The sequence below is a fragment of the Corynebacterium sp. HMSC06G04 genome (assembly GCF_001807365.1).
Taxonomy (GTDB): Bacteria; Actinomycetota; Actinomycetes; order Mycobacteriales; family Mycobacteriaceae; genus Corynebacterium; species Corynebacterium simulans.
The window spans coordinates 113,376-228,718 of the sequence record NZ_KV788623.1 but is presented as its reverse complement, the minus strand read 5'-3'; the positions used below and the strand labels follow the sequence as shown (position 1 = coordinate 228,718).

Here is a 115,343-nt window from a genome sequence, read left to right as displayed (position 1 = left end):
CTCGATATCCGTACCGTCACCATGGGTATCTCGCTGCTTAGCTGCACGCGCTCTTCTATGGACGCTACAGCACAGGCTGTCTATGACTTGGTCACCGAGCGAGCCAAGCACTTGGTGGAAGTCTGCGAAGGCATCGAGCAAGAGCTCGGCATCCCGATCGTGAACAAGCGAATCTCGGTGACCCCGGTCAGCCTGATCGTGGCTGGTGTCGACGGCAACCCGGTCGAGGTAGCCAAGGCCCTGGACCGTGCCGCAGCTGAGACCGGCGTCAACTTCGTCGGCGGCTACTCTGCTCTCGTGGAAAAGGGCGCCACCACCGCGGAAAAGAAGCTCATCAATTCGATCCCTGAGGCACTGTCCACCACGGAGCTCGTGTGCTCCTCCGTAAATATCGCGTCCTCCCGCGCGGGCATCAACATGAATGCCGCCAAGCGCATGGGCGAGGTCATCAAGGAGGCCGCCGAACTGACCAAGTATCAGTCGGCGATCGCCTGCGCCAAGCTGGTGGTCTTTGCAAACTCCGTGGGCGACAACCCGTTCATGGCGGGTGCCTTCCACGGCATCGAGGAACCGGATTGCGTGGTTTCCGTGGGCGTTTCCGGCCCCGGCGTGGTTGACCGTGCGTTGGGCAACCTCGAGGGTGCCACCCTGGATCAGGTTGCCGAGGAGGTCAAGAAGGCCGCGTTTAAGATCACGCGTGCTGGCCAGCTCGTGGGCAACATGGCCTCCGAGCGCCTTGGCGTTCCTTTCGGCATCATTGACCTTTCCCTGGCACCGACGGCCGAGCTCGGCGACTCAGTGGCACACATCCTCGAGCACATGGGCCTTGACCAGGTCGGCACGCACGGCACTACCGCCGCGCTGGCGCTGCTTAACGACGCAGTGAAGAAGGGCGGCATGATGGCGTGTTCCCGCGTCGGCGGCCTTTCGGGTTCCTTCATCCCGGTCTCCGAGGACAAGGGCATGATCGACGCAGTGCGTTCCGGTGCCATCTCCATGGACAAGCTGGAAGCCATGACCGCAATCTGCTCGGTCGGCTTCGACATGATTGCGCTTCCTGGCGATACCTCTGCGGCAACTATTGCCGGCATGATTGCTGATGAAGCCGCCATCGGTGTGATGAACCATAAGACCACCGCGGTCCGCGTTATTCCAGTACCGGGTGCCAAGATTGGCGACGAAGTCAACTTCGGTGGTCTGCTCGGATACGCTCCGGTCATCCCGGTCAACACCGTGGGCAACTCTACGTTTGTCAATCGCGGCGGCTTTATCCCGGCACCGGTCCACGGCTTCCGAAATTAATCAGCAGTGTAGAGCTAGAGAGGTGACCTGCGCATAAGCCGCAATTTCTTCTACGAAACGAGGTTCATGGCAGGTCACCACGAGGGCTGCTCCCCTTGCTAAAGCGTGGTGCATGAGCCGGTGCACCCACGTTGTGCCCCGGGCGTCGAGAAGCGTGTCTGGCTCATCCAACATCACGACCTCGCGCCCCTGCGCCACCACGTGGGCAATCTGTGCTACGCGTAGCTGGGACATAGAGACGTCCAGCGGATGATCATCGAAGGCAATCTCGGCGGAAAGCTGCCTCAAGAGTTCTTCGGGTAGACTCCCTTCCCCGATCCACTGGGCGATGGTGGGTTCAATAATCTGATCTAGCGGCGACTGTAAAGCCAGCGATGTGCTCGCATGCACAGGAGCATTTCCGTCGAGGCCGGCCATCGCGCGCAACAGCGTGGTCTTGCCGGAGCCGTTGTCGCCGCGCAGCCACAGCACGGCGCCGTGCTGCAACCGCAAATCCACCGGCCCTACCGTGAAAAGCTTGGAGTCCACAGGTTTCAGGTTCCACCACCGCCTGCGCCTGCCACCGCGCTTGGCTTGAATACCGTCTAGAACGATTGCCTCACCAGACGGGACAATCGCTTCCAGTTCTTGGCCGCCCTGCGCGAGCATCTGTGTCTCGTGCTCGACCAACACCACGGCTGTTTGATCCAACTTTCCTAAGTAGGCCGCGATGCGTTCGCGGGAATGCGCGTCTAGGCCGGCCCATGGCTCAACAATAATCAGGATTTCCGGTCGCGCGATGGCGACTTGTGCCAGTGCGAGCCGACGCGTTTGACCGCCCGAGAGCGTGGCGGGATTGCGGGTGCCATCAAGGTCGACATCGCCAAGCGTGGCGTCAACACGCTGGGCCATCTCCTCGCACTGCCTGCCTTGGTTCTCCAAGGCCAAAGCCAGTTCCTCACGCACGGTATCGCGCAGAAAAGTAACGTGCGCAGCGGCAAAGGAACCAATGACAGTATTTACGCCTAACTCCCGCGCGAGTTCCTGTGCCACCTCATCGGCGTTTTCCTCAAAAGCGACGCTCAAGGTGTGGATTTCACCAGGTTTTAGCTCCATATCACCGCTCCCAAGATGCTAAATACTGGCAAGGTCCAGCGCAATACTTGCTGGAACTTACTATCTGGTACGGGGACCAGCACTGTACGTTTGCCCGGGGTATCGAAGCCAATGGCTCCCAACGCATGCCCGCGGCTTGCGCCTTGGGTAAGCAAGCGTGCGATGACCGGAATGATGACACGGGGTGCAACATTGCCCAAGTGAATCTTCGCCCCGGCGAGGCGGTTAGCATCGCGTACTCCGGCCACCGTTGCAGCACCCTGCGGCAATGATTGGAGCGACGCCCCCACAACATATGCGGCCTTGTGTCCAAACCGCGAGGTTTGCAGCCATTTGGCTACGTCACTTACCTTTAGTGCTGCCGCTGCAGCGAGGATGCATCCCATGAGCGTGGCGAATCGCAGCGAAAGCTCAGCTGCAAGCCACAGCCCGTCACTGGTTAAAAAGGGCGCGAGGCGATTATCACCATAGGGCGCATGGATAAGCACCATCGAGGCGGCAGCGGGAAGCGCCAATACCGCGGTGGTCGCTACCACGGAGATGGAGCGTGACCAGATGGTGCCGCATATAAGCCATACGCTAAGCAGCACAAAGTTAAGCCAGGGCTGGTTTATCGCCACGACGAGAAACCACGTTGATGCGGCCGCACTGAAGATAGTTGCGGGATGAATCATAGCTGAGGGCGCAGCGATTCCAGGGTGCGCTTGGGCAATGCCTTGACGGTGGCCCACACGATCAAAAACACGATGATCTTATCGAACGGATCGGAGATAAAGGACTGCAACGTCACCGATGCGAGTAGAGAGTTTCCCAACTCGCGGAAAAGCGAGACCACAGCGCCCGTACCCAGGCCGGCTGTTCCTCCATAAACGAAAGCCGCAACCGGTGCCGCAAGCATGCCGGAGATGATGCCGATAACAGCACCAGAGGCAACAACGCGCCACCACTTCTTAAACGCGCCGTGGGAAATAGCCCACCCGGAAAGGTACCCAGTAGCTGCAGAAACGGCCGCAAACGGAAGTGCTGCGGGATTGATGAGTCCCCACACCACCGAAGACAACGTGCCCGTGGCAAGGCCTGCGATTGGCCCGGCAAGAGCGGCTACGAGGATCGTGCCGACCGCGTCCAAATACAAAGGCACTCCGATAGAACCGATGATCTCGCCTACCACGATGTTTAAGACCAGAGCTACTGGAATGATCGCGATAGTACGGGCTGGAAGAACGGGCAATGTGCCTGCCAACAAAAACACGGCACCGCCCACATAGCCGCCCAAGGTAATGAGTGCCTCGGTCGAACCGGCTACTGATTCCCAAGAGGTCGGACGCACGAGGACCAGATAAATCCACGTCGCTGCAACCAAAAGGCCGCCGGCCAGGACCATAGCCTTGCGCGCAGGCGTTAGAGATAACTGTGACATAAAAAGAATTCTCCAGATAAAAGAAATGAAAGAAGGAAAAGCAAACGGATCTGCTTTGGATTTAATGCCCTATGTCACCTCGGGCAACGCACCAATAATAGGCAGACTAGGCGTGCTTGCTCAAAATCCGCGCGGCGCGGAGAAACTCAGCATGCGCGCCGGGGATATCCACGGCCTGCACGAGCCGCGCATTATGCGGCAGATCCCAATGCCCACGCAAGTCCGCGACGCTGGTTCCTCGCATCAACTGTGAATCCGCTTCGACCGCCACGGTGGTCTCTTGCTTTAGGTAGTCCACGCGCTCGAGCGCAATCATGCACGTTAAAAGGTCATGGATTTGTGCTTGGTATCCCTCGCCCTGCGCGCGGTGAAACTCGAAGTAAAAACGGAGGATCTCCGGAAGGTGCGCCTTCACGGGGTGCTCCCCCAACTCCTTCATCAGCGCCTCCAGGCGTGGTGGATCGATGAGGAATTGCTCGGTGACCTCCAAAGAGCACAAGGTAGCGTTGACTGTTTCGCGCTGGAGAGCATCAAAGAATTGCTGTGCCGCATGCGGGTCCACCCAGAAATTCCACTCGGCCGTGGGTGTGGTATTGCCTCGATAGTTAATCGCGCCGCCCATAACGCTGACCTTGGAAAATCCTGAAGTGCCGGCCAAGGCGGCGTTTGTTAGCGGGCCGGTGACGACGAGCTCGGCCCGGGCGTCGGCTGCGGCCTGCCAAAGCTCGCGCCAATCGTGGTGCGGCTCAAACTTCGGCGCGCTGACATAACCCAAACCGGCAGCGCCATGAGTTTCAGGTGTGGTCACCAGCTCCGCCTCGAGCGGGACGGGATGGCCCGGCGCAACGGGAACGCCGCCCAGCCCGCAGACCTGCAAGATGAAAGCAGCATTGCGTGCGGTGGTCGAAACATCGACGTTGCCGGCCGTGGTAGTCACTCCCACCAGCTCAATCTCGCCGGCGTGATGCAGCCCCGCGAGATAGAGCAGGGCCAAGGCATCATCAATGCCTGGATCACAATCGATAAAGACCTTGCGTGCTGCCATCTGCTTTCCTCTCTATAGGTCCTTTTAACCTTGGTGTGGAATAGGCCAACGAACTAGGCTAGCTCGACGATCTCCATGTACTCGTCGCTCCACATGTCTTCGTCGCCATCAGGCATGATGATCACGCGCTCCGGCTTTAGGGCCTTAACCGCACCAGGGTCGTGCGTGACCAGGACGACCGCACCGGTGTAAGTGGATAGCGCATCCAGGACCTGTTCGCGCGACTGCGGGTCCAAGTTGTTAGTAGGCTCATCCAGCAGCAAGACGTTTGCGCGCGAGGAAACCAGAGTTGCAAGCGAAAGACGCGTCTTCTCACCACCGGATAAGGTACCGGCGGGTTGCTCCAGCTTGTCGCCGGAGAACATAAAGGCACCGAGGAGGCCACGGAGATCCTGTTGGCCTGCGTCCGGGCAGGCTTCAATGGTGTTCTCCCACACGGTCTTGTTCGGGTCGATGTTGTCGTGCTCCTGCGCGAAGTAGCCGATACGCAGACCATGGCCGGAAACAATGCCGCCCTCACCGTCGGTGCGTTCTACTCCCGCAAGCAGCTTCAGCAACGTGGTCTTACCGGCACCGTTGTAACCAAGAACAACCACGCGGGAACCCTTGTCGATGGCAAGGTCGACGCCAGCAAAGACTTCCAAGGAACCGTACATCTTGGTAAGACCCTTAGCGTTCATCGGGGTCTTGCCGCACGGCGCGGGCTCAGGGAACTTAATGTGCGCGACCTTGTCGGCCACGCGCACTTCGTCCAGTTGGTTCATCATGCGGTCCGCGCGGGCAAGCATCTGCTTGGCAGCGGCCGCCTTGGTGGCCTTCGCACCGAGCTTGGCAGCCTGCTTCTGCAGGGCCGAAGCCTTCTTCTCCGCATTGGCGCGCTCACGTCGGCGGCGAGCTTCGTCGGTAGCACGCGCATCCAGGTACTTCTTGAAGCCCATGTTGTAAATGTCGGCCTCGGCGCGCACTGCATCAAGGAACCAGATCTTGTTGCACACGGCCTCAAGGAGGTCCACATCGTGGGAGATCATGATGAGACCGCCCTCGTGCTTGGACAAAAAGCTGCGCAGCCAGGTGATCGAGTCAGCGTCCAGGTGGTTAGTCGGCTCGTCCAGCAGCAGGGTTGTCTGGGATTTGCCCGAGCCAGCCGACGCTGCGAAGAGGATCTGTGCAAGCTCCACGCGGCGGCGCTGACCGCCGGAGAGAGTCTTCAACTGCTGGTCAAGGATGCGCTGCGGCAGGCCCAAGTTATCGCAAATCTGCGCGCACTCGGAGTCTGCTTCGTAACCACCCAATGAGTGGTACTCCTCCTCCAAGCGGGAGTATTTGCGGATGGCCTTGTCACGGAATTTATCGTCCGTGGCGTTTTCCATTAGCTGTTGCTGCTTAGCCATGCGGCGCTTGATATCGTCCAAGCCGCGCGCCGAAAGTACGCGCTCACGGGCGGTGATTTCAATGTTGCCCTCACGCGAATCCTGCGGCAAATATCCAATAGGGCCAGAACGGGTCACCGAACCGCCATAGGGCTCCGTCTCCCCTGCCAGGATGCGCATCGTGGTGGTCTTGCCGGCACCGTTGCGGCCGACGAGCCCGATGCGGTCGCCGGGTTGCACGCGCAGGTGCTGGCCGGGAGCGTCGAGAAGCGTACGTGCGCCCACGCGCACCTCGAAATCATTGGTCACAATCACGAGGAATCAGTCTATCAACCGGCGCTAACAGGTCATAGCTGAGCCAAAACCAGAAAACAAGATAAGTCCCGCGGCCATTCGGCGGCGGGACTTATCAAGATGTGGAAGTAAATTGCTCGCCTAAACTGCAAAGCCCAAAGCCTGCAGCATTTCGCGGCCTTCCTCGGTGATCATGTTCGGACCCCATGGCGGCATCCAGACCCAGTTGATCTGGACGGCGTCGGCAAGCTTGTTGCCCACCACTGCGTCTTCAACCTGCTCGCCGATGACATCGGTAAGCGGGCACGCCGGCGAGGTCAGCGTCATGTTGATCTTGGCGGTCTCCTTGCCGTCGACGTCCTCGAGCCAGACATCATAGACCAAGCCCAAGTCCACGACGTTGATGCCCAGCTCCGGGTCAATCACGTCCCGCATGTACTCGGTGATATCAAAGGCCTTGGCAATCTGTTCCTCGGTCTGCGGTGGACGCTCGCCGCTGCCGGAAAAGTTGGCGTTGGAATCCTGATATGGATCTACTGGTTCAGACATTTATTTCTCCAGTTCATTGAGTGCTTCCATGGATGCGGCCTGAAAGGCCTTCCATCCGAGCAAAGCGCATTTGACGCGGGCGGGGAACTTGGCGACGCCGCCGAAAGCAACGCCGTCTCCAATGATCTCATCGTCGCCCTCGATTTCTCCGCGGGAGGTGACCATCTTTTCGAACTCGTCGAGCTTCGCGCGCGCTTCATCCAAGGACTTGCCCACGATCTCCTCCGCCATGACGGAGGTGGAGGCCTGCGAGATGGAGCAGCCTTCGGCATCGTAGGAAACATCCTTTACGGTCTTGCCGTCCTCCGAAAGCTTCACGCGCAAGGTGATCTCGTCACCGCAGGATGGGTTGACGTGGTGAACCTCGGCCTGGCCTTCACGCAAGCCCGCGAATTTCGGGTTCTTATAGTGGTCCAGGATGACGTCCTGATACATCGAATCTAGATTCATTACTCCACTCCAAAGAATTCGCGTGCTGCCTTGACGGCCTCGATGAGCTTATCTACTTCTTCCTCCGTGTTGTAGAGGTAGAAGCTGGCGCGCGCAGTTGAATTGACGTTGCCCGCACGGTGCAGCGGCCACGCGCAGTGATGGCCGGTGCGGATCGCGACGCCGTGGGAATCTAGGACCTGTCCCAGATCGTGCGGGTGCACACCATCGACGACGAACGAGACCGCACCACCGCGGCTTTCGGTATCCTTCGGACCCACGATGTGCAGGCCAGGGATCTGCTGCAGGCCGTCCAGAGCGCGGGCGGTGAGTTTTTGCTCATGCGCATGGATATTGTCCATGCCGATTTCAGACAAGAACTTCACCGCCGCACCAAGACCAACTACTTGGCTGGTCATCTGAGTGCCCGCCTCAAAGCGAGTCGGCGGCGCGGCGAAGGTGGTCTCATCCATCTTCACGATTTCGATCATCGAGCCACCCGTTAGGAAAGGCGGGAGCTTTTCCAGTAGCTCAGCCTTTCCGTACAGGGCACCGATGCCGGTCGGACCACACATCTTGTGGCCTGAGAACGCAGCGAAGTCGACGTCGAGCGCGTGAAAATCCACTGCCATGTGTGGCACGGACTGGCAGGCGTCGAGGACGACCAACGCGCCGACCTCACGGGCGCGGCGCACCAGCTCGTCGACGTCGGCCACCGCGCCGGTGACGTTGGACTGATGGGTGAAAGCCACTACCTTGACGGAATCATCGAGCTCGAGGGAGTCGAGATCGATGCGGCCGTCTTCGGTCATGGAATACCACTTCAGCTGCGCACCGGTGCGCTGGCACAGTTCCTGCCATGGCACGAGATTCGCATGGTGCTCCAGCTCGGTAATGACCACGGTGTCGCCCTCGCCTACGTACAGATCGCCTGCGCGTTCGTCGGAAAGCACGTAGGCAACCTCGTTGAGAGCTTCAGTTGCGTTCTTGGTGAACGCAATCTCATCACGATCTGCGCCCACGAAAGCCGCGATGGCTTGGCGAGCGGACTCGTAAGCGTCGTCAGCCTCCTCCGCCAGCTGATAGGAACCGCGGTGGACCGGAGCATTCGTGCCCAGTACGAACTCCTCCTCCGCCTTCCACACTGGCAGCGGACGCTGGGACGTAGCTCCCGAATCGAGGTACACCAGCGGCTTATCGTCGCGTACGGTGCGGCTCAGGATCGGGAATTGCTCCCTGATGGCAGAAACGTCGAAGTTAGACATTGTCCTTCTTACTTAACGAATTGGTCGTAACCGGACTCTTCAAGCTGGTCAGCCAGCTCAGCGCCGCCGGTCTTGATGACCTGGCCGTTGGCGAAAACGTGGACGAAGTCCGGCTTCACGTAATTGAGGATGCGCTTGTAGTGGGTAATCATCAAGATGCCGCCGTTGGTCTCCTCTTGGAAGCGGTTGATGCCCTCGGAAACAACGCGCAGAGCATCGACGTCCAGGCCGGAGTCGGTCTCATCCATGATTGCGAACTTTGGCTTGAGCAGATCGAGCTGCATAACCTCGTGGCGCTTCTTCTCGCCACCAGAGAAGCCCTCGTTGACGGCACGGTGTGCGAAGGACTTATCGATGGAAAGCTTCTCACGTGCCTCGCTAAGCTCCTTGTTCCATTCGCGCAGCTTCGGAGCCTCGCCGCGCACAGCGGTGACGGCAGAGCGCATGAACTGCGCCATCTTCACGCCCGGAACCTCGGTTGGGTACTGCATGGCCAGGAAGAGGCCAGCGCGTGCGCGCTCATCGACTTCCATCTCGAGGACGTTTTCGCCATCGAGCAGGATCTCGCCCTCGGTTACTTCGTACTTCGGGTGGCCAGCGATGACGTAGGACAAGGTGGACTTACCGGAGCCGTTCGGGCCCATGACTGCGTGGGTCTCTCCGGACTTGATGGTCAGGTTGACGCCCTTGAGGATTTCCTTGGCCTCGCCGTCCTCCTCGTTCGGGAGGACCTGCGCGTGGAGATTCTTGATTTCCAGGGTAGACATTGAGTTAGACCTGCTTTCGGGGATTGTTTCTAGGCGTTGATTTTTTCGAGCTCGTCAATGACGCGGGTTTCTAGATCCTCGCGCAAGGACTCAACTGGAATGCGGGAGATGACCTCGGAGAAGAAGCCGCGGATGATAAGGCGGCGTGCCTCTGCAGCCGGGATACCGCGGGACATCAGGTAGAACAGCTCGAGGTCGTCGAAGCGGCCAACGGTTGCGGCGTGGCCAGCACCCACGATTTCGCCGGTCTGGATCTCCAGGTTCGGGATCGCATCGGCGCGAGCACCCTCAGTCAGGATGAGGTTGTTGTTGGTCTCGTAGGTATCGGTGTTGGTGGCATCCTTGCGGATCAGTACGTCGCCAACCCAGCAGGTGCGCGCCTCAGCACGGCCAGACTCGGCGGAACCGTCAGCATGGGTTTCACCCTGCAGAGCACCCTTGTAGAACACGCGGGAGCGGCAGTTCGGTACTGAGTGGTCAACGAGCAGGCGGTTCTCGAAGTACTGGCCTGCATCGGCGAAGTAGACGCCGAGCATCTCTGCGTCGCCGCCTGGAGCGGTAAAGGCAACGCGTGGAACGATTCGCACGATTTCGCCACCGAAGATGGCGGTGTTGTGGCGCAGAACAGAATCTCGACCCACGGAGGCGACCTGGTGGCCCAGGTGTACCGCGTTGTCTTCCCAGTCAGCGTCGACAACAACGGTGACGTTGGCGCCGTCGCCGACGATGAACTCAACGTTGTCAGCGTGGGTGCCGGAACCGACATACTTAAGCACGACGGTGGCCTCTGCGTGGTGGCCCACCTGGATGGAGGTTGCACCGAAGGAGGTCACACCCTCACCCGCGCCAGTGATGGTGATTTCCACTGGCTTATCCAGCTGAGCCTCAGCATCGATGGTGACCAACTGCGCCTCTGGCATGGAAGACCATGCCTGGGCTGCAACGCGGTCTGCAGGAGCACCCGCCTTGCCTAGGCGGGAATCGTCGGCAGCGATGGTCTCGGAGCTAACGCCTTCCGGTGCGCTGACAGCAATCTTCTGCGCTACCGCCGGAGCGAACTCGCCGTTGTGCAAGCCACGCAGGTTACGCAGCGCAATAAAACGCCAAACCTCGTCGCGACCGTGCGGTACTGGGAAGTCCTCCACATTGAAAGACGTGAACTGATCGCCCTTGGTGACGTCAGCCGGATTGAATTCGTTAGATGCGACCACTTAGCCCACTGATCCTTCCATCTGCAGTTCAATAAGGCGGTTGAGCTCGAGGGCGTACTCCATCGGAAGCTCCTTCGCGATTGGCTCCACGAAGCCGCGCACGATCATCGCCATTGCCTCCTCTTCCGCGATGCCGCGGGACATGAGGTAGAACAGCTGCTCTTCGGAAACCTGGGACACCGTTGCCTCGTGGCCCAAGGTCACGTGGTCATTACGGATGTCGTTATACGGATATGTATCGGAACGCGAATTGTTGTCCACGAGCAATGCGTCGCACTCGACGTTCGCGGTGGAGTTGGATGCGTTCGCGTTGACCTGCACCAGGCCGCGGTAAGCCGCGCGACCGCCGTTGCGGGCGACGGATTTAGACACGATGTTGGAGGAGGTACGCGGAGCCATGTGCAGCATCTTGGAACCGGTGTCCTGGACCTGATCCTCGCCAGCGAAAGCCAGAGAGAGAACTTCGCCCTTGGCATGCTCGCCGGTCAGCCAACAAGACGGGTACTTCATGGTGACCTTGGAACCGATGTTGCCATCGACCCATTCCATGGTGCCGCCCTCTTCCACCTTTGCGCGCTGGGTAACCAGGTTGTAGACGTTGGTGGACCAGTTCTGGATCGTGGTGTAGCGGCAACGGCCGCCTTTCTTCACGACGATCTCGATAACGCCGGTGTGCAAAGAATCGGAGTTGTAGATAGGAGCGGTACAACCCTCGATGTAGTGAACATAAGCGTCCTCCTCAACGACGATGAGGGTGCGCTCGAACTGGCCCATGTTCTCGGTGTTGATGCGGAAGTATGCCTGCAACGGAATATCCACGTGCACGCCCTTTGGAACATAGACAAAGGAGCCGCCGGACCAGCAGGCATTGTTCAGCGCGGAGAATTTATTATCGCCAGCCGGAATGACGGTGCCGAAGTACTCCTGGAGAATTTCCGGGTACTCGCGCACTGCGGTATCGGTATCGACGAAGATAACGCCTTGGGCCTCCAGGTCCTCGCGAATCTTGTGGTAGACAACCTCAGACTCGTACTGCGCAGCAACGCCGGAGACCAGGCGCTTCTTTTCTGCATCCGGGATACCCAGCTTGTCGTAGGTCTCCTTGATATCAGAAGGAAGATCGTCCCAGGTCTGCGCCTGCTTCTCAGTGGAGCGCACGAAGTACTTGATGTTGTCGAAGTCAATAGCGGAGAGATCCGGGCCCCACGTTGGAACCGGCTTCTTGTTAAAGATGCGCAGCGCCTTCAGACGGGATTCCAGCATCCACTCCGGCTCGTTCTTCTTCTCAGAAATATCGCGGACGACGTCCTCGCTGAGTCCTCGGTGAGCTGCCTGGCCCGCTTCGTCGGAATCGTGCCAGCCGTACTCGTAACCACCGATGGAAGAGATGATCTCGTCATCACTCATCTTGGTCTCGAGGCCTGGCGCCGGTTGTGCCTGAGTCATAACCCGCTCCTTTCGTCTAATGCTTTGTTTCCCGGTCTTGGTTAACCGGTGTCAAGGGGATGTTTGTGGTGCAGATTCCATGGCCATCTGCAATAGAAGCCAAGGGCTGCACGTGTTTACCTAACAGGGCAGAAAAGACTTCCTGTTCAGCCTCACATAGTTCCGGATGCTCTGCAGCCACATGGGCGACTGGGCAATGGTGCTGGCAAATCTGCACACCAAAACCGGCACTGTTGACGGTCGCGGCATAGCCATGTTCGTCCAAGACAGCAGCCAACTTTTGGGCCACTTCCTCTACGGACTCATCTTCCCCGATAAGCGGGTGCACGTCCTCAAGGAGCTTTTCAAAGCGGGCCTTTGCAAAATTGCGCACGGCCTCGGCTCCACCTGCCGCCCTTAGGGCGTTCAGGGCATCGGAAGCCAGCGCGTCGTAGGCATGCCCGAATTGTGCACGCCCGCGGTCTGTGAGGCGGAAATGCTTGGCGGGGCGGCCGCGGCCAGCCGCGAGCGACTTACGCTGGACCACCTCCGTGAGCTCTTCTTCCACCAGAATGTCTAAGTGCCGGCGGATACCGGCGGCCGAAAGACCTAGGCGCTCGCCAAGATAAGAGGCCGTAACCGGCCCATCCTTAAGGAGGAGAAGCATGACCTGGCGGCGGGTATCGCCTTCAGTGGTCCTGGTCTCCTTTTCTGGGACCATCTGCTACACCTCCCGTCTTGAAAGCGAACGACTATTTTTAGACAACACTAGTGTTCCCTAATTCATTCCCAATTTCCACCAACGCAGGTACCCGACGTGGCGAGCCCCTCACCCCCAACCCAATTGGCGGCCCGCTAGAGTAAACATCTATGAAACAACGCCTCACTGCTTTCCTCACGGGTATCCGCCAGGATCTCCCGCGTCTTGGCAGTGCGGGATCGCGTTCCGCGCAGCTGCATGCCGATGGAATTAGCGAAGATGCGGCAGGCTCCCTGCCCGGCGCACTCTATGATCTTCTGCCAGATGAAGACGCCGCTCGCCCGCGTACCACCATCGCCCAGCTGCGTGCCTTCTTTGTGCTGCGATGGATAGGCACGCTGGGTGCCATCCTCATCGCCGTCGGCGGCCTTGGGGCCGGCGCACTGCCCGTAGTAGGCAACCCCTATGACAACGTGCCCTTCGGCTCATTGATGTCGCGCATGTTGCAATCGGCTTCTGCTCTCGTCTTCTGCGGCGTAGGTCTGATGGTCACCGCATGGGTGCTCATGGCCCCGTTTGTTGGAACGCCTTTGCGCAACACCGAAAGCAATGGCGAGCATTCGCGGCCGCGCCGGTTGGTTACTGAAAGCCAGCTCTGGCGTACCTGGGCTGGTTGGGTTATCCCACTTGTTTTCACTGCGCCCCTTTTTACCCAGGACATCTATTCCTATCTGGCCAACGGCTCCATCGTCACCCAGGGCCTCGACCCATACTCTGGGGGCCCGGTGGAGCTCCTCGGTTCAGCCGATCCTTTGGCTCGCTCGGTCCCCTTCATCTGGGCTAACTCGCCCTCACCTTATGGCCCCGTCGCACTCGGGTTGGCCGGGATAGTCAGCCTGCTCACCGGCAATTCGATCATCTTGGGGGTTATCGCACACCGGCTGCTTTCGCTAGCCGGCATAATCGCCGCCGGCTGGGCCATCTCGCAGTTGGCTATCCGTTGTCGAGTCTCGCCCGAGTCCGCACTGTGGTTGGGCATCCTCAACCCGCTGACCACGTTGCACCTGGTAGGCGGCATCCACAATGAATCGGTCATGTTGGGATTGGCCTTGGTCGGCGTCGAGCTCGGCCTGCGCGGCGTCGACCGCCTAGGCGGCGCTCCGGCGTGGCTGTACTTTTTATGCTCGGGATTGCTCATTTCATGCGCCGGAATGGTCAAGGTTACGGGCTTCATCGGGCTGGGATTCGTTGGAATGGCGCTCGCCCGCGTGCTATTCATCCGCCGCGGATACTCCACCCCACGCGCCATCGGTAGCGCCGTCGCCCTGCAGTTTTTCATCCTGTTGGCCGCAATTGCCCTTGTCACGCTGACTTCCGGAATCGGGCTTGGCTGGATAACCGGGCAAGGCGGCGCAGCATCCATCCGCTCGTGGTTGTCCTCTAGTACTGCAGTCGGCGTCAGTGCTGGCTTCCTCGGAATGCTCTTAGGTTTGGGCGATCACACCGACGCCATCCTCACTTTCACCCGTACCATCGGTGTCATCATCGCAGCCGGTTTCATGCTGCGTATGTTGCTAGCCACATATCGTGGCAGCATCCACCCGGTAGGCGGCCTCGGCATCGCCACCTTGGTGCTGGTCATCTTCTTCCCAGTGGTCCACCCGTGGTACATCCTGTGGGCCGTGCTGCCCTTGGCGGCGTGGGCCAACCGTCTCATCTTCCGGATCACGGTGGTTATATATTCTGCGGCGATGAGTTTCTTCGTGCTCCCTCGCGGCCTTGGCCTACCGCCCGGCACAATCGTGGTCATTTATACCGCAGCTATCGTGACTTATCTCGTGGTCATGGGACTGTGGATGGTGCTATTACGCCGTTCGCGAATCAGTGTCCTAAACTAGGCACTCGTGAATGCAACTTTCGATGGAGCACCAGCGCTAGAGCTCAGCAACGTGGTCAAGTCCTACGGCGATAAACGGGCCGTCGACGGGCTCAGCTTCCGCGTAGAACGCGGCGAGATGCTGTGCCTGCTTGGACCTAACGGCGCCGGCAAAACCACCACCATCGAGATGTGTGAGGGCTTTAAGAAGCCGACGTCGGGAAGCATCCGCGTCTTGGGCCTTAATCCCAGCACCGATCCCGACGCCGTGCGCGAGCGCATCGGCATCATGCTCCAGGGCGGCGGTTCCTACTCTGGCATCCGCGTACGCGAGATGCTACAGCTCAGCGCCAAGTACAGTGCAAACCCGCTCGATCCCGACTGGCTGATTGAACAGCTGGGGCTTAAAGGAGTGGAGAAAAACACTTATCGGCGCCTCTCCGGTGGCCAGCAACAGCGCCTGTCCCTAGCGCTGGCAATCATCGGCCGCCCGGAGTTGGTCTTCCTCGATGAACCAACTGCAGGACTCGACGCCCAATCCCGCTTGGCCGTGTGGGATCTCATCCGCGCGCTCCGCAATGACGGAGTAACCACCGTTCTGACCACCCACCTGATGGACGAGGCCGAGGCTTTGGCTGACCACGTTGTCATCGTGGACCACGGGCACATGGTGGCGCAGGGTACAACGGCAGAGCTCATGGAATCCACGGGCTCACCGCTCATCACTTTCGAGACAGCCACCGAGGTGGACCTTAACGCGCTCAACGCGGCAGGGCTGCCCACTGAGGCCACCCGCCCACTGCATTACCGCGTGGAAACCCCGGCTACCCCAGACGTCATCGCCCGCCTGGCCCAGGAGCTTGCCCAGCAAGGCGTTACCTTACGCAACCTGGACACCACCCACCGCAACCTTGAGGACGTCTTCCTCGACATCACCGGCCGCGAGCTGCGCAGCTAAGGAGTAATCATGACGCGTTTCGAACCGGGAACCTTTCAGCCTCACCCGCAGCGTGCCAGCGTCTGGACCATGGCACGAGCTCAGGGCCTAATCGAGTCCAAACTCATGCTGCGCCACGGTGAGCAGCAACTGCTCAGCATCGTCATTCCCCTAGCCATTTTGATTGGCGCGGCACGGATGGAGCACATTACCGGCCACGGCCTGAAGGAAATATTCCCTATGGTCTTGGCGGTGGCGGCCACAAGCTCCGGCTTTACCGGCCAAGCCATTGCGCTGGCCTTTGACCGCCGCTACGGCGCACTGAAGCGAACTGGCGCCTCCGGCGTCCCGGCCTGGACCATCATCGTGGGCAAGATTGCCGCTGTCTTCTCAATGGTCGCGGTCCAAGTCCTCGTCCTCGGCGGCGTTGCCTTCCTGCTTGGCCTTCGGGCTAGCCTTGGCGGCATCTTGCTGGGGCTTATCACCCTCATCCTGGGCGTGTGCGCCTTCACCGCGCTCGGCCTGCTCCTCGGCGGTACTTTAAGTTCCGAGGTAGTCCTCGCGGTTGCGAACCTCATCTGGTTCATTCTGATGGGAGTCGTGGGCTGGGCCATGTACACCCAAGGCTTGAGCAATGACGGCATCCTTACCGTGGTGCCCACGGTCGCGATGGCAAGCGCGCTTGCCGACGCCCTCAACCACACCCTCCCCTGGCAGGAACTACTCGTGCTCCTCGCCTGGGCCGGCGCCGCCTCCTTCGCAGCGGTGCGCTGGTTCCGCTTCGAGGGCTAGTCGCGCACCTGGCCGCACCACGCGGGCTTGATCCGTTTGATGAGGGCTCACATCTGCAAATGGTGAGGCCACCCCGTAACAGCTGTGACCCGAGTATTGCGCTGAGACTGGTGCAGCCTCACCTCACCAAGTCGACCTCACCATTTGGAAACTGTGAAATGCAGCCGCGAAAAGGTTCCATTTCCAGCAGCAAATGTGACTTTTATCTTTTTCGCTCCCGCAGGCATTCAGGGTTTCGTCCCGAGCCTGTCCGAGCGGTAGTCTTTTTAACGTGAATTCCGGTAACAAAGTATCTACGTTTTTCCGCGAGGCGACGCCCGCCATCAAGATGCAGCGTCTCATCGCGATGATTCTGCTTGTCTGTCAAGGCGGCATTACCGTATCCGGCGCCATTGTGCGAGTTACGGGTTCCGGCCTTGGCTGCATCACCTGGCCCGAGTGCCACCCGGGCTCGCTGGTTCCACTCTCCGGTGCAGCACCGTGGATCCACCAACTCATCGAGTTCGGTAACCGCCTGCTTACCTTCGTCGTCACGGCTGCCGCGGTGGCTGCCATCATGGCGATGCATATGGCGCGCCGCCGCACTGAGTTGAAGGTTTATGCGTGGTTGAACTTGGCCGGCATCGTGGTCCAAGCAATCATCGGCGCCATCTCCGTTTTCTTGAAGCTCAACTGGTGGGCCGTGGCGCTGCACTTCCTACCATCGATGATTCTCGTCTGGTTGGCTGCAATGCTTTACTCCCGCATCCTTGAGCCTGACGACGGCGTGCGCACCCAGATCTTCCCACAGGCCATCCGCGTGTTGGCTGCGATGGCGTCCATTGCCCTCGCTGTGGTCCTCACCACCGGCACCATGGTCACCGGCTCTGGTGTCCACTCTGGAGACGATGGCGTCGGCATGGAAGGCCGCCTCAACGTCGATACCGAGATGATGGCCGTGGTTCATGCGATGTGCATGTACGCCTATCTGATCCTCACCGTCATTGTGATGTTCATGCTTTACCGTGTTCATGCACCGGCATTCGTCAAGAAGGCCGCCTGGGTGCTCATCGCCTGCATTCTCATCCAATGGGGCATCGGCGTCGCCCAGTTCTACATGCACGTCCCGCGCTGGACGGTGCCAATCCACATCGGCATGTCTTCCGTAGTCACCGCTTTCACCGCTCTCCTATGGGCGCATGGTGTTCGCCGCGTCAACGGCACAGAGGGCCTGAAGACTGGCTCCCCAGCAGCCGAAGAAAAGTTCGCTGCACGGCAGGCAACACTGGCGAAATAAAACTTAAACCAGGTTGTAGACTCCCGAGACTTAATAGTCTTCGGCGAAACCGCTCCACCTACTCAAACCGGCCCTGAGGCCGTTCGGTGGAGCGGTTTTCCTGCATGTATGCGAGTAGCTGCGATAGCCTTGAAACATGTACGCAATTCAGGTCAACCACAAAGGTGGCCCAGAGGTCCTCGAGTATGTAGAGACTTCGGCACCCACCCCTACCGAGGATCAGCTGCTTGTCGACGTAATCGTGGCCGGTGTCAACTACATCGACACCTATTACCGCGAGGGCATCTACAGCGCCACGCCTCCTTTCATCCTCGGCCTCGAAGGCACTGGCCGCGTTGTCCACGACCCAAAGGGCGAAATCGCCGAGGGCACCATGGTGGCTTGGGACCACGCTTTCGGCTCCTATGCGGAGCAAGTATGCGTGCCGCGCGACCGCATCGTTGCGGTCCCCGATGACTTCCCGCCTGAGGTAGCTGGTTCGATGCTCCTGCAGGGAATGACCGCTCATTACCTAGCAAATGGCGTGTACCAGCTCGGCGAGGGCGCCTCCTGCCTTATCACCGCGGGCGCAGGAGGCGTGGGCCTTATCCTCACCCAAATGGCTAAGGCAGCCGGTGCCACGGTTTACACGGTGGTCTCTACCGATGAAAAAGAAGCCTTGTCATACGAGGCTGGCGCTGACCAAGTGTTCCGTTACGGCGAAGGACTTGCTGAGCAGGTTCGCCGCTTCAACGGTGGTTTCGGTGTGGACGTTGTCTACGACGGCGTCGGCAAGGATACCTTCATGGAGTCGCTCGAAGGGGTGCGTCCACGCGGCACCGTGGCACTGTTTGGCGCGGCCTCCGGCCCGGTTCCACCGATGGATCCGCAGCTACTCAACAAGCACGGCTCAATCTTTTTGACCCGGCCTTCTCTGGGCGCGTGGACCTCCCAGGAAGGCGAGTTCCAAATGCGTGCCCAGGCAGTCGTTCAGGCGGTAACCGACGGCGACGTGGTCTTCAACGTCACGGCCTCCTACCCGCTCGCAGAAGCCGCGCAAGCCCATCGCGATCTCCAAGAGCGCAAGACCACCGGTTCTATCGTCTTAAGAGTGCGCGAGGACAACTAGGCTAGGTTTTATTGCCGCTTGTTCTATTTCACCTTCAGACCCACCAAGTTGGCTGATCGTGTTAGAACCAAGCCGTCGACCAGCCAAGCATGCTGCCGATGGATTCCCAGCCCAGCACAGCGTCGATAGATAGGCCGATGAACAAGACCGACAGGTAGTTATTGGAGTAGATGAACAAGCGCATGGGCTTGACCTTTTCGCCCTGCTTGACGCCTCGGTGAAGTGCAACGGCAATCCACAAGAAGACGGCGCCGGAACCAACTGCAGCCACCAAATAGATCCACGAGGCGGCAGGGATGATCAGGAAGGTCACGATGAGCGTACCGACCGTGTACCAGACAATCTGGCGGGTTACCTCGACCTCAGGGGCGACTACCGGCAGCATCGGAACGCCTGCCTTGCGGTAGTCCTCCTTGTACTTCATTGCCAGTGCCCACGTATGCGGCGGTGTCCAAAAGAAGATAATAAGGAACAGCACGATAGCCTGCCACCACTTATCGGGCTCACCAGCAGGGGCATTGTCACGAATTACTGCCCATCCCACCATCGCCGGCATACAGCCAGCGAGGCCGCCCCAGACGATGTTTTGGGAATTGCGCATCTTCAAAAACTTCGTATAGACGAAGACATAGAAGAAGTTAGTCAGGATGACGAAGAACGCTGCCAGCCAGGAGTGCGCCAGAACGCCCAGCCAGAAGACCGAAAGCGCCAACATCACCCACGCAAAGATGGCAGCATTGCGGCGCGAGATACTCGCACGCACGAGCGGCCTAGCGCGAGTGCGCTGCATTTTCTGGTCGATCTCATAGTCCACCACATTGTTGAAGGTGTGGGCAGCCGCAGCGCCCATCCAGCCGCCGAAGATGGTGGAAAGGATTAGCCAGAAGTTATCCGTGACGGATTCAACACCACGCTGCGCTTGGAGCATCGCCGGAATTGCGGCGACTAGCAAAAGCTCAATGATCCTCGGCTTCGTCAGCGCAAAATAGGCCTTTAACGTCTCCAAGGAATATTCCTCCAGTATCTGGCACGGGGTAAATTTTTGTGGCCGCCTGGTTATGGCCGCAATCTAGTTGTCGGCTTCGGGGGTTAGAAAGTTCCCCCGCCTTTAACCAAGGCTTCTTAACCATGCCAGCCTACAGTTTCTTGGACCGTTTTAGATAATCCACCACAATCCGTGACAATCCACCACCCGTTAATCAAAACATCTAGACTTGAGGGGTCAATACTCAACCGATCCACAAAGTAAGGGGCGTCCCCAGTGTCGCAAGAAAAGCTGACCCCAGAATTGCAAGCCATGGTCGAGCGCCGTTATCCGGCTGACTGGACTGATGTGGATACTCGCGCGGTCGACACCGTCCGCGTTCTCGCAGCAGATGCTGTCCAAAAGTGCGGCTCCGGCCACCCCGGCACCGCGATGTCCCTGGCACCGTTGGCTTATACCCTGTACCAGCGCGTCATCAATCATGACCCGAACGATGTTAAGTGGGCCGGCCGCGACCGTTTCGTTCTTTCTGTTGGTCACTCCTCGCTGACGCAGTACATCCAGCTTTACTTGGGCGGCTTCGGCCTGGAGCTGGAGGACCTCAAATCCCTCCGTACCTGGGGTTCGCTGACGCCAGGCCACCCCGAGGTCAACCACACCGACGGCGTGGAGATCACCACCGGCCCGCTCGGCCAGGGGTTGGCCTCCGCAGTCGGCATGGCCATGGCGGCCCGCAAGGAACGCGGGCTTTTCGACGCCGCAGCCCCGGCCGGCGAGTCCCCGTTCGATCATTTCGTTTACGTCATCTCCTCTGATGGTGACCTACAAGAAGGCGTTACCGCCGAGGCTTCCTCGCTGGCAGGGACCCAGAAGCTGGGCAACCTCATCGTCTTTTGGGATGACAACCGCATCTCCATCGAGGACGATACGAACATCGCCTTCAACGAGGACGTCGTAGCGCGCTACGAGGCCTACGGCTGGCACGTCCAGACCGTCGAGTCCGGTGAAGACGTCGAGGCGCTCGAGGCCGCTGCACAGGCCGCCCGCGAGGAAACCGAGCGCCCATCTTTCATCCGCGTCAAGACCGTCATCGGTTACCCGGCACCAAACAAAATGAACACCGGCGGCGTGCACGGCGCTGCGCTAGGTGATGAAGAGGTTGCCGCCACCAAGGAAGTTCTGGGCTTCGATCCAGAAAAGACTTTCGAGGTCTCCGACGAGGTAGTAGCCCACACCCGCAAGCTGCGTGAGCGCGGCGCCGAGGCGAACGCTAAGTGGCAGGAAAAGTTCGACGCTTGGGCTGCCGCAAACCCAGAGGGCAAGGCGCTCTTTGACCGCATGCAGGCACGTAAGCTGCCGGAGAACTTCGCAGCAGAATTACCGGTCTGGGACGAGGGTGATTCCATCGCTACCCGTAAGGCCTCTGAGGCCACCATCCAGGCACTGGCTGCTGCAGTTCCGGAGATGTGGGGCGGTTCCGCCGACCTGGCTGGCTCCAACAACACCGTCATCAAGGGCGCCCACTCCTTCGGCCCTGAGTCCATCACCACCGGCGCTTGGGATGCTAAGCCTTACGGCCGCAACCTCCACTTCGGTATTCGCGAGCACGCGATGTCCGCAGTCATGAACGGCATCGCGCTGCACGGCAACACCCGCGTTTACGGCGGCACCTTCCTGATCTTCTCCGAGTATCAGTACCCGGCCGTCCGTCTCGGTGCCTTGATGTCCACCGATACTTACTACGTCTGGACCCACGACTCCATCGGCTTGGGCGAGGATGGCCCAACCCACCAGCCGGTCGAGACCTTGGCTGCCCTTCGTGCTATCCCGAATCTCTCGGTCATCCGCCCAGCCGACGCCAACGAGACTGCGCAGGCTTGGGCCGCCGCCTTCGAGTACAAGGCAGCTCCAAAGGGCCTTGCGCTTTCCCGCCAGAACCTGCCGGTGCTTGCCGGCACCAAGGAAAAGGCAGCCGAGGGCGTACGTCGTGGCGCCTACGTCTTGGTAGAAGCATCCAAGGAAACCCCAGACGTCATCCTGCTGGCCACCGGCTCCGAGGTGCAGCTGGCTGTCGAGGCCGCAAAGCAGCTCGAAGCAGAAGGCACCGCCACCCGCGTTGTCTCTGCGCCATGCCTGGAATGGTTCGACGAGCAGGACGATGCCTACCGCGAGTCCGTGCTGCCTTCCGCAGTCCGCGCCCGCGTCTCCGTCGAGGCTGCTCTCGCAATGCCTTGGTACAAGTACACCGGCACCTTCGGCCGCAATGTCTCCCTCGAGCACTTCGGCGCTTCTGCCCCAGCCGGCGAGCTCTTCGAGAAGTTTGGCATCACCACCGAAGCCGTAGTCAACGCCGCCCACGAATCCATCACCGCTAGCAAGTAAGGAAAACATGTCGCATATTGATGAACTCGCTCAACTCGGTACCTCTACCTGGTTGGACGATCTTTCCCGCGAGCGCCTAGACTCCGGCAACCTCGAGGAGATCATCTCCTCCAAGTCCATCGTGGGTGTCACCACAAACCCGGCCATCTTCGCCGCTGCGATGTCCAAGGGCACCGCTTACGATGCCGCGATTGCGCAGCTTAAAGAAGAGGGCGCAAAGGCTGACGACGCCGTCTATGCCCTTGCCATCGAGGATGTTGCCCGCGCATGCGATATGTTCGCAGGAATCTACGAGGCATCTTTAGGCCGCGACGGGCGCGTTTCCATCGAGGTCGATCCCCGCATCTCCGCCGATGCCGAGGCCACCATCCAGCAGGCACGCGAGCTGTGGGCGCGCGTTAACCGTCCGAACCTGATGATCAAGATTCCAGCCACCGAGGGTTCCCTTCCGGCCATCGCTGACGCGCTTGCCGATGGCATCTCCGTCAACGTCACCTTGATCTTCTCCGTCGAGCGCTACGGTGAAGTCATCGACACCTTCAAGAAGGGCCTGCGCCGCGCCGAGGAGGCCGGCCACGACGTTTCCAAGATTCACTCCGTGGCTTCCTTCTTCGTCTCCCGTTTGGACAGCGAAGTCGACAAGCGCCTCGAGGCAATCGGAAGCGATGCTGCCTTGGCAGCGCGCGGCAAGGCGGGCGTCGCCAATGCCCAGCGCGCCTACGCCCTGTTCAAGAAGGAGCTGCTGGAGGCAGGCGATCTTCCCGCAGGAGCGAATGTGCAGCGCCCGCTGTGGGCGTCGACGGGCGTTAAGAACCCCGACTACCCCGCTACCTTGTACGTTTCCGAGTTGGCTGGCCCGCACACGGTCAACACCATGCCGGAAAAAACTATCGACGCAGTGCTAGCAGAAGGCAACTTGCACGGTGATACCCTAAGCGATTCCGCCGAGCAGGCAGAAGCCGTCTTCACCGAGCTGGCAGAACTCGGTATCGACTTCGACGATGTCTTCGCGGTCCTAGAAAAAGAGGGCGTCGATAAGTTCGTCGCCGCTTGGGAAGAACTTCTGGAATCGATGGCCGCTCGCCTGTAGCTGCGGCCGCCTATTTGGCCGCGCGCCCCGCTGACTAACCTCGGCGGGGCGCTTGTCGCTAGAATGTGTCGCTGGAGAATTAAATTGGGAAAGGAACCCCCTGTGACGGAATCGAGCGCCTGGGTAAATCCACTGCGCAACGCGAAGGACAAGCGCCTACCGCGCATCGCCGGTCCCTCGGGCATGGTGATTTTCGGTGTAACCGGTGACCTCGCTTATAAGAAACTGCTACCCGCCATCTACGACCTTGCACACCGCGGCCTCCTGCCCGCTGGTTTCACCTTGGTTGGCTATGGCCGCCGTGACTGGAACAAACAAGAGTTCTGCGACTACGTGATGGGTGCAGTCAAGGCAGGCGCCCGTACCAAGTTCAACGAGCATGTCTGGCAGCACCTGGCGCAGGGCATCGAGTTCGTGCACGGAGCTTTTGATGACGCCGGCTTCGACGCCCTGTCCGCACGCTTGGCGGAGCTAGATTCCTCCCGCGGTACCGGCGGCAACTGGGCTTATTATCTTTCTGTTCCACCGGAGTTCTTCTCCAGCATCTGCCACCAGCTTGAGCGCGTTGGCATGGCCAACAGCGCTGACGATTCTTGGCGCCGTGTCATCATTGAAAAACCTTTCGGCCACGACCAAGCATCTGCTCGTGAGCTCAATGAGATTGTCAACACGGTCTTTCCGGAGTCTTCCGTATTCCGCATTGACCACTACCTTGGCAAGGAAACCGTCCAGAACATTATGGCGCTGCGCTTTGCCAACCAGATCTTCGAGCCGATGTGGAATGCGCACTACATCGACCATGTGCAGATCACTATGGCAGAGGACATCGGCTTGGGAGGCCGCGCCGGCTACTATGACGGCATCGGCGCCGCCCGCGACGTTATCCAGAACCACCTGTTGCAGCTGCTCGCCCTCGTAGCTATGGAAGAGCCTTCTTCCTTTGAACCGGAGGCACTGCAGGCGGAAAAGATCAAGGTCTTGCGCGCGACTCAGGCGGTTCACCCGTTGAACAAGACCACCGCCCGCGGCCAGTATTCTGCAGGTTGGCAGGGCTCCGAGTACGTGCGGGGCCTGCGTGAGGAGGACGGATTCGATCCTGCTTCTACCACTGAGACCTATGCGGCCTGCACCCTTGAGGTCAACTCCCGTCGCTGGGCCGGTGTGCCTTTCTACCTGCGCACCGGCAAGCGCCTCGGCCGCCGCGTCACCGAGATCGCACTGGTATTCAAGACCGCCCCGCACCAGCCGTTCGACAACGGTCAGGCAGAGGCCCTCGGCCAGAACGCCGTGGTCATTCGCGTCCAACCAGACGAGGGCGTAACAATGCGCTTCGGTTCAAAGGTGCCGGGTTCCACCATGGAAGTCCGCGATGTCAACATGGACTTCGCCTACGCAGAGGCCTTCACCGAGGAATCTCCTGAGGCTTATGAGCGCCTCATCCTCGATGCTTTGCTCGACGAGTCCTCACTTTTCCCGACCAACGAGGAAGTCGAGCTCTCCTGGTCCATCCTCGACCCAATTCTTGACTATTGGGCCAAGGCCGGGCAGCCGGAAGAGTACCCAGCGGGCACTTGGGGCCCTGAATCCGCCAACACGATGCTGCGCCGCCGAGGCCATACCTGGCGTCGCCCTTAAGGAGGCCACAGCGATGATTATCCCATTGCCTGATACCACGACCCGCAAGATCTCCAAGAAGCTCGTTGAAGCGCAGGAGCACTACACGCTAACCACTGGCCGCGTGCTCACGCTCATTGTTGCCGCTAACGAGGGAGACGATATCGAGGGCATCCTAGCCTCCGTTCGCGACGCTTCGCACGAGCACCCCTCCCGCGTGCTCGTCGTCATCGCCGGCTCCGGCGACAAGGAAACCCACCTCGATGCCGAGCTGCGCGTCGGCGGTGAGGCTGGCGCCTCGGAGATCGTCGTCATGCACCTGCACGGCGACCTAGCTGAGCAGTCCGAGTCCGTGGTTATCCCGCTGCTGCTTCCGGATACGCCACTGGTTGCATGGTGGCCCACCAAGTGCCCAGCAAATCCAGCGCAGAGCCCAATCGGCAAGCTGGCGCAGCGCCGGATCACCAACGTGGCCTACGGGGATGGGGCGAGCCATGAGGAACTCATGCAGCTCTCCCGCGGCTATACCCCGGGTGACTCGGATATGTCTTGGGCAGCCATTACCCTGTGGCGCGGCATCGTGGCATCGGCGCTTGACCGCCACCCACATGAGCCGGTCGAGTCCGTGGAAGTCTGCGGAGCCGCAGAAAGCCCGGCCGCTGACTTTGCTGCGGGCTGGCTTGTCGACGCCCTGGGTGTTCCGGTAACCCGGAAGACCACGACCGCCCCGGAGCCGGGGGCGTTTCCTATCCACTCCCTGCGCTTTAAACGCGTATCCTCACACGTAACAGTCGACGTCGTCGACGCTAGCACCGTCCGCGTACGGGTTCCGGGTTCCCCGGATTCCCTGGTCTCGTTGAGCGTGCGTTCGCAGGCAGAAATCCTCTCTGAGGACCTGCGCCACCTCGACTCTGACAAGACATATGCGCACTCGCTTCGCGCACTGTCACGCGTGGGCTACAGTTAGTCGTACACCTTTATTTTTTATAACCCTTTTAAGGATCAAACACACATGGTCACTCTTCACCGCGTGAGCGATGTAGACGAACTCATATCCTCTGCCGCCCGCAAATTCATCGACGTAGTCACGTCGGTCCAGGCCCCGGGCGGCGGCCTTCACAACGACGGCGTGGCGCGCGTCGTTCTCACCGGCGGTGGTGCCGGCATTGGAACCCTGCGCGAGCTGGCTCGCCTCGATGCCGCTGCGAAGCAGCAGAGTGAGGATTACCCAGCCTTGGCCATCGATTGGACCCGCGTGCACGTTTTCTTTGGCGATGAGCGCAATGTTCCAGTCTCCGATCCTGATTCCAACGAGGGCCAGGCCCGTGCGGCACTCCTGCACGCAGCGGGCGTTCCGGAAGAACACATTCACGGTCTCGACTTGGGCGCAATCGCCATGGAACATGCGGCGAAGGCCTATGCGGGCGAGATTTCGGAGTTCGCACCTAACGGCTTCGACCTACATCTGCTCGGCATGGGCGGCGAGGGCCACATCAACTCCATGTTCCCGCATTCTGCGGCAGTAATGGAACAAGAAGACCTCGTTGTAGCAGTCCCCGACTCTCCCAAGCCACCAGCAGAGCGAGTCACGCTGACGCTGCCTGCGGTTAACCGCTCCGAGCGTGTGTGGTTCTTGGTCTCCGGTGAGGAAAAGGCTGAGGCGGCCTCCCACATCGTGGCTGGCTCCCCCGCCATCGAATGGCCTGCAGCCGGTGCGCATGGCACTAGCGAAACCATTCTTTTCCTAAGCGACGACGCCGCGACGGTAATCGAAGAATAAGCAACGAAGAATAAGCAGAAAAGTAAAAGGCCGCGCTTCCTTAAAAGTAAAGGAAGCGCGGCCTTTCTTTAAGCCTGCTTAGGCTTTAAACGGCGTATGCCTGGATCAGATTGAGTGCTACGATGCAGGCCAACCAGATAATGACCATCACGATGGTGTAGCGGTCCAAGTTCTTCTCCACGACGGTGGAGCCAGAAAGGTTGGACTGGACGCCGCCGCCGAAGAGGCTGGAAAGTCCGCCGCCCTTGCCCTTGTGCAGCAGCACGAAGATGGACATGAGGATCGCGGCAATCACCAAGATGATTTCCAGTGCCAAGATCATAGGATCGTTCCTCTCAGAATTTATTAATTAACTCCGGACTACTCTACACCACGACGCGGGCCGAAGAATACTTCGACCCACATGCGTAGCGCTGGTTATCCAGTACCTATTTCTTGACTCGGTGCTTAGACAACGGTGGATGCGTTCGCAGCGAGCTTGGCAAATTCGTCGCCTACCAAGGAAGCGCCGCCAACTAGCCCGCCATCGACGTCGGGCTTGCCCACGATCTCAGCGACGGAGTCAACCTTGACGGAACCGCCGTAGAGAATACGAATGCCTTCTGCCACCTCTTCGCCCGCAAGTTCGCGCACGAGAGCACGGATTGCAGCGCAAACCTCCTGGGCGTCGTCAGCGGAGGCAACCTTGCCGGTGCCGATGGCCCAGACAGGCTCATAGGCAACGACGGTTTTAGACAAGTCCTCAGCGGACAGGCCTGCGAGGGAATTGCGGGTCTGGTTGACCACGTAGTCAACGTGGGTGCCGGACTCGCGAACGTCGAGCGGCTCGCCGACGCAGACGATCGGGCTCAAGCCGTGCTTGAGTGCTGCAGCAGCCTTTTCCGATACGAGCTCGTCAGTCTCGCCGTGGTACTCGCGGCGCTCAGAGTGGCCAACTACGGCCCACTTGCAGCCCAAGGATGCGAGCATCTTGCCTGAGACCTCACCGGTGTAGGCGCCAGAATCGTGCTTGGAGATGTCCTGTGCGCCGTAGGTCAGAAGCAGCTTGTCGCCCTCGGAGAGGGTCTGCATGGTGCGCAGGTCAGTAAACGGCACCATGAAGGCGACGTCGACCTTGTCGTAGTAGTCCTTCGGCAGGGAGAAGTCGAACTTCTGGATGGAGGCGATTGCTTCCTTGTGGTCCAGGTTCATCTTCCAGTTACCGGCAATCAGTGGTTTACGTGCCATGGAAAATTTTCCTTTCGGGGTTTTGTGCGTAGGCCTGTGTAACTGCGGCGCTTATGCCTGCAGAACGGATACGCCCGGCAGTTCCTTACCCTCGAGGAACTCGAGGGATGCGCCGCCGCCGGTGGAGATGTGGGAAAAGCCCTCTTCATTCAGGCCAAGCAGGCGAACCGAAGCGGCGGAGTCGCCACCGCCGACGACGGTGAAGGAGCCGTTGTTTTCGGTGGCAGAGATGATGGACTTAGCAACGCCTTCGGTGCCCTTGGAGAATGCCTCCATCTCGAATACGCCCATCGGACCATTCCAGAATACGGTCTTAGAGGATGCAATAACCTCGTCGAATGCCTTAACGGACTCAGGTCCAATGTCTAGGGACATCCAGCCCTCTGGGATGCCGTCGAGGGCGACAACCTTGTTTTCCGCATCAGCGTTGAACTCGGTAGCGGCGATGAGATCTACTGGCAGAACGAGCTTGTCACCGAAGCGCTCGAGCAGGTCCTTGCAGTTGTCGATCTGGTCTTCCTGCAGCAGAGAGTTCTGAACGTTGTAGCCCTTTGCCGCGAGCAGGGTGTAGCACATGCCTCCACCGATGATGACCTTGTCAGCCTTATCTGCCAGCGCTTCGATGACGCCGAGCTTGTCAGAGACCTTCGCGCCGCCGAGGACAACCACGTATGGGTGCTCTGGCTTTTCAGCGACAGCTGCGAGCGTCTCGACTTCCTTCTGCACGAGTTTGCCTGCAAACGCCGGCAGGCGCTTAGCGACGTCGTATACGGAAGCCTGCGCGCGGTGGACAACGCCAAAACCGTCGGAGACGAAGGCGCCGTTATCCGCAGCCAAGGCAGCGAGCTCATCAGCGAAAGCGCCGCGCTCAGCCTCATCCTTGGAGGTCTCGCGAGCATCAAAACGCACGTTCTCGATCAGCATGACGTCACCGTCGTTAAGACCATTTGCGCGCTCGTGTGCGTCCTCACCGGTTACGTCGCCAGCAAGCGCTACGTATTGACCCAGTGCCTCAGAAAGAGCCTCTGCTACCGGCGCCAGGGAGTACTTCTCGTTTACCTCGCCCTTTGGACGGCCCAAGTGTGCGGAAAGGATGACCTTGGCGCCACCTTCAACGAGTGCCTTGATGGTTGGCAGGGATGCGGTGATACGTCCGGAGTCAGTAATGTTGCCTTCCTCGTCGAGCGGCACATTGAAGTCGGATCGTACGAGGACGTGGCGGGAGCCCACACCCTCTGCGATGAGGTCATCAAGGGTCTTGAAAGCCATTGGATTCTCCTTCATTGAAATCTTTGAAAAACGTTCTACACAAGACTACCGGCCCACGCATGACCCTTGGGCGGGAAATTACGTGAGCCGGTAGAACATCTAAGCCAAGCCTCTAGTTAGGACTTGCAAGCGCCGAGCTTAAAGCTTGGAAGCGACCAAGGAGGTGGTGCGCACGAGCTGGTTGGTGTAGCCCCACTCGTTGTCGTACCAGCCAAGGACCTTGACGAGGTTGCCGTTGGAGACCTTGGTCATGCCGGCGTCGAAGATGCAACCGTGTGGGTCGGTGATGATGTCGGTGGAAACGATTGGGTCTTCGGTGTATGCGAGGGTCTCGCCGAACTCGCCAACAGCGGCTTCCTTGATTGCAGCGTTAATTTCCTCAACGGTGACGTCGCGGGAAGCGGTGAAAGTCAGGTCGGTTGCGGAACCGGTGATGGTCGGAACGCGCATTGCGTAGCCGTCCAGCTTGCCTTCGAGCTCCGGAAGAACCAGTGCAACTGCCTTTGCAGCGCCGGTGGAGGTCGGAACCATGTTGACCGCTGCAGCGCGTGCACGGCGTGGGTCCTTGTGTGGTGCATCCTGGATGCGCTGGTCACCGGTGTAGGAGTGAACGGTGGTCATCAGGCCCTTTTCGATGCCAAACTTGTCGTTAAGGACCTTTGCCATCGGTGCCAGGCAGTTGGTTGTGCAGGAAGCTGCGGAAATAACGTTGTGCTTTGCAGCGTCGTATTCGTCGGAGTTGACGCCGTAGACGAAGGTGCCGTCAACGTTCTTGCCCGGTGCAGAAATAATGACCTTCTTAGCGCCAGCCTCGATGTGAGCCTTTGCTGCCTCACCATCGGTAAAGAAGCCGGTGGACTCGATAACGATGTCAACGTTGTGCTCGGACCAGTTCAAGTTCTTTGGATCGCGCTCAGCAGAAACTGCGATGCGGTGGCCGTTGACGGTGATGGACTCGTCATCATGGGTGATCTCGCCGTCGAGGCGGCCGAGAACGGAATCGTACTTGAGAAGATTTGCCAGGCTGCCGTTGTCGGTGAGGTCGTTGACTGCAACTACCTCGAGGTCGGAGTCGCCCTGGGCAACTGCACGGAAGAAGTTGCGGCCGATGCGGCCAAACCCATTGATGCCTACGCGGATGGTCACTGTTTTTCTCCTCTATAAATCGAGTAAAAGTTATGTGGGCTCCGAGGCATCTCCTATAGTTCGTCTTTGGTGCGAAGAACCTCGGTGAGTTTTCCCAACACGGCCGATACTACCGAGCAAACACCAAGCATGCAGCGGCAAAAGGGCCGCCCGAGGCTTTCTAGAACCAGGTAATGACGAAAGGCAAAAACAGGCGTACAATTTTTGGCTCACATGACTAATCCGCACCGAAAACCCCCTGCACTACCCCCGAGTTTGTCCGTATGTGTTGGTTTATGTTGCCTGGGGTGGGATATATCACTCCCCCAGCTCAGCCCTGATTAGCAAACATATCCAGCAGGTACCAGACGCAGCAATGCTGGGCGTAAAGTATCCGCCTACTCCCGAATGTGCCTGTTTTGCCCGAACAAAACCGCCCCGTCCGATCGGACAAGGCGGCTGGCGGCTAAGGCTTTGATCGAAACCTTGAAAATCAGAAACTTTTTCACCTAGTAAAGTCTACGACTCGTCAAAAAGATCATCAGTGATCGATTCGTTGGTGTCCGGAATATCAAGCTCCTCGGCGCGCTTATCTGCCATGGAAAGCAAGCGCCGGATGCGTCCGGCAACAGCATCCTTAGTCATTGGAGGATCAGCCAGGCGTCCCAGTTCCTCCAAGGAGGCCTCGCGGTGCTGGACGCGCAGGCGGCCCGCATCTGCGAGGTGCTCGGGCACGTCGTCGCCCAATATTTCCATCGCGCGCTCTACACGGGCGGCGGCAGCTACCGCAGCACGCGCGGAACGGCGCAAATTAGCATCATCGAAGTTATCCAGGCGCTTCGAGGTATCGTGCGCCTCGCGCTTGACGCGCTTCTTCTCCCACGTCAAGCGGGTTTCCTGAGCGCCCATGCGGGTCAACAAGGCGCCAATAGCATCGCCATCGCGCACAACGACGCGATCGGCGCCACGGGTTTCCTTGGTTTTTGCAGAGATTCCCAGGCGGCGTGCACAGCCCACCAAAGCCAGCGCGGCCTCTTGGCAAGGGCATAGCACCTCGAGGGTAGAAGAACGGCCCGGCTCGGTCAGCGTCCCTTGGGCAAGGAATGCGCCCCTCCATGCGGCCTCGTTGTCGGCGATAGAGCCCGAGATTACCTGCGGCGGCAGTCCCACCACCGGATGGCCCGAACGAGTGACCAACCCTAGGCGACGCGTTAGCTCCTTTGCGCCGGAGGCAACGCGCAGCTGAACGCGAGACTTCTTCTGCGAACCGGCCGGCCCCACAACATGCGAGGTTGCCTTCACGCTGTAGAGGTCATCGAGGGCTTCGATGAGCCGCTCGGCAATGCGCAGATTGTCCACTTCGATTTCGTAGGCCATCTGGTCCCCGCTTACGGTCAGCTCGCCGGCAAAGCGCAACATGGCGGAAATTTCCGCGGCACGAGCGGACTGGCGTGGAACGGAGACTGCTGTGAGTTCATCCTTGACCTGTTCGGTCAATGAAGCAGACAAAGTCCTTGCCCCTTTCTCAATGATTCTTGCTGTACAGACCGAGCATCATCCAACCAGGTCTGCGCAGACGCGGTATGCCCTATCAGGCACGGAATGCCTTATACAGACATAGAGAAACACTAGTCTAGCCTGCACGATAAATCCTTGGCCGCACTAGGCTAGCTTTGCTCGAGCAATCCTTTCAACGCAGCAGAAAGCTTGTGTGGATCATGCTTGTTTAGACGCACTCCGTTTTCATCACGCAGGCTAACGTCAGCGAATACCGCTTGGGCGCCCAGTACGTTGGCGGCGCGCTGCAGATAGCTGCGCTCACTCTCACTCGGGATAGCGTTGGAATCCACCAAGACTCGGTCGATGCGCAGTTCCGGCGCATGCTGCGCCAACACGTGGAGATGCCGCTCCGCAGAAAAGCCCTGAGTCTCGCCCGGCTCTGCGGAAAGGTTCAGCACAACCACGCGCATCGCGGAAGAGTTCTTCACAGTGTTCACGATTTCCGGCACCAGCACGTGCGGTAGCACCGAGCTAAACCAAGATCCGGGGCCGATGGTGATGAGGTCGGCATCGGAAAGCGCGGCCAAAGCATTCGGATTGGCCTGTGGATGCGCCGGCAGGATGCGTACGCGACGTACCTGACCCGGCGTGGAAGCCACCGCCACTTGGCCGCGTACGGCCCGCATGATGCGGGGATCGTCGTCAAGCCCGGCGACCTCCGCCTCGATGTCCAGCGGCTGATTGACCACCGGCAGCACGCGGCCGCGGGAATTGGTCAGCTGGGCCACCTTATCCAGGGCCGCCTGATAGTCGCCGAGAACCTCAGTCAAGCCAGCGATGAGCAAATTACCCACGGCATGCCCTGCCATGGCACCGTTGCCCCGGAAACGATGTTGCAACGTTTCTGCCCACATTTGGCCAGTTTCCGTGTCATCGGAAAGTGCGGCCAGCGCCATGCGCAGATCACCGGGCGGAATGATTTCCAGCTCACGGCGCAGGCGCCCTGAAGAGCCGCCGTCATCGGCGACGGTAACAATGGCAGAGATCCTGTCCACGCCCGTCATCTGGGCAGCAAGAAGGGTTTGATAAAGACCATGGCCACCACCGAGGCAAGCCATGTGGGTTTGTCGAGTCATTAGTGGATCTATAAGCTTTCCGGGTCAATTGTGCAAGGAAACAGGAAAAACTAGCCGCGTTGAATATCGCGGTGCAGAGCATTTACCTCGAGGTCTCCGCGCTGACGCAGGCGCCGGGTCAATTCCTCGGCAACGGCAACGGAACGGTGGTGGCCGCCCGTACAGCCGACGCCAACGGTGATGAAGTTCTTGCCCTCGTGACGATAGCCCTCGAGCATGGTCCCAAACATGTCCAGAAAGTGCTCAATAAACTTCTCGGCGGCAGGATGCGCCAAGACATAATCCGAGACCGGCTCATCGGTGCCGCGGTAACCGCGCAGCTCCGGAACCCAATAAGGATTGGGCAAGAATCGCACGTCAAGCACAAGGTCTACATCGCGAGGCGAACCATTTTTGAAGCCAAAGGACTCGACGGTGACGTGCTGGACGTCTTTGCGCATATCACCGAAGGCGGCCTCCATCGCCCGCCGCAGATCATGGATGGAGAGGTTGGTGGTATCGATGATGATGTCAGCACGCTCGCGGGAATGCGCGATAGCTTTTCGCTCCCTCTGAATGCCCGCCTTCAACGTGTCGCCGCCCTGTAGGGGGTGGGTACGGCGCACGGAATCGAAACGACGAATCAAAACGTCGTCGCGTGCATCGAGAAACAGTACCGTTGGCTTCATGCCGAGTTCGCTAACCTCATCGATGGTCTCCAGCAGCGAACCTGGAAACATGCGGGAACGCACGTCAGTTACCGCTGCGACCTTCTTAACCTTGGTCTCCTCCATCGCGCACAGCTTGAGAAGATCAATGATGGCCTTCGGCGGGATGTTGTGGGCAACGTAGTAGCCTTTGTCCTCCAAGACTTTGGCTGCGGAGGTCAAGCCACCACCCGACATACCGGTGATGAAGATGGGCGGGGATTCTAAGTGCGTCATGCAGCCCATCTTAGCCCGCGAAGACTTATAGAACACTGAATTTCTTTAACCATGCAGATGTTCATAGACCACACCGGCAAGTTTCGGGCCAAAGCCCTTGACCGCTGCGATCTCCTCCGCCGAGGCTTCCTTGAGCTTTTTCACCGAGCCAAAATGCTTGACCAAATCGGTGCGGCGCTGCGGCCCCAAGCCCGGCACCGAATCCAGTACCGAAGAACGCATGCGCTTGGAACGCTGCTGGCGGTGATAAGTAATAGCAAAGCGGTGTGCCTCGTCGCGGATCTGCTGTAGCAAGTACAGCGCCTGCGAGTTACGCGGGAGAATAACCGGTTCATCATCACCCGGGACCCAGATTTCCTCCAAGCGCTTTGCAAGGCCAACGAGGGTCACGTCCACGATACCGAGCTCATCAAATACCTCTTGCGCTGCCGCAACCTGCGGAGCGCCACCGTCCACGATGAATAGCTGCGGCGGGTAGGCAAAACGACGTCCCGCTTCTGCGGATTCTTCCTGCACATTCTCGTCGTCGAAGGTGGACTCCTCGACTTCCTCGTCTGGGTTGGCGAGCTTGTCCTCGTTGTGGCGCTTGAAACGGCGGCGAGTTACCTCGGCGATGGAGCCGACGTCATCAGAGCGACCCTCACCAGCCGCCTCCTTGATGCGGTAACGCCTGTAATCAGCCTTGCGTGGCAGACCGTCCTCAAAGACCACGAGGGAAGCAACCACATCGGTGCCTTGAATATGGGAGATATCGGTGCACTCGATGCGCAGCGGCGCCTGGTCCATCCCCAAGGCTTCCTGGATGTCCTGCAGGGCCGCCGAACGCGCGGTGAGATCACCGACGCGCTTGAGCTTGTGCTGGCGCAGCTGCTCCTTAGCGTTGCGCTCGACGGTCTCCATCAGGGAGTGCTTATCGCCGCGCTGCGGTACTCGCATATTCACCTGCGCCCCACGCAGATCCTCGAGCAGGGAGATGACTTCAGCCGACTCGTCCGGCATGGCCTGCACCAAGATCTCCCGCGGAATCACGTTGCCGCGGCGGGTTTCCGTATGCGATTCCTGGTCCACACCGCGCCTGCTAAGAGCAGCGTCTTCCTCCATCTCTTGCTGCTCGCGGTCTGCCGCATCCGAATAGAACTGGATCAGGAAGTTTTGCATCAACGCCGGCAAAGCCGGATCGCTTTCGCCTTCTTCCCACGGCCCCGTCGGGGCTTGGTCGCCTGAGCGTTCTACGACCCAGCCGCGCTGGCCACGGATGCGGCCGTCACGCACATGGAAGATCTGCACAGCGGCCTCCAGCTCATCAGAGCTAAAGGCAATGAGATCCGCATCAGTTCCGTCATTGAACACGACGGCCTGCTGCTCCATAATCTTGTTGATTGCGCCTAAGTCATCGCGCAGGCGTGCAGCAAGCTCAAACTCGAGGTTTTCCGCGGCTTGCTCCATGCGCTGGGTTAGTTCACGGGTCACGGCGGAGGTATTGCCGTTCATAAAGGAAACCAGCGAATTTACGGTCTCCCTATGATCTGCCTTCGATACCGCACCGGTACACGGTGCCGAACATTTGCCGATATATCCCAATAGACACGGACGGCCCAAGCGCTCGTGCCGGTTGTAGACGCCCTTGGAACAGGTGCGCATGGGGAACACGCGCGTGAGCAGGTCCAAGGTTTCGCGCACCGCCCAAGCATGGGAATACGGACCAAAATAACGCACGCCCTTCCGCCGCGGGCCACGGTAAAAGAAGGCGCGTGGGACGATCTCTCCTACCGATACCGCAAGCATCGGATAGGTCTTATCGTCGCGGTACATGACATTAAACCGCGGGTCGAAGCGCTTAATCCAGGTATATTCCAGCTGCAGCGCTTCCACCTCGCTGGCAACCACGGTCCATTCCACCGACGCAGCGGTAAGCACCATCTGGCGCGTGCGCGGATGCAGCTGCGTGATGTCCTGGAAATAGTTGGACAAACGTGCGCGCAGGTTCTTGGCCTTGCCTACGTAAATTACCCGGCGGTTTTCATCACGAAACTTATAAACGCCAGGCTCTGTGGGAATAGTGCCTGGCGCTGGTCGGTAGGTAGCGGGATCTGCCACTTTTTAATCCTGCGGCATGTACTTAGCTTCAAGGTCGCGGAAAGCGCGAACCTTCGAGATAACGGCGGCCTTATCGCCAGCCTGCAGTGCCCAAACCGGCACATACTCGAAGTCGGGCAACTCGATGCGCGCCATCCGCTCGCCCTCTGGGAAGGATAGTCCGTAGACGACCTGCCAAGGATAAAAACGGGTACCTACGATGTTACGCACCTCGACGCCGTCTTCATTCGCACGCAAGCGCGGGCGCGTCAGGGCCAGCCAAGACAGAACCGAGATAAGCAGGCCCACGCCGGGGAAAGCGAACTTATCGATAGTGGTGACGGCAGCACCGGTGAAGGAGATATCCAAGGTAAGGCCCATGAAAATATGGATAGCCATGACGAGGATGACCCAACCGATGGCCACCTTGCGCAAAAATTGCGACTTAGCCTCATAAATCCACGGCTTCGTCGACGTCTGCGCGAACGGATCCGCACTGGTGTAGGCCAGAACCTCGGCGTCGGTAAGCTGCGTGCGTGTCGACGTCTCGCGGGCCCCAGATTCTTGTGCGTCAGTCATTAGTTCCTTCTTCGTGGTTTACAGGCTGGCCTAGCCTGCCAGCCCATCTAGTGTACGCAATTTCAATACCGTGTCTAAAGCCGCCACCATCGACTCCGCGCCCTTGTCTTCATCTGAGGTGGCAAAGCCTGCGCGATCGACTGCCTGTGAATACTCGTTCACGGTGAGCACGCCGTTGCCCACCGGAGTGGACTCGTCTAGAGCGATGCGGGTTAGGCCCTGCGTTACGGAGTCACACACGTAATCGAAGTGCGGGGTGCCGCCCTTTACCACGCAGCCCAGCGCAACCACGGCATCGTGGGTCCGGGCCGCCGCCTGCACCACGACGGGAAGTTCGAGTGCCCCAACCACGCGAGTCTCGGTCACCTGCGCGCCACATGCACGAGCAGTCTCTACAGCGCGCTTGTGCAGCTGGTCGCAGATTTCGGCGTTCCACGTCGCGGTTACGACAGCCACGCGGATCCCCTCAGCGGGGACCAATTCAATTTCAGGCAAGCCTTCTTTAGCCATCGGAAACCTTTCTTAGTGCTTAGTTGCGGTGGTCTTCATCATTCGCGTCGTGGGCACCACCTGCTGGATGCTGCATATCCCAGTGTTCAACCTGCGGCAGGTCATGGCCCATGCGGTCACGCTTGGTGCGCAGGTAGGTGATGTTGTCCTCGTTTGCTTCCACAGCAAGCGTAGTGTGCTGAGAAGCATCGACACCAAAGCCGGCCAAACCCTCACCCTTGTGCGGATTATTAGTCATGAGGACAACGGAAGCAATGCCAAGGTCCCGCAGAATCTGACCCGCCACGGAATACTCGCGCGCGTCTTCGGGCAGGCCCTGCTCGAGATTGGCATCGACGGTGTCAAGGCCTTTGTCTTGCAAACGATAGGCTTTCAGCTTGTTCACCAAGCCAATGCCGCGGCCTTCTTGGCCACGCAGATAAATCACCACGCCACGTCCGGCTTCCTGAACCGCCTTGAGCGAAGCGTTGAGCTGAGGGCCACAATCACAGCGACGGGATCCAAACACGTCACCCGTGAGGCACTCAGAGTGCACGCGCACCAGCACGTCTTCCGCGCCGCGAAGCTCCTCGACGTCGCCTGCAACCAGCGCGATGTGCTCGTTGCCGTCGATGTCATGGGTGTATCCCAGCACATTGAACAGGCCGTGATCGGTGGGCAGGCGCGATGCCACCGAGCGGCGAATCTGGGTTTCCTTGTGGCGGCGCCAATCAATGAGCTGCTCGATGGAGATCATGGTCAGCCCATGGGTATCGGCAAAGCGTCGCAGTTCCGGCGAACGCGCCATATCGGTGGGGTCTTCCTCGGAGACGATCTCGCACAAAACGCCGGCCGGCCGCAGCCCCGCCAAGCGCGCGAGATCTACCGCAGCTTCCGTGTGTCCATCACGCTCCAGAACGCCGCTTGGGCGTGCGCTCAAAGGAACCACGTGACCCGGACGGGTGAAGTCAGAGACCGTGGTGGTCGGATCAGCCAAGCGCCGGATGGTCTCTGCTCGGGAGCCCGCGGAGATTCCCGTGGTGCCGGTCGCTGCATCTACTGTCACCGTGTAAGCGGTGGCGCGCACGTCCTCGTTAAGCGCCATCATCGGCGGCAGGTTCAGTCGCGCGCAATCTTCTGGCAACAGCGGCGCACAAATATAGCCGGAGGTGTAGCGGACCATGAAGGCCACGAGTTCTGGGGTTGCCAGCTCCGCGGCGAAAATGAGGTCGCCTTCGTTTTCTCGGTCTTCGTTGTCAACCACAACCACCGCTTTGCCGGCCGCAATATCAGCAATGGCCTGTTCAACAGTGTCGAGTTTGACGGAAGATTCTGCTGCGGTCATAAGGATTTACTTTAGCCCCTGTGGTTTGCGTCCTGCGCGTTAGGCCCGTACATCTTCTCAACGTACTTGGCCAACACATCTACTTCTAGGTTTACGGCAGCGCCGACCCCCATCGTGCCGAAGATTGTGTCGCGCAGGGTGGTTGGAATCAGCGACACCTCAAACCAGTCCGCTCCGATCGCGCTTACGGTCAACGAGGTGCCGCTAACTGCGATTGAGCCCTTCTCGACGACGTATCGTGCAAGGTCGTGGGGAAGGCTAAAGCGCAACACTTCCCAATTCTGCGAAGGGGTACGCGATAAAAGTTCTGCGGTGCCGTCCACGTGGCCTTGCATGATGTGTCCGCCCAAACGCGTGGTGGGCAAAAGCGCCCGCTCCACGTTGACGACGGAGCCCTCGCGCAACTGCCCCAGCGCCGAGCGTCGCAACGACTCGGCCATGACGTCAGCGACGAAAGCATCGCCATCCAGCGCTGCCACCGTAAGACAGACTCCGTTGACCGCAATCGAGTCACCGAGCGCGGCGTCGCTAAGCACGTGAGGCGCCCTTATCCCCAGCCGAATCGCATCGCCCTGCTCCTCAATGGAGCAGACGGTGGCTAGTTCCTCTACGAGTCCTGTAAACAAGCAAATTCCTTCTATTTATGATTTGTTGACTCTGTGTGTCTAACTCGGCGAATTGAGCACGTACTCAATTAAGACGTCATCGCCCAAGACCTTGGTGGCACTGCGGCGGAAAAGCTTAGCGTCGCTCAAGGTCTGGGCCACCGGATGCGCCAATACGCCACGGCCTTCGCCCAAAAGAACCGGGGCAATATAAGCCTGCACTGCATCGACGTAGCCTGCGTTGAGAAAAGAGCTAGCAAGACCTGCCCCGCCTTCCACCAAAATATCGCGTGCGCCATCCGCATAGAGCTCGCACAAGGCTTGGTCGATGTCCTCAAACTGCAGGTAGCCGAGCTCGCGCAAGTTGCTGGCCGCCGCGCCCGCGTCCTCCAAGTTGCGGCGGCCAATCACCACGCGGCGCGGCTGCTGCTCAAAAAGGCTGCCGTCTGGGCGGCGGGCGGTAAGCGACGGGTTATCGGCCAAAGCCGTGCCCGTGCCGATCAAGATAGCGTCGCGTTGTGAGCGGTCAACGTGCACCCAGGCGCGGGCATGCTCGCCAGTAATCCACTGGCTGGTGCCGTCTACTGCGGCGGTGAACCCGTCGAGGGTCTGCGCAAATTTGAGGGTGACGTGTGGCCTGCCCATTTCGATGGCACGCAACCACGGCAAGAGCGCGTCGGGAACATCCTTGTCAACGGGTGCCGCAACCTGTGCAACTTCAATCCCAGCTGCTTGCAGGGTGCTCGCTCCCCCGGCTGCTTCCTGGTTTGGATCGCCATGCAGGAAAAAGACCCGCGAAACCCCAGCATCAATAAGCGCCTGCGCGCACGGACCGGTGCGCCCGGTGTGGTTACACGGTTCAAGGGTGACCACCGCAGTGCCATTGCGCGCAGCCTCCCCAGCTTCGTTGAGAGCCATTACTTCCGCGTGCGCACCTCCTGCCGGCTGGGTGGCACCAGTACCAACCAATTCGCCCTGAGCATCTAAAATGACGGCACCCACAGGCGGATTGGGGCTAGTGGTACCGCGGACAGACTGGCCAGCCTCCATTGCACGCAGCAGGGCCGCTTCTAAATCAAGCTTCATGAAAATTCTTTCAGGCTTTTGCGAGCTTCGATTCAAAGCTCTATTCACGGTCTTCTACAGGGTGGCCAGCTCGCGCAATTCCGCGACTGCGCCAGCTTTATCCTCCTGCTTATAAATTGCAGAGCCGGCAACGAAAGCATGGCAGCCAGCCATTGCTGATTCACGGATGGTCTCCGCCGAAATGCCACCGTCGATCTCGATGAGAGTTGCAAGCCCTTCATCATCAATAACTGCACGCAAAGCACGCACCTTATCCAGCATCTCCGGCATAAACTTCTGGCCGCCAAAGCCCGGCTCCACGGACATCACGAGCACCAAATCAAAGCTAGCGAGCTTGTCCAACCACGGCTCGATTGCGGTATCCGGCTTGACCGAGATACCTGCGCGCACGCCCAGCCCCCGAATCTTTTCCGCCAAGGCGAGGCTGGCCGCCACATCCGCAACAGCTTCCGCGTGGAAAATGATGCAATCGGCGCCGGCTGCAGCATAGGTCTCCACCCATTTTTCTGGCTCCTCAATCATCAGATGCACATCAAGCACCTGGTCCGTGACTGCGTCAACGGTCTTTGTGATGTCTGGGCCAAAGGAAAGGTTGGGGACGAAGTGTCCATCCATGATGTCGACGTGGATCCAATCAGCGTTGGATACGGCGCGCACTTCTTCGCCCAAGCAGGAGAAGTCAGCGGCGAGGATGGATGGGGAAATAATCGGAGCGGACATGCCCCATAGTCTAGACCTAACCTGCGACGCCTCGCCGCGAAACCGGCTCGGCGCCTAGTTCGTGCGCCGCAAAGCTGCGAAGAACATCGCATCCGTGCCATGACGGTGCGGCCACATCTGGACCGACTTGTGGCGGCCCACATCCCCCATGTCTGGAATTAGCGTATGCGCGTCGAGTTCCTCTACGCCCAGCTTGGCGACGGCGCGGTCCACAATATCGCGCGTTTCCCTAAGGTCTGGCGAACAGGTGGAATAAACCACCACGCCGCCAGGACGGACGAGCCGCAGCGCGGATTCGAGCAGCTCAAATTGCAGCTCATTGAGGTCAGCAATGTCGCTTTCAGCCTTCCGCCAACGAGCCTCCGGACGGCGGCGCAAAGCACCCAGGCCGGAGCACGGGGCGTCGACCAGCACGCGATCGAAGCCCGGCTCCAGGCCAGGTTCGCGGCCATCCCCCACGTGCACGCGCACCGGGAGATCCGCCACGGTCTTTTTGATGAGCTCCGCACGGTGCGGTGAGACCTCGACTGCATCAACGGTGGCCTGCTCAATACGCGCCAGCGCACCCATCAGCGCCGCCTTACCGCCAGGGCCGGCGCACAGATCCAGCCAGCGTCCGGAATCCTCCCCTTCCAGCGGCGCCTCCGCAACGGCGCGGGCGATAAGCTGCGAACCCTCGTCCTGCACTGCGGCAAGTCCTTGCTTGACCGGCTCCAGATCGCCTGGATCACCGGCAGACATGTACACCGCATAAGGCGAGTACTTGCCCTCCTCGTTGCCGGTCATAAGGGCCAGCTCCTCCGCACTGATCTCACCAGGACGTGCCACCAAGTGCACGATCGGGCGCTGCGAATCCCCCTCCAAGGCGGCCTCCAGCTCGCCCAAGCCGACGACGCGGGCGAAGGATTCCGCAATCCAGGTCGGGTGCGCATGCTTGAAGGCAAGCGCTGCTACCTCACCACTCGGCGCGAGCTTGTCCAGCCACTTCTCGGAAGGCGTGCGCGTTACCGTACGCATAATGCCATTGGCAAAGCCCTTCGCCTTCTCGAAGCCGGCGGCCTCCACCAAGCGCACGGTGGTATCAACCGCAGCGTGAGCCTCAACGCGGGTGAAAAGCACCTGATAGGTACCCAGACGCAATGCGTCGAGCACCTCTGGTGCGATGGCATCGAGCCCACGGGAAGAGCACTTTTCGATGACGGCATCGAGCACGCCCTCACTGCGTAACGCCCCGTAGGTCAGCTCGGTGCAGAAAGCTGCGTCCCGGGCCTCCAACTTGTGTACGCGCAGCGCCTTCGGCAGGGTGAGATTCGCAAAAGCATCATCACTGTGCACGCGGCGCAGTACCTCGTAGGCAACCGCGCGCGGGACATCGATGCCCGCGCGGCGCGCTGCTTTCACGAAGGAAGGGTTCTCCTTCCTGCCGCGCGCATTGTTGCGCACCGGCCGCCTATTACCTTTATTAGGTTTGCCAGACTGACCGCGCCCCTTATTCTGGGACGTTTCCCTAGGCTTGTCTCCAGACTTGGAACGAGAACGGAATCCGCCGCTCATGAAAACCTCACTTCTTTAGCGCCGCCAAGACCGCGTGCCCAGTCTGCAGCGTTCATCATCTTCTTTCCTGGGGGTTGCAGGCGATCAAGCTTGACAATCCCCTCGCCCGTTCCAACGTATACGGCCTTCTTCGTGATGTGCGCCTGACCTGGTTCGAGCGCGACGTCGGCAAGCGCCGCGCCAGACTCAGCTTCCTCGACAAGGCTTAGCGGAGAAAGCTTCACGCGCTGAGAATCCAGCAGCGTCCAAGCGCCTGGCCCCGGAGTATGCGCGCGGATGTGGCGATCCACCACGGTAGCCGGTGCCGTCCAGTCCACTTGCGCGTCCTCCACCGCAATCTTGGAGGCGTACGTGGCCTCGCCCTCCTGCGGGCGCGGTGTGATGCTGCCGGCTGCCAAACCGTCCATTGTCTCAACCAGCAGATCTGCCCCCTTAAAAGCCAGGCGGGTCAGCAAGTCATCGGCAGTGTCGGTCTCCGAGATATCTGACTCCACGACTCCGAGAATCTCACCGGTATCGAGGCCTTCATCGATGCGGAAGGTGGTAGCGCCCGTGCGCTCATCGCCTGCCGCAATCGCTGCCTGGACCGGCGCCGCCCCTCGCCATGCCGGGAGCAAAGAAAAGTGCAGGTTTACCCAACCGTGCTCGGGTACATCCAGCAGGTCCGGTGTAATCAGATTGCCATACGCCACCACCGGAATCGCAGCCGGTTCGAGCTCATGCAGGCGCTCACGCAGCGCCTTTCCATCCTCGGTATCCGGCTTCAGCGAGGTAGGAGTTAACACCTCTATGCCGTGCTTTTGCGCCAGCTCTTTCACCGGGCTCGGATGCAGACTGCGCCCACGCCCCTTGCGAGCATCCGGCCGGGTAAGTACGGCGACGACTTCGTGTTCAGAGGCAATCAGCTTTTCCAGTGCCACGACCGCGGGTTCCGGCGTTCCAGCGAAGATGATTCTCATGCTGTGGCGTCTCCTTTATAAGTATGCTTTGAAAAATACTAGGTAGTTTTTTAAGAATTAAACCAGTCAGAATTGCGGATTACCTGCATGGCCTGCTTGCGCTTTTCCTTAGTCAACCGGTCCAGGAACAACACGCCATCGAGATGATCGGTCTCGTGTTGGATACAGCGCGCCATGAGCCCGGAGGCGACCATAGAAATGGCGTTACCACGGATATCGCGGCCGCTTAAAACCACGGTTTCGTAACGCTCCGTATTTTCAGAAATCCCAGGGATGGAAAGACAGCCCTCAGGGCCATCCTGCTTCGCCTGTCCGATGGGCTCCCACACGGGATTGATGATTGCGCCACGCAAACCCGTTTGCACGTGCGAGCAATCGTAGACAAAGATGCGCTTGGTCAAGCCAATCTGATTCGCCGCAAGTCCTACTCCGCCTGCCTCGTCCATAGTCTCCAGCATGTCAGCCGCTAGCGCTGCAAGTGAAGCATCGAATTTCTCAATCTCCACCGCACGGGAGGTGAGAACTGGGTCGCCGTACATGCGGATTGCTCTTAGTGCCATTTAATAGGAGCCTTCCTCGCCTCATCCACGTTGATTCTTCTTTTATTTGCTGCCCTCGACAATAGTGGAACAATCCCCCGGCACCGCCTAACGGGGTATGGAAGGACTAGCCGATGTGGATGGGATCGACTTGGATGCGCAAAGGAAGCTCGTCCTTGCGCGCGCTGCGGGCGGCATTGGCCTTACGCAAGGCGTTGCCCAATTGGGCACGCGGGCCCAACGGGGTCCTAATCAGTACGCGTTGCGGCGGCCCAAATCGCTGCTCGTCATATTCGCCGGGCAGGCTCAGCCCCGGTGGCAACGGTACGGGTCCCAAAACCTCCACGTTTTCCGGTAGCTCCGCAATAGACATGAAGTGATCCAGGCTGGCATCGGCACCATCGACCGCAGCCATGTGCACTGCTGGCGGGAAACGCACTTCCCGACGCCCCGCCAGCTCACGGCGTGCGGCACCAACCATGTCCCAATTCAGCAAGGACTGAATGACCGGCAGTTCACCGTCAGCGGCGATGACCACTTCACCGCCCTTGTTGTGCGAACAGACCAAGGTAGCTGCAGACGCCCACTTAGAGAGAGCTTCCTCCGTGGCGCGCAGATCCTGGCGGTTGAGCAGCGTGCCTGCATCCAACAGCAAAGCTGCGCCGTAGTGCCCGCCGTGGGCGACGGCCGGTTCTGCGCCCGGCGTTGCGATGACCAGTGCCGCCTCATCTGCGACCTCGTCTACGACCTTGTTGCCGCCCGAGACAACGATGCGGGTACTCGGAAACGCCCGTCCCAACTCTTCCGCCGTGCGCTCAGAGCCCAGTACGATAGCCCGCAGCCGCGGCGAGCCGCATTCGACACAGCGGAATTTCGACTCGATGCGGCCACACCACCGACACGTGGGCAAGGAGGCATGGTGCGTATCTCCCCCGCGTCTATCGGCGGCAAGGCCCAAGGGGCCGTTACAGTGGCGGCAGCGCGCGGGGGCTCGGCAATTGCCGCAAGCCAGAATTGGTGCGTAGCCCTTCCGCGGGACCTGCACGAGCACCGGCTGCGCACGGTCCAGCGCACGCTTCGCAGCTTGGAAGGCAGGCCCTGTAACCGAGGTGGTTCCGCCCTGCAGATCACGCGCAACCTGCAGGCCAAACGCCCCTACCGCAGTCATTGCAGGACGCCGTGTTTCCAACGTGGATTCACTAGCGAGCAGGTCATGCGCCCACCCAGATTCGACCAGCAGCTGTGTCTCTGCGCTGCGGGCATGCCCCGCCAGAATCAGACTGTAGCCTTCCTTAGCTGAGCGCGTGGTCAGCACCTCGCGGGTGTGGACATAGGGTTTTAGGTTATCTACGAGGTTGTCGTTGCCGTCATCAAAAATGAACGCCAGGCGTAGGTTCTGTACCGGCGCAAAGGCCGCCGAGCGGGTACCCAACACAATGCGCGCCTGCCCCACCAAAGCGGAAAGATATCGGCGGTAGCGTGCCTGCGGACCCGTGGCATTGCCCAAGACGGTGATCTGCTTGGCTGCGACCACTTTTCGCAAAGCCTTTTCCAGCTTGTCGACGCCGCGTTGGTCCGGCACCACGAGCAAGACTCCGCCGCCGTCGAGTGCCACTTTTGCGGCCAATGCCGCAACGGCACTCGCCCAGTCATCGCCCGGCGCAATCTGCCATGCGGCGCGGGCCAGCCCACCGGCCAATACCGAGTCCACAAAGGACTCACCATGCTGATATGCCGACCACCCCGAAAGATCTGGTTCTTGTGCCTCGCCCATCTCCTCCCACGGGGTGGCGAGATCGGATTCTTCTGCCTTGGCATGCCGCGGCGGAATCGCGGAGCGAATAATGTCTGAGCGCACCGCCCCATAGCGGGCCGCGAGCGACTCGATGAGTTCGGCAAGCTCAGCTGAGTAGACCGCATAAGGCGAAATCACGCGGTCCAGATAGCGCAGCTGGCCGTCGAACTCGCTGTCATTGCGGCGCTCCAAAACGATGGCGTCTGTCAGCCGCCCATTGAAGCGGATGCGCACGCGCACGCCGGGCTTAGCAGCAGCCGACTGCGATTCGTCGACGCGATAATCGAAGCCGCGGTCTAGGTGGGCGACGCCCAATAAAGGCAACACCCGCGCGACCGGTTTATGGGCGGCGGGTGTTCTAGCTGGCATAGGCTCTGATACTACAGGCCGGCAGCCTCACGCAGTGCGACGGCACGGTCGGTGGACTCCCATGGCAGCTCAATGTCGGTGCGGCCGAAGTGGCCGTAGGCTGCGGTCTGGCGGTAGATGGGACGCAGCAAGTCGAGATCGCGGATGATAGCGGCCGGGCGCAAATCGAAGACCTTGTTGACGGCGGCCTGAATCGTGGCGTCGTCAAGCCCGTGTTTCGCAGTGCCAAAGGTCTCGACGTACAGGCCCACCGGCTTCGCACGGCCGATGGCGTAGGCGACCTGGACCTCAGCCTTGTCAGCCAAATCCGCAGCGACAATGTTCTTAGCTACCCAGCGCATGGCGTAGGCCGCAGAGCGGTCCACCTTGCTCGGGTCCTTGCCGGAGAACGCGCCACCGCCGTGGCGAGCCATGCCGCCGTAGGTATCGACGATGATCTTGCGGCCGGTAAGGCCAGCATCGCCCATCGGGCCACCCAAGATGAAGGAGCCGGAAGGGTTGACCAGCAGCGTGGTGTCCTCGCCGTAGAAGTGCTCGAGCTTGGCGTCCTTGATAACCCATTCCACGACGTGCTCGCGCAGTTGCTCCATGAGCCACTCCTGGGAAACCTCGGGATCGTGCTGGGTGGAGATAACCACGGTGTCCAGGTGGGAAGGTTGGTTATCGTCGGTGTAGGCGAAGGTCACCTGGGTCTTGCCGTCTGGGCGCAGGTGATCGACGATGCCCTGCTTGCGCACCTCGGTCAAGCGGCGCGAAAGGCGATGTGCCAGTGCGATAGGCAGCGGCATGAACTCATCGGTCTCGTTGGTGGCGTAGCCGAACATCAGGCCTTGGTCACCGGCACCGGCGGTATCGTTTTCCTCGTCGTAGTCATCGGAACGATCGCGGGCCTCCGTAGAGGTATCGACGCCAGCGCCAATTTCCTGGGACTGCTCGCCGATGGCGACGTTAACGCCGCAGGTGTGGCCGTCGAATCCGACGTCGGAGGAAGTAAAACCGATGTCCGTCAAGGTCTTGCGGACCAACTGCGGGATTTCTACGTAGCCGGTGGTGCGAACCTCACCGACAACGTGAACCTGGCCGGTGGTCACGAGGGTTTCCACTGCCACGCGCGCCTTCGGATCCTTTTCCAACAGCGCATCCAAAATGGTGTCGGAGATAGCGTCGCAGATCTTGTCCGGGTGGCCCTCAGTCACGGATTCGCTGGTGAACAAACGGGTAGCCGGTGCAGGGTTTAAAGTCACAGATATTCCTTAGTGCAGACAGAAAAGCTTAACTAGCGAAAGCTCTTTTAGCGTTCGATGCATGGTTCTGGCCCCAAGCTTTAACAACTAGCCAGCATAGACCAAGCGGTCTATTAAATCAATTAGGCCTTGGCCTAGTTGCTCATTATCTCTTGTACTGCGTCGAGGATTTGGGACGCGACCACATGCTTTGAGCCGTGAGCAACCACTTGTGGCGCCGCATCGCGGCTTAAAATCCAGCCCTCGCTATCGGACTGCCCAAAAACCTTACCCTCGCCAACCTCGTTGGCCATCAAGAGGTCACAGCCCTTCTTTAAAAACTTTTCCTTGGCAAAATCGAGCGCGGAATGGGTGGCATCGCCGGTCTCCGCGGCAAAGCCCACGACGACGGCATTGGGGTTAAGCTCGCCTGCATCACGCTTGGCGACGATCCCTTTGAGCACATCAGGGTTCTCCACTAGCTGAATGCTAGAAAGCTCGGCATCTGCCTGGCCTTTCTTCATCTTTGACTCTGCAATGTGTGCCGGGCGGTAATCGGCCACGGCAGCGGCCATGATGACCACGTCCGCATCGCGCGCTTCCTCCTCCATCGCCGCCTGTAGCTCCGCCGTCGAAACAACGTTGCGAACCTTTGCCCCAGACGGAACAGGCAGCTTCTCCGTGTTACCGGCGACGAGGGTGACGTTCGCGCCGCGTTGTGCGGCAATCTCGGCAAGTGCGAAGCCTTGCCGGCCGGAGGAACGGTTACCCAAGTAACGCACCGGGTCAAGGTTCTCCTGCGTACCGCCTGCAGAAATGACGATCTTTTTGCCTGCAAGCCCCTGGCCCATGCGGTAGCCTGCCAACTCGGTGCGCACGAGCTCGGCAATCTGCTCTGGTTCGGGCAAACGCCCCGGGCCCGAATCGCGGCCGGTGAGGCGGCCATGTGCTGGCTCCATCACGGTGATTCCTCGGCGCCGCAAGGTGGCAACGTTATCCACCGTGGCCGGGTTCTGCCACATCTCGGTGTGCATTGCAGGGACAACGATGACAGGGCAGGTCGCCACCAGCACCGTGGCCGTCAGCAAGTCATCGGCACGGCCAGCGGCGATGCGGGCGATGACATCGGCCGTGGCGGGAGCTACAACAACGGCATCTGCGTGCTGACCAATATTGACGTGCTGGACTGAATCCACATCATCGAAAACCGTGGTGCTCACGGGGTTGCCTGAAAGCGCCTCAAAGGTAGCCGCGCCCACGAACTGCAGTGCCGCTTGAGTTGGCACAACGCGGACGCTATCTCCGTGCTCTTTGAAGTCGCGGACTAAATGGCAAGCCTTGTATGCGGCGATACCACCGGCTACACCCACCACGATATTGCGCGGCCGAGCGGATGTTTCTGATGCAGTAGAAGGCGCGGAAGAAGATGCAGAAGAATGAAGGTTCGCTTGATTCACCCGGCCAATTCTACAGCCCGGAAACTTTTCGGCCGCAAGACGCCAAAAGGCCCAGGCTCCCCCCGCCAAGATGGCGGCAGGACACCTGGGCCCGACAAAGCTTATTTGAAAGCTTTTACTTTCCTTCCTCGTGATCGAGGAGACCAGCTTCAATCTCACGCAGAGCGATGGAAAGCGGCTTCTCGCCCGCCTCAGGGGTTACCAGAGGACCGACAAACTCGAAGACACCCTCATCCTGCTCTTGGTAGTAGCTGTTGATCTGACGCGCGCGCTTAGCGGCGAAGATCACCAGAGCGTACTTGGACGAGACCTTATCGAGGAGCTCGTCGATCGGCGGAGCAGTAATGCCCACTGGCGGATCGAACACTGGCTCTGGCTTCGGGGCCTCAGCATTAGCAGGGGTGGTCACGTTAGTCACATGCACCTTTACTTCACTTGGAAATGGTCAAAATCTAGTTCTATCCCTGCAGGATAGCACTAATAGCTGCCACGGCGTCATCAAGATTCTCATTGACAACGACGTGCTCGAACTCGTCTTGTGCGGCAAGTTCAGCGTGTGCGGTCTTAAGCCTACGGTCGATGACGTCCTGCGGCTCGGTGCCACGGCCGGTCAGGCGCTCAACGAGCACCTCCCATGACGGCGGTGCCAAGAACACGGTTTTAGCTTCCGGCAGGGCGGCCTTGACGTTGCGAGCGCCTTCCAGGTCCACCTCTACGAGGACGGGGCGGCCTGCCTCCATTGCTTCCTTTACGGGCTGTGCAGGAGTGCCGGAGCGCTGGAGCCCGCCGTGAATATCTGCCCATTCGAGCATTTCACCGGCGTCAATGCGCTGCTGGAAAGCTTCAGGAGTAACGAAGAAATAGTCAACCCCGTCCTGCTCACCAGGTCGGGGTTGACGCGTCGTCATTGAGACGCTGAAGTACAGCTGATCGACGTCATCGCGCAGACGCGAAACCACAGTGGACTTACCCACAGCGGAAGGCCCAGCCAGAACGACCAGGTTACCGCGTGCAGTTGCGTCAGACATCGCGAATCTTATTCGCCGTAGCCGAAGCGCTCGAGCAGGGCACGGCGCTGACGATCGCCGAGGCCGCGCAGACGACGGGTCTGAGCAATCTCGAGATCTTCCATGATTTCCTTAGCCTTGACCTTGCCAACCTTCGGCAGAGCCTCGAGGAGAGCGGAGACCTTGGTCTTACCGATGATCTCGTCAGTCTCAGCCTTGTCCAGAACGTCCTTCAGGTTGGTTTCGCCGCGCTTCAGCGCAGCCTTGAGCTCGGCGCGAGCCTTGCGGGCCTCAGCGGCCTTTGCGAGAGCTTCCTTGCGCTGCTCATCAGTCAACTTTGGAAGGGCCACGGGTTTCCTCCGATTTCATTAGATTGATAATTTCCGTCCAGTAAGTCTTACCAGAATCCGGTCGCGATAACGGGAATCAAAATCCCGCAGTGCCGAGCAAAACGACTAAAATCACTAGTCACAGGCTCGGCGCGAACCGACTTCAGGCAATCCTAGCACTGGTGATTACGCGATGACATTATTTGGGTCCGTATTGTGCGGAATTCCTGCACGTCATCGCGGTGCGTTTCTCAAAATACCAGGTAAATGGCGGGCCTTATAATCGGCCGCGCCATAACCTTAAAAAGCGGTCTCTTCGGTAGCCTCTGCCAGGGCAGATTTCACTGCTTCACGCAGGTCAACAACCTGCGGGCCTGCGGAAAGAACCGAACGGGAAACGTTGGCGAAACCCAACTGCGGGGCCGCCGCAGTGATTACTTTCACGTCCTGCGCAGTAGCTCCTTGAGCGCCGACGCCCGGCAGCAAAACCGGGCCGTTCAGCTCGTCTAGGACAGGCGGCTGCGCAAGCGTGGCACCCACTACGACGCCGACGTTGCCCGGACGTCCTGCGGCCTTGTACGCGGCATTGAGCGCGGCGCACTGGTTGACCACGCCCTGCGCCAGCGTCACGCCTTCTTCGTCCGTGATGGACTGGAACGCCACGGCCTCCGGGTTGGAAGTTGCAGCCAGAACGAAGACTCCCCTGCCCTTTTCTTCCGCTAGGTCAAACACCGGCTGGAGCGAACCGACTCCTAGATATGGAGAGACGGTCACTGCATCCGCGGACAACGGCGAATCATCGCTAAGCCATGCAGCGGCATAGCCGGCCATCGTGGAGCCGATGTCGCCGCGCTTGGCGTCGGCAAGCGTCAAGCAACCTGCTTCACGCAAATCCCGCAAGGTCTCTTCCAGCACCGCAAAGCCCGCAGACCCAAAGCGTTCGAAGAAGGCCACCTGCGGCTTAACGACTGCGACGGTCTCGGCGAATGCCTCCACGCAGGTATGCGCGAATCTCCGCAGCCCATCGACGTCGTCATTCAAGCCCCAAGCACGCAGCAGATGCGCATGCGGGTCGATGCCCACGCACAGCCTGCCGCGCTCGGCACCGGCAGCGACGAGCCGCTCACCGAAGGTGCTAGTGCTTTGCGTCATGCTCAAGCTCCTGCAATGCACGTACCTCAAGGTTACCGATGCGCAGCGCCTCGATACCCTGGACCGCAGCGGTAACGCCCTGGACGGTGGTAACAAGCGGAACGCCCACGGAAACAGCCGCCGCGCGGATGTCGTAGCCGTCGTGGCGTGCGTTGTCTGAACCAGCCGGGGTATTGAGGATGAGGTCGACCTTGCCGGCAAGAATTTGGTCAACGATGGATTCCTGGCCGTCCTGCGCCTCGGAAACCTTGACCGCTACCTCGCACTCCACGCCGTTGCGGCGCAGCATCTGCGCGGTGCCTGCGGTAGCCACGATGTTGTAGCCCATGTAGGCCAGACGCTGGATTGGGAAGATGAGGGTGCGCTTGTCGCGGTTAGCCACGGAGACGAAGACCGTGCCCTCAGTCGGCAAGTGGCCGAAGGCAGCGATTTCGCCCTTGGCAAAAGCCGCGCCGAAGTTACTTGCTAGGCCCATGACCTCGCCCGTGGACTTCATCTCTGGGGAGAGCAAAGTATCAAGCAACGTACCATCTGGGCGGCGGAAGCGGTTGAAAGGCAGCACAGCTTCCTTGACCGCAATCGGGTGCTCCAGCGGCAAGGAACCACCATCGGCCTCGGTAGGCAGCATGCCTTCTGCACGCAGATTAGCGATGGACTCGCCCATCATGACGCGAGCTGCGGCCTTAGCCAGCGGCACGCCGGTGGCCTTGGAGACAAACGGCACGGTGCGCGATGCGCGCGGGTTCGCCTCGATGACATACAGCGTGTCATCCTTCAGCGCGTACTGCACGTTCATCAGGCCCTGTACACCGATGCCCTTAGCTAGCGCGCGGGTGGAGCGGCGAACATTGTCGATGTCCTCAGGTCCCAAGGTCATCGGTGGCAGCGCGCAGGAAGAGTCACCGGAGTGAATGCCGGCCTCCTCGATATGCTCCATGACGCCAGCCAAGTAGACCTCTTCGCCATCGCAGAGAGCATCCACGTCAATCTCGATTGCGTTGTCGAGGAAGCGGTCCACCAATACCGGGTGGTCGGAGGTGATTTCCGTTGCGCGGTCGATGTAGTCACGCAGGGAGGCCTCATCGTAGACAATCTCCATGCCACGGCCGCCGAGCACGTAGGAAGGACGAACCAGGACCGGGTAGCCGATGTCGCGGGCTACAGAACGTGCCTCCTCGAAGGAGGTTGCGGTGCCGAAATCTGGCGCTGGAAGCTTTGCTTCTGCCAGTACCTTGCCGAACTCGCCGCGGTCCTCAGCCAAGTCGATTGCCGCAGCGGAGGTACCGACGACTGGAACACCAGCCTCGGTCAGGCGCTCTGCTAGACCCAGCGGAGTCTGGCCGCCGAGCTGAACGATGACGCCGGCAACTGGGCCGGACTGGGCCTCAGCGTGGTAGACCTCCATAACGTCCTCGAAGGTCAACGGCTCGAAGTACAGGCGGTCAGCGGTGTCGTAGTCAGTAGAGACCGTCTCTGGGTTGCAGTTGACCATGACGGTCTCGTAGCCGCGCTCGGACAGCTCCAACGCTGCGTGGACGCAGGAGTAGTCGAACTCAATGCCCTGGCCAATGCGGTTCGGGCCAGAGCCCAAAATGATGACCTTGCCCAACTTATCGGCAGGCATCGGCTTGACCTCGGACTCTGCGTCTGGGTCCAGCTCGTAGGAGCTGTAATGGTACGGGGTCTGCGCCTCGAACTCGCCAGCGCAAGTATCGACCGTCTTGTAGACCGGGCGAATACCCAGCGACCAGCGCAGGGAACGCACGCCATCTTCGCCAGCGAACTCGGTACGCAGGGCGGCAATCTGGGCGTCGGAAAGCCCATAGAACTTCGCCTCACGCAACAGCTGCTCGTCCAGAACCGGCGCATTCAGTAGCTCCTCGCGGAAGTCAACCAAGGCCTTGAGCTCAGCAAGGAACCATGGGTCGATCTGGGAGTGCTCGTAGAGCTGCTCGACGCTAGCGCCAAGGCGGAAAGCCAGTTCTACGTCGTACATGCGGCCCTCGGTCGGACGCTCTAGGTCCTTGAGCACTGCATCCAGGTCCGTCGCCCGCTCGCCGGCGAAGTACTCATCCGGGCGGGTCCAGAAACCATGCTGCTTGGACTCCAAGGAACGCATGACCTTGTTGAGACCTGCGATGTAGTTGCGGCCGATGCCCATGGCCTCGCCAACGGACTTCATCGTAGTAGTCAGGGTGTCATCAGCGCCCGGGAACTTCTCAAATGCAAAGCGTGGTGCCTTGACGATGACGTAGTCCAAAGTCGGCTCGAATGCCGCAGGGGTAACGCCGGTGATGTCGTTTTGTACCTCGTCAAGGGTGTAGCCGATTGCCAACTTGGCGGCCAACTTCGCGATTGGGAAGCCAGTGGCCTTGGAAGCCAGCGCGGAGGAACGAGACACGCGCGGGTTCATCTCAATGACGATGATGCGGCCATCAACCGGGTTGACGGCGAACTGGATGTTGCAGCCGCCGGTGTCAACGCCGACCTCGCGAATAATCGCAATGCCGAGGTCACGCATCTTCTGGTACTCGCGGTCGGTCAAGGTCAGAGCAGGAGCAACGGTGACGGAATCACCGGTGTGCACACCCAGGGCATCGACGTTTTCGATGGAGGCGATGACCACAACGTTATCGTCGCCGTCGCGCATGAGCTCCAACTCGAATTCCTTCCAGCCGAGGATGGATTCCTCGATGAGCACGTTGGCCTCGGGCGAAGCAGCCAAGCCGCCGCCTGCGATGCGGTCGAGATCTTCCTGGTTATAAGCCAGACCAGAGCCCAAGCCGCCCATGGTGAAGGACGGACGCACGACTACCGGCAGGCCGAGCTCGGCGACGGTCGCGTGCACCTCGTCCATGTTGTGACACACGCGGGAACGCGCGGACTCGCCGCCAATGGACTCGACGATGTCCTTGAACTTCTGGCGGTCCTCACCACGCTCAATCGCCTCAATGTCGGCGCCGATGAGCTCGATGCCGTACTTGTCCAAGATGCCTGCGCGGTCCAACTGCACCGCAGCATTCAGTGCGGTTTGTCCGCCCAGGGTTGCAAGCACCGCATCAATCTTGTGGCCTTCTTGCTGTTCCTTAACAATGATCTTTTCGATGAACTCAGGGTCAATCGGCTCCACGTAGGTGTGGTCTGCGAATTCTGGGTCCGTCATGATGGTTGCCGGGTTGGAGTTGACCAGCGTGACACGCAGGCCTTCTTCCTTCAGCACGCGGCAAGCCTGGGTGCCGGAGTAGTCGAACTCGCAGGCCTGGCCGATAACAATTGGGCCAGAACCGATAACCAGGACGTGGTTTACATCGTTACGCTTTGGCATAAGTTTCTAATCCTCTTCCTGGTGCCTACTTGTTAGGGGTCTTTTCGGTCATCAGCTCAACGAACTGATCAAACAGCGGGTTTGCGTCATGCGGGCCCGCAGCGGACTCTGGGTGATACTGAACGGAGAAAGCCATTCCGTCCTTGAGCGCTACGCCCTCAATCGTGTTGTCGTTGAGACAGGTATGGGTGACGATGCCGCGGCCGAAGTCGGTATCGAATTCCTCGCCAGCCGGGTTCTCCTGGCCAGACGGACTAGCGATGGCAAAGCCATGGTTTTGCGCGGTGATGTCGATCTTGCCGGTCAAGACGTTGCGTACCGGTACGTTGATGCCACGGTGCCCGAACTTCATCTTGAAGGTGTCTAGGCCCAGCGCGCGGCCTAGAATCTGGTTGCCAAAGCAGATTCCGAAGAAGGGAATGCGGGCATCCAGGATGTCGCGGACGATGGCCACCATTTTGTCGGCGGTAGCTGGGTCACCAGGGCCATTCGAGACAAAGACGCCATCCGGGTTGTACTGCTTAATCTCAGCATAAGGGGTATTAGCCGGTACCACGATGGTCTCAATGCCGCGCTTGGCAAAGTTGCCCGGCGTAGCGGTCTTAACACCCATGTCGTAGGCCACGACGGTGAACTTCTTTTCGCCTTCTTCCGCCACGGTATATGGCTTTTCGGTAGCGACCTGCTCAGATAGATCCAGGCCCTCCATCGATGGCTGGCCCTTGACCTCCTCAAGCAGCTCCTCTACTGGGCGCTGCGCGTCCTCACCGGAGAACAAACCGGCGGCGATGGAGCCATAGTTGCGCAGGTGACGAACCAAGGTGCGGGTATCGATTCCGCGGATGCCGATGATGCCTTGGGCTTCCATCTCATCCGAAAGGGAACGCTCCGCGCGCCAGTTAGATACGCGCTGTGCGAGGTCACGAATAACCAGGCCGGCAACCCAAATCTGGTTGCCATGAGACTCGTTGTCTTCGTCGTTCCAGCCGGTGTTACCAATGTGCGGCGCTGCAGAAACGACGATCTGGCGGTGGTAGGAAGGGTCAGTCAAAGTTTCCTGGTAACCAGTCATTGCAGTGCTGAACACTGCCTCACCGAGGGTGGTGCCGGTGGCACCAAAGCCGTATCCGTGGAAAGTGCGGCCATCAGCCAGCACGAGAATTGCCGGGATTCTTGCTGGTTTAGTCTCAGTCACAATGTGGCCTTTCTGTGGCTTGGTGGGTCTATAGGGTGCAAGGTTACTTGCCTTCAGCTTCGTCTGCGGCCAGTTCGTAGGTCACGGTGCCGCGCAGAATAGTGTGGGTGACGCGTGCGCTGAACTCCTCGCCCTCATAAGGGTTATTCTCAGACTTCGAAGCCAGCGTGGTGGAATCGGAGACCCACTTGTGCTCGGGGTTCACGATGGTGAGGTTGGCGGGCTCGCCCACTGCGATCGGACGGCCGTGGTCCGGCAGCTTGGTGATCTCTGCCGGGCGCTCCGACATCACACGGGCGACGAAGCGCCAGTCTGCGAGACCGGAGGCCACGAAAATCTTGGCGATAATCGCCAGCGAGGACTCAAGGCCCAGCATGCCTGGCTTCGCGTTTTCGAACTCAACGCACTTGTCTTCGGAACCATGCGGTGCGTGGTCGGTTGCCACGACGTCGATGACGCCGTCGAGCAGCGCCTGGCGCAGAACCAAGGTGTCGCGCTCCTCGCGCAGCGGCGGATTCACGCGAAAGACGCCGTCATAGCTCACCAGTTTTTCATCAGTAAGCAGCAGGTGATGCGGGGTAACCTCCGCAGTCAGTGGAATATCCTGGCCCTTTGCCCACTTCAGCAGCTCGACGGTGCCCTCGGTGGATGCATGGCAGATGTGCATGCGATTGCCGTAGTCACGCGCCAGCAGTGCATCGCGGGCGACGATGGACTCTTCCGCCACGCGCGGCCAGCCGCGCAGGCCCAGCTTGGCTGCCGTCTCCCCCTCGTGGGCAGATGCGCCCTCGGTCATGCGGTGGTCTTCCGCGTGCTGCGCGAGCAAGACGTCCAAGCCCTTGGCGTATTCGAGCGCGCGGCGCATCAACTGCGGGTCCTGCACGCACTTGCCATCATCGGAGAACATGCGCACTTTCGCGTCCGAGCGCGCCATCATGCCGAACTCGGTGAGGGTCTTACCCTCCAGACCCTTGGTAATAGAACCCACCGGGTGAACGTCGCACAGGCCGAGCTCCTGTGCCTTAGCCCAAACGGACTCCGCGATAATCGGCTGATCGGTCACCGGGTTGGTGTTGGCCATGGTAAATACGGCGGTAAAGCCGCCCTTGGCAGCAGCGCGGGAACCGGTTTCGATGGTCTCAGTGTCCTCGCGGCCTGGCTCGCGCAAGTGCACGTGCATATCGACCAAGCCCGGCAGCAGCACGTTGCCTTCGGCGTCGATTGCCTCATCGAACTGCGCGCTTGACTCAAGGTCAGCGCCCATATCCGCAATGACACCGTCGGCGATGAGCACCTGCACTGGCTCTCCCTCGCCGTAGGGGCGCACGTTCTTAATCAGCAATCGCTTTTCCGCAGCGGCAGAAAGACGGCCGGTTTCTGGATAGTTAGTCATGGTCTCTTACTCTCTTCCCTTTTCTTGATTCCGGCTAAATTAGATTCCGGCGTGTTCTCCGTTGGTCAACAGCGTGAACAGCACCGCCATGCGGGCGTATACGCCGTTGTTTACCTGCTGCAAGACTGCCGCCTTGTCGTAGTCAGCAACGGCATAGTTGATTTCCATACCGCGCAGCATTGGGCCCGGGTGCATTACGATTGCGTCCTTCTTCATGGCTGCGGCGCGCGCCTTGGACAGGCCATAAAGGTTCGCGTACTCGCGGTGCGATGGGAAGAAGCCGCCGTTCATGCGTTCTGCCTGAACGCGCAGCATCATGACGATGTCTGCGTCGGCCAGCTCGGAATCAAAGTCATAGGAGACCTTGACCGGCCAGGTATCGACGCCGAATGGGAGAAGAGTAGGCGGAGCCACAAGGGTGACTTCCGCACCGAGGGTGTTAAGAAGGTCAACGTTCGAGCGAACCACGCGGGAGTGCAGGCAGTCACCCACAATCTTGACCTTGAGCCCGGAGAAGTTGCCGCCCTTGATGCCAAGTCGCTGGCGCATGGTCACGGCGTCGAGAAGCGCCTGCGTTGGGTGCTGATGTGCACCATCGCCGGCGTTAATAACGGAAGGGCCATCGCCGTTAGGCGCTACCCAACCCGCCAACTGCTGCGGCGCGCCAGACGATGCATGGCGAATGATGATGGCATCCGCACCGACAGCGCTAAGCGTGAGGCCGGTGTCCCTCAAGGACTCGCCCTTTTTCACTGACGACGTCGAGGTCGACAGGTTGATGACGTCTGCGGACATCCACTTACCCGCCGTCTCAAAAGAAGAGCGGGTACGAGTGGAGTTTTCATAGAACAAGGTAAAGACGGTGCGTCCGCGAAGGGTCGGAAGCTTCTTTACTTCCCGGCCTTCAAGCGCTTCGTGGAAACGGTCTGCCTCATCGAGCAGGCCAACGATTTCGTCTTTGTTGAGATCAGCGATGGAAAGTAGGTGCTTCATTTTAAGCCTCCGCGGTCTTGCGGGTCAGGACTACCGCGTCCCGGCCATCAATTTCGGCGTTGTAGACGATGACATCTTCGTCGCGTGCCGTTGGAATGTTTTTGCCGACGTAGTCTGCGCGAATCGGCAGCTGGCGATGGCCGCGGTCCACGAGGACTGCGAGCTGAATGATTTCCGGACGGCCAACGTCGGCCAGCGCATCAAGTGCAGCGCGAATGGAGCGACCGGAATATAGGACGTCATCGACCAGGATGACGGTCGCGCCGTTGATACCACCGTTCGGAATTTTGGTGGGCTGTAATGCGCGGTGCGGCTTGTTGTGGAGATCGTCGCGATAGAGCGTGATGTCTAGGGATCCCCATGGGATTTCTACGCCGGAAAATTCCGCAATTTTTTGTGCAAGACGCTGAGCCAATGGCACGCCACCAGAGGGAATGCCAAGGAGTACGACCCGAGTTGCGTTCTCAGAGTCGAGCGCCGTCTTTTCAATGATCTGGTGCGCGATGCGTGCGACAGTGCGCGCGACGTCATCAGAGCTCAACAGCTCGTTAGACTCCGCGTTGGTGTCAATTCCACTCATCGTGACCTCCTTCCCCGCCTCACAGTGCGGTCTTTAAAGGATGCCGGTAAATGGGAATGAAGTAACTTTGCGCCCACCGTGGGCGGAAAATTGCCTCAAGCGTCCGAGCAACATGGTTGCTCACATGGACAACGATGATTTTAGCACCAGCCTATAGTTCCTCGAAGCCGTTTCATTCAGCTACTACCCCCGCACGTAGCAACGATCTCACTTTCGTCAACCTTTTCTCACGTATCGCGGCAGTCAGTGCAGCCTACCCAACCCCCTTCACAGGCGTGAGCCTGCACACTAGTTCCAGTCGAACTACGGCGCTCCCCTCCCAATTGCTATTATTTAGGGAATAAAAAGTATTTGGACTCCCTTTGAGTCCGCCGTACTGGCACCCAAATCCGCTGAATTCTTGTCCGGTACAGTCGGCATCAATATCCTGCGCGATCGGCACAGATATAAGGAGAGGAAGACCAAAACCACGTGAGCTTTTCAGCCAAACACGAAGTTCCAGCCCCACGCGAGCAGGTATGGCAATGGCATACCCGTCGCGGCGCACTAGCGCGCCTTACTCCTCCTTTTACTTTCATGACCCCGTTAAAGCAGGCGGAGTCTTTGGCTGATGGCACCTCCATCTTGGGCCTGCCAGGTGGTCTTAAGTGGGTTGCCCGCCACGACCTTTCGCGCTTTCAAACCAACGTCAGCTTCAGCGACGTTTGCCTCAACGCGCCCATGCGCTCCTGGGCCACATGGCGCCATCACCATCTCTTTGCCGATGCCACTACCGGTTCCGATAACAATGCTGGCGCTACCCAAATCACCGACACCGTCGACACCCGCATTCCGGCATGGGCCGTCAACTCCGTGTTTGCTTACCGCCAACACCAGCTCATCGAGGACTTCCAGTTTTTGAACCGTCTGCGCGACCTTGGCACCCACGCTACGGCACCGGCCGTCGATTCTTCGAACAATGTCCGCCCGTTGGTTTTCGCCATCACTGGCTCCCGTGGCGGTGTGGGACGAAAGCTCACCGCGCAGCTGACCACGGCAGGACACCAGGTTATCCAGCTGGTGCGTAATACCCCGAAGCCCGGCCAGCGCCAATGGCGCCCGAACCTGCCAGCGCCGGATCTCTTGGAGGGCGTCGACGTCCTTATTCATTTGGCCGGCGAACCCATTTTCGGCCGCTTCAACGCCACCCATAAGGCAGACATACGGGATTCTCGCGTGGACCCGACACAGCTGCTCGCTGAGGTTGCCGCCGCAACGCCTGAGCTCAAGGCAATGGTCTGTGCATCGGCAATCGGCATCTACGGCACCGACCGGGGCGATACCGAGCTGACTGAAGAGTCCAGTCGCGGTGACGGCTTCTTGGCTGACGTGGTCAGTGATTGGGAGGGCGCCTGCGAACCTGCCCGGGAGGCCGGAAAGCGTGTGGTCAATGTTCGCACCGGAATCGCCCTCTCCGGCAATTCCGGCTTGCTACCGCTTTTACGGGCGCTGTTTTCTACAGGACTCGGCGGCGCGTTTGGCAAGGGCGAATTCTGGTACAGCTGGGTCGCCATGGATGATCTGACTGATATCTACTTCCGCGCAGCAGTCGATTCGCAACTTGCTGGCCCAGTCAACGCCGCCTCGCCTACCCCGGTCCTTAACAAGGATTTTGTCCATGCGCTCGGTGAGGAGCTCAAGCGCCCAGCGGTCGTGCCCATTCCAACTTTCGGCCCGGCACTGCTCTTGGGCAAGGAGGGCGCAAGCGAGCTCGCTCTGGCTAACCAGAAGGTCATCCCGGCCCGCCTGAAGGAGCTCGGCCACACCTTCCGTTACTCCACAGTCGCAGCTGCGCTTGCACACGAGCTAGGAGGCGAGGAGTTGTGGACTCCCGCCACGCGGGCGGCCAACTAGCAGGCACGCATCCCGGCTCCGGTAGCCTTGATCAAGATTCCGATTTATTCACCATGTAAGCAACGTGAGGATTATTTTCAGTGACTGATCAAGCCGATGGTCAACCAACCATCTTGCCCGATACCCCTATCGAGCCAGTGACGCTCGAGCGCATTGCGGAAATCTTCGACTCTGAGAAGTTGGAGTACCGCATCGAAGAACAGCCAGTTTCTGAAGAAAAGACCGTCAAGATGCTGCGCACTGGTTTCTCGAACGCAGCCATCGCATTCCAGCTGCGCGAGAACGCCATCACCGCCGATTCCGTGTGGCGCGGCACCATTCCGGCATCTGAGGGCCCGAACCTTCTGATGCACATTAACCAGTGGAACCAGAACCACTTTGCGCCGACCTTCCGCTTCTTCGAAGGCCCGGAAAATACCTTGGCGGTCTCCGGCGTGCGCGAGCTGGACACCACCCACGGTGCTTCCCGCAACCAGCTGGGCGCTTTCGTTATGTCCACCTTGGACGCCATCCTGCAGTCTTTCGCTTGGATTGAGCAGCAGTACCCGCAACTCGTCACCTGGGAGGAACACGAAAATGACTAATCAAGCTTATGCTCAGCCGCAGGTCACGCTCGACCGCATCATTAGCGCAATGCAGACCTTCGACATCGAGTTGACCAAGGTCGAAGGCCGCGACGATGCCGCTACCGCTAACTTGAACGGCCTGCCTTGCCTGTTCGCGGTTCTGGATTCCGTCGCCATCGTGCGCTGCGATGTGCCAACCGACGCCGTCTACACCCAGGCCGATGCTGGCCTGTTCCTAGCCGCAAACCAGATCAACTCCGTCGCTTTCGGCGCACGTGCCGTTATCTCCGAGCACGAGAACCTGCTTGTCGTACGTACCGAGCGCGATATCCCCTGCGCCGCTGGCCTGTCCGATGAGCAGCTGACCGCTGCTTTGAAGGTTGCCGTCGACGGCGTCATCGGCGCTCAGGATGCCATGGTTGCCTCCGCCGAGGAGATGGCCAAGCTCGGTTCCGAAACCGCAGCCCAGGCTGGCGAGGCTAGCTCAGCCGGCGAATAGCGCTCCTTTAACCCCGCGAAACACCTCTAGAAAGCGTGCGTTGTGACCAACCAGTCCATCTCTGAAGTCAACATTCACCGGCTCGCAGAGCTCTTCGAGCAGCTCGAGGCCGATTACGTCCTACTCGACAAAATCGAAGACCCCGCCCGGGAGGACGCTGCCGCTGACGGCGATGGCGCAGAAGCTGGCGTCGGCGAAGGCTCGGTGCTGCAGACTGGTTTGCCACACATCACCATCCACTTCGACATCGAGAATGACACTTTGAGTGCCTTCGCGGTGTGGGAAGGTCGCGTTCCGGCAAGCGCGGAAGAAAAGGTTGGCGCATTCATTGCGGAATTCAATTGGAACATGTCCGCGCCGACCTTAAGTTATGACTTCCGTCCGAAAGGCACTGGCGCGGGAGCCAAGCAGGAGGAAGAAGAGATCGCCATCTGCGCCAACCGCGCGATGGGCGTAGGCATCGGCCTTAGCTCTAACCAGCTAGGCAGCTTCGTCTTGAGCGCCTTCGACAGCTTCGGCATGGCTTTCGACGCCGTTGCCGAAGCCTTCCCGCAGGCAGCTAAGTGGAACGATAAGGCAGCAAACAAGAAAGGTCGCAGCTAAGAATGTCTACCCCGAACGCATTTCCTTTTGACCTGTTTAGCAAGCCTGATTTTCCTGCAGTAACGCTAAAGCGCGTGCGCGAGCAACTCAGCACCCCGGAGATGAACATGTTTCCGGAGGATAACCCGGACTTTCCGGATTCCTTGAGTGCTCACCTTAATAACTTGAAGTGGGTCATCAGCGCGGCGGAAGATTTGGTGAAGCTGGAGTGCCTCCTGCCCACCACGCTTTCCTACGAGGATGTCTCCCCCGTCTTCCACGTCATCGCCAACGAGCACAACGCTTCTGCTTTCGACGGCCGCGCTCTCGTGGGCCGGAGCGAAGAAGACACCGTGGAACTGCGTGGCGACGCCACCTTCGTCACCACCGCGGGCATGAACGACGAGCAGCTTTTCCACGCGTTGAACCTCGCGGTCATCGCCGCCCAAGACGCGCTTCTTAGCACCCTGGACCGCTTCAACGAGTTCGCTCACGCGGTCCAGGAATCAGAAAGCTAAGGGAGGCTGAGGGGCCTCCGTCCCCGTTTAGAGACTAATCAGGCCACGAATCAAAGCGCTGACTGCGCCCAGGGAAGCCACGGTCAAAGAAAGAATGCGTGCCTTCTCGCGCGGCACGTGGCGCGCAATACGAGTGCCCGTGGCGATGCCGAGGAACATGCCAATGACGCCGGCGGGCCAAATTAGCCACGTCACATCACCGAATCCGCCCGCACCCACGGCCAACTTGGTGCTCACTGAGAATAGACCGCCCACGATAAAACAAGGCTGCAACGTAGCGGCGTAGACCGCCTGCGGCCAGCGCGCCGCCTGCGCATAAACGGTAATAACAGGGCCGGCTACACCAGCTAGCGTGTTTGTGAAACCGCCGAGCACACCCGCTGACAGGGAGGGGCCAAGGCCGTGCATTTCCGGCACGAAGCGCTTGCCAAAGGTCACCACGCCCAGGGCGATGAGCAGGGCCGCGCCCACCAAGACCAGCAAGGCGGCCGAGTCGATATTAGCCACCAGCAGGGCCGCCGGGATTGCACCTAGCACCATCACCGGCGCGATACGCAAGAACTTGCCCCAGTCCACGTTGGCACGCATCGAATACGTAGTCAGCATCGCGTTGACCACCGCCAGCACGTTGATAACCATGATGCCCTGGACTGGGCCCAGAAGCAGCGTCAAAATAGGTCCGCCGACGAGTCCAAGCCCCATGCCGGAGACTCGTTGCAGGCAAGAACCCAACGTCACGGTCAGCAGGATCGCGAGTGGGATTGCAATCATTGGGCGTACTTCTCCACCACCGCGCGTCCCACGTGCGCCGGGAACATGCCCGTGACGTCCCCACCAAACTTGGCCACCTGCTTGCACAGCGAGGAGCTGATGTAGCCGTACTTTTCATCGGTGAGCAAGAAGACCGTATCGATGCCGGAAAGACGGCGGTTCATCTGCGCCATCGGCAGCTCGTATTCGTAGTCCAAGGAGGAGCGCAGCCCCTTGACCAGTGTGTCCACGCCGTGTTCCGTGGTGTAGTCCACGAGCAGGCCGGACCAATAATCGACCTTGATGTGCTCGTCGAAAGTCGCACGAATAAACTGCACGCGCTCTTCCACGCTAAATAGGCCGGAAGGCTTATCCGGGTTGCCGGTGACCAACACGGTTACTTCGTCGAACATCGCCGCCGCTCGGTTGATGATGTCCACGTGGCCCAAGGTAATGGGGTCGAAAGAACCCGGGCATACTGCTTTAGTCGGCATAGGTTTTCCTTTACTCCCCGCTTGCATCCGGACGGTGGTAGATGGCCATATCAAAGCGCGCTATACCAAATGTGCGCTTCTTGAGCTTCTGGCCGGTGGGCTCAAAGCCTTCGGGCCACTGCGGTTCTGGGCTGTCTACGTGACGCTCGATGACGACAATCGCTGCATCATCAAGCACGGGCTCAATGGCCTCCAGCAGGCCCTGCACATCGTCGAAAGCATACGGTGGGTCTGCCAACACCATGTCAAAGTAGCCGCGCGGTGCGGTGGCCAGGTAGGTGGAGGCCTTCATCTCGCGTACGTCCACGCGCGGGTGCTTGACGACGTCCACGTTGTGCTTGATCACCTTCACTGCCGCCGGGTTGGATTCCACCAGAACGACTTCCTCCGCGCCGCGACTAGCTGCTTCCAGGCCCAAGGCACCAGAGCCGGCAAACAAATCCAGCACGCGGCTATCAGCAAAACCCCAGCGCACATTCAACGAAGAAAAAAGGCCCTCGCGTGCGCGGTCCGCGGTAGGGCGCGTGCCGGACTCTGGCACCTTGATGCTGCGCCCGCGGGCTTCTCCGGCGATAATTCTGGTCATCGTGCCTCCCCAATAATCGCTAGTACGTCACCGCCATAGACTGCGGCAAAGTCTTCAGTACACAACTTATCCACCACTCCACGTCCCGGGACTACGACGGGAGCTTCTAGTTTGGTGGCCTCCACGGTAGCGATGGCATCTCCCGCAGAGACCTCTTGGCCCACGCTCACGTGAAAACGCACAGTGCCGGCAAAAGGTGCGCAAATGTTCATGGGCTCTAGATTAGTTCTTTTCTAGGTATTCCTGCTCGCTCTCGGTCATGTTCCGGGTTAATTCCACCGCCAATTCTGGGTTGCGCTGCACTAAACGGTACGCATCATCGTGCGTGCGCTCAATGATGTCGCGGTCATGGGCCAAGTCCAGCAGGCGCAGCGAGCGCTGGGTTCCCGATTGCAGGGTGCCCAGGATGTCTCCCTCGTGGCGCTGTTGCAGGTCAATCTCCGCCAACTCGAAGCCTGAGGTGGTGTCCGCAATCTGCATGATGCGTTTAAAAGAGCCCGTGTTTTCCGCCGCGGTGGTATGGAACAGACAGATGGAAGCATTGCCGCCGCGGCCAACGCGGCCCCGCAGCTGATGCAGCTGCGAGACACCAAAGTTCTCGGACTCGCGAATGAGCATCACCGTGGCATTGGGCACGTCAACGCCGACCTCGATGACGGTCGTAGAGACCAACACATCTGTTTCACCCCGCGCAAAGCGCGACATGACCTCATCTTTATCGTTCATGCGACCATGCAGAACGTCGAGTTTAAGGTCACGTAGCGGTCCGGCCTGGAGTTGGGACGCCACCTCGAGTACGCCACCTTCTCCCTCGATGCGCGGGCAGACGATATAGGCCTGGTGGCCAGCCTGCACCTCCTCACGGATGCGCGCTAAAGCACGCTGCACCCAGGCTGGTGCCCATTCCGGAACCACGCTGGACTGGATGGGCTTGCGCCCGCCAGGCAGCTCGCGCAGGGTAGATACCGCCAAGTCACCGAAGACAGTCATGGCGATGGTGCGCGGAATCGGCGTTGCCGTCATGACCAGCATGTGTGGGCTCGTGCCCTCTCGAGTTTTCGAGCGCAGGCTATTGCGCTGCTCCACGCCAAAGCGATGCTGCTCGTCTACTACCACGAGACCTAGGTCGAAGAACTCTACAGAGTCCTGGATAATGGCGTGCGTGCCGATGACGATGTCGGCCTCGCCGGAGACAATGTCCAGCAGTGCCTGGCGCTTTTCCGCAGAGCGCTGGGAACCGGTCAGGACGGCGACCTTGACGCCATCGGGCACGCTCGCGCTAATCGACGCCCCGTGCTGCGCCGCCAGCACCTCAGTCGGTGCGAGCAGTGCCGCCTGTTTGCCTGCATCGACCGCCTGCAACATCGCACACGTAGCCACCATGGTCTTGCCGGAACCAACCTCGCCCTGCAGCAGGCGCATCATGGGCAGTGTGCCGCAGAGGTCTTCGTCGATTTCCGCAATGACCTTACGCTGCCCTGCCGTTAGTTCGAAGGGTAGGTTGCTCAGCAGCCCATCACGGTAGCCGTCCAAGATGGAAGGCATCGCCACGGCGGTACGCGCCTTGAAGTCGCGTTGGCGCAGGGCCATGACGAGGCCAATGGACAAAGCCTCGTTGTACTTCAAACGCTGAATAGCTCTTTCCGGGCCAGCCGCTGTGGGCTCGTGGACTTCACGGATAGCTTGGTCAAGTTCCACCATCATCCGGTAGTCCAGCGGCTCGGGGATCGTCGGAGTATTCTCCAGCACCATGTGGATAGCGCCCATGATGTACCACGAGGTCACCTTGCCGCTGGCGGGATAAATAGGAATCCACTCGCGCTCAAGCAAAGATTCCAGTTGCCCGAACTGCGAGAGGTTACGCAGCGAGCCTGTAGCCGTAACCTTGCCGCCGCTGCCTCCGGAAGGCGCTGCGTCGTAAAGCGCGTTGCTCGCGCTGCCTGCACCGCCTGCATCGATAACCACGAAGTCAGGATGTTGGAGCTGCGGCTGCCCGCGGTAGAACTTCAGCTTGCCGCTTAGCATCAAACGCATGCCTTGGCGCAGCACGCGGGTGAGATAGTGCGCGTTGAAGAAGGTGACGCTAATCCCATTGTCCATCGCCAAAGTGAGCAAGAAGGTCTTGGCTGTGTTCCGCTGCTGGAGACGCACCACCTGGCCGGTGACGGTGACATAATCGCCTTCGTTGGCACCGCCCAGGCCTACCTCTTTGTTGTGGCGGATGTAGTCACGCGGATAGTGGCTGAGCAGCTCGCCGCAGGTGGTGTACCCAAATGCCTTTTTGATTTTGGTGGCGTCTTTGGCCGGCAAGATCTCTTTCAACTCCCGCTCGTCCCGCCATCCCAGCATGCTTACTCCACTCCGATCTCAGTCTTGATGCCCTCAACATGGATGGCAACGACCTCCACCTCGAGTGCCTCAGACAGGTAATCATCATCCAGCTTAAGGCTGGTGAGGACGGTGACTTGCTCTCCCCCGGCAGCCAACATTTCACGGCTTTTGACCAAGATAGAGTCAACGTCTTCATGCGCAGGTTTATCCACGCGCATGGAACGCGCGGCATCCCGCATAACAGAAACCATGGAATCGGTGTCAGGATTATCCGGCTCATAGACGGAGATTGCCGCCAGGCCTGCAACCAAAGACTCAGTGGGCACCACGCGGGCCTCCCCGGCATCGCCCTCAAACCCGTTGGGCAGGTAAATATCCTGCGGCTGCGAAACCGTGACTTGCTCGCCTGGGCGAACAATCTTGGCGCCTACGGTTTCAAAAAGTGCTGCGACCGGGCCTGCCGGCGCTACCGCAAAGATGCGCCGTGATGACTCATCCACTACGGGTTCGTCTGCTGCCTCCGGCAGTACTTCCAAGCGCAGGTTGCTTACCACGCCGGAGCCGAAGGCCATCTCGATGACAGGGCCGGCCTCACGGGTATGAATGTGTACCGAGCCGGAGTTCTCAGTGGCGCGGGCAATGACGAGGCTATTGCCATGCTCACCTATCTTTTCACCAAGTGCGTCCAGATCCCCTTCGAAGAAGAAGACCACCTCGAGCTCGGCCTCAACCTCGTCTTCGTGTTCGGCCTCGCGCACTGCGCCGCCCTCGATCTCAGCCAGCAAGGCCTCAAGCAGGATGACGAACCCGGTACCGCCAGCATCGACCACACCGGCCTCTCGCAGTACAGCAAGCTGCGAAGGGGTCTTGGACAATGCAGTGCGGGCGGCAGTGATGGTTTCGACCACAATGTCGTGGAATTGCTTGCCAGGCTGCTCAGCAGACGCGGAAGCCGCAGCTGCCGCCGCACGCAAGACCGAAATGACCGTGCCCTCCACCGGACGCGCAATGGCGCGTTCCACCAGCTGCACTGCGAGGCTCAAAGCAGACGCAAAAGTCTGGCCATCCACGCGGGAATCAACCGTGGTATCCGCGATGCCGCGCAGCACCTGGGATAACACCATGCCGGAGTTGCCACGGGCGCCGCGCACGGAACCGATAGCAAGTGCCTCGGCTACGTCGCCTCCCTTTTCCACCTGCTCGAGTGCAGCCTCCATGGTGTGGGCCATGTTGGAGCCGGAATCGGAATCTGGAACCGGGAATACGTTAAGCGCATTGATTTCAGCGCGTCGGTGGGAAAGTTCACCAACAGTTCGGATCGCCCAGTTATGAAGACCACGGGCATCTAACGAACTCGGATATGACATGCCGAATAGTTTACAAGTGCCAGTCGACATCCGGCGCGCCCTGGTCGCGCAAAAGCTCATTAGCGCGCGAAAACGGCCGTGAGCCAAAGAATCCTCGGCGTGCGGAAAGAGGCGAAGGATGCGCCGAATTGATAATCGGCACGTCCGGCAAGAACTTCGCGCAGGCCTTGGCATCATTGCCCCATAAGATGGCCACCATCGGCTGCCGGTTGAGCGCCCGGATTGCAGCCTCCGTGATGGCCTGCCAGCCGAGCTTACGATGCGAGCCTGCCTCACCCGGTGCCACCGTGAGCACGCGATTTAAAAGCATGACTCCCTGGGACTCCCAAGCGCTCAAGTCACCGTCTTCGCGCGGGGCGACGCCTACGTCCTCGCTTAACTCTTTGTAGATGTTGTGCAAGGAACGCGGTGGTTTAACCCCAGGTGCCGTGGCAAAAGACCTACCTACCGCGTGTCCTGGCGTGGGATAAGGGTCCTGCCCCACGATGAGCACGCGTACTTGGGGCAAAGGCATGCGAAAGGCAGCAAAGACATTTTCGGCCGCTGGCAGGAATCCATCTTCCGGCAGCTGCTGCAATTGCTGCTCAATGGCCGGCAGGTGCTCTTCTAGTACCGGCACCAAGACCGGCAACCACGAGCTATCGATTACCGACGTATCAAAAAGTTGCGAGTACGGCGCAGTCATCATTTCCTCCCCTGAAAATTCCTCGCTGCTTTAAAAGCTCTGCCAGCCAGCGTCATACCTCGGCTTCTTACCATCCACGGTCAGCCCAGTGCCGCGGTTGACGGTGCCGATGACGCGGAACCCCGATGGCGCTTCCTTGTTGGTGGTAGCCACCAAGGTATGGTCCTCGCCGCCAGTGAGCACCCATTCCCATGGGTCAACGCCCAAAACCACGCCGGCTTCAGTGAGCAAAGCGTCAGGAGCGATGGCGGTGGAATGCAAGTCGATGTGCACGTTGGAGCGCTTTGCCACGCCCGCGATATCTGGCACGAGGCCATCCGAGTTATCCGTCATGGCGGTAGCCCCCGTGGCGCGGGCGATTACGCCGCGGCCTGGTTTGAGCGAGGGATTGCAGTGGGCGTCGATAAGCGGCCATAGCTCCGAAAGCTCGGGCGGTAGGTCGCGCCCATATTCCTGCAGCAATGCAAGCCCCGCCGCGGAGTAACCAATCTTTCCGTGGCTGACCAGCTTCTGTCCCGCTCGTGCCCCACCCAGGGTCAATGGGGGTTGGCTTCCGCCCAACGTGCCAATTGCGGTAACGGTGATAACCAGCTGTGAACCGCGCGTGAGGTCACCACCGACCAGCTCTGCGTTATAAAGGGCGCAACGCTGGGCGATGCCTTCTGCAATACCGCGCACGAAGGACACGTGGGTCTCCGCAGGCGCCGCAATCGCGAGCAACGCTGCAGTGGGACGCGCGCCCATCGCCTCGATATCGGCAAAGTTGCGCAGAATCGCTTTCTGGCCCACCTCCATCGGAGTGGACCAGTCACGGCGGAAATGCCTGCCCTCCACCATCATGTCGGTGCAAGCCACCGTGCGTGAGTTCGGCGGATCCGGGAACATGACGGCGGCATCATCACCGTTTAGCGCGCTGGGCGCCGCGGCTACGATTTCACCGATGACATGTTGCTCGCCTGCTTGCCCAAGGGTATGCGACAAATGCACGATGGCCTTTCTCAACGGGAGGTTAATACTGACACTACTTAACGCGTTAGGATGAACGCTTATGACCAACCAATTTAACCGCACCGCCGTATTTATCTCACTTGGACTATCCATTGCGATGGTATTCGCGGTTATTTTTGGCGCGAAGTTCTACTTCGAAAACACGGCCAAAGCCCCAGTTGCGCTGTCCCCCATTCAATCAGACGACGCTAACTCCGCGGAGTGTAAGGCCGTCGTCGCCGCAGCGCCCGAGGAGTTCATGGGCCAGCCCCGGGCCGAAATCGCCGAGCCGGTTCCGGCGGGCGCCGCTGCGTGGGCAAAACTTTCCTCCGAGTCGGTCAGCTTGCGCTGCGGCGCCAACCTGCCGTATCAGTACACCGCCTACTCCCAGACCGAGGACATCGACGGCGATGCCTGGCTCAAGGTCAAAGACATGACCCCAGGCTCCAACCTCACCACGTGGTACAACACCGATCGCAGCCCTGTGGTAGCAGTGACCACTTTCAACGACGAGCGTCCCACCGGTTTGGAAAAGACGCTCGAGCCGCTGCGCAAGGAGCACCACGAGCCCCGCCCGGCACCGCTTTTAAAGCTTGCCGACGGCCCGGATAAAATGTGTACCCCTTTGGAAAAGGCGCTGCCGGAGCACATCGCGGATGGCTACACCCGCCGCAGCGACATCGAGGACAAAAACACCTACGTCTGGAGCGCGGAAGGCCGCGAAGACATCGTGGTGCGTTGCGGCGTCGGCGCACCCGAAAACTACAAACCGGGCGTACAGCTCCAGCAAGTAAACGATGTGCCTTGGTTCGAAGACACCACCTTGGCCGAGGGAACTACCGGCGGAACCTGGTTCGCCTTGGGCCGCGCGAACGACTTAGCCTTGTTCGCGCCCCAAGACGTTGCCAACTCTGCGCTGGTGCGCATGAGCGACACTTTGGCCAAGCACACCCCTGGCCAGTAGCGAAGGTTATTTCGCGCGAGCGAGAGCGTTGTCTACCAGGGCGTCGAGAAGCGCTGCGTAATCGACGCCGGTGGCGGCAAATACCTGTGGATACATGGAGATCGGGGTAAAGCCCGGGAAGGTGTTGATCTCGTTGATGTAGAAAGCATCTTCGGTGATGAAAAAGTCCACGCGGCTAATGCCCTCACAGCCCAGTGCGCGGAAAGCCGCGATGGCGGTCTCTCGCAAAGTCTTGGTTAGGTCTTCCGCCAGCGGGGCCGGAATCTGTGCACTGACGCCTTCATCGATGTACTTGGCATCGAAGCCATAGAAGCCTTCGTCAGCCTCCTCAATGCCATTGAGCTGTGCCGGAACCGAAGCAATGATGGAACCATCCGCGTACTCCAGCACGCCGATTTCTACCTCAGCGCCCACGATCTCAGGCTCGACGAGCACCTTGCCATCGCTTTCGAAGGCCACCTCGGCTGCGTGCGGGAAATCCGCCCAATCCCTGACCTTGGAAACGCCGATGGAAGAACCACCACGTGCAGGTTTTACAAAGACCGGCAAACCCAGTTCCTGCTTTTCTTCCTCGGTCAACGCGGTGCGCTCCTTGAGCACCACCTCGGGCGCTACCGGCAGGCCCTCTGCCTTGAGCAGCTTTTTGGTAAATTCCTTGTCCATTCCGGCCGAAGAAGCCAGAACGCCGGTGCCCACATAAGGAATATCGGAAAGCTCAAACAGCCCCTGGACAGTGCCGTCTTCGCCATATGGTCCGTGCAGAACCGGGATGATGACATCGACTTGCGCATAATGGTTGTGCTGAGTGACGTTGTGGAAACGGCCCTTGGTGGCTGGGTTTAGGGACAACGCCAATTCATCGCCCAAGGTCACCTCCGGCATAACGCCATCGATGATTTCTAGGCCTTCGGTGGTTCCCGGCGTCCACTGGCCTTGCTTAGTAATTCCGATAGGCACCACCTCGTACTTCGCAGGGTCAAGGTGATTCATGATCGCGCCTGCGGAAATACAAGAGACAGAATGCTCGGAACTACGACCGCCATATACAACGGCTACACGGATCTTTTCGCTCATAACGGCAAACTTTACCCTCGCACTATTCCGACTTCTTTGAACGCCCCATCAACGCGACGATCATGTCTTCGACGTCGACGCCGCGGTGGCAAACTCCGTAGACCGCTTGGGTAATAGGCATCTCGACGCCCACCTGCTGAGCCAACCGGAAAATAGAATCCGAGGAGATAACGCCTTCTGCCACTTGGCCATTCGTTGCAGCCTTGGCTTCTTCCAGCGTGCCGCCCTGGCCCAAGCGGTAGCCAAAGGTGCGGTTACGAGAGAGGGTCGAGCTACAGGTGGCCACGAGGTCACCCATGCCAGCAAGTCCAGAGAAAGTAAACGGGTCAGCACCCAAAGCCACGCCAAGGCGAGTGATCTCCACAAGACCGCGAGTGATGATGGTGGCCAGAGTGTTATTGCCCAAGCCACGACCAGAGGCCATGCCGCAGGCGAGGGCGATGACGTTCTTGCAGGCACCACCGATCTCGGCACCAATGACATCGGTGTTGGTATATGGGCGCAGATACGGTGCGGCCGCTGCATGCTGGACAGCCTTCGCGCGCTCCTCGTCGGTGCACGCGATGACGGTGGCCGCCGGCTGCTCCTCCGCTACCTCTTTAGCCAGGTTCGGGCCGGAAAGTACTGCGATGCGCGATTCATCGACACCAGTTGCATCAGCGATGACCTCGCTCATGCGCTTTAGAGTTGCTGCCTCCACGCCTTTCGAGATGGACACCAAGGTGGAATCAGCAGGCAGCAAGGGCGCCCACTTTTCCAAGTTGCTGCGCAAGGTCTGCGAGGGCACACCGAAAATCACGATGGCGGAACCGTCGAGCGCCGCTGCGGCATCCGACGTCGCAATAAGGCCCGAGGGCAGCTCGAGGCCCGGCAAGTAATCAGGGTTGATATGCGTCGTATTAATAGCCTCAGCCAGCTCGGGGCGGCGCGCCCACAAGTGGACCTCGCTTCCCGCATCAGCGAAGACTTTCGCCAAGGTGGTTCCCCAAGAACCCGCGCCCATTACTGCAACCTTTTGCATTAGCTCTCCCCTTTGCGTATCTCGTGCAACATACCTAGATTAGCCCAACCGGCCCGCACAAAAGACAAGCTTTTTCAGCCTGCGGGCCAACTGGGGGTAAGTGAAGTAATATTCAGCCAACCGAGCGCGAAGAACCGGCGCGTGCGGATGCAAAGCGCGCTCAAAAAGCGCAAGATAGTTAAGAATAAGCTGCGCAGCCATCTGTTAAGGAGCGAAATGCCCAAGGCAAAAAACATGCATGAGACGGACAAAGACGCAAAGTCTGAGGTCTTCATCTCGGGCCGTCATCAGGAAATTCCTACCAATCCCGCCAAGGAATTCAAGCGCACCACCTTGGCAGCCGGCGCCGTGTTGTGGCGTGGCAATCCCCAGGATCCCGAGGTAGCGGTAATCCACCGCCCCCACTACGACGATTGGTCTTTGCCTAAGGGCAAGGTCGATCCAGGTGAGTCCCTGCCCACCACTGCGGCGCGCGAGATCCTTGAAGAGACCGGCTATGATGTCAAGCTTGGCAAGCTCATCGGCAAGGTCACCTATCCAGTCCAAGGCCGCACGAAGGTGGTCTACTACTGGTTGGCCCAGTACCTTAAAGGCAGCTTCGAAGACAATAGCGAGACCGATGAGCTGCGCTGGCTGCCCATCGATGAGGCCTGCGAGCTGCTTACCTACGACGTCGATACTGACGTTTTAGCTAAGGCCAAGAAGCGTCTGCGCTTGGCTCCCACCACCCGCGTTCTCTATGTGCGCCATGCACGCGCCCATCAGCGTCGCAACTGGGAGGGTGACGATAATCTGCGCCCGTTGGATAAAAAGGGGCGTCGCCAAGCAGAAATGCTCGTTCCGATGCTTTCGCCCTACCACCCCACCGCCATCTACTCGGCGAGCCCACAGCGCTGCCAGCAAACCGCAGCGCCGCTTGCCGATGAACTCGGGCTCGACATTGCTGTCAACAAGGACTTCGGGGACGAGGGCTGGCAAAAGTCTCCCGCAGCTGCCGAGCAAGCCTTCCAACGGGTGGTGGCGAAGGGCGGCGTGCCGGTCATCGTCAGCCAAGGTGAAACCATCCCCGGCATTCTCGAAAGCCTAAAGCCACAGTTCCTCAAGACCGACTTCGAAGACCTTCGCTTCAAGAAGGGCTCGGTGTGGGTGCTCTCCTTCAACAACGGCGTGCTCACCGGCGCTGACTACCTCGCTAGCGCGCTGCCAGTTCGCTAGCAAAACGTATTGAACTCGGATCCTATTTTAGGAATCCGAGTTCTTTAGGTTTTCGCCGTTTTATACCCAACGGTGAACCGGGCGGCCAGTGGCTTGCCTGTAGAAAATCATCATCATGAATGCCTGGATGCCGAGGGCGAACGAGAGCCCGACGATTGGAATGCAGGCCAAGAGGCTAACGAGCAATCCGCCCACAATGAGGCACAGGAGAGACTGGCCAACGTTATTCTTGGTCAGATTGAAGGAGGTGCGGAAAGTTTCGCCGAGACTCATCTCTGGGTTATCCGCCTTGATATATGGAACGAAGGAGAGGAAGAAGCTGGCAAGCAAACCCGGAATGATAAGCAGGATAAGGCCCACATACACGATGATTTGGACCACGATGTAGTGACCCATTAAGCCAAAGGTATTTCCGCTTTTAAAGAAGTCTCCAAAGCTCGCGCGTTGGCCGTCCGTCTCTTTCGCGGCGGCTCTGTAGACGTTTGCTGTCATCCAAAAGCAATAGAACAACATGAAGACTACGCAGAAAACGCCCCCAATCGGTGCCAAAATATTTCCAGCTTCGGAAGGATCGGAAGTGCTCGGTGCTAGCCCCGCGACGATTGCTACTATTACCCCCGCGAGCAGAAACATGATGACAAAGTGCGCAAGCGGTGCCAAAATCCACGGTCCAGGATTGCGGAAGAAGCCCTTAAACCCCTGTCCGATGGCGTCGCCGGCATCTAACCTTGGCGGCGGCCCCTGCAACTGACCAGTCATCTGGTTGCCATTAGGGGCGTTGCCAGCACCGGCATAACCCGCGCCGCCCTGTGCGCCGTACTCGCCGTACTCGCCATATGGAGGCAGGCCCGGATTAGGCTGTCCGCCCTGAACAGGTTGGCCAGACTGCCCGAAGGGATTGTTCGGGTCGTTCTGGTTAGCGTTCGGGTAGTTACCGTTAGCGTTAAAACCGTTATTGTTTCCAAATTCTTGAGTCACGACTCACAGACTATTCTGACGCGTGCAAGGTTTCTAGAGAAAAATCAGTCCTGTTACCGATTGTTAACGCAACAGGGGTAAGTGACTGGCAATTATCAAAAAGAAGCAACAGAAGGTTTAAAAGTTGGACGCCGGTCTTCGTAGTCTGTGATCGCGTCTTCGTTGCGCAGCGTCAGCCCTACGTCATCGAGTCCCTCCATGAGGCGCCAGCGCGTGTAGTCATCAATCTCGAAGGAATACTGATTGCCGCCAACGCTTAAGCGTCGCGCCGCCAGGTCCACCGTCACCGAAGTCTCGTTTTGTTCCAGCTGCTTCCATATCAGCTCAATGTCTTCCTGCGCCATGATGCCAGTGAGCAGCCCCGCCTTGCCGGAGTTGCCGCGGAAGATATCCGCAAAGCGCGAGGAAAATACTGCCTTGAAACCGAATTCCCGCAGCGCCCACACCGCATGCTCACGCGATGAACCGGTACCGAAGTCGGGGCCTGCGAAAAGCACCGAGCCGTTGCAGAAAGGCTCACGGTTAAGCACGAAGTTTTCATCCGCGCGCCAATTTGAAAAAAGTCCCTCGGCAAAGCCCGTGCGCTTGACGGACTTTAGGTAGCGGGCCGGAATAATTTGATCAGTATCGACATTGGAAGCGCGCAGCGGCACGCCGATGCCGGTATGGGTAGAAAATTTTTCCATGGTGGTTGCCTTCTTTGCTTAATAGGGTTTGATGTTGGTACCGAATCTAGAAACGGGTGGATTGGCCTAGCTAAGGTCTGCTGGGCTGGCCAGGTGCCCTAAGATCGCAGTCGCCGCGGCCACGGCGGGAGAAACCAGGTGGGTGCGCCCGCCTGGGCCCTGCCGGCCTTCGAAGTTGCGGTTTGAGGTCGAAGCAGAACGCTGCCCCGGCTTTAGCTGATCCGGATTCATGCCCAGGCACATGGAGCAGCCCGCCGTACGCCACTGCGCGCCAAAGTCCTTGAAAATCGTGTCGAGGCCTTCTTTTTCAGCTTGGGCCTTGACCAAGGCAGAGGAAGGCACCACGAGCATGTTTGTCTCGGGATAAATGCGTTTTCCTTTAACCACCGCGGCGGCCGCGCGCAAATCCTCGATTCGCGCATTCGTGCACGAGCCCAAGAAGACGGTATCGATCTTGATGTCTCGCAGCGGCGTGCCGGGCTCAAGATCCATATAGGCCAGAGCCTTTTGCGCCGCGGCCTTAAGGTTCTCATCACCAATATCCTCTGGGTCTGGCACATTTGCACTCAATGGCAAGCCTTGGCCCGGGTTGGTGCCCCAGGTGACAAATGGAGACAGCTCGGAAGCATCGATTTCCACGACCGCATCAAAATTCGTGCCCTCATCGGTAGGAAGGGTCTTCCAATAGGCCACGGCGGCTTCCCAGTCCCTGCCCTTCGGGGCAAACTCGCGGCCACGCACATACTCAAATGTGGTCTCGTCCGGAGCGACCATTCCCGCACGCGCGCCCGCCTCGATAGACATATTGCAGATGGTCATCCGCGCTTCCATCGACATGTTGCGAATCGCCTCGCCGCGATATTCAATGATGTAGCCTTGGCCGCCGCCGGTACCAATCTTGGCAATGATGGCCAAAATCAGGTCCTTCGCGCTCACGCCTTCCGGCAGGTCGCCGTTTACCTCTACAGCCATGGTTTTGAATGGCTTTAAAGAAAGCGTCTGCGTTGCCATAACGTGCTCAACCTCGGAGGTACCGATGCCCATGGCGATGGATCCAAAAGCACCGTGCGTCGAGGTATGCGAGTCGCCACAGACGATGGTCATACCCGGCTGCGTAATTCCAAGTTGCGGGCCCACGGTGTGGACGATTCCCTGCTGCTCCTCGCCCATCGAATGCAGCCGCACCCCAAACTCTTCGCAATTTTCTCGGAGGGTCTTGACCTGTGTACGTGAGACCTCGTCCTTAATCTCCAGCAGATTTCCCGTGGCAATCCCGCGGGTTGGAACGTTATGGTCCTCCGTTGCCAGGTGCAGCTCTGGGTGGCGAAAAGGACGGCCAGACAAACGCAGCCCATCGAAGGCCTGCGGGCTGGTAACTTCGTGGAGGAGTTGAAAGTCGATATAGATGAGATCTGGTGCGCCATCGCTTCCCTTTTGGACTACGTGATCACGCCAGACTTTCTCAGCCAAAGTCAGTTTTTCCGACATATTCATCACTCCGCTTGAAATCTCATGAATTGGAACGTAAATTTCATTATATGGGAGAGTATAGCGAAATATCCGGAATCAAGGTTTTAGATCGCGCCGTCGCCATCATGATGGCAGCCGCCAACCGTCCGTCCAACCTCAACGAACTCTGTGAAACCACCGGCCTGCCTAGGGCAACCACGCACCGCCTCGCCACCGCGCTTGAGGCTCACCGCATCTTGACTCGCACCCCGGATGGCAAATGGGGCGCCGGGCCCGCACTCCCGGGCAATCGGGATCATCTCATCGAAGCAGCCGGCCCCATCATGGACAAGCTGCTCGCAGACACTGGCGAATCCGTGCAGCTCTATCAGCTCTCGGGCAATTCTCGTACCTGCATTGCCACCCGTGAGCCCGAGTCCGGCCTGCACAACGTGGTTCCCGTGGGCCGCCAGCTCCCTCTTACTTCCGGCTCGGCCGCCCGCATCTTCGCCGCCTTCGAAGATATCGATATCGAAAACGCGACCTTCAGTGTCGAGGACGTCGAAAGGGCCCGCAGCAACGGTTACTCCGAATCCATCGAAGAGCGCGAAGCAGGTCTTGCCTCCATCTCTGCACCAGTCTTCGACCCGTCCGGCACACTCGTCGCGGTAATTTCCGTGTCCGGTTCCGCCGAGCGCTTCCGCCCTTCCCCCTCCGAGAAGTACGCCCCGCTGCTTGCCGACGCCGCGCAGAAACTCACTGCCCGCCTATAAGACATGAATCTATAAAACTTCGAATAAGCCGCCACCTCAGAAAAGGTGACGGCTTATTTCTTTTAAAGGGCAGGCTTTCTACCTCAGCCGCCTACACCCGGTTGCCTAGATAATGATTCCGTAGTTATTTGCAATGCCGCGGATCGCATCGATACCAAAGCCCTCGCTACTGGTGGTTGCCAGCCCTTCAGCTTGATCACCCGCCTTGCGGAGCTCAACGCCCGGCACCTCTACGATGTTGCGCGGCGGTGCGATGTTGGGGCGGCGCGGCACGAAGCCCTGATGCGGCAGGCCAGCCAATTCATTGGCATAAGGCATGCGCGCATAGTTTGCAAAGGAGGCCTGCTTGCCGTTGCGGCTGACCACGGTACCGCCCTGGTAGATGCCAACGACGCCCGGACGCCCCGGCATGAACACCCCGGAGCCGCTGTCGCCGTTTGCCTTGGGCAGGTTCGTGGCGTAGTGCATGCCGTCGAAATCCTTCGGGCCGTCGATTGCCTGCGCGCAATCATTACCGCTGAGACGACCGGTTACACAGACCTGCTCGCCAGCACGCGGAACCGGATTGATGCCGTCGCCACTGAGCGGGTTACCTTCGCTGTGGGTGCCGGCCGCAAACTGCACATAGGCCAGGTCATGTTCTGCTGCACCGGAAGGTTTAAACCACCGCAGGGTACCCAGGTGCTGGCCATACTCGTTGTAGACTTGCTGCCCCGAAAGACCACAGTGCGCGGAGGTCCAAGCACGCGAACCTTCCACATATCCCACTGTGCAAGCAGTGCCTTCGGCAGTAAGAATTACCTGCCCTTGCTTCACGCCAACCCCCGGATTGGCATGGGCCACGGCCTGGCCGCCCAGCAGGGCAAGCGTTGCGCCGGCAACGGCAGCAAAACCCTTTATTAGTCGCATAGATCCCTTCCTCCCTTGCGTCACTTCCTTAACATAGCGTGCCGAGAGCGTTTTTCATACATCACCCACACCCCGCGCGTCACTAAAGAAAAAGTTTTGAAAAACTTTGGCCGCCTTATTGAAATCGAAATGAAAACATTGTTTAATGGAAACAGATTGAAAACGCGGAGCAACCGCACGACCCACAAGGAGTAGAAACCATGGCACACACCATCCACGAAGACCACGCACACACCCACGGCGAGGGCTGCGGCCACGTCGCATTCCCACACGGCGACCACACCGACTACCTCCACGATGGCCACATCCACCGTGAGCACGAAGGCCACTGGGACGAGTGCGAGAGCACTGAACATCACGAGCATGCGGACCACGACCACCAGCACGGTGAGGGCTGCGGCCACGTTGCGGTTCCCCACGGCGACCATGTTGACTACCTGCACGATGGCCACCGCCACGCCGCCCACGAAGGCCACTGGGATGACCACTAATCGGTAGCGAACTATAACCGTTACCTCAACCGTCACCTCTTTCTTAGAGGTGACGGTTTTAATCTTTTCGAACATACGCCACACGATCCGCGTTAGGCTTAGGGCATGTTTGCTTCACGACGCCTTCCGCTAACGCTCGCCACCATCGCACTCGCCGGCGGGTTTACTGCGGCTTGCAGCCCCGCCCCGAGCGATCACCCCACCCCGGCTGAGCCAAGCTTCAACAACAGCTTTGAAGAGTTAAAGGCCCTTCAGCAAACCAACGGCGCTTCCGTCCCCGATGCCCCGCAGCCCACGCTGGACCCCAACGCACCACAAACAGTGGCGCAGCAGGCAACCCCGCAAGGTGGTGGCCAGGAAGACGCCAACAACCACGTCACCGACCAAGACGCACGCCAGAATCTCATCGACTCCCTCGGCGTACAGGCAGGAGACGCTCCAGGAACGAAGGTGACGGTTAACGGCACTCCATCCGAGCTGTGCATGATGGGTGACGGTTACCACATAAACTTCCTCATGGCGGGCCCAAACACCAGCTGCGACTTTGCCAAGGAAACCACAAGCGCGCTTATCAATGCCACCCCAAGCCCTGCAGAGGACCTGCGCGGGTATATCCCCGGTTCCTTAAACGTTGCTAGCCCAGTAACCGGCAAGACTTATCAGATGAGCTGTAACGTGGCCGAAAACGCGCTGATCACTTGCAAGGGCGGCAACAACGCCACGATTTTCATCGTCTAGGGCGTTGAGCCAAAAGCACCAACGATTGGTACGCGCGAGTTTTAAACCATAAGCAAAAATCTCGAAACACTAACCACCTGGAAAGTGTTTCGAGATTTTCTATTTGTACCCCGTACGGGATTTGAACCCGTGTTACCGGCGTGAGAGGCCGGCGTCCTAGGCCGCTAGACGAACGGGGCTCGTTTAGCTGTCCGTTGCGGACTTGATAAGAGTAAACGATGCGTAAACAGTTAAACAAATCGCCTGCTAGCAATAGAAAATCCCGAACCCTTTGGCGCTTTTCTTGCGTGGTTAGCAGCTTGCTTTCTCTTAGGCTGGGCGCGGATCGAATCAGTGGTTATTCCGCTTGCAATCTGTTGATAGACAGAGCCTGGAAATCTAGCGTGCCAACTCGGGTTCGGGATGACGCTTAACGTCTAACAGCATTCGCACGAGGCTCCTACTTCTACGAGAGTTGGTTTAAAAGGAAGTTATGGATTCTAGCGATGCTGCCTAGTCGAAGGCGTTAGAGTAGCGTCGGTGAAAATGATGCGTTTCAATATCCGCCATCTACTCTCCTTTCATCCGGTAACTGCTTATATCTGCAGTCTAGGCACCGAATATCAGCCGCGGAAGCACTTTGGAGAACTTCCCAGTGGTCCCTCCCCTGGTACTAAAGCCTAAGACAAGAAGTGCTCGAGATTTAGCGCGCTGGTATGGGGTAAACAAGGACCGGTCCGCGCCGCCAACATAGGAAAAATCTCGAAACACAATCTTTGACGAAAGTGTTTCGAGATTTTTAATTTGTACCCCGTACGGGATTTGAACCCGTGTTACCGGCGTGAGAGGCCGGCGTCCTAGGCCGCTAGACGAACGGGGCTTAGAACTGTGATACGACTTGAAGCAGTATCACTGCTGGCCTACCAGGACTCGAACCTAGAATGACGGTACCAGAAACCGTTGTGTTGCCAATTACACCATAGGCCATCATTGCTTTGAGCTTTTAACCACCTTGGAGGCAAACCCCGCGGTGTTGCTCGCTGCAACGGTTTATTACTATAGCCACCGTTTCGGTTTTCACACAAATCGCCACGTCATCGCAGCTTTTTGAACTTGAAAAGGTGCGTTTTAGCGCGTTCTAATTACAACGTTGCGCTTTGCACCAGCCGCCGCTTCCGACTGTCCAAAACGGTCGCGGCCCCACTCCCAACGCATTGCGGGAATGGGGCCACGAGAAGCGCCAGCTAGTAGCTACAGCTTTGCCCCTACTGCTGCGCAGGCGCCTGGAACGGCGTGACAGCCAGAGCGGCGCGCAAGCGATTGAGGGTGGACTCCTTGCCCAGGAGCTCCATGGACTCAAACAGTGGCGGAGAGACCTGCTGGCCGGAGATAGCTACGCGCAAAGCTCCGTAGGCCTTGCGCGGCTTCAGCTCAAGCTCCTCAATGAGGGCCTTGGACAGTACGGACTCAATGGCATCCGTCTTCCACTCCTCCAGCTCCTCCAAGCGAGCGATGGAGACCTCCAGCGGCTGCACCGCATCTTCCTTGAGGTTCTTCTTTGCGGACTTCTCGTCGAGTTCCAGCTCGGCATCCGGAGTAACCAGGAAGCTCATGAGGCCATAGGCGTCGCCAAGCATCTTGATGCGGGTCTGCACCAGGTCTGCCACGAAGGCAAACTTCTGCTCGTCATAATCTGCCGGGAAATCGGTATACTCGGTCAGGTAATCACGCAGACGCTGCGCGAAGACCTCGGGCTCTAGCAGGCGAATGTGATCGGCGTTGATGGCCTCCAGCTTCTTCTGGTCAAAGCGAGCCGGGTTACCCAGAACGTCTTCCACATCGAAGTTCGCAACGAGCTCGTCCACGGAGAAAATGTCCTGATCCGCAGACAGGGACCAGCCCAGCAGGGACAGGTAGTTGAGCATGCCCTCCGGAATGATGCCGGCGTCGCGGTGATTAAAGAGGTTGGACTGCGGGTCGCGCTTGGAAAGCTTCTTGTTTCCCTCGCCCATAACGAACGGCAGGTGACCAAATTCCGGGGTCTGCTTAGCGATGCCGAGTTCCTTCAGCGCCTCGTACAGTGCCAGCTGACGCGGAGTGGAGGAAAGAAGGTCCTCACCGCGCAGAACGTGCGTGATGCCCATCAGCGCGTCATCGACCGGGTTAACCAGAGTGTAAAGCGGCGCGCCGTTGGAACGTGCAACGACGTAGTCCGGCTGGGTCTCAGACTTGAAGGTCAACTCACCACGAACGAGGTCCTTCCAGGTCCAATCCTGCTCCGGCATGCGCAGGCGCCACACTGGTTTGCGGCCTTCCGCCTCAAACGCCGCAATCTGCTCGTCGGTGAGATCGCGGTCGTAATTGTCGTAGCCCAGCTTCGGGTCACGGCCGGCCGCCTTGTGGCGCTCTTCCACTTCCTCGGCAGTGGAATAAGCCGGGTAGACGTAGCCACCCTCCTTCAGCTTCTCCAGAACATCGGCATAGATGTCCATGCGCTGGGACTGGCGGTAAGGCTCGTGCGGACCACCTGTCACAACGCCCTCGTCCCAGTCCATGCCCAGCCACTTCAGGGAGTCAATGATGGCCTGGTAGGACTCTTCGGAGTCACGTGCAGCGTCGGTGTCTTCAATGCGGAAAACCAGCTTGCCACCAGTATGGCGCGCGTATGCCCAGTTAAAAAGCGCAGTACGAACCATGCCCACGTGCGGGGTGCCGGTGGGCGATGGGCAGAAACGTACGCGTACGTCAGAAGTAGTTTCAGTCATGCCCACCATGGTAGTGCAGGCCCTTTAGGCCAGCGCCACCACCCAACTCCCGTCACTTCCAGGGCTTCACCCAAAATGGGGTAACTGAAAATAGAATTCAATAGTTTCTGCCAGCGGTTTCACAATCTACATCAGACTACTTAAACAAAATGGAAACTATTTTCTATAGTGAAGGCCTTGGATCAGAACTGAAGAAAGGTCTCCACGCTGTGGCACGTTCTACCACCCGCTACCTAGCCATCCTTACTACTCTCTCGCTTATCGCCCCGGCACCGGCCTTCGCCGGACCTGACGACGGAAAGGCAATCGCCACACAGGGACACGTCGATTCCCCCAAAACATTTTGGAAAGACGATAACTTCGTGCTCAAGTCTGAGCATAACTCCACCACCACAGACCTAGCAGACACCGTCGCGTGGATCGGCAAGGGCTGGAATGTCGACGGAGGAAACCAATACCAATTCACTCTGCCGGACAACGGCGCTTTCGATTTCATTGGTCAAGCAGGCAAGACCTACTACACGGCACCAGCCAACGTCTTAGGCAGCAACGATCCAATCTGGATTGGCTTCGGCGCGGATTCCGGGCTGCCTGAAGATGACTTCCGCGATAACTTCGCCTCGCTCGACATCCTCTCGGTAGACGGTCCTGGCGATTTCGAGCTTTTCAGGTATCGCGACTCCGAGGGCGGCCTCGACCGCTTCATCGGCACCACGTCGAACTCCGCGTATTCTTCGATGCTGCACGCAGGCTCCCACACCCATAACTACACGCTTTTCACCAAGCCTGGCCGCTACGAGGTCACCTACCGCACCACCGCGCGTAAGAAGGACGGCACGCTCGTCGCCTCGGAGCCGACCACCACTTCCCTACAGGTAGGAGGCATGAAGCCTGCCGATAACACGACTCCTTCCTTGCGGGAGCGCTACGACGCCGCGACTGACGGCGATGCCTCTGCGGCAGGCTACAAGCTCGACATTGCTCCGAAGTCCAATCCTGAAAAGGACGGCGACAAGAACCTGTCCACCATCAGCTTCAATGCAGAAAACAAGGCTTCAGGCACGCTGACGCTGCTTATCGACGGCTATTTCCTCACCGATCTGCCTGTAACCGACGGCCAGGCCGAGTGGGACGAATTCCTTGGCCCGGAAAAATCGAACATCCAGGCCGTCTTTACTCCGGAAGGCTCGGAACCACGATGGATCTCGCAACAGGTTGAATACGCTCCAGGCGCAACAAATTCGACGGATTCGACCAAGTCTGCCGATGCGTGGGAAGAAACCCACAACGTGCGCAAGCTTGCACCGCAGGAGGAGATGACTCCAACGAGCAAGAAGTTTCAGGCCAAGATTGAGCCGGCCGGCAAGTCTGCATCCAAGGTCGTCGTCGATACTGAGGACAAGAACTTCAATGGCTTTATCAGCGGCGGCTTCTACAAAAACGACAGCGATATCGCCACTCTTGATTTCACGGGCGCTGTTACCAACGGCCACGGCGAGTTCCTTGTGGACGAGGCGACCTTTTATAACGACTACAAGCTCAAGTTGACGCTGAACCCGCATCCGACGGTCAAAGCGGAGTCCGGCTCGGTCGTCGTCGCTGATTCCTATGCCTTCGGTAAGACCTTCGAAAAGGACGGTGCTCTGGGTACTTCCCCACAGCACCAGGACGCCGACAAGCGTGAGGAAGGCGAGAAGGAAGAAGGCGCTGCCGATCCTTCAACCACGTGCAACGAAAAACTCGTCCTGAACCGCGGCCACATCGACATCATGGCCACTCGAAAGGACGATCACTTCGATCTGCGTCTCAAGGACGAAACCAACATCGGTGCAAACAAGATGGTGATGCGCCGGCTTGACGACGTCGTGATTTCCGTGCGCGACAACGCCCTGATGAAGCGCCCCGAAAAGTTCGGAGGTGCCGAGTACGACTTCATGAACCCAGTCGGCGAAAAGACTTATGTCTTGCCGCAAACGCAGAACCGCGACATCATCTGGCCGGGCTACAACACTGAGAAGCTTGATTATTCGCAGTTCAAGGACGGTAAGGTGCACCTGAACCTGCAGCCAAAGGAGGTGCCGGAAGGCGCCACCTTTGGCATGTGGACCACCGGCGGTCTCGGCGGCAAGGACCAGGTTCTCATGGATTCGAGCAAGGACGACTTCACCATCGATACCGTCTTCGCATCACACGCCCACACCAACTGGGCCTTCAGCAAGCCAGGCGTCTACAAGTTCGACGTGACCTACACCGCCACCACCACCGACGGCAAGAAGGTCGAATCTGAGCCACAAGAGCTGCTATTCACCATCGGCGACGAGGCCACCAACAACTGCGGTAAAGACAAGCCAGCACCGAAACCAGAGCCCAAGCCGCAGCCGAAGCCGCAACCCAACCCAGAGAAGGAAGGTTCTTCTGCTGAAGGTTCTTCCTTCAACCCGTGGAGTCTGGTGCTCCCGCTCGTGCTGGCGACCATCTTCCAGGCGGCGCTGAACTTCATCCATGATCACCGCGCGGAGATTGATTACTGGGTAAAGGGAATCACTGGCCGCTAAATGGGCCCTGACCGTTCCTAAACCGCATTTGTTAATTGCAGAGGACTTAAATAGTTATGGACACACTCTCTCCTATGCCGTCCCGGGTCGTACCTCGGCCTGCGCTTTACCGTCGCACCCTGGGCTGGTTGTTTACGGTGATGCTCGTAGTCTTTTCGATGCCGCTTGCTGCGGCACAGGCCCAAGAGACGGAATTTGATTCCGGTCACGTCGACGTCTTCTACGTCACTGCGCCGGATGGCCAGCTCTCACTGTCGATGAAGGAAGACATCACCGGCTCAGAGGTCGAGCGTCCCGGCGATGACGTAGTGTTGCGGGTCAACGAAAACGCGTGGTCTGATGCCACCGAGAGCGTGGACGCCATCGGCACGCCCACGTACTTTCTGCCGCAGACCCAGAAGTCGGACATCATCTGGCCGGGCTGGGATACCCAGAAGGCACAGCAAGCAGGCTACAAGGACGTTGACCTCAACTTCGTGGATGTTAGTGGGCCTGGTGCGGTCTACATCTTTGAGACAACGGGCTTCGGTGACATTGAATCTGTTACTGACTCCGGTGACTTGGAGCTGCGCAGCGGCGAGGTCATCAATCAGCCCTACCCTGCTCATCGCCACGTCAACTGGGCGTTTAGCGAGCCAGGTACCTACACCATGACCGTGCAGGCTTCTTCTAATGGCGATACCAGTAACAAGGTCACCTACACCTGGTCCGTAGGTGATGGTGAAGCCGCAGGCGAAGAAGATGGAGAATACGTTGAAGACGAGGACTTCGACGACGTCGAGGGCGAATCCGATTCCACCGATTCGGATGCCGAGTCCGACGGGCATTCTGCCTCGGCAGGTTCCTTGTCTTCTGCTGGTGGAGCACTAGGCGGTGCCAATGCAAGCGGCAATCGTGCGGCTTCAGGTAATCACTCTTCGGGCGCAAAGTCTTCGGGCAAGCCCGGCCGCGAAAAGTCGCGCAAGCATGTGCGTCGGGGCCACAAGTCGCACTCGGGTGCGCAAGAAGATGGCTCGGATGTGGCTTTGCAATCGGCGGGCAACGACTTCGTTGAAGCCCCCAACTACCTGCCGTGGGGCTTGGGGTTGCTCGGCGTTGGCATGTTGATGCTGGGCCTTGGTGTTATGCGCTGGGTGCTGGCGAAGGTCCAGGACTAATGCTGCACCGAAACAATCGTTGGGCTGTCGCGTCGTCGCTAAGCGCCGTGGCTCTCATAGCCGGCTGCGCGACCCCAGGTGTTGGGCAGGCGCCGGAGGGCCTGAATGTCGTGGCGACAACGCCGATTCTCGCGGACGTCATTAGCCACGTTGCAGGCGAAGACGCCAACGTCACCACCCTTATCCCCGCAGGTAAAGACCCACATACCTTTGAGCCTTCGCTGCGCACCATCCGTAACGCGGCGAACGCGGACGTCGCGTTCGCAAACGGCTATCTGCTTGAGCCGCAAGGGCTCATGGATACTTTGCGGGAGACCACGCATGTCCCGGTTATCGAGGTCGCAGACCAAGCTTCCACCCGCGGCGCAAAGCTCGTTCCGCTCGTGGAAAACACTGCCCTCGATACCGTGTGGCTGGGACTGCGCATCCAGGATGCCCCGGCCAACTCGCACGCGGTGGAGCTCAGCATGGTCTCTGCCGAGGGTCCCGGTGACGTGGCAGCTTACGTGGTCTCCACCTTCGGTACGCCGGAGGTGCTGTTCAACAGCGCGGACGGTATCAACGATCATGAGGACACCGCCCGCTTGCCCGCTAACGCGCACACGCATGTCTCGTGGGGCTTTTCCAAACCCGGTATCTATCGCATTGGGTTTAAGGCCCACTCTGAAGACGGCGATACCGCGGTGCAAAATATCACCGTCGCCGTGGGCGTTAATCCCCCAGAAGGAATGCGCGCACACGATGAGGGGCACGTGGACATCACAGCGAATATCGCAGCGGGGTCCATTGATCTGCAGGATAACGGCGCCCACTTCGATCCCAACACCACTGCGGTAGCTTTGCCTTCTTCAACATTGCAGCCGATTCCGCCGAATCCGGCGTATCGCTTCTTGGGCCGTCCGGGCAGCGAGACCTATCTCCTGCCACAAGCCGTGCTGGGCAAGCACATCCATGGCGAGGTTGACCCACACCTGTGGCACAACGTCGACAATGTCATCGCAGAAACCGAGGTGGTGGCCGATAACCTCGCGCTGGCAGACCCTACCCATGGTGCGGCCTACCGCGAGCGCGCGGCGTCGTATATCGAGCAGCTGAAGGAGACCGACGCTTTCGTTGCCGAGCAAATAGCCTCCATCCCGCAGGCCCAGCGCCATCTGGTCACGCCGCATCACGGCTATGCCTACCTGGACCAGGGCTACGGCATGCAGGTCGCAGGCTTTATCACGCCGAATCCTGCCATCGAGCCCTCCCCGCGCGATGTCATTGCGCTGCGCAGGACGTTGGAGAACCTGCACCTACCGGCCGTATTTGTAGAGCCAACACAACAAGCAAGCACGGCAACGCTCACCGAGGCAGCCTCGCAACAAGGAATCCGCGTCTGCACCATCTACGGCGACACGTTGGATGAAAAGGTTCCGACGTACATCGACATGATGCGTACCAATGCGCAGACGCTCCACCGCTGCCTTAGCCCTTCGCCCTAACCAGTCACACCTAAAGAAAATCTCTGAGAAACAAGGAATCCACAAATGAATTCAACTTTCACGAAAGCCACTGGGCCGCTAGGTCGCATCCTCGCGAGTGCGACGGTGGTCTATGCGTGCTTGGCCGTTCTCGCTGCGATCTTGGTAACCGCCGCCATCCCGGCGCCTAGTGCATGGGCCGGTGACCTCGCCCAGGTGGTCAAAGACGACGAAGAATTCGCCCCGGCAGGCACCGAAGCAATCATCGACCATGGCCACGTGGACGTCGGCGCGCAGTTTACAGGCGAAGGCGCGCACTTCCTCGCGCGCGACGATTCCGCAGCCACACCCGTATGGCGCGAGCTTGACGACGTCGTGTTCAAAGTAGGCGACGAAGCCCAACTCGCGCTCCCAGACGATGAGCAATTCGGCTTCGTCGGCGGCAATGCCGGCGAGAACGTCTGGGTCATCCCGCAGACGGAGCAAGCAGGCGTTCCCTGGGTGGGCTGGAATACCCAGGCACCCTCGCTTATCGATGCCGCCGACCGCGGCGTGAACATGGAGTTCCTCGGTCACACCGGCCCGGGTGAGTTTTCGCTCTTCCTCCAAAATGGCGGCTTCGAAGCACCCCAGGTGCTCTGGTCCACCGCTAAGAACCAGCGCGAGGATTTCTGGGTAGACCTCAACACCCATACCCACGCCAACTGGGTTTTCACTGAGCCGGGCATCCACCAGGTGGGTATCCGCCTTAAGGGAAAGACCAAAAATGGAGAAGACTTCAGCACCGACGGCATTTTGACCTTCGCGGTTGGAGCAGAGACCGACGTGACTGAGGCCAACGCCACCGAGTGGGATCAAGAGGCTGCTCAAGAAGGCTCCTCTTCCTCCATCGCTGGATGGATTTGGGTATTGCTCGGAGCCGGCGCAGTCGTGCTTATTGTCTCGGCTTTCCTTCTTATCCTTGCAGCGCGCAAGAAAGGCAAGCATGCCGACCAAGACTAAGGAAGCACTGATAGATCTAGACCACGTGCGCGTGACCTTGAGCGGGCGCCGCGTTATCAACGATGCATCGCTGCGCGTATACCCTGGCGAATTCATCGGTCTTTTAGGCCCCAACGGCGCCGGCAAGACGACGTTGATGCGCTCAATCCTGGGCTTGGTTCCTGCCAGCGGGCACATTCAGTGCGCGGCGTCGGTGGGTTATGTGCCACAGCGTCACGACGTAGAGTGGGACTTTCCCATCAACGTCTATCAGGCGGCGTTGAACGGGCGCACGGGTTTGATTGGGTGGTTCCGCAGGCCCCGCGCCAAAGACCACGCGGCAACCAAGCGCGCGCTGGAGCTGACGAACCTCACGCACTTGGCAAAGCGGCCCATCGCTGAGCTTTCCGGTGGCCAACGCCAGCGCGTGCTCATCGCGCGCGCTTTAGCCACAAATCCGCAGGTGCTCCTGCTTGATGAGCCTTTCACGGGTCTCGATGCCCCCAATACGGAGGCGTTGCTCTATCTTTTCGACGAGCTCTGTGCAGGTGGCACGAGCATCATCATGTCCACCCACAATCTGGCGGAGGCTGCGCACACGTGCCAGCGCTTGGTGCTATTCAATAAGGAAATCACTGCGGATGGCCCTGCTGAGCAAGTGCTTGGCGACGCCGCCGCCTGGACCGCCGCCTTCGGCGTCAGCACCGATTCCCCGCTCCTTTCCGCGATTGGGGTGGCCGCATGATCGAGGTCTCCCTGTTTGATTTCTTTAGCGATCTGGCTAACCCGCAGCTAGACTTCCTCGCTCGCGCGGTGGGTATCTCGATGCTGTCTGCGGTGGTCTGTGCCGTGGTGGGCTGCTACGTGGTGCTGCGCGGTATGGCTTTCATCGGCGATGCTGTCTCCCACGCGGTGTTCCCGGGCCTGGCGGTTGCTTTTGCCCTGCAGGGATCCATCCTGCTGGGTGGGGCGGTTGCCGGCACGGTCGTAGCATTGCTCATCGCTTGCTTTTCGCAGCGCCGCAGCGTGCGCGCCGACTCCGTCATCGGAATCTTCTTTGCGGCTTCCTTTGCCCTCGGCATGGTGATCATCTCTCGGACTGAGGGCTACACCGCATCGCTGACGAGCTTTCTCTTCGGCACCTTGACCGGCGTATCGAAAGCGGATCTCTACACCGCCGCTGCAGTCACCGTGATCATCGTGGGCCTCATCGCATTGCTTAGCCCACAACTTACGGCCAACTGCCTGGACAAAGAAACGGCACGCGCGATGGGCCTTCCCGTCTTCGCCCTCGACATCGTGCTCTACCTCTGCGTAACCGGCGCGGTGGTCATCTCGGTGGGAACCATCGGCAACATCCTGGTGCTGGCACTGCTTATCACTCCCGCGGCTACTGCCCGCCTGCTAACCAACTCGCTGGGCACGATGATGCTCACCTCCAGTGCCATAGGCATCTTCGCGAGCTTCACCGGCATCTACTTGGCGTGGGCCATCGACCTACCGGCGGGCGCCACCATCGTGCTCGTGCTTACCACCCTCTTCCTTGCGGCATGGGCAATCTCCCCGATTCTTCAGAAGAAGACTTCCGAATCCAAGACCAACTCATAGAGAGGACTACCCCACATGATTTTCTCGCACTCCCGCGTACCACGCACCGTCGTCGCCCTCGGCGCTGCGACTTTCCTAGGCCTTTCCGCACCACAGGCTTTCGCGGAGGATACCTGCGCCGTGGCGGATAGCTACCACATCGAAAAAGGCCACCAGGATGTCGCAGTGCGCGACGACGACGGCCCGCTGCGCTTTACCGTGGACGACGACAGCTCCGGTGAGCACGTCGAGCGTGACTCCCGCGATTTCGTCGTGGTAGTCGATGACAACATGACGGGCTCTCTCGACGAGCTAGGCTTCCCCGGCATTTCTGGCGATGCATGGCTGCTTCCCCAAGACCAAGACCATGACCGCCCGTGGTTCGGTTTCTCGCTGCTGCACCTTTCGAACATGACTAAGGATGAAACCGCTCAGCTATCCATGGAGCTTCACGACGCACCTGAGGGCGGCCGCGTCCTCGCTTGGCAAACCGGCGACTTGAGCGACTCAGAGCTCAAACTCGATAGCGAAGACCCGAGCATGACATGGGATTACCCACGCTCCCATACCCACGTCAATTTCGGCTTCACCCAGCCGGGCGCCTACGCCGTCACTTTTACCTTCACCCTCCCGGACGGCTCCGAGCACTCACTCGACGCCCCGTTCCTCGTGGGCAATTCAACCGATGATTCAGAGCTCTGTGAGCTCGATTGGGGCGGCAGCTCCGCAGGCAACTCTGGCCCAAAGAGCAAGGCTGAGCAGTTGACCTCTGACATCAACGATACCGCAAAGGCCATCGGCACCCTCGACAAGGCCCTCGATAAGACCCTCGACGAGGCCGACAAGATGGTTGCCACGGAGGCGCCTAAAGCCAAGTCTGACAAGAGCAAGAACGAAAGCAAGAACAAGACCGAGCAAAAAGACAAAGACAAGGCCAAGGACAAGAACAAGGACAAGTCCAAGGCCAAGGACACCACCAAGGCCCAAACCGAAAAGAAGGCTGCTAACCCGCAGCCACAATCGACGCCAGGCGGCACGGTTATGGGCAGCAAGCCAGCAGTCCGCTCGGCTAATACGGCAGGATCCACTAACACAGGAACCAAGTCAGCACCGTCGAAGTCCGAACAAAAGGAAACAGAGAAAAAGAAGAAGGCGTCGGCAAGCGCACACCGCCCCGGACGTGGAAATAGCCTTGCCACCGAAGACGGACAAGGCTATGTAGAAACGGATGCGCAAGAATTAAGCTATGGCGTCCCGATGCTCAACTTCTGGGCCGGCGTTCTCTCCGGTATCGGTGCATTCGCATTGCTTTTGGGCACCGGTTTGTTTATTTGGGCCCAGTTCTTCCGCAAGCCAAAGCGCAATCAGTCACAGGAACTAGGCCAAACCCAGCAGATCCTTTAGTTACTTGCGCTTATCCGAAAGGAAGTTCCACACCTCGTTCGAGGTGTCCGGCTCGTACCACCAGGTGTGGTCGCCCTTGACCTTGAGGAGCTCAACGTTTTTCAGGCAGTTGTTAAAGCGCAGGCGCTCAGCCATTGGGCCGTTCTGCTCAGCCTGGAAAGTCATATCGCAACGGTTGCGTTTGAGGTAGCCGCCAAGAACCTCACGAACCGGTAGGTAGCCGGCCTCATGGCGGATGCCGCCCTCGTACTGCATCATGCGGTCATTCACTCCGTGCATGAGGAGGGTGTGCATCGGGGCGTCAACGCAGTTCTGCTCGACCGGATTGTAGAAAGCGCCGGAGACGGTTGCCACAGCAGCGAAGGTCTCCTGCGCGTGGCAGCCCAGAACAGAAGTAAAGCCGCCGCCATTAGACATTCCCATCGCATAAACGCGGGAGCGGTCGACGCGGTAATCCTTGTCGACGTCGTCCAAGATGCGCTGAATGAAGCGAATATCCTCGCCGTCGTGAGTCTTTGCATACGGCGCAGCCTCCCAAGCGCGCTCGAAGCCCTCAGGGTAAACGATGATCGCTTCCTTAGCGGCGCCAGTATTTCCCATGCGGTTGTAGCTGGAGAAGTTCTCTGGGGAATCCTCCCAACCGCCGAAGCCGTAGAGTACCGGTGCTGCCACGTCCGGGTTGTAGTTGTTCGGGATCCGCAGCAGGTAGCGGCGAGTTTTGCCCTCGTGCTCCATGTTGATAGAACGCATCTGGCCATTTGAAATCGGCTGAACTGGGTTCACGGTCGGGTCCGCTGGGACTACCGGCTCAGCTGGCGCGGCAGGATTAACATTTTCTGGCGGCAGCTGCGGCTGAGTTGCCAGCTCAGGCGATACGGCCGGGGTCGATTCCTTAACACCTTCAGGAATCAGATGAGAGCCATCAGCCGTAGGAGCAGGTGCAGGTGTAGGTGCAGGTACCGGGGCTGGCGCAGGGGCCGGAACGGGTGCGGGAGCTGGTGCCGGAGCAGGCGCTTCCTGAGCGGCGGCGAAACCAGGCGCGCTGACGACGATGGCCGCGGCGGCGAGGGATACCGCTGAACGTTTGAGCTTATTCATCCAGCTTTGCGGGCTAAGCACCTGGGACTCCTTGGGTAGGGAAAAGATCACTGTTGACACAGTAATCACACTTTTCACACAGGCCTCATTCAACACACGGAATTCTGTCAATTTTCTCCAAGGAAGTAAGCTTGATTCTCATGCACGAGAACAGACCAGCCACCGCACCTGACTTTTTGCTCTCCCGAGCCACGGGATCGGTACGCACACAGGGTTCTCAACGCACCTTTACCGACGTCGAGAAAGCAATCGCCGCACTACGCGATAAGTCCGCGGAGATGATTGTTGGCGCGCTGCCTTTCAACACGGACGATCCAGCCGCACTCACCGAGCCTGCTTCCATCATTCGCGAGGACGGCCCGCTCGAACCGCCGGCCTACTATCGCCAGGGCACGCTCAACGCACGGGTTACCGGATTCGACCCGGAACCAGAAGAACACCTGCGCCGCGTCGACGCCGCAATTGCCACGATTCAAACCTCCAAGCTTGACAAGGTGGTCTTAGCGCGCGCCGTCGACCTCGAATTCACCGAAGCAGTCGATCCACGTCTCGTGGCCGCAAGGCTTATCGATCTTTCCGCGAACCGTGACGGCTTCATCGCCGATCTCACCCCGGCTGGCCGCGAGGGCGCCACGCTGGTCGGCGCATCCCCCGAGGTACTGGTCAAGAAACAAGGCTCGACTGTCACCGCTTTCCCGCTAGCAGGCTCCGCGCCACGCCAAGCTAATAAAGCCCGCGACCATTTGGCTGGGCAAGACCTACTGCGTTCCGCGAAGGATCTCCACGAACACTCCTTTGTGGTCGATCACCTACGCCGCATCCTCAGCCCGCTGTGCACCACTCTCGACGCACCGAGCACCCCGGAACTGATCAACACCAATGAGATGTGGCACTTGGGCACGCCTATCGCCGGCACCTTGAAGGAACCCGAGCTAACCGCACTGGAGCTTGCCATGCTGGTTCACCCCACCCCGGCAATCTGTGGCACGCCCACCGAGGCCGCCCAAGCACTCATCGAAACCGCAGAAACCGATCGAGGCTTCTACGCGGGCACCGTGGGTTGGTGCGACAACAACGGCGACGGCGAGTACATGGTCGCCATCCGTTGCGCCGAAGTAGCCGGCAACGGCCTTAGCGCCCGCGCCTGGGCCGGCGGCGGAATTGTCGAGTCTTCTAATTCGCAGGAAGAACTGGCTGAGACCACCGCAAAGCTACGCACCATTCTGCGGGCGTTGGGCCTTTAAAACCACGTCCGCGTTGTGAGTAACGCTCCTCGAATTCTTCCCGGGTAGGCAACGAAGGCTTTAAGCTTTAAGCCTTTTCAATCGGGTTCTTAAGCGTGCCAAGTCCCGGAATCTCGATTTCAATCGTATCGCCAGGGAACATCGGCGCGGTACCTGCCGGAGATCCGGTTGTGATGACATCACCAGGCAGCAAAGTATAGGAGGCGGAAATTTCCTCGAGAATTCCGCCCATCTTCACAATCATCTGGTCAGTGTTGGAGTCCTGCTTCTGCTCGCGCTTACCATCGTGAGTCAGGTAAGCATTGATCTTCTGATCATCCAGATTCAATGAGTCCAAGTCAGTTTCAATCCATGGACCCAGCGGGCAGAAGGTATCGATGCCCTTCGCACGCGCCCATTGACCATCCTTGAACTGCAGGTCACGGGAAGAGACGTCATTGCAGATGACGTAACCCAAAACGTGATCCTTCCAGTTCTCAGCCTTGATATTCTTCGAAACCTTGGAGATCACAACGGCCAGCTCACCCTCGAACTCCACCTTCGTGGCAAATTCTGGGATCTTGATTGGCACGTTCGGGCCGACGACTGCGGTGGAAGGCTTGATGAAGATTGTCGGCGGGAGGTGCTCGGCGGACTCTTTGAAGACCTCCGCGACATGGTCTGCATAATTACGGCCAAGCGCTACAACCTTGGTTGGCAGGGTCGGAGCAAGCAGGCGAACTTCGCTCAGCTTCCACTCGCGGCCAGTCGGTTCTGGGGTGGTAAATGGAGTACCGGCAATCTCCTTTGCCGTCAGTTCCTCGAGTGGGGCATCCTTTGGCCCGTCGATGATGGCAAAGCAGATTCCTTCTGGGTGAGCTATTCGTCCTAAACGCATAACGGCCATGCTACCAATTTGCGTTCTTCACTCGTTAGCTAAGGGTGCGTGTGAATTCTTTTCACACCCGAGCTTAGGCTAGCGCGGCCGCAATCCTGTCGCCAACTTCTGCGGTATGAATCGTTTCATTGCCCCGCTTGGCGACGTCGCCTTCCACAGCGGCTTCAATCCGCCCCGCGTTTGCATCGTCTCCGAGATGCCGCAGGAGCATCGCCGCCGACAAAATGGCCGCAGTTGGGTCGGCAACCCCCTTACCCGCAATGTCCGGCGCCGAGCCATGCACCGGTTCAAACATGGAAGGATTCACGCCTGAGGCATCGATGTTTCCAGAGGCTGCGAGCCCGATACCGCCCGTGATGGCACCGGCCAAATCCGTGAGGATATCGCCGAAGAGGTTGTCTGTAACAATGACGTCATAGCGCGAAGGATCCGTCACCATAAAAATGGTCGCAGCATCGATGTGCTGATAATCCACGGTTACTTCGGGATACTCCGCGGATAACTCGTCGACGGTGCGCTGCCACAGCCCACCCGCATTAACCAAGACGTTGGTCTTGTGTACCAGGGTCAAATGCTTGCGGCGGCACGCCGCCCGCTCAAATGCGTCACGCACTACGCGCTCGACACCAAAGCGGGTGTTTTGGGAAACCTCCGAAGCCACCTCATGTTTGGTGCCTTCCCGCAAAGTTCCACCGTTGCCACAATAGAGACCTTCGGTACCCTCGCGGACCACCACTAAGTCAACCTCCCCCGGGTTTGCCAAAGGCGAGGTTGCCGTGGGATGGAGCTTGGCAGGGCGCAGGTTGACGTGATGGTCAAGCTCGAAGCGCAGCTTTAACAGCAGGCCCCGCTCCAGGATACCGGGCGCAACCTTATCGGGCGCGCCGATGGCGCCAAGCAAAATCGCATCATGCTCACGCAATGATTCCAGGTCGGCAGCAGTGAGAAGCTCGCCATTGCGCAGGTAACGGCGGCTACCGAGGTCAAATTCGGTCACCTCGATATCGTCACGCACGGTACGCAATACCTTGAGCGCTTCCGCAGTGACCTCAGGCCCAATGCCGTCTCCACCAATAACCGCCAGTTTCATGATGCGGGATTCCTTTCTCACATAATGGATGTGAGAATCAGGTTAGCAGACCCTTCAACGCTATTTCTCGAATTTCCACCTCCCTCTTTAAGCGTCGAGATCCAGCTGCACGCACTCCGCACCGAGAGCCGCCTTAATGTCTTCAATCATCTCGTCTGGCACCTCTTGCTCGACGCGAAGAATGAGAACGGCGTCGCTTGGTGTCTTGCCCTGCGTCAGTGCAGCCGCCACGATGTTGATCCCGGCGGCCCCCAGCTTGGTGCCCACCGTACCGAGCGCACCGGGGGCGTCATCGTAGCTAAAGAAGAGGTTGCGGCCCGTTGCCCGCATGTCGACGCCACGAGCATTGATGCGGATGATCTTCTCCACGCCATCGATGCCCGTGATGGCGCCGGTCAGCTGGGAGGTCGAGCCATCCGCGCCAATCACCATCACCACGAGCGAGGAACGCTGCCCCTTCGATTCAGCCTGGGTCCGCACGTCCACCTCGACACCGCGCGCATGTGCAATCTGCATGGCGTTGACAAAGGTCACAGGCTCGTCGACGACGCCACTGAACAAGCCGCGCACAGCCGAAAGGCCCAGCGCCGAGACGTCCTCGTTAGCGAGTTCACCGCGCGCCTCTACCTCGATGGCAACCGGCGCCTGGCCCAGCAATTTTCCTGCGGCAAGCCCCAGCTTTCGTGCGAGATCCAGCCAACCGGCCACTTCCTCGCCCACGTGTCCCGCGGACACGTTAACTGCATCGGCAACGAATTCGCCGGAGAGCGCCTTTAGAACAGAGGCCGCCACATCCGTACCTGCTCGGTCTTGCGCTTCCACCGTCGAGGCGCCTAGGTGCGGCGAAGCGGTCACCTGCGGCAGCTGAAATAATGGCGAATCAGTGCACGGCTCGGTTTCGAATACATCGAATCCTGCTCCCCTATGCCTGCCCGCCTTAATGGATTCCGCCAGCGCAGCCTCATCCACAAGACCACCGCGTGCGGCGTTGATAAGGATTTGCCCCTCCTTCGCCTTAGCAAGCAGCTCCGCGTCGAACATCCCCGCGGTTTCCTTCGTCTTAGGCAAGTGAATAGTTACGAAGTCAGCACGGCGCATAAGCTCCTCAAGCTCCACGAGCTCGACTCCCAAAGCGGCAGCACGCGCTGGATTGGCATAAGGATCATGGGCGATGATGGTGGTTTCAAAAGCCTTCAAGCGCTGGGCAAACAGTTGGCCAATGTGTCCAAAGCCGACGATTCCGACGGTCTTGCCGTAGATCTCCACACCCTTGAACGAGGAGCGCTTCCATTCGCCGTCGCGCAAGGACTTATCGGCTGCAGGAATTTGCCGGGCGGTAGCAAGCAGCAGGGCAATCGCCTGCTCGCAGGCACTGTGAATATTGCTGGTTGGCGCGTTGACCACCATGACGCCACGCTCGGTGGCAGCAGGGATATCAACGTTGTCGAGCCCCACGCCCGCACGCCCGACAATCTTGAGGCGCCGAGCTGCGGCGAGCACTTCGGCGTCGACTTGCGTGGCGGAACGCACGAGCAAGGCATCCGCTTCCGGCACCGCAGCGAGCAGCTCGGCGCGGTTTGGCCCATCGACCCAGCGGACTTCCACCCCGTCTCCCAATGCTGCAACGGTGGACTGGGCAAGCTTATCGGCGATTAATACGACCGGCTTCGACATGACTTCCTTAGTTAGGTTGTATTGGGCAAACGCATGAACTGTGTATACGTTGCAAGGAAGTGTAGTTTATTCTTGCCAGCCTTGAGCGATTTTCTCGCTAAATTCTTTCGGTTGACCGAATTCGGGGCCGAGGGCCACTACCGGCCCGTTTTCGAGACCGATAACCATGGCCGCGCCTACCTTGGTTGCCGTGGGATCCGGGTCCGGCATCAGCAGAATGCTGCCGCCATATGCGTTGGCGTTGGCAACATTGACCAGCGGAGTCTGCGCCGTGGCAACGATGTTCGGCGCCATCTGCCCGTCCCTGCGGGTCTGGCCAGGAATAGCCGGCATCTTCTCGTGGGTTATCTCCTGCGGCAGCGGCTGCCATGCTGCCTTCAGCTCGAAGCGGTCGTTTGCATCCAGTCTCGCTACTTCCTCGACCATGCGTGCAGGATTCGCGATCACCTTCGAGGTAAATGAATAGGCTGTGTATTCTCCCAGCGCCTTAGTGTTTCCCGGGTCATGGACAAATTGATGCTCGTGCTCATGGCCCGGATGGAAAGTATCGGCGAAGGGAACATCACCCACCGTAACCACGAGCCCAGCTCCGATGTCGTCAACCAAGCGTAGAATCTCGCTGCGGTTGGAATCGTCGTAGACCACCATCGGCGCACGTTGCGCGATGGCAATTGAAGCCGAACGCAGTTTTGCCGCGTCGGAATTTTCCGCCACGAACAAGGTATGCGACTTATTAAAGAAAAGTCGCGCTGATTCGATGCCCCATTCGTCCTGGACCACCGTCACTTTGTCGACGAACTTCGGGTCGATAAGTCGGTTCGTGTTCTCCGCATGCGCGCGGGTTAGATCGATGTCCTCGTCAGCCATTCTCGCCAACGCAGGCGTGACAAGCTTTTCCCCACGCCCGATGTCAGAGCATGCATAAAGCGTGGGAAGCATCAGCGCGGTTAACGACGCCGCGAGGACCTTCTTAACGCCCAAAAGCTCGCGGGCCTTCCTCGCCGCCAGAGAGGTTGGCTTCATCAACGTCGCGGATTACCTCCTTGTCGAGCGCATATTCAACGATGCCGACGAAGCGTTCACGTCGATCCACGAAGAATTGCTCGGCCTTGGTCGAACGGAAAAGGTCAATATTGAGCTCGTGCGAGGAAAGTACGGCGTCGAACTCGGCATCTTCCATGATCGACTTGGACTGTACACGCGGCAGGTAGCGCTCCGGCGCATAGCCATCTAGAACTACCTCGGTGCGCTTGCCCATCGGCGTGCGGTTCAAAACGGAATTGGCAAGAACGTCACTGATGCCATGACGCTTGCACCAGTTCAGCGGGAAGACCGGATAAAAACCCGGCTTGAGCTCCTCGAAAGTCTTGCGACTAAATTCGGTGCCGGTGCGCCAATCGCGTGCGCCGCGGGCCATGAGCAGCGCATATAGACCGTGCCAAACTCCGTCGTGCTCGCCCACCGAAAGCAGGCGGGACTCGCGGAACGAAGCATCTTTCACGGTCTTCGGCATCTCCTCGGTATCGCCAGCAACCCAGGCGGTGACCTCGTCGACGTCGCGTGCCGCGCGCAGCATAACTGCTGAAGAGCCATAAAGCTCACCAAATACGCCACTCCAGAACCAACGGTTTAAACGGTCCCAGGACTTCTTATCCGCCAAGACGCCCCGACGACCGGCCAGGCGAGCCAGAATTACGGCCAACGGAATGATCTGCTCGTTATAAGGCACCTGCTCCAGGCTCAAGATGCAGCGATCCGCCAAGAACTCTGCGACCTCGCGGAAGGTGATGCGCAATGTTGCCGAGGCATTCTTATACTCGTCCAGTGACAGCTGCAGGATATCCTCACGCTGCCCGCCGGCCGCTCCCTTCTGCCCAGAAACATAAAGCGAGACCGCAGAAAGAAACTCGGTGCGCCCAATTCCGTCAAGCGCCGCGCACTTGCGCAGATCGGCCTCGACAAGCGCCCAATCATCCGCCAAATGGAACTTTGGATCCTCAGAAGCAAAGACTGCGGTGAGCAAATCGAATACGTCCATCTGTAGGCCGGCGGAGTTTGCCTGCGCAAAGATTGAGCCGATGCCCGCCTGCGCTGTCTCGCGGGAAAGACGAATCATCGGAACGTTATAGCCAGAAAGCGGACGCAGGATGCGGTTGTTAAAGGCCGCGACAACCTCTCGGTTGATGCCGTCGCCGACTGCAGCCAGCTCGAAGAGCATGCTGGTGCCCTCTTCGCTCAGCAGCGCCGATACCGGAATGCAGCAAGCACCTAGCGCAGATTCACGGTCCACGATGGCGCCTTCGATAGCCGGCGCAAAGTGGGAGCAAACCTCACCGCGCTCATCGACGGCGAAGACCGCTTCATCCGGCATAACTTCATGCGAGATGGCCTTGCGCAAGTCCAAGTAGAAGGTGCGGGTTACCTTCTTCGAACGGAAGTCGGTAGTGGCAACCGAGCCGTTGCCGCGGAAGCAATGATAGAGCGTGGTCAGACGCTGTTGACCATCCAACAATAAAAGTCCCGGGTTGACGCCGGTATCGGGAGCGCCCGCAAGCGCCCGGGGCTGGAAGCGCATCGTTTCGTTGCGCGTATCCAGCGCCATGAGCGCGCCTATGGGATATCCACGTAACACCGTGACGATGAGGGAACGGATGCGATCCTCGTCCCAGGAATATGAGCGCTGAAAGTCCGGAAGCTGAATATCGCCGCGGTCAATGCGTGCGAAGAGGTCGTTGAGGTCGTAGCTTGGCGTCGTAAAACCCATAACTTCGACAGTACCCTCGCTCACACGGCATTGCCCGTCCAGAAATATATCTCACATATTCGCAATCATTCAGACATCAAAGCCACACCGATGGCGTTCTAGAACCCGCCCTGCGCCGGCGTCTGCACCCAGCTCATGAGCTCACGCAGCTTCGTACCGGTCTCCTCCACTGGGTGCTGGGCAACCTTGGCGCGCATATCTTCCAGTTCCTTGTTGCCGCCTTCAACGTTCGCGACCAAGCGTCGCACAAAGGTGCCGTTCTGAATGTCAGTCAGCACATCCTTCATGCGTGCCTTCACGGAAGCGTCGATGATGCGAGGACCCGCCAGGAAACCGCCAAACTCAGCCGTATCAGAAATGGAATGATTCATGGCGCTCAGGCCACCTTCGTAAATGAGGTCCACGATGAGCTTGATCTCGTGCAGGACTTCAAAATAAGCCATTTCCGGCTCGTAGCCAGCCTCAGTCAGCGTCTCGAAGCCATACATAATTAACTGCTCGAGGGAGCCACACAGAACCGCCTGCTCGCCGAAGAGATCGGTTTCGGTCTCGGCCTTAAACGTCGTTGGAATGACGCCGGCACGAGCACCGCCAATAGCGGCAGCGTAGGAAAGCGTCAGATCGCGGCCTTCCCCACGCGGGTCCTGCTGCGTTGCAATCAAGCAAGGCACGCCCTTGCCGTCGATAAACTGGCGGCGCACCAGATGGCCCGGCCCCTTCGGCGCAACCATGCCGACCGTGATGGACTCATCCGGCTTGATGAGACCGAAGTGAATATTGAGTCCGTGACCGAAGAAGATCGCGTTGCCAGGCTCCAGGTTGGGTGCAATATCCTCGGCAAAAATCTGCGCTTGCGAGGTATCCGGAGCAAGCAGCATGACGATGTCGGCCCACCTAGCGGCCTCAGCGTTGCTCATGACCTGGAAGCCAGCTTCTTTCGCCTGCACTCGGGATGCGGACTCCTCGCGCAGGCCGATAACAACCTCCACGCCGGAGTCGCGCAGGTTCTGCGCATGCGCATGGCCTTGAGAGCCATAACCAATGACGGCAACTTTTCGATTCTGGATAATGGACAGGTCAGCGTCGGCTTCGTAAAAAGTCTCGATTGCCATTTCTTTAATTCCTTACTGTGTCAATGGTGGGTGTGGAACCTAAGTCCACTTGTACCACACTGTGAGATTGAATGTTCGTGTTGTGAGATTCTTATTTGGAGGGGGCCAGCGTCTTAGGCCCACGCCCCAGCGCCACGTGGCCAGACTGCGCTAGTTCCCGGATACCGAACGGCTCCAAGACGTCGAGCAATGCTCGTAGCTTACCCGGCGTACCGGTTGCCTCGATGACAACTGACTCTTGCGCGACGTCGACTATGCGGGCCCTAAAAATATTCACTGCATCCACAACCTGCGGGCGGTTCGTGTTGTCAGCATTGACCTTCACCAGCATGATCGCGCGGGCGATGCTTGCCTCTTCTTCCAGCTCCACCACCTTGAGAACCGGCACGATCTTATTCAGCTGCTTGGTCACCTGCTCGATAACGACGTCGCAGGCATCGACCACGATGGTAAGCCGGTTAATCCCCTCCACTTCGGTGCGCGCCGAGACGAGGGAAACTAAGCTGTAGCCGCGCCTGGTGAACATACCGGTCACGCGCGAGACTATTCCCTCAATGTCCTGACCAATACCGACAGGGTATGGCGAGTAACTTCATTCGTTGCTACCTGACTCACTTTTCTTCCCCGGCTTTCTCAAACAATGGGCGCAGTCCCCGCGCGTATTCAATTTGTTCATTGGATGCGCCACCGCCAATCATGGGCCACACTTGCGCATCGTGCCCCACGATGAAGTCGATGACCACCGGCCGGTCAGTTATCTCCCGCGCCCTGCGTATGGCAGGTGCCATCTCTTCCGGAGTGGTCACCCGAATCGCTTCGCATCCAAGAGCCTTGGCCAGTTGGACAAAATCCGGCAGATACTCGTCAGGCTCGCGCAGCTTGGTGTGCGAGTAGTTCCGGTCATAGAAAAGGGTCTACCATTGGCGCACCATACCCAGGTTGCCGTTGTTTATGACGGCCACCTTAAATGGCAGCCCCTCGATGGCGGCAGTGACCAATTCCTGGTTGGTCATCTGAAAGCATCCATCACCATCAATTGCCCACACCTCTTTATCTGGACAGGCAGCCTTTGCCCCCAGCGCCGCGGGGACGGAATAGCCCATCGTTCCCGCGCCACCAGAATTCAGCCAGGTACGTGGATGCTCAAAGTCAATAAACTGAGCCGACCACATCTGATGCTGACCAACTCCCGAGCAGTAAATGGCTCCAGGTCCAACAAGTTCGCTGAGTTGCTCAATCACATATTGCGGATTCATCGCCCCATCCGGGGTCGGCTCGTAGCCACGCGGGAACTGCTCGCGCAGCCCCGCCAGATAACTCATCCACTCCCCAATCTCGGGCACGGCTAATTGATCGTCCCGAACGAAAGCCTGCCGCAACTGGATCAGCACCTCTTTAGCATCGCCAACGATGGGTACCTCGGCCGCACGAATCTTGCCTATTTCGGCTGGATCAATATCAGCGTGGATCACCTGCGCACGCGGAGCAAAGGTTGCCACTTCTCCCGTAACTCGATCATCAAAGCGCGCACCGACCGCTATCAGAAGATCCGCTCGTTGCAGGGCGGCAACCGCAGATACAGTTCCGTGCATACCGGGCATACCGAAAAATTGCGGGTGCGTAGACGGGAATGTTCCCAAGGCCATGAGGGTAGTAACCACGGGGATACCAGTAAGCTCCGCAAACTCCCTTAGCTCCTGCGCAGCATTAGCCTTGATTACGCCACCGCCGACATACAGCACCGGCGCCTTCGCCGAAGCAATCAGCTGGGCGGCCTGCGCAATCTGCCGCGGGTGTGGAATGGTGTTGGGCTTGTATCCTGGCAGATCAATTTCCGGCGGAAACTTGTACGCCACCCGCGCATTTTGCACGTCCTTAGGGATATCAACCAGCACCGGACCAGGCCGGCCTGTGGACGCCAAATGAAAGGCCGCAGCAATGGCAGTGGGGATCTCCTGCGGATCGGTGACGATGAAGTTGTGCTTGGTAGTCGGCATCGTCACGCCCCTGATATCCGCTTCCTGAAAGGCGTCGGTGCCAAGGAGCCCAGTGCCCACCTGCCCCGTAATGGCCACCACCGGCACGGAGTCAAGGTTGGCGTCGGCAAGCGGCGTCACCAAGTTAGTCGCCCCAGGGCCAGACGTTGCGATCATGACGCCCGCCTTCCCTGAAGCTTGTGCATATCCCTCAGCGGCATGACCCGCACCCTGTTCATGACGCGTGAGCACGTGCCGCAGCTTCGCAGAACGGTTCAGCGCATCGTAGAGTGGCAGAACTGCGCCGCCTGGGATACCCAAAACAATCTCAGTACCAAGATCCTCTAGGGTCCGAACAATGGCCTCAGCGCCACTTAGCGTTGCCGGTTTCCCCTGCAATGCAGAGGCTACCGTTGCCGGTGTCGGCATTTTTGTAGCAGCCACTTCTAAAACGCTCCTTTTACTTGGTCTCGGTATCTTTTGAGTTTTCTCCCCAATGGGTGGCGAGGAGTCTTTAAGCTTTCAGCGCCCAGGGTGCGGCGACGAGGCTTACAAGCTGACCAGAAATAACAAAAGCCCTCGTTCCAACTGCCTGGTAGGTAGTTGGCGAGGGCGTTTGCTTTTCGACGTCGCTAAAGAAGTTGCTCGGCGACTCGATGCGGCAAACGCCGCGCCGGTACTACTAGCTGAAGTCGAATAATGATCATGGCAATTACTATACACATACAGGTATTCAGAATATGGCGAATACCCCCATTTTTGGGATGTGCATCCCATAAAATGGGATTGTTCTGGTGAGGCGGTTTACACAGCACTATCCATGTGAATTAGCATAGGCAGCTATGACGCCATCTCACCCACGGAAAGCTGACTCCGAATCTACCGCGGACGCCCAGGCCACCCATGCCCAGGCAAAGGTATTCACACCCGCCCGCGACCACATCTTAGGAATTATCTTCCTCTCCGCCATCGCTTTGCTCAGCATCGGTTGGGCCCCAAAATACCTGGGATGGCTGCTCATCATCCCCATCCTCGGAATCTGGTGGGTTCTCAAGTCTCGCACCCGCGTGAGCGAAAAAGGCATCGCCATTAGCTACGCGTTCAAAGGCTCCAAGACCATCCCTTGGGAAGAGTTCTCTGGTATCGGCTTCCAGCGTGCACACGCCTTTGCGCGCACGAAGTCGGGCAAGCAGTACTCCCTTCCCGGCATCACCTTCAATTCTCTGCCTGAGCTTTCTAAGGCCTCGCGTGGTCGCATTCCCGACGCCCTGACTGCCGGGCGCGAGGCGGCCGACGAGAAAGTCGTGGTGGTCCACCGCGACGGCCAACAAGTCTTGATGAGCAAAGAAGAGTACGCCCGCCATCTAGCAAAGCACCCGGAGCTCAGGAAAGACGCTGGTCACACTAAGAAGTAAGGATGACCCACTCCCCATGTATCCGCTGCGCTCTAAAGTTACAACCGTAGGCAGGCAAGCCTCTGGCGCCAGAGCGCTCTGGCGCGCAACCGGCACCCAAGAACATGAGTTCGGCAAACCCATCGTGGCGATCGCAAACTCCTATACACAGTTTGTGCCCGGACACGTTCACCTTAAAAACGTCGGCGACATCGTAGCGGATGCAATCCGCGCCACTGGTGGCGTGCCCAAGGAATTCAACACCATCGCAGTTGATGACGGCATCGCCATGGGCCACGGAGGCATGCTCTACTCCCTGCCTTCGCGCGAGATCATCTCCGATTCCATCGAGTACATGGCCAACGCGCATACTGCCGACGCCTTGGTATGCATCTCCAATTGCGACAAAATCACCCCGGGCATGCTCAATGCCGCGCTTCGTCTCAATATCCCCACCATCTTCGTCTCCGGTGGCCCGATGGAGGCAGGCAAAGCAGTCGTCGTCGATGGCATTGCGCACGCACCGACGGATCTCATCACCGCCATCACCGCCTCGGCATCCGAGGCAGTATCAGACTCCGACCTACGTACCATCGAGGAATCCGCGTGCCCGACGTGCGGCTCGTGCTCTGGCATGTTCACCGCCAACTCGATGAATTGCCTTACCGAGACTTTGGGTCTCGCGTTGCCCGGAAATGGCACCACTCTGGCAACCCACACCGCGCGCAAGGAGCTCTTTACAAAGGCAGGCACCACCATCGTCGACATGTGTCGCCGCTATTACGGTGAAGAGGACGATTCCGTGCTGCCGCGCGCCATCGCAACGAAGGAAGCCTTTAGCAACGCCATGGCACTCGACATGGCCATGGGCGGGTCCACCAACACCATCCTCCACACCTTGGCCGCAGCGCAGGAGGGCGAGGTGGACTTCACTTTGGAGGACATCAACGAGATCTCCTACCGCGTACCGTGCCTGTCCAAGGTCGCGCCTAACGGCACCTACCACATCGAGGACGTACACCGCGCCGGCGGCATCCCCGCCATCCTTGGTGAGCTGCGTCGCGCTGGCCACCTCAACCTGAAGGTGCACACCGCGCTCTACGACAACGCTGAACAGTGGTTGGACGACTGGGACATCCGTAACGACAAGGCTCTGGACAAGGCCCGCGAGCTCTTCTACGCCGCACCGGGTGGCGTGCGCACCACCGAGCCCTTCTCCCAATCAAATCGCTGGTCTGAGCTCGACACCGATCAGGTAAACGGCTGCATTCACGACGCCGCGCACGCATTTTCTGCAGACGGTGGCCTCGTGGTCCTGCGCGGCAACCTCGCTCCGAATGGCGCCATCGTCAAGGCAGCGGGTGTCGAGGAAGAACTGTGGAAGTTCAGCGGCCCGGCCCGCGTGGTGGAGTCTCAAGAAGAAGCCGTCTCCATCATCCTGCGCCGCGAGATCAAGGCTGGCGATGTCATCGTCATCCGCTACGAAGGCCCCTCCGGTGGCCCCGGCATGCAGGAGATGCTGCACCCAACGTCCTTCCTCAAGGGCTCGGGTCTCGGCAAGGCATGCGCGCTGATTACCGACGGTCGCTTTTCTGGCGGCACCTCCGGACTCTCCATCGGACACATCTCCCCGGAGGCCGCGCACGGTGGACTCATCGGCTTGGTCGAAGATGGCGATCAGATTTCCATCGACGTCCACGCGCGCAAGCTCACTCTGGACATTGATGAGGCGGAAATTGAGCGCCGTCGCCAAGCGCAGCTGTCCCGCGAAAAGCCCTGGACGCCCGTCTCCCGCAATCGCCCCGTCACCAAGGCACTGCGCGCCTACGCGGCGATGGCCACCTCGGCCGACCGCGGCGCAGTCCGCGTGGTCGATGGACACGTGAATTAGCCCAAATCATCACACTAACTTCGCCCATGCGCCACGTCCTACGCAGCGCATGGGCGAAAGTGTCCTATTGTTGATTCCGATGAAATCCGCGAATACTACGACTGCATCGGCGGCCAAATGGGCGCTGACCCTCTTCGGACTAATTGCCGGAACCATTGGAATGGTCAAGCACACGCGTATGACCGATTTCCCCATCGACATGGTGATCTACCGCGAAGGCGTCAAGGCATACATCGAGGGACGTTCGCTCTACTCCGAGCCAATGATGGCCGGTGACATTGCGCTGCCTTTTATCTACCCACCTTTCGGCGCGCTCGCGATGGTACCGCTTACTGCGCCCGACTGGATCACCCACGATCTAGCCGGCGACATCATGAACGTCCTGTCAGACCTGCTGCTTCTGGTCTGCCTCTATTTTGTATTCCGCGCGATTTTAAAGCGTCAAGACCTGTTGCTTCCCGTCGTTGCGCTGTGTTGGGCGGCTACCCTGGCATTTGAGCCGATTCGCCTCAACAATGGCTTTGCCCAGGTCAACATCGTGGTGATGGCATTGGTCGTCCTCGATCTGGTGCCCCGCAAGCGTTTTCTGCCGCAGGGCATCCTCATCGGCTTGGCTGCCGCCATCAAGATTACTCCGCTGGCGATGCTCCTTTATTTCTTGCTGCGCAAAGAACTGAAGCCGATCTTCGTTGCGATCGGCACAGCAACCGCGGCCACCCTCATCGCCGGCGCAGTGCGCTGGCAGGCCTTCGAGGAGTTTTTCACCTCTAAGCTGCTCGACATGGGCTCCGGCGCGGATTTCGGCGTGGCCACGGATTACCAGTCCAATAGCTCGCTCAAGGCGGTGGTCCAGCGCCTTTATACCTCCACGGAGGCAATGGAAAACAACAGCACCCTGATCAACCTCATCTGGTTGGTCGGCTCCCTCGCGGTGGTTGTGATTGGCGCACGCCTTATCCTGGCTCTTTTGAAACGCAACATGCTTGTCGACGCCCAGTTGGTCACCGCCCTCGTCATGCTGCTGATTTCCCCTGTCTCGTGGTCACACCACTGGGTCTGGCTGGCGCTTATCATCCCGGTCTTTACCTACCGCGCATGGACTTGGCGCAACCACACCTGGGTTGCGGGCTTTCTCCTCGCGGTAATGACGGCGTGGATCGCCATGGTTGTATCCGTCCCGCCGAAGTGGTGGTTCGGCGATTCCATCGACGTTCACAGCCAGCCCTACTATCAGAAGTTCTTGGTCGACGACTTCGTCTGGCTCACCTTCATCGCAGTAGCGCTCTTTGCCTACTGCCTGCGCTACGTCGCGGCTTCGCCTGCCATCTCGCGCAGAGCCGCCAAATGATTTGCAAAGGCCTCGCGGCCTTCGGCAGTCAGCATCACCCACACGGCGTCCTTCGACCGCGAGGAACCATATTCTCTAAAGCGGCTGACCAACCCTGCCTCTTCTAGCGTATTCAACTGCTTGGACAGCGTGGCGTCGGAAAGCCCCGTCTCATCACGCAGCGAGGAAAAGCGCATCTCCATGCGCATCGTGGCATCCGCCGCGCCATAAGCATTGAGCGTGGCGCAAATCTTAAAGCGGTTAATCGGGTGAATCACCGGATGAAGCTCAGGCATTGCCCACTGCTCGCTTCTGCAAATCCAGCGCACCGCTTTGCAGTGCCCAAAAAGCTCCGCACGCCCAGGCCGCGGCCACAACGACCACCGCAACGACATTGCCCTTAATGAACGGGTTGAAAAGTATCGGGCTTAGCATAATGAACGTGCCCAACCAATAGCGCTTATCCGCCTTGGGCTGGTTGAAGGGATCTTGGCGCAGAGCGGGGCGCGTCTTCTTTTTACGCTCCACAACAATCGCAATGGCGCATATTACGACCAGAAAGACCACTAAAAAGACTGTCGAGGGCGCTCCTTTTGGGAGAAGATTCATCGCGACGAGCGAACCGGCTCCAAAAATCGCAATCAGAAAATAGAGAAAAGTTTGTTTGCGGTTCGCCCGCGCGCTTACCTGCGTCTCGAAGTGCAAAGCTTCGAGAACGTCATCGGAGTTCTGCTTGTTTTCCATATAAGAAACTATGACACTTTCCATCATGGAAATCAAGGGGATCTAAAAAAACCCGCCAGCCCAATGCGAGCCAGCGGATTCCTAAACTAAAGAGCGATTTAGGCCAGTGGATTAACAGCGGCGCCGAACCACCACAGCGCTACCAGCACGGCGATGCCGATGACCACGAAGATCCACGAGGTAGCCAGTGGGCGACGCGTCCAAGAACGCTTTGCATCAAAGGAGATAAAGCCCGGGCCGGTAAACTGCAGTGCCACCGCAATAGCGAACAGCACCAGCGACAACCAGACGGAATCCGGCCAATTGAAGATGTCCAGGCCAGCGCCGGAGACGGCCAGCTCGTGCAGCGCCATAAAGCCGGTAACGACGAGGCCAATCATTGCCGCAAAAGGAGTCACTAAGCCGAGCAGCAAGAAGGCGCCAGCGATAAGCTGCATCGTCGGAACCGCGATAGCCAGCGGGGATGCGAAAGCATAATCAGCAAAGTCCGTTTCTAAGCCAGAAAGCCCCTCGCTGCCACCGAGCTTGAAGAAGGTGGTTGCACCGGCGATAAGCAAGTAAGCGCTCAGCGCGATACGCACGAAAAGCAGACCAAAGTCAATGGTTCCGCGGCGACCATACTCGCGGTAGCCATCACGGCGTACCTGCTCATCTTCCTTGGTCTCAGCCGGAACTTCATCCTCTACTTCTTCATCCTCATCGAGGTCAGCCGCGCTAGCCGGCATCGCAGTGGTAGCAAAGTCCTCGTCATCGTAGGCAGGCTCCGGCACCTCTTCCGCCTTCTCCACCTTCTCCGTCTTTGGCTCCTCCGCACGCGGCGTCTCAAACTGCCGGGTTTCAGTAGCCTCTTCCTCCTCAAGGGCCGCCTCTGGCACAGTCTGCGCGTTCGGCTTAATCTCCTGCGGCTCAGCGCGGCCGGCACGCTTAAACAAGCGGGACCGGGTGGGCTTTTCTTCAGCCTTCGCGTCGGCGTTATAGGTCGGGATATCGAGATCGTCGTCGAAGCTCGTTGCTTTATCGGGTACGTTCTTATCGCTCATACTTCAAACCTAGGGCAGCACCCAGCGCAAATGTTGCACATCACACGGCGCGGCGCGGGCTAGCCATAGATTTTTATCGACGCCTTGGCCACTTCCATTTAAAGGATGTACCATCGAGAAATAAACTTTGTTGACACGTATACAAAACTGCGCAGACCACTGGAGGGCCACTCGAAATGAGCACCAATTCAAAAGCCGACTGGGCCGGCGACGTTAAAAAGGCCTCACCCGACGGCGAATTTATCCGCGATACCAACTACATCGAAGACAGGATCTCCGGCCGGGTTAGCGAGGTTACAGCCCAAGATAACGGCACCTTCCACTGGCCACTAGAGTCCGGACGATACCGCCTGATTGCCGCCCGCGCCTGCCCATGGGCACACCGCGCCGTCATTACCCGCCGCCTCATGGGGCTCGAGGACGCCATCTCCTTGGGCCTGGCCGACCCCACCCATGACATCCGCTCCTGGACCTTCGACCTTGATCCGGGCGAAGTAGACCCGGTCCTCGGCATCGCGCGCCTTCAGGAGGCATACTTCAACCGCTACCCCGACTACTTACGTGGAATCACGGTCCCTGCGCTCGTCGAAGAGTCAACGAAGCGCGTGGTCACCAATGATTATTCTTCCATGGTGCGCGACTTCATCAAGGAGTGGACACCATTCCAGCGCGCCGGTGCGCCGAATCTTTACCCGGACGAGCACGCTGCCGAAATTGAAGAGCTAAACGACTATATCTTCCACAACATCAACAACGGCGTGTACCGTTGCGGCTTCGCCGGCTCCCAGGATGCCTACGAAAAGGCATACGCAGACCTCTGGGAGGCGCTCGATTGGGTTGAAAAGCGCTTGGGAACCCAGCGCTACATGGTCGGAGACCACATCACCGAGACCGATATCCGCCTTTTCGTCACGCTGATCCGATTTGATCCCGTCTACTACTCCCACTTCAAGTGCTCGCGGGCCAAGATGGCGGAAATGCCCAACATCCGCGGCTACCTGCAGGAGCTCTTCCAGCTTCCGGGATTCGGTGATACCACCGACTTCACTGAGATCAAGCAGCACTATTTCATGGTCCACACCGAAATCAACCCCACCAAGATTGTCCCGGTTGGCCCCAATATGGATTGGCTCGTGCAGCCACATGACCGCGAGCGCTTTGACGGTCAGCCTTTTGCTGCAGGCACCCAGCTTCCAGGACCACTCCCTGCTGGCGAAGAGATTAAGAATCCTGAGCCCTTCCAGCAGGCACTTGCCTCAAAACACTAGAGGCAGCAACCACTATCTCGGTGAGATGCTCGAGCATCTCTGACTCCAGGCGCCAGCGCTGCCAGTAGAGATCGATGTCCATCGGCTTATCATCCAAGACCTTAAGCTCCCCGGCGTCGATAAGCGGCCGCGCCTGCAGCTCACTGACCAGACCCCATCCCAGGCCGTAACGCACAGCGTCGAGATAGCCCTCGGAAGAAGGAATCTGTGAGACCCGCGCGCGGATGACATGCGAATCAATAAATCGCTCGCGCATCGCATCGTCCAAAATCTGATCGTTGGGGCCATATCCCACCAGCGGCATTGTCTCCCATGACTCAAACCCTTCAGCCAGGTTCGGGGCCGCCACCGCGAAATAGCGCAGCGAACCCAAGTAGGTCGACTCGCAGCCGGAGACCGGCGCATGCTCGCGGGTGATCGCACCCAGCACGTCGCCGCGATGCAGCATGGCCAGGCTGCGCGCTTCATCTTCAATGCGGATGCGCAGCGCCACCTCGCCGCGCTTGGCGACGTCGCGCACCACCTGCTTGAACCACGTGGCCAAGGAATCTGAATTGACCGCTACGGTAAGTGGCACGCGAGCCAGCCGGGCCTGCAGACGGGCATCCGTTTCCGCCTGCAGCAACGCCATGCGCCGGGCCGACTGCAGCAAAATCTCCCCCGCCTCGGTTGCCGTAACAGGCGTGGAGCGATGCAGAAGAATACGGCCCGTCTTCTGCTCAAGCGCCTTGATGCGCTGACTAACCGCCGAAGGAGTGATTCCCAACACTGCGGCCGCAACTTCAAAGCTGCCCTCTTCTAAAATCACCAGCAAAGTTTCCAAATGCACCGGGTTCATGAAGCTATTCTAAATCAGCTTTAGAATCATTAACTAGACTTCAGAACACTGCTCAGGCACACTAAATCTCATGTCAATTCTGCTCGCAGGCTTCCTTCTCGGTCTATCTCTGATCATCGCCATTGGCCCCCAAAATGCGTACATCATCAAGATGGGTGTTAAACGCGATCACATTAGCGCCATCATCCTCGCCTGCTTGCTTAGCGACGTCATCCTGATCAATGCCGGTGTCGGCGGCATGGGCGTCCTCGTGGAAAAGTTCCCTACCGGCCTAGTCATCATGAAGTACCTAGGTGCGGCCTACCTGCTTTACTTTGGCTTTAGCTGCTTCCGCGATGCCTTCAAGAAGGAACAAGAGGCACTCGTCGTCGAAAACACTCAGCCCACGGTGCAGCCACAGTCAGTCCACGGCTCTACTGCCGTCATAACCGCGCCCCGCCTTAAGTCACGCACCTGGCTAAAGCCCGTTATGGGAGCGATGGCACTGACCTGGCTCAACCCCCTGACATACGTTGACGTATTGGTCATGCTTGGCGGCATTGCACAGCAATATGGCCAGCAGCGCTGGCTTTTTGCCGCCGGCGCGCTGCTGGCCAGTGCCGTGTGGTTCCCCACCCTGGGCTATGGAGCATTCAAGCTTTCGCCTGTGCTTGCAAAGCCCACCACATGGCGTTATGTGAACTTCGCTATCGGTTGCGTGATGATGGTTCTGACAGCGAAGCTACTTCTTCATTAGCGAGTATTTTTACTTGCTGTTTGGCGTGAAGGGCTTGGCCTCGCCAGATTCGGCAGGAAGCTCCTCGTCCTCTTCTGGGTCACCGGTAGCGCCGGTTTCCTCAATCCACGCCTTGATTTCTTCTTCAGAGCGGTCAGTCTCGACTGCATCGCGCTCGGTGTAGTAGGTCGCTTCGTTGCGGTTCTCTTCCCACTCGCCCTTATCGAAGTCGACCTCCTCGTCACCGTCTAGACTCTCTGCAACTTCGGTCGCCAGATCCTCGTACAGTGTCTCGTCCTCCATGTTGGAGTCAACGATGTGTTGGCCGATTTCGTCATCGTAACGAGCAGCGTCGTATTCCTTATCTGGGTGCAGCTTCAGGTGCATCAGGGCACGGATACGCTCGCGGCGCATGCCCTCATCCCGGATCTGGCCAAGGGAACGCAGCCACGCAACGGCCAAGATGACCACCAGAATGAAGCCAATGTAACCCAGAACCGGGTAAACGTACTGCATCAGAGTCTTGAAGCCGGCGAAAGAAACCGCAAAGCCTGCCAGGCAGCCCGCCAGGAAGATCGGACGGTAACGGTCTTCATGGCCAGCGGACAGACGCTTGCCCAGCGCGTAGAACATGCCGATAGCGGTATTGAAGATCATCAGGTAGATGATAATTGCCATGATGACGCCCAGTACTGGGTGGATGGAGTCAACCAAGGTCAGCATCGGAATGTCAGAGTCACCGAGCATATCGGTGTTCATCAGCAGCGTAAAGCCTGCGATTCCCATCAGGACCGCATAGAGAGAGCCGCCGACAACGCCGCCCCAGCCTGCTTCGCGCGGGCTGATGTTATCGCCACCGATAACCAGGGACATGGACACCGCGAGAATCAGAGCTAGGCCGTTGTAGTTGAGCGCTGAAACCAACCAGTTGGAGATCGGAGACTCGATCTCAGCAGAAGCTGCGATAGCGGCACCCGGATCAGCGGGCATGTTCATCAACGTGTAGATGCCAACGCCCAAAACCGCGATGATGATGGTTGGCGTGAGCATACCGATGACCTGCGAGACCTTGTTGACGTCGAGCATGCCCACACCCATGACCATGACGAGCATGAGCAGTGAGCCCACCCAAGCCGACCAGCCGAACTGCTGCTCTAGGTTGGAACCTGCGCCTGCCAACATCACGAAGCCGACCGCAAACAAGGTCAAGATAACGGCCACATCGAGGCACTTGGAAACGATTGGGTGGGTGACCTCACGGAATACCTGGTTGTGCTCTGAGGCATGGAAGTAGCTACCCAACTGCAGGAAGACTGTGCCGGCCAGCGTCATTACGATGCCAGCAACGATGATTCCCCACACGCCAGATAGGCCAAAGGACGTGAAGTACTGCACGACTTCCTGGCCGGTTGCAAAGCCGGCACCGACGAGCAGTCCCACGAAGGACAAAGAAATGGACAGAATATTTTTGGTAGACACGTGTGTCTGATTGCCTTACTTATTAGACGATTTAATAAACGATAGCCTCGATCAAGAGTACGCAAGCCTAGCCCGCAAATCACAAACGCCCGAGCGCCAATCCTTTAAAACCTGAAAACTAGGCTCGATAGAAAAGCGCCCGGACCTGTGGAAACCCGAGAAGTATTTAGTTATTAAACGATTCGGTATCAATTACGAATCGGAACTTGACGTCACCTTCGACCACGCGATCGTAAGCTGCGTCAACCTCGTCTACATCCACCTTCTCGATGACTGCACCCAAACCATGCTCCGCACAGAAGTCGAGCATCTCCTGAGTCTCGGCGATGCCGCCGATATTGTTGCCCGTGAGGACCTTACCGCCGCCAACAATTCGGCTGAGCTTCAGCGACATTGCCTCCGGAGGCAGGCCAACCACGGACATAATGCCGCGTGGCTTCAGCAGCCCAAGGTAGCCCTCAAGATCGTACTGCGCCGAAATCGTGGAGAGGATGAAATCGAACTCACCACGGTGGTTCTTGAAGAAGTCCTCTTCCTCAGAGGTTGCGAGCGTGCGGTGTGCGCCAAGCTTCTTCGCTTCCTCCGCCTTGCGTGAGGTACGGGAGAGCACGGTGACGTCTGCGCCCTTTGCCGCAGCAATCTGGACGCCCATGTGGCCCAGGCCGCCGAGACCGACGATGGCTACTTTATCCCCCTCCTGGAC

At 59.0% G+C, this 115,343-nt stretch carries 104 protein-coding genes, 3 tRNA genes and 2 pseudogenes (2 of these 109 cut by a window edge); 34 read left to right on the top strand and 75 right to left on the bottom strand.

All coding sequences use genetic code 11. The annotated features are described in order from the left end of the window. Positions 1-1,302 carry the 3' portion of a PFL family protein gene (locus HMPREF3158_RS10345; RefSeq protein WP_061922400.1) on the top strand. It extends 63 nt beyond the left edge of the window, so only the last 1,302 of its 1,365 coding nucleotides appear in the window; the start codon falls outside the window, past its left edge; the stop codon is at positions 1,300-1,302. On the opposite strand, the gene HMPREF3158_RS10340 is transcribed toward HMPREF3158_RS10345, so the two are convergent. The 12 genes from HMPREF3158_RS10340 to HMPREF3158_RS10285 all read right to left on the bottom strand — a co-directional run bounded on the left by HMPREF3158_RS10340 (position 1,303) and on the right by HMPREF3158_RS10285 (position 12,893). Continuing rightward, positions 1,303-2,397, bottom strand: coding sequence for an ATP-binding cassette domain-containing protein (locus HMPREF3158_RS10340; protein ID WP_070498442.1), 1,095 nt, complete (start codon positions 2,395-2,397; stop codon positions 1,303-1,305). It lies immediately after the preceding gene. Beyond that, on the bottom strand, positions 2,388-3,071 hold the full coding sequence (locus HMPREF3158_RS10335) for an energy-coupling factor transporter transmembrane component T family protein (protein ID WP_070498440.1): 684 nt from the start codon (positions 3,069-3,071) through the stop codon (positions 2,388-2,390). Before HMPREF3158_RS10335 ends, HMPREF3158_RS10340 begins: the two co-directional genes overlap by 10 nt. After that, the gene (locus HMPREF3158_RS10330; RefSeq protein WP_070498438.1) at positions 3,068-3,817 is read right to left on the bottom strand and encodes a glycosyl transferase family 9; all 750 of its coding nucleotides are present in this window, start codon (positions 3,815-3,817) and stop codon (positions 3,068-3,070) included. Before HMPREF3158_RS10330 ends, HMPREF3158_RS10335 begins: the two co-directional genes overlap by 4 nt. Before the next feature lie 106 nt (positions 3,818-3,923). Beyond that, positions 3,924-4,862 carry a nucleoside hydrolase gene (locus tag HMPREF3158_RS10325; protein WP_061922389.1) on the bottom strand — a complete coding sequence of 313 codons (939 nt, stop codon included), beginning with the start codon at positions 4,860-4,862 and terminating at the stop codon, positions 3,924-3,926. 53 nt (positions 4,863-4,915) lie between these two features. Then, positions 4,916-6,547 carry an ABC-F family ATP-binding cassette domain-containing protein gene (locus HMPREF3158_RS10320; RefSeq protein ID WP_070498436.1) on the bottom strand — a complete coding sequence of 544 codons (1,632 nt, stop codon included), beginning with the start codon at positions 6,545-6,547 and terminating at the stop codon, positions 4,916-4,918. A 120-nt stretch (positions 6,548-6,667) separates the two neighbouring features. Continuing rightward, on the bottom strand, positions 6,668-7,075 hold the full coding sequence (locus HMPREF3158_RS10315) for a metal-sulfur cluster assembly factor (protein ID WP_062040871.1): 408 nt from the start codon (positions 7,073-7,075) through the stop codon (positions 6,668-6,670). Further along, entirely contained in the window at positions 7,076-7,525 is a 450-nt protein-coding gene (gene sufU / locus HMPREF3158_RS10310; RefSeq protein ID WP_061922380.1) for a Fe-S cluster assembly sulfur transfer protein SufU, read from the bottom strand. Next, a complete protein-coding gene (locus tag HMPREF3158_RS10305) occupies positions 7,525-8,769 on the bottom strand; it encodes an aminotransferase class V-fold PLP-dependent enzyme (protein WP_061922377.1) in 1,245 nt (414 codons plus the stop codon). Before HMPREF3158_RS10305 ends, sufU begins: the two co-directional genes overlap by 1 nt. A gap of 8 nt (positions 8,770-8,777) precedes the next feature. Beyond that, on the bottom strand, positions 8,778-9,536 hold the full coding sequence (gene sufC, locus HMPREF3158_RS10300) for a Fe-S cluster assembly ATPase SufC (RefSeq protein WP_061922373.1): 759 nt from the start codon (positions 9,534-9,536) through the stop codon (positions 8,778-8,780). A gap of 29 nt (positions 9,537-9,565) precedes the next feature. Next, positions 9,566-10,747 carry a Fe-S cluster assembly protein SufD gene (gene sufD / locus HMPREF3158_RS10295; RefSeq protein ID WP_062040877.1) on the bottom strand — a complete coding sequence of 394 codons (1,182 nt, stop codon included), beginning with the start codon at positions 10,745-10,747 and terminating at the stop codon, positions 9,566-9,568. Beyond that, positions 10,748-12,193, bottom strand: a complete 1,446-nt coding sequence (gene sufB / locus HMPREF3158_RS10290) for a Fe-S cluster assembly protein SufB (RefSeq protein WP_061922366.1) — start codon at positions 12,191-12,193, stop codon at positions 10,748-10,750. It lies immediately after the preceding gene. Positions 12,194-12,209: 16 nt separating this feature from the next. Continuing rightward, positions 12,210-12,893 (bottom strand): helix-turn-helix transcriptional regulator, encoded by a 684-nt coding sequence (locus tag HMPREF3158_RS10285; RefSeq protein WP_070498434.1) that lies wholly within the window; start codon positions 12,891-12,893, stop codon positions 12,210-12,212. 149 nt (positions 12,894-13,042) lie between these two features. On the opposite strand from HMPREF3158_RS10285, the gene mptB reads away from it, so the two are divergent. From mptB to HMPREF3158_RS10260, 5 genes are all read left to right on the top strand, one after another. Continuing rightward, a complete protein-coding gene (gene mptB / locus HMPREF3158_RS10280) occupies positions 13,043-14,770 on the top strand; it encodes a polyprenol phosphomannose-dependent alpha 1,6 mannosyltransferase MptB (protein WP_062040887.1) in 1,728 nt (575 codons plus the stop codon). A gap of 6 nt (positions 14,771-14,776) precedes the next feature. Then, on the top strand, positions 14,777-15,706 hold the full coding sequence (locus tag HMPREF3158_RS10275) for an ABC transporter ATP-binding protein (protein ID WP_061922357.1): 930 nt from the start codon (positions 14,777-14,779) through the stop codon (positions 15,704-15,706). 9 nt (positions 15,707-15,715) lie between these two features. Beyond that, positions 15,716-16,477, top strand: coding sequence for an ABC transporter permease (locus HMPREF3158_RS10270; protein WP_061922353.1), 762 nt, complete (start codon positions 15,716-15,718; stop codon positions 16,475-16,477). Between the two features lie 328 nt (positions 16,478-16,805). After that, entirely contained in the window at positions 16,806-17,753 is a 948-nt protein-coding gene (locus HMPREF3158_RS10265) for a COX15/CtaA family protein (protein ID WP_083291080.1), read from the top strand. A 136-nt stretch (positions 17,754-17,889) separates the two neighbouring features. Next, positions 17,890-18,861 carry a quinone oxidoreductase family protein gene (locus HMPREF3158_RS10260; protein WP_070498430.1) on the top strand — a complete coding sequence of 324 codons (972 nt, stop codon included), beginning with the start codon at positions 17,890-17,892 and terminating at the stop codon, positions 18,859-18,861. A gap of 61 nt (positions 18,862-18,922) precedes the next feature. Here the strand turns inward: HMPREF3158_RS10260 and HMPREF3158_RS10255 are convergent, their stop codons facing one another. After that, positions 18,923-19,867 (bottom strand): heme o synthase, encoded by a 945-nt coding sequence (locus tag HMPREF3158_RS10255; RefSeq protein ID WP_062035102.1) that lies wholly within the window; start codon positions 19,865-19,867, stop codon positions 18,923-18,925. Positions 19,868-20,158: 291 nt separating this feature from the next. Here HMPREF3158_RS10255 and tkt point away from each other — a divergent pair, with 291 nt between their 5' ends. The 5 genes from tkt to pgl all read left to right on the top strand — a co-directional run bounded on the left by tkt (position 20,159) and on the right by pgl (position 26,712). Beyond that, positions 20,159-22,228: a transketolase gene (gene tkt / locus HMPREF3158_RS10250; RefSeq protein WP_201057435.1), complete on the top strand. Its 2,070-nt coding sequence runs from the start codon at positions 20,159-20,161 to the stop codon at positions 22,226-22,228. 7 nt (positions 22,229-22,235) lie between these two features. Next, positions 22,236-23,318: a transaldolase gene (gene tal, locus HMPREF3158_RS10245; protein ID WP_062035106.1), complete on the top strand. Its 1,083-nt coding sequence runs from the start codon at positions 22,236-22,238 to the stop codon at positions 23,316-23,318. Positions 23,319-23,420: 102 nt separating this feature from the next. Further along, on the top strand, positions 23,421-24,953 hold the full coding sequence (gene zwf, locus HMPREF3158_RS10240; protein ID WP_141741040.1) for a glucose-6-phosphate dehydrogenase: 1,533 nt from the start codon (positions 23,421-23,423) through the stop codon (positions 24,951-24,953). 13 nt (positions 24,954-24,966) lie between these two features. Continuing rightward, positions 24,967-25,899, top strand: coding sequence for a glucose-6-phosphate dehydrogenase assembly protein OpcA (locus HMPREF3158_RS10235; RefSeq protein WP_062035107.1), 933 nt, complete (start codon positions 24,967-24,969; stop codon positions 25,897-25,899). A gap of 45 nt (positions 25,900-25,944) precedes the next feature. Then, the gene (pgl, locus tag HMPREF3158_RS10230; RefSeq protein WP_062035109.1) at positions 25,945-26,712 is read left to right on the top strand and encodes a 6-phosphogluconolactonase; all 768 of its coding nucleotides are present in this window, start codon (positions 25,945-25,947) and stop codon (positions 26,710-26,712) included. A gap of 85 nt (positions 26,713-26,797) precedes the next feature. On the opposite strand, the gene secG is transcribed toward pgl, so the two are convergent. The 29 genes from secG to pyrR form a co-directional block, all read right to left on the bottom strand. Beyond that, a complete protein-coding gene (gene secG / locus HMPREF3158_RS10225) occupies positions 26,798-27,034 on the bottom strand; it encodes a preprotein translocase subunit SecG (RefSeq protein ID WP_061922327.1) in 237 nt (78 codons plus the stop codon). Positions 27,035-27,159: 125 nt separating this feature from the next. Next, the gene (gene tpiA, locus HMPREF3158_RS10220) at positions 27,160-27,939 is read right to left on the bottom strand and encodes a triose-phosphate isomerase (protein WP_070498428.1); all 780 of its coding nucleotides are present in this window, start codon (positions 27,937-27,939) and stop codon (positions 27,160-27,162) included. 51 nt (positions 27,940-27,990) lie between these two features. After that, the gene (pgk, locus tag HMPREF3158_RS10215) at positions 27,991-29,208 is read right to left on the bottom strand and encodes a phosphoglycerate kinase (protein ID WP_070498426.1); all 1,218 of its coding nucleotides are present in this window, start codon (positions 29,206-29,208) and stop codon (positions 27,991-27,993) included. Positions 29,209-29,346: 138 nt separating this feature from the next. Next, the gene (gene gap, locus HMPREF3158_RS10210) at positions 29,347-30,354 is read right to left on the bottom strand and encodes a type I glyceraldehyde-3-phosphate dehydrogenase (protein ID WP_062035115.1); all 1,008 of its coding nucleotides are present in this window, start codon (positions 30,352-30,354) and stop codon (positions 29,347-29,349) included. 498 nt (positions 30,355-30,852) lie between these two features. Next, on the bottom strand, positions 30,853-31,842 hold the full coding sequence (gene whiA / locus HMPREF3158_RS10205; protein ID WP_061922316.1) for a DNA-binding protein WhiA: 990 nt from the start codon (positions 31,840-31,842) through the stop codon (positions 30,853-30,855). A 158-nt stretch (positions 31,843-32,000) separates the two neighbouring features. Beyond that, on the bottom strand, positions 32,001-32,969 hold the full coding sequence (yvcK, locus tag HMPREF3158_RS10200; RefSeq protein ID WP_070498424.1) for a gluconeogenesis factor YvcK family protein: 969 nt from the start codon (positions 32,967-32,969) through the stop codon (positions 32,001-32,003). Between the two features lie 50 nt (positions 32,970-33,019). Continuing rightward, complete coding sequence (rapZ, locus tag HMPREF3158_RS10195; RefSeq protein WP_141741039.1) at positions 33,020-33,892, bottom strand: RNase adapter RapZ; 873 nt, start codon at positions 33,890-33,892, stop codon at positions 33,020-33,022. 45 nt (positions 33,893-33,937) lie between these two features. Next, positions 33,938-35,989 (bottom strand): excinuclease ABC subunit UvrC, encoded by a 2,052-nt coding sequence (gene uvrC, locus HMPREF3158_RS10190; protein ID WP_061922310.1) that lies wholly within the window; start codon positions 35,987-35,989, stop codon positions 33,938-33,940. A 3-nt stretch (positions 35,990-35,992) separates the two neighbouring features. Beyond that, complete coding sequence (locus HMPREF3158_RS10185; RefSeq protein WP_061922307.1) at positions 35,993-36,547, bottom strand: PH domain-containing protein; 555 nt, start codon at positions 36,545-36,547, stop codon at positions 35,993-35,995. A gap of 30 nt (positions 36,548-36,577) precedes the next feature. Continuing rightward, entirely contained in the window at positions 36,578-37,057 is a 480-nt protein-coding gene (gene ribH, locus HMPREF3158_RS10180) for a 6,7-dimethyl-8-ribityllumazine synthase (RefSeq protein WP_061922304.1), read from the bottom strand. A gap of 19 nt (positions 37,058-37,076) precedes the next feature. Further along, positions 37,077-38,381, bottom strand: a complete 1,305-nt coding sequence (locus tag HMPREF3158_RS10175; protein WP_061922301.1) for a bifunctional 3,4-dihydroxy-2-butanone-4-phosphate synthase/GTP cyclohydrolase II — start codon at positions 38,379-38,381, stop codon at positions 37,077-37,079. A gap of 11 nt (positions 38,382-38,392) precedes the next feature. Then, positions 38,393-39,007 carry a riboflavin synthase gene (locus tag HMPREF3158_RS10170; RefSeq protein ID WP_070498422.1) on the bottom strand — a complete coding sequence of 205 codons (615 nt, stop codon included), beginning with the start codon at positions 39,005-39,007 and terminating at the stop codon, positions 38,393-38,395. Positions 39,008-39,046: 39 nt separating this feature from the next. Further along, a complete protein-coding gene (gene ribD, locus HMPREF3158_RS10165; protein WP_070498420.1) occupies positions 39,047-40,072 on the bottom strand; it encodes a bifunctional diaminohydroxyphosphoribosylaminopyrimidine deaminase/5-amino-6-(5-phosphoribosylamino)uracil reductase RibD in 1,026 nt (341 codons plus the stop codon). Between the two features lie 54 nt (positions 40,073-40,126). Next, positions 40,127-40,792 (bottom strand): ribulose-phosphate 3-epimerase, encoded by a 666-nt coding sequence (rpe, locus tag HMPREF3158_RS10160; protein WP_061922292.1) that lies wholly within the window; start codon positions 40,790-40,792, stop codon positions 40,127-40,129. A gap of 54 nt (positions 40,793-40,846) precedes the next feature. Continuing rightward, positions 40,847-42,346, bottom strand: a complete 1,500-nt coding sequence (locus HMPREF3158_RS10155; RefSeq protein WP_070498418.1) for an RsmB/NOP family class I SAM-dependent RNA methyltransferase — start codon at positions 42,344-42,346, stop codon at positions 40,847-40,849. Then, positions 42,343-43,305, bottom strand: a complete 963-nt coding sequence (gene fmt / locus HMPREF3158_RS10150; RefSeq protein ID WP_061922287.1) for a methionyl-tRNA formyltransferase — start codon at positions 43,303-43,305, stop codon at positions 42,343-42,345. Before fmt ends, HMPREF3158_RS10155 begins: the two co-directional genes overlap by 4 nt. 50 nt (positions 43,306-43,355) lie before the next feature. Next, a complete protein-coding gene (gene def / locus HMPREF3158_RS10145) occupies positions 43,356-43,865 on the bottom strand; it encodes a peptide deformylase (protein WP_061922284.1) in 510 nt (169 codons plus the stop codon). 106 nt (positions 43,866-43,971) lie between these two features. Further along, positions 43,972-46,008 carry a primosomal protein N' gene (locus HMPREF3158_RS10140; RefSeq protein WP_070498416.1) on the bottom strand — a complete coding sequence of 679 codons (2,037 nt, stop codon included), beginning with the start codon at positions 46,006-46,008 and terminating at the stop codon, positions 43,972-43,974. A gap of 11 nt (positions 46,009-46,019) precedes the next feature. Beyond that, on the bottom strand, positions 46,020-47,252 hold the full coding sequence (gene metK / locus HMPREF3158_RS10135; RefSeq protein ID WP_061922279.1) for a methionine adenosyltransferase: 1,233 nt from the start codon (positions 47,250-47,252) through the stop codon (positions 46,020-46,022). A gap of 134 nt (positions 47,253-47,386) precedes the next feature. Then, positions 47,387-48,604, bottom strand: coding sequence for a bifunctional phosphopantothenoylcysteine decarboxylase/phosphopantothenate--cysteine ligase CoaBC (gene coaBC, locus HMPREF3158_RS10130; RefSeq protein ID WP_070498492.1), 1,218 nt, complete (start codon positions 48,602-48,604; stop codon positions 47,387-47,389). 199 nt (positions 48,605-48,803) lie between these two features. Beyond that, entirely contained in the window at positions 48,804-49,106 is a 303-nt protein-coding gene (gene rpoZ / locus HMPREF3158_RS10125; protein ID WP_061922276.1) for a DNA-directed RNA polymerase subunit omega, read from the bottom strand. 40 nt (positions 49,107-49,146) lie between these two features. Beyond that, a complete protein-coding gene (gene gmk, locus HMPREF3158_RS10120; RefSeq protein ID WP_061922273.1) occupies positions 49,147-49,716 on the bottom strand; it encodes a guanylate kinase in 570 nt (189 codons plus the stop codon). Positions 49,717-49,724: 8 nt separating this feature from the next. Then, positions 49,725-50,045 carry an integration host factor, actinobacterial type gene (gene mihF, locus HMPREF3158_RS10115; protein WP_005531652.1) on the bottom strand — a complete coding sequence of 107 codons (321 nt, stop codon included), beginning with the start codon at positions 50,043-50,045 and terminating at the stop codon, positions 49,725-49,727. 279 nt (positions 50,046-50,324) lie between these two features. Next, positions 50,325-51,176 (bottom strand): orotidine-5'-phosphate decarboxylase, encoded by an 852-nt coding sequence (gene pyrF / locus HMPREF3158_RS10110; RefSeq protein WP_070498414.1) that lies wholly within the window; start codon positions 51,174-51,176, stop codon positions 50,325-50,327. Next, a complete protein-coding gene (gene carB, locus HMPREF3158_RS10105) occupies positions 51,160-54,501 on the bottom strand; it encodes a carbamoyl-phosphate synthase large subunit (protein ID WP_070498412.1) in 3,342 nt (1,113 codons plus the stop codon). Before carB ends, pyrF begins: the two co-directional genes overlap by 17 nt. A gap of 25 nt (positions 54,502-54,526) precedes the next feature. After that, entirely contained in the window at positions 54,527-55,699 is a 1,173-nt protein-coding gene (gene carA / locus HMPREF3158_RS10100) for a glutamine-hydrolyzing carbamoyl-phosphate synthase small subunit (protein ID WP_070498410.1), read from the bottom strand. A 40-nt stretch (positions 55,700-55,739) separates the two neighbouring features. Further along, the gene (locus tag HMPREF3158_RS10095) at positions 55,740-57,089 is read right to left on the bottom strand and encodes a dihydroorotase (protein ID WP_070498408.1); all 1,350 of its coding nucleotides are present in this window, start codon (positions 57,087-57,089) and stop codon (positions 55,740-55,742) included. A gap of 39 nt (positions 57,090-57,128) precedes the next feature. Further along, positions 57,129-58,082, bottom strand: a complete 954-nt coding sequence (locus tag HMPREF3158_RS10090; protein ID WP_062035143.1) for an aspartate carbamoyltransferase catalytic subunit — start codon at positions 58,080-58,082, stop codon at positions 57,129-57,131. Between the two features lies 1 nt (position 58,083). Further along, positions 58,084-58,662, bottom strand: a complete 579-nt coding sequence (gene pyrR, locus HMPREF3158_RS10085; protein WP_070498406.1) for a bifunctional pyr operon transcriptional regulator/uracil phosphoribosyltransferase PyrR — start codon at positions 58,660-58,662, stop codon at positions 58,084-58,086. A 471-nt stretch (positions 58,663-59,133) separates the two neighbouring features. Here pyrR and HMPREF3158_RS10080 point away from each other — a divergent pair, with 471 nt between their 5' ends. From HMPREF3158_RS10080 to HMPREF3158_RS10060, 5 genes are all read left to right on the top strand, one after another. Further along, positions 59,134-60,555, top strand: a complete 1,422-nt coding sequence (locus tag HMPREF3158_RS10080; protein ID WP_062040957.1) for a TIGR01777 family oxidoreductase — start codon at positions 59,134-59,136, stop codon at positions 60,553-60,555. Positions 60,556-60,635: 80 nt separating this feature from the next. Beyond that, a complete protein-coding gene (locus tag HMPREF3158_RS10075) occupies positions 60,636-61,139 on the top strand; it encodes a YbjN domain-containing protein (RefSeq protein ID WP_061922251.1) in 504 nt (167 codons plus the stop codon). After that, on the top strand, positions 61,132-61,620 hold the full coding sequence (locus HMPREF3158_RS10070) for a YbjN domain-containing protein (RefSeq protein ID WP_062040960.1): 489 nt from the start codon (positions 61,132-61,134) through the stop codon (positions 61,618-61,620). The genes HMPREF3158_RS10075 and HMPREF3158_RS10070 overlap by 8 nt, the downstream gene beginning before the upstream one ends. Positions 61,621-61,662: 42 nt before the next feature. After that, on the top strand, positions 61,663-62,223 hold the full coding sequence (locus tag HMPREF3158_RS10065) for a hypothetical protein (protein WP_070498404.1): 561 nt from the start codon (positions 61,663-61,665) through the stop codon (positions 62,221-62,223). 2 nt (positions 62,224-62,225) lie between these two features. Beyond that, positions 62,226-62,720 (top strand): hypothetical protein, encoded by a 495-nt coding sequence (locus HMPREF3158_RS10060; protein ID WP_062040965.1) that lies wholly within the window; start codon positions 62,226-62,228, stop codon positions 62,718-62,720. 27 nt (positions 62,721-62,747) lie between these two features. Here HMPREF3158_RS10060 and HMPREF3158_RS10055 read toward each other — a convergent pair whose 3' ends face one another. The 8 genes from HMPREF3158_RS10055 to HMPREF3158_RS10020 are packed head-to-tail and all read right to left on the bottom strand — an operon-like array spanning position 62,748 to position 70,034. Further along, complete coding sequence (locus HMPREF3158_RS10055; RefSeq protein ID WP_062035154.1) at positions 62,748-63,491, bottom strand: sulfite exporter TauE/SafE family protein; 744 nt, start codon at positions 63,489-63,491, stop codon at positions 62,748-62,750. Continuing rightward, positions 63,488-63,964 (bottom strand): pantetheine-phosphate adenylyltransferase, encoded by a 477-nt coding sequence (coaD, locus tag HMPREF3158_RS10050; RefSeq protein ID WP_061922236.1) that lies wholly within the window; start codon positions 63,962-63,964, stop codon positions 63,488-63,490. Before coaD ends, HMPREF3158_RS10055 begins: the two co-directional genes overlap by 4 nt. A gap of 10 nt (positions 63,965-63,974) precedes the next feature. Next, positions 63,975-64,550 (bottom strand): 16S rRNA (guanine(966)-N(2))-methyltransferase RsmD, encoded by a 576-nt coding sequence (gene rsmD, locus HMPREF3158_RS10045; protein WP_062040974.1) that lies wholly within the window; start codon positions 64,548-64,550, stop codon positions 63,975-63,977. Next, positions 64,547-64,762, bottom strand: a complete 216-nt coding sequence (locus tag HMPREF3158_RS10040; protein ID WP_061922230.1) for a biotin/lipoyl-containing protein — start codon at positions 64,760-64,762, stop codon at positions 64,547-64,549. Before HMPREF3158_RS10040 ends, rsmD begins: the two co-directional genes overlap by 4 nt. A 10-nt stretch (positions 64,763-64,772) precedes the next feature. After that, complete coding sequence (locus HMPREF3158_RS10035) at positions 64,773-66,899, bottom strand: ATP-dependent DNA helicase RecG (RefSeq protein ID WP_070498402.1); 2,127 nt, start codon at positions 66,897-66,899, stop codon at positions 64,773-64,775. A gap of 2 nt (positions 66,900-66,901) precedes the next feature. Next, a complete protein-coding gene (locus HMPREF3158_RS10030; RefSeq protein ID WP_070498400.1) occupies positions 66,902-68,248 on the bottom strand; it encodes a DAK2 domain-containing protein in 1,347 nt (448 codons plus the stop codon). Positions 68,249-68,258: 10 nt separating this feature from the next. Continuing rightward, on the bottom strand, positions 68,259-68,936 hold the full coding sequence (locus HMPREF3158_RS10025; RefSeq protein ID WP_246816207.1) for a uracil-DNA glycosylase: 678 nt from the start codon (positions 68,934-68,936) through the stop codon (positions 68,259-68,261). Positions 68,937-68,963: 27 nt separating this feature from the next. Continuing rightward, positions 68,964-70,034 carry a thiamine-phosphate kinase gene (locus HMPREF3158_RS10020; protein ID WP_070498488.1) on the bottom strand — a complete coding sequence of 357 codons (1,071 nt, stop codon included), beginning with the start codon at positions 70,032-70,034 and terminating at the stop codon, positions 68,964-68,966. On the opposite strand from HMPREF3158_RS10020, the gene HMPREF3158_RS10015 reads away from it, so the two are divergent. Beyond that, complete coding sequence (locus HMPREF3158_RS10015; protein ID WP_070498398.1) at positions 69,982-70,884, top strand: DUF3515 domain-containing protein; 903 nt, start codon at positions 69,982-69,984, stop codon at positions 70,882-70,884. The genes HMPREF3158_RS10020 and HMPREF3158_RS10015 overlap by 53 nt on opposite strands. Before the next feature lie 6 nt (positions 70,885-70,890). On the opposite strand, the gene HMPREF3158_RS10010 is transcribed toward HMPREF3158_RS10015, so the two are convergent. Together HMPREF3158_RS10010 and HMPREF3158_RS10005 are read right to left on the bottom strand one after the other, a co-directional pair. Then, on the bottom strand, positions 70,891-71,958 hold the full coding sequence (locus HMPREF3158_RS10010) for a D-alanine--D-alanine ligase family protein (RefSeq protein WP_062035166.1): 1,068 nt from the start codon (positions 71,956-71,958) through the stop codon (positions 70,891-70,893). A 22-nt stretch (positions 71,959-71,980) separates the two neighbouring features. After that, positions 71,981-72,979 (bottom strand): NAD(P)H-dependent glycerol-3-phosphate dehydrogenase, encoded by a 999-nt coding sequence (locus HMPREF3158_RS10005; protein ID WP_070498396.1) that lies wholly within the window; start codon positions 72,977-72,979, stop codon positions 71,981-71,983. Between the two features lie 216 nt (positions 72,980-73,195). On the opposite strand from HMPREF3158_RS10005, the gene HMPREF3158_RS10000 reads away from it, so the two are divergent. Then, positions 73,196-74,194, top strand: a complete 999-nt coding sequence (locus HMPREF3158_RS10000) for a bifunctional NUDIX hydrolase/histidine phosphatase family protein (RefSeq protein WP_062035170.1) — start codon at positions 73,196-73,198, stop codon at positions 74,192-74,194. Between the two features lie 60 nt (positions 74,195-74,254). Here the strand turns inward: HMPREF3158_RS10000 and HMPREF3158_RS09995 are convergent, their stop codons facing one another. From HMPREF3158_RS09995 to leuC, 3 genes are all read right to left on the bottom strand, one after another. After that, on the bottom strand, positions 74,255-75,172 hold the full coding sequence (locus HMPREF3158_RS09995) for a hypothetical protein (protein ID WP_061922206.1): 918 nt from the start codon (positions 75,170-75,172) through the stop codon (positions 74,255-74,257). Positions 75,173-75,267: 95 nt separating this feature from the next. Then, positions 75,268-75,858, bottom strand: a complete 591-nt coding sequence (gene leuD / locus HMPREF3158_RS09990; protein WP_062035172.1) for a 3-isopropylmalate dehydratase small subunit — start codon at positions 75,856-75,858, stop codon at positions 75,268-75,270. A 66-nt stretch (positions 75,859-75,924) separates the two neighbouring features. Beyond that, the gene (gene leuC, locus HMPREF3158_RS09985; RefSeq protein WP_070498394.1) at positions 75,925-77,346 is read right to left on the bottom strand and encodes a 3-isopropylmalate dehydratase large subunit; all 1,422 of its coding nucleotides are present in this window, start codon (positions 77,344-77,346) and stop codon (positions 75,925-75,927) included. A gap of 50 nt (positions 77,347-77,396) precedes the next feature. On the opposite strand from leuC, the gene HMPREF3158_RS09980 reads away from it, so the two are divergent. Continuing rightward, positions 77,397-78,080 (top strand): IclR family transcriptional regulator, encoded by a 684-nt coding sequence (locus HMPREF3158_RS09980; RefSeq protein ID WP_062035176.1) that lies wholly within the window; start codon positions 77,397-77,399, stop codon positions 78,078-78,080. A gap of 105 nt (positions 78,081-78,185) precedes the next feature. On the opposite strand, the gene HMPREF3158_RS09975 is transcribed toward HMPREF3158_RS09980, so the two are convergent. Then, positions 78,186-78,989: a hypothetical protein gene (locus HMPREF3158_RS09975; RefSeq protein ID WP_070498392.1), complete on the bottom strand. Its 804-nt coding sequence runs from the start codon at positions 78,987-78,989 to the stop codon at positions 78,186-78,188. Between the two features lie 200 nt (positions 78,990-79,189). On the opposite strand from HMPREF3158_RS09975, the gene HMPREF3158_RS12610 reads away from it, so the two are divergent. Together HMPREF3158_RS12610 and HMPREF3158_RS09965 are read left to right on the top strand one after the other, a co-directional pair. Further along, positions 79,190-79,480: a hypothetical protein gene (locus HMPREF3158_RS12610; protein ID WP_082787599.1), complete on the top strand. Its 291-nt coding sequence runs from the start codon at positions 79,190-79,192 to the stop codon at positions 79,478-79,480. Between the two features lie 105 nt (positions 79,481-79,585). Further along, a complete protein-coding gene (locus HMPREF3158_RS09965) occupies positions 79,586-80,218 on the top strand; it encodes a hypothetical protein (RefSeq protein WP_070498389.1) in 633 nt (210 codons plus the stop codon). A 106-nt stretch (positions 80,219-80,324) separates the two neighbouring features. Here HMPREF3158_RS09965 and HMPREF3158_RS09960 read toward each other — a convergent pair. The 4 genes from HMPREF3158_RS09960 to gltX form a co-directional block, all read right to left on the bottom strand. Continuing rightward, positions 80,325-80,397: transfer RNA gene (locus HMPREF3158_RS09960), tRNA-Glu, on the bottom strand. Positions 80,398-81,004: 607 nt separating this feature from the next. Beyond that, positions 81,005-81,077 (bottom strand) — tRNA-Glu (locus HMPREF3158_RS09955). A gap of 35 nt (positions 81,078-81,112) precedes the next feature. Continuing rightward, positions 81,113-81,184: transfer RNA gene (locus HMPREF3158_RS09950), tRNA-Gln, on the bottom strand. A 278-nt stretch (positions 81,185-81,462) separates the two neighbouring features. Beyond that, on the bottom strand, positions 81,463-82,971 hold the full coding sequence (gene gltX, locus HMPREF3158_RS09945; protein WP_070498387.1) for a glutamate--tRNA ligase: 1,509 nt from the start codon (positions 82,969-82,971) through the stop codon (positions 81,463-81,465). A 200-nt stretch (positions 82,972-83,171) separates the two neighbouring features. On the opposite strand from gltX, the gene HMPREF3158_RS09940 reads away from it, so the two are divergent. The 7 genes from HMPREF3158_RS09940 (at position 83,172) to HMPREF3158_RS09910 (ending at position 92,109) form a co-directional block, all read left to right on the top strand. Continuing rightward, a complete protein-coding gene (locus HMPREF3158_RS09940) occupies positions 83,172-85,517 on the top strand; it encodes a choice-of-anchor M domain-containing protein (RefSeq protein ID WP_070498385.1) in 2,346 nt (781 codons plus the stop codon). Between the two features lie 74 nt (positions 85,518-85,591). Beyond that, on the top strand, positions 85,592-86,674 hold the full coding sequence (locus tag HMPREF3158_RS09935) for a choice-of-anchor M domain-containing protein (RefSeq protein ID WP_141741038.1): 1,083 nt from the start codon (positions 85,592-85,594) through the stop codon (positions 86,672-86,674). After that, positions 86,674-88,158, top strand: coding sequence for an anchored repeat ABC transporter, substrate-binding protein (locus HMPREF3158_RS09930; protein WP_070498383.1), 1,485 nt, complete (start codon positions 86,674-86,676; stop codon positions 88,156-88,158). Before HMPREF3158_RS09935 ends, HMPREF3158_RS09930 begins: the two co-directional genes overlap by 1 nt. A 45-nt stretch (positions 88,159-88,203) precedes the next feature. Continuing rightward, entirely contained in the window at positions 88,204-89,139 is a 936-nt protein-coding gene (locus HMPREF3158_RS09925) for a choice-of-anchor M domain-containing protein (RefSeq protein WP_070498382.1), read from the top strand. Next, entirely contained in the window at positions 89,123-89,863 is a 741-nt protein-coding gene (locus HMPREF3158_RS09920) for an anchored repeat-type ABC transporter ATP-binding subunit (RefSeq protein ID WP_070498380.1), read from the top strand. The genes HMPREF3158_RS09925 and HMPREF3158_RS09920 overlap by 17 nt, the downstream gene beginning before the upstream one ends. Next, a complete protein-coding gene (locus HMPREF3158_RS09915) occupies positions 89,860-90,726 on the top strand; it encodes an anchored repeat-type ABC transporter permease subunit (protein ID WP_061922147.1) in 867 nt (288 codons plus the stop codon). The genes HMPREF3158_RS09920 and HMPREF3158_RS09915 overlap by 4 nt, the downstream gene beginning before the upstream one ends. A 15-nt stretch (positions 90,727-90,741) precedes the next feature. Further along, positions 90,742-92,109, top strand: a complete 1,368-nt coding sequence (locus HMPREF3158_RS09910) for a choice-of-anchor M domain-containing protein (protein ID WP_070498378.1) — start codon at positions 90,742-90,744, stop codon at positions 92,107-92,109. Here HMPREF3158_RS09910 and HMPREF3158_RS09905 read toward each other — a convergent pair whose 3' ends face one another. Further along, positions 92,110-93,258 (bottom strand): CE1 family esterase, encoded by a 1,149-nt coding sequence (locus tag HMPREF3158_RS09905; protein WP_246816206.1) that lies wholly within the window; start codon positions 93,256-93,258, stop codon positions 92,110-92,112. An 89-nt stretch (positions 93,259-93,347) separates the two neighbouring features. On the opposite strand from HMPREF3158_RS09905, the gene HMPREF3158_RS09900 reads away from it, so the two are divergent. Beyond that, complete coding sequence (locus HMPREF3158_RS09900; RefSeq protein ID WP_070498376.1) at positions 93,348-94,451, top strand: isochorismate synthase; 1,104 nt, start codon at positions 93,348-93,350, stop codon at positions 94,449-94,451. Positions 94,452-94,518: 67 nt separating this feature from the next. On the opposite strand, the gene HMPREF3158_RS09895 is transcribed toward HMPREF3158_RS09900, so the two are convergent. From HMPREF3158_RS09895 to HMPREF3158_RS09860, 8 genes and pseudogenes are all read right to left on the bottom strand, one after another. Next, positions 94,519-95,328 carry a fumarylacetoacetate hydrolase family protein gene (locus tag HMPREF3158_RS09895; protein ID WP_201057394.1) on the bottom strand — a complete coding sequence of 270 codons (810 nt, stop codon included), beginning with the start codon at positions 95,326-95,328 and terminating at the stop codon, positions 94,519-94,521. A 73-nt stretch (positions 95,329-95,401) separates the two neighbouring features. Continuing rightward, entirely contained in the window at positions 95,402-96,418 is a 1,017-nt protein-coding gene (locus tag HMPREF3158_RS09890; RefSeq protein WP_062035201.1) for a 3-isopropylmalate dehydrogenase, read from the bottom strand. A gap of 87 nt (positions 96,419-96,505) precedes the next feature. Then, the gene (serA, locus tag HMPREF3158_RS09885; protein ID WP_070498374.1) at positions 96,506-98,092 is read right to left on the bottom strand and encodes a phosphoglycerate dehydrogenase; all 1,587 of its coding nucleotides are present in this window, start codon (positions 98,090-98,092) and stop codon (positions 96,506-96,508) included. Between the two features lie 66 nt (positions 98,093-98,158). Next, positions 98,159-99,115: a hypothetical protein gene (locus tag HMPREF3158_RS09880; RefSeq protein ID WP_070498372.1), complete on the bottom strand. Its 957-nt coding sequence runs from the start codon at positions 99,113-99,115 to the stop codon at positions 98,159-98,161. Beyond that, a complete protein-coding gene (locus tag HMPREF3158_RS09875) occupies positions 99,063-100,856 on the bottom strand; it encodes a GmrSD restriction endonuclease domain-containing protein (RefSeq protein WP_070432880.1) in 1,794 nt (597 codons plus the stop codon). Before HMPREF3158_RS09875 ends, HMPREF3158_RS09880 begins: the two co-directional genes overlap by 53 nt. Before the next feature lie 98 nt (positions 100,857-100,954). Further along, positions 100,955-101,968 carry a ketol-acid reductoisomerase gene (gene ilvC / locus HMPREF3158_RS09870; RefSeq protein ID WP_070456135.1) on the bottom strand — a complete coding sequence of 338 codons (1,014 nt, stop codon included), beginning with the start codon at positions 101,966-101,968 and terminating at the stop codon, positions 100,955-100,957. Between the two features lie 91 nt (positions 101,969-102,059). After that, positions 102,060-102,583, bottom strand: a pseudogene (ilvN, locus tag HMPREF3158_RS09865) (acetolactate synthase small subunit). Continuing rightward, positions 102,580-104,373, bottom strand: a pseudogene (locus HMPREF3158_RS09860) (acetolactate synthase large subunit). Before HMPREF3158_RS09860 ends, ilvN begins: the two co-directional pseudogenes overlap by 4 nt. A gap of 413 nt (positions 104,374-104,786) precedes the next feature. On the opposite strand from HMPREF3158_RS09860, the gene HMPREF3158_RS09855 reads away from it, so the two are divergent. From HMPREF3158_RS09855 to HMPREF3158_RS09845, 3 genes are all read left to right on the top strand, one after another. Continuing rightward, positions 104,787-105,359: a PH domain-containing protein gene (locus HMPREF3158_RS09855; protein ID WP_070498371.1), complete on the top strand. Its 573-nt coding sequence runs from the start codon at positions 104,787-104,789 to the stop codon at positions 105,357-105,359. Between the two features lie 16 nt (positions 105,360-105,375). Next, positions 105,376-107,229 carry a dihydroxy-acid dehydratase gene (ilvD, locus tag HMPREF3158_RS09850; RefSeq protein ID WP_070498369.1) on the top strand — a complete coding sequence of 618 codons (1,854 nt, stop codon included), beginning with the start codon at positions 105,376-105,378 and terminating at the stop codon, positions 107,227-107,229. 79 nt (positions 107,230-107,308) lie between these two features. After that, positions 107,309-108,577, top strand: a complete 1,269-nt coding sequence (locus HMPREF3158_RS09845; protein WP_070498367.1) for a glycosyltransferase family 87 protein — start codon at positions 107,309-107,311, stop codon at positions 108,575-108,577. Here HMPREF3158_RS09845 and HMPREF3158_RS09840 read toward each other — a convergent pair. The 3 genes from HMPREF3158_RS09840 to HMPREF3158_RS09830 form a co-directional block, all read right to left on the bottom strand. Beyond that, positions 108,532-108,852 carry a transcriptional regulator gene (locus HMPREF3158_RS09840; RefSeq protein ID WP_061922111.1) on the bottom strand — a complete coding sequence of 107 codons (321 nt, stop codon included), beginning with the start codon at positions 108,850-108,852 and terminating at the stop codon, positions 108,532-108,534. The genes HMPREF3158_RS09845 and HMPREF3158_RS09840 overlap by 46 nt on opposite strands. Beyond that, positions 108,845-109,300 (bottom strand): hypothetical protein, encoded by a 456-nt coding sequence (locus HMPREF3158_RS09835; RefSeq protein ID WP_070498366.1) that lies wholly within the window; start codon positions 109,298-109,300, stop codon positions 108,845-108,847. Before HMPREF3158_RS09835 ends, HMPREF3158_RS09840 begins: the two co-directional genes overlap by 8 nt. Positions 109,301-109,398: 98 nt before the next feature. Further along, positions 109,399-110,340 carry a DoxX family protein gene (locus HMPREF3158_RS09830; protein ID WP_070498364.1) on the bottom strand — a complete coding sequence of 314 codons (942 nt, stop codon included), beginning with the start codon at positions 110,338-110,340 and terminating at the stop codon, positions 109,399-109,401. Positions 110,341-110,516: 176 nt separating this feature from the next. Between HMPREF3158_RS09830 and HMPREF3158_RS09825 the strand changes: the two genes are divergently transcribed. Continuing rightward, positions 110,517-111,608 carry a glutathione S-transferase family protein gene (locus tag HMPREF3158_RS09825; RefSeq protein WP_070498362.1) on the top strand — a complete coding sequence of 364 codons (1,092 nt, stop codon included), beginning with the start codon at positions 110,517-110,519 and terminating at the stop codon, positions 111,606-111,608. On the opposite strand, the gene HMPREF3158_RS09820 is transcribed toward HMPREF3158_RS09825, so the two are convergent. Then, positions 111,562-112,446, bottom strand: a complete 885-nt coding sequence (locus tag HMPREF3158_RS09820) for a LysR family transcriptional regulator ArgP (RefSeq protein ID WP_062035231.1) — start codon at positions 112,444-112,446, stop codon at positions 111,562-111,564. The two genes, HMPREF3158_RS09825 and HMPREF3158_RS09820, sit on opposite strands and share 47 nt — an antisense overlap. Before the next feature lie 70 nt (positions 112,447-112,516). Here HMPREF3158_RS09820 and HMPREF3158_RS09815 point away from each other — a divergent pair, with 70 nt between their 5' ends. Continuing rightward, a complete protein-coding gene (locus HMPREF3158_RS09815; protein WP_070456143.1) occupies positions 112,517-113,182 on the top strand; it encodes a LysE/ArgO family amino acid transporter in 666 nt (221 codons plus the stop codon). Between the two features lie 9 nt (positions 113,183-113,191). On the opposite strand, the gene HMPREF3158_RS09810 is transcribed toward HMPREF3158_RS09815, so the two are convergent. Further along, on the bottom strand, positions 113,192-114,640 hold the full coding sequence (locus HMPREF3158_RS09810) for a YkvI family membrane protein (RefSeq protein ID WP_070456145.1): 1,449 nt from the start codon (positions 114,638-114,640) through the stop codon (positions 113,192-113,194). A 166-nt stretch (positions 114,641-114,806) separates the two neighbouring features. After that, positions 114,807-115,343, bottom strand: partial view of an NAD(P)-dependent alcohol dehydrogenase gene (locus tag HMPREF3158_RS09805; protein WP_070456147.1) — the 3' portion only. It continues 516 nt past the right edge of the window; 537 of the gene's 1,053 nt are visible here — the last part of the coding sequence; its start codon lies beyond the right edge, outside the window; it ends in the stop codon at positions 114,807-114,809.

Bases quoted from the DNA above. Each gene is read 5' to 3' on its own strand.
- HMPREF3158_RS10340 (WP_070498442.1), bottom strand. From the start codon at position 2,397: ATGGAGCTAAAACCTGGTGAAATCCACACCTTGAGCGTCGCTTTTGAG.
- HMPREF3158_RS10335 (WP_070498440.1), bottom strand. From the start codon at position 3,071: ATGATTCATCCCGCAACTATCTTCAGTGCGGCCGCATCAACGTGGTTT.
- HMPREF3158_RS10330 (WP_070498438.1), bottom strand. From the start codon at position 3,817: ATGTCACAGTTATCTCTAACGCCTGCGCGCAAGGCTATGGTCCTGGCC.
- HMPREF3158_RS10325 (WP_061922389.1), bottom strand. From the start codon at position 4,862: ATGGCAGCACGCAAGGTCTTTATCGATTGTGATCCAGGCATTGATGAT.
- HMPREF3158_RS10315 (WP_062040871.1), bottom strand. From the start codon at position 7,075: ATGTCTGAACCAGTAGATCCATATCAGGATTCCAACGCCAACTTTTCC.
- sufU (WP_061922380.1), bottom strand. From the start codon at position 7,525: ATGAATCTAGATTCGATGTATCAGGACGTCATCCTGGACCACTATAAG.
- HMPREF3158_RS10305 (WP_061922377.1), bottom strand. From the start codon at position 8,769: ATGTCTAACTTCGACGTTTCTGCCATCAGGGAGCAATTCCCGATCCTG.
- sufC (WP_061922373.1), bottom strand. From the start codon at position 9,536: ATGTCTACCCTGGAAATCAAGAATCTCCACGCGCAGGTCCTCCCGAAC.
- sufB (WP_061922366.1), bottom strand. From the start codon at position 12,193: ATGACTCAGGCACAACCGGCGCCAGGCCTCGAGACCAAGATGAGTGAT.
- HMPREF3158_RS10285 (WP_070498434.1), bottom strand. From the start codon at position 12,893: ATGGTCCCAGAAAAGGAGACCAGGACCACTGAAGGCGATACCCGCCGC.
- mptB (WP_062040887.1), top strand. From the start codon at position 13,043: ATGAAACAACGCCTCACTGCTTTCCTCACGGGTATCCGCCAGGATCTC.
- HMPREF3158_RS10270 (WP_061922353.1), top strand. From the start codon at position 15,716: ATGACGCGTTTCGAACCGGGAACCTTTCAGCCTCACCCGCAGCGTGCC.
- HMPREF3158_RS10265 (WP_083291080.1), top strand. From the start codon at position 16,806: ATGCAGCGTCTCATCGCGATGATTCTGCTTGTCTGTCAAGGCGGCATT.
- HMPREF3158_RS10260 (WP_070498430.1), top strand. From the start codon at position 17,890: ATGTACGCAATTCAGGTCAACCACAAAGGTGGCCCAGAGGTCCTCGAG.
- tkt (WP_201057435.1), top strand. From the start codon at position 20,159: ATGGTCGAGCGCCGTTATCCGGCTGACTGGACTGATGTGGATACTCGC.
- tal (WP_062035106.1), top strand. From the start codon at position 22,236: ATGTCGCATATTGATGAACTCGCTCAACTCGGTACCTCTACCTGGTTG.
- HMPREF3158_RS10235 (WP_062035107.1), top strand. From the start codon at position 24,967: ATGATTATCCCATTGCCTGATACCACGACCCGCAAGATCTCCAAGAAG.
- pgl (WP_062035109.1), top strand. From the start codon at position 25,945: ATGGTCACTCTTCACCGCGTGAGCGATGTAGACGAACTCATATCCTCT.
- secG (WP_061922327.1), bottom strand. From the start codon at position 27,034: ATGATCTTGGCACTGGAAATCATCTTGGTGATTGCCGCGATCCTCATG.
- tpiA (WP_070498428.1), bottom strand. From the start codon at position 27,939: ATGGCACGTAAACCACTGATTGCCGGTAACTGGAAGATGAACCTGGAC.
- pgk (WP_070498426.1), bottom strand. From the start codon at position 29,208: ATGGCTTTCAAGACCCTTGATGACCTCATCGCAGAGGGTGTGGGCTCC.
- yvcK (WP_070498424.1), bottom strand. From the start codon at position 32,969: ATGACTCGACAAACCCACATGGCTTGCCTCGGTGGTGGCCATGGTCTT.
- rapZ (WP_141741039.1), bottom strand. From the start codon at position 33,892: ATGACGCACTTAGAATCCCCGCCCATCTTCATCACCGGTATGTCGGGT.
- HMPREF3158_RS10185 (WP_061922307.1), bottom strand. From the start codon at position 36,547: ATGACTGACGCACAAGAATCTGGGGCCCGCGAGACGTCGACACGCACG.
- ribH (WP_061922304.1), bottom strand. From the start codon at position 37,057: ATGGCTAAAGAAGGCTTGCCTGAAATTGAATTGGTCCCCGCTGAGGGG.
- HMPREF3158_RS10175 (WP_061922301.1), bottom strand. From the start codon at position 38,381: ATGACCGCAGCAGAATCTTCCGTCAAACTCGACACTGTTGAACAGGCC.
- ribD (WP_070498420.1), bottom strand. From the start codon at position 40,072: ATGAAGCTTGATTTAGAAGCGGCCCTGCTGCGTGCAATGGAGGCTGGC.
- rpe (WP_061922292.1), bottom strand. From the start codon at position 40,792: ATGTCCGCTCCGATTATTTCCCCATCCATCCTCGCCGCTGACTTCTCC.
- HMPREF3158_RS10155 (WP_070498418.1), bottom strand. From the start codon at position 42,346: ATGAGCGGCGGATTCCGTTCTCGTTCCAAGTCTGGAGACAAGCCTAGG.
- fmt (WP_061922287.1), bottom strand. From the start codon at position 43,305: ATGAGAATCATCTTCGCTGGAACGCCGGAACCCGCGGTCGTGGCACTG.
- def (WP_061922284.1), bottom strand. From the start codon at position 43,865: ATGGCACTAAGAGCAATCCGCATGTACGGCGACCCAGTTCTCACCTCC.
- HMPREF3158_RS10140 (WP_070498416.1), bottom strand. From the start codon at position 46,008: ATGCCAGCTAGAACACCCGCCGCCCATAAACCGGTCGCGCGGGTGTTG.
- gmk (WP_061922273.1), bottom strand. From the start codon at position 49,716: ATGTCTGACGCAACTGCACGCGGTAACCTGGTCGTTCTGGCTGGGCCT.
- pyrF (WP_070498414.1), bottom strand. From the start codon at position 51,176: ATGACGCAAAGCACTAGCACCTTCGGTGAGCGGCTCGTCGCTGCCGGT.
- carB (WP_070498412.1), bottom strand. From the start codon at position 54,501: ATGCCAAAGCGTAACGATGTAAACCACGTCCTGGTTATCGGTTCTGGC.
- HMPREF3158_RS10095 (WP_070498408.1), bottom strand. From the start codon at position 57,089: ATGACTAACTATCCAGAAACCGGCCGTCTTTCTGCCGCTGCGGAAAAG.
- HMPREF3158_RS10090 (WP_062035143.1), bottom strand. From the start codon at position 58,082: ATGAAGCACCTACTTTCCATCGCTGATCTCAACAAAGACGAAATCGTT.
- pyrR (WP_070498406.1), bottom strand. From the start codon at position 58,662: ATGAGTGGAATTGACACCAACGCGGAGTCTAACGAGCTGTTGAGCTCT.
- HMPREF3158_RS10070 (WP_062040960.1), top strand. From the start codon at position 61,132: ATGACTAATCAAGCTTATGCTCAGCCGCAGGTCACGCTCGACCGCATC.
- HMPREF3158_RS10060 (WP_062040965.1), top strand. From the start codon at position 62,226: ATGTCTACCCCGAACGCATTTCCTTTTGACCTGTTTAGCAAGCCTGAT.
- HMPREF3158_RS10055 (WP_062035154.1), bottom strand. From the start codon at position 63,491: ATGATTGCAATCCCACTCGCGATCCTGCTGACCGTGACGTTGGGTTCT.
- coaD (WP_061922236.1), bottom strand. From the start codon at position 63,964: ATGCCGACTAAAGCAGTATGCCCGGGTTCTTTCGACCCCATTACCTTG.
- rsmD (WP_062040974.1), bottom strand. From the start codon at position 64,550: ATGACCAGAATTATCGCCGGAGAAGCCCGCGGGCGCAGCATCAAGGTG.
- HMPREF3158_RS10040 (WP_061922230.1), bottom strand. From the start codon at position 64,762: ATGAACATTTGCGCACCTTTTGCCGGCACTGTGCGTTTTCACGTGAGC.
- HMPREF3158_RS10035 (WP_070498402.1), bottom strand. From the start codon at position 66,899: ATGCTGGGATGGCGGGACGAGCGGGAGTTGAAAGAGATCTTGCCGGCC.
- HMPREF3158_RS10030 (WP_070498400.1), bottom strand. From the start codon at position 68,248: ATGTCATATCCGAGTTCGTTAGATGCCCGTGGTCTTCATAACTGGGCG.
- HMPREF3158_RS10025 (WP_246816207.1), bottom strand. From the start codon at position 68,936: ATGATGACTGCGCCGTACTCGCAACTTTTTGATACGTCGGTAATCGAT.
- HMPREF3158_RS10015 (WP_070498398.1), top strand. From the start codon at position 69,982: ATGACCAACCAATTTAACCGCACCGCCGTATTTATCTCACTTGGACTA.
- HMPREF3158_RS10020 (WP_070498488.1), bottom strand. From the start codon at position 70,034: ATGGATAGTCCAAGTGAGATAAATACGGCGGTGCGGTTAAATTGGTTG.
- HMPREF3158_RS10010 (WP_062035166.1), bottom strand. From the start codon at position 71,958: ATGAGCGAAAAGATCCGTGTAGCCGTTGTATATGGCGGTCGTAGTTCC.
- HMPREF3158_RS10005 (WP_070498396.1), bottom strand. From the start codon at position 72,979: ATGCAAAAGGTTGCAGTAATGGGCGCGGGTTCTTGGGGAACCACCTTG.
- HMPREF3158_RS10000 (WP_062035170.1), top strand. From the start codon at position 73,196: ATGCCCAAGGCAAAAAACATGCATGAGACGGACAAAGACGCAAAGTCT.
- leuD (WP_062035172.1), bottom strand. From the start codon at position 75,858: ATGGAAAAATTTTCTACCCATACCGGCATCGGCGTGCCGCTGCGCGCT.
- leuC (WP_070498394.1), bottom strand. From the start codon at position 77,346: ATGTCGGAAAAACTGACTTTGGCTGAGAAAGTCTGGCGTGATCACGTA.
- HMPREF3158_RS09980 (WP_062035176.1), top strand. From the start codon at position 77,397: ATGGGAGAGTATAGCGAAATATCCGGAATCAAGGTTTTAGATCGCGCC.
- HMPREF3158_RS09975 (WP_070498392.1), bottom strand. From the start codon at position 78,989: ATGCGACTAATAAAGGGTTTTGCTGCCGTTGCCGGCGCAACGCTTGCC.
- HMPREF3158_RS12610 (WP_082787599.1), top strand. From the start codon at position 79,190: ATGGCACACACCATCCACGAAGACCACGCACACACCCACGGCGAGGGC.
- HMPREF3158_RS09965 (WP_070498389.1), top strand. From the start codon at position 79,586: ATGTTTGCTTCACGACGCCTTCCGCTAACGCTCGCCACCATCGCACTC.
- gltX (WP_070498387.1), bottom strand. From the start codon at position 82,971: ATGGTGGGCATGACTGAAACTACTTCTGACGTACGCGTACGTTTCTGC.
- HMPREF3158_RS09935 (WP_141741038.1), top strand. From the start codon at position 85,592: ATGCCGTCCCGGGTCGTACCTCGGCCTGCGCTTTACCGTCGCACCCTG.
- HMPREF3158_RS09930 (WP_070498383.1), top strand. From the start codon at position 86,674: ATGCTGCACCGAAACAATCGTTGGGCTGTCGCGTCGTCGCTAAGCGCC.
- HMPREF3158_RS09925 (WP_070498382.1), top strand. From the start codon at position 88,204: ATGAATTCAACTTTCACGAAAGCCACTGGGCCGCTAGGTCGCATCCTC.
- HMPREF3158_RS09920 (WP_070498380.1), top strand. From the start codon at position 89,123: ATGCCGACCAAGACTAAGGAAGCACTGATAGATCTAGACCACGTGCGC.
- HMPREF3158_RS09915 (WP_061922147.1), top strand. From the start codon at position 89,860: ATGATCGAGGTCTCCCTGTTTGATTTCTTTAGCGATCTGGCTAACCCG.
- HMPREF3158_RS09910 (WP_070498378.1), top strand. From the start codon at position 90,742: ATGATTTTCTCGCACTCCCGCGTACCACGCACCGTCGTCGCCCTCGGC.
- HMPREF3158_RS09900 (WP_070498376.1), top strand. From the start codon at position 93,348: ATGCACGAGAACAGACCAGCCACCGCACCTGACTTTTTGCTCTCCCGA.
- HMPREF3158_RS09895 (WP_201057394.1), bottom strand. From the start codon at position 95,328: ATGCGTTTAGGACGAATAGCTCACCCAGAAGGAATCTGCTTTGCCATC.
- HMPREF3158_RS09890 (WP_062035201.1), bottom strand. From the start codon at position 96,418: ATGAAACTGGCGGTTATTGGTGGAGACGGCATTGGGCCTGAGGTCACT.
- serA (WP_070498374.1), bottom strand. From the start codon at position 98,092: ATGTCGAAGCCGGTCGTATTAATCGCCGATAAGCTTGCCCAGTCCACC.
- HMPREF3158_RS09880 (WP_070498372.1), bottom strand. From the start codon at position 99,115: ATGAAGCCAACCTCTCTGGCGGCGAGGAAGGCCCGCGAGCTTTTGGGC.
- HMPREF3158_RS09875 (WP_070432880.1), bottom strand. From the start codon at position 100,856: ATGGGTTTTACGACGCCAAGCTACGACCTCAACGACCTCTTCGCACGC.
- ilvC (WP_070456135.1), bottom strand. From the start codon at position 101,968: ATGGCAATCGAGACTTTTTACGAAGCCGACGCTGACCTGTCCATTATC.
- HMPREF3158_RS09855 (WP_070498371.1), top strand. From the start codon at position 104,787: ATGACGCCATCTCACCCACGGAAAGCTGACTCCGAATCTACCGCGGAC.
- ilvD (WP_070498369.1), top strand. From the start codon at position 105,376: ATGTATCCGCTGCGCTCTAAAGTTACAACCGTAGGCAGGCAAGCCTCT.
- HMPREF3158_RS09845 (WP_070498367.1), top strand. From the start codon at position 107,309: ATGAAATCCGCGAATACTACGACTGCATCGGCGGCCAAATGGGCGCTG.
- HMPREF3158_RS09840 (WP_061922111.1), bottom strand. From the start codon at position 108,852: ATGCCTGAGCTTCATCCGGTGATTCACCCGATTAACCGCTTTAAGATT.
- HMPREF3158_RS09835 (WP_070498366.1), bottom strand. From the start codon at position 109,300: ATGGAAAACAAGCAGAACTCCGATGACGTTCTCGAAGCTTTGCACTTC.
- HMPREF3158_RS09830 (WP_070498364.1), bottom strand. From the start codon at position 110,340: ATGAGCGATAAGAACGTACCCGATAAAGCAACGAGCTTCGACGACGAT.
- HMPREF3158_RS09825 (WP_070498362.1), top strand. From the start codon at position 110,517: ATGAGCACCAATTCAAAAGCCGACTGGGCCGGCGACGTTAAAAAGGCC.
- HMPREF3158_RS09820 (WP_062035231.1), bottom strand. From the start codon at position 112,446: ATGAACCCGGTGCATTTGGAAACTTTGCTGGTGATTTTAGAAGAGGGC.
- HMPREF3158_RS09815 (WP_070456143.1), top strand. From the start codon at position 112,517: ATGTCAATTCTGCTCGCAGGCTTCCTTCTCGGTCTATCTCTGATCATC.